The organism is Nocardioides korecus, from assembly GCF_054778395.1.
On sequence record NZ_BAAGZO010000009.1, the window covers coordinates 56,002 to 169,152 of the forward strand.

108 protein-coding genes and 1 riboswitch (2 of these 109 cut by a window edge) are annotated in these 113,151 nt (G+C 73.1%); of the genes, 55 read left to right on the plus strand and 53 right to left on the minus strand.

Annotated features, from left to right (window positions below; translation table 11 throughout):
- Positions 1–168 carry the start of a mismatch-specific DNA-glycosylase gene (locus tag ACYVDA_RS17215; protein ID WP_460819672.1) on the minus strand. Its footprint begins 360 nt before the window's first position, so only the first 168 of its 528 coding nucleotides appear in the window; its start codon is at positions 166–168; its stop codon lies off the left edge, out of view.
- A 3-nt stretch (positions 169–171) separates the two neighbouring features.
- Complete coding sequence (locus ACYVDA_RS17220; RefSeq protein WP_460819674.1) at positions 172–2,526, minus strand: AI-2E family transporter; 2,355 nt, start codon at positions 2,524–2,526, stop codon at positions 172–174.
- Positions 2,527–2,667: 141 nt separating this feature from the next.
- On the opposite strand from ACYVDA_RS17220, the gene ACYVDA_RS17225 reads away from it, so the two are divergent.
- Positions 2,668–4,563: a KUP/HAK/KT family potassium transporter gene (locus tag ACYVDA_RS17225; RefSeq protein ID WP_460819675.1), complete on the plus strand. Its 1,896-nt coding sequence runs from the start codon at positions 2,668–2,670 to the stop codon at positions 4,561–4,563.
- Positions 4,564–4,576: 13 nt separating this feature from the next.
- Here ACYVDA_RS17225 and ACYVDA_RS17230 read toward each other — a convergent pair whose 3' ends face one another.
- The 4 genes from ACYVDA_RS17230 to ACYVDA_RS17245 all read right to left on the minus strand — a co-directional run bounded on the left by ACYVDA_RS17230 (position 4,577) and on the right by ACYVDA_RS17245 (position 7,716).
- On the minus strand, positions 4,577–5,044 hold the full coding sequence (locus tag ACYVDA_RS17230; protein ID WP_460819677.1) for a PGPGW domain-containing protein: 468 nt from the start codon (positions 5,042–5,044) through the stop codon (positions 4,577–4,579).
- Positions 5,045–5,090: 46 nt separating this feature from the next.
- Entirely contained in the window at positions 5,091–6,182 is a 1,092-nt protein-coding gene (locus tag ACYVDA_RS17235) for a potassium channel family protein (protein WP_460819679.1), read from the minus strand.
- A gap of 8 nt (positions 6,183–6,190) precedes the next feature.
- Positions 6,191–6,541: a hypothetical protein gene (locus ACYVDA_RS17240; RefSeq protein WP_460819680.1), complete on the minus strand. Its 351-nt coding sequence runs from the start codon at positions 6,539–6,541 to the stop codon at positions 6,191–6,193.
- Positions 6,542–6,636: 95 nt separating this feature from the next.
- Positions 6,637–7,716 (minus strand): YihY/virulence factor BrkB family protein, encoded by a 1,080-nt coding sequence (locus tag ACYVDA_RS17245; RefSeq protein ID WP_460819681.1) that lies wholly within the window; start codon positions 7,714–7,716, stop codon positions 6,637–6,639.
- Between the two features lie 18 nt (positions 7,717–7,734).
- Here ACYVDA_RS17245 and ACYVDA_RS17250 point away from each other — a divergent pair, with 18 nt between their 5' ends.
- On the plus strand, positions 7,735–9,384 hold the full coding sequence (locus tag ACYVDA_RS17250; RefSeq protein ID WP_460819682.1) for an acyl-CoA dehydrogenase family protein: 1,650 nt from the start codon (positions 7,735–7,737) through the stop codon (positions 9,382–9,384).
- A gap of 309 nt (positions 9,385–9,693) precedes the next feature.
- Here ACYVDA_RS17250 and pgm read toward each other — a convergent pair whose 3' ends face one another.
- The gene (pgm, locus tag ACYVDA_RS17255) at positions 9,694–11,337 is read right to left on the minus strand and encodes a phosphoglucomutase (alpha-D-glucose-1,6-bisphosphate-dependent) (RefSeq protein WP_460819683.1); all 1,644 of its coding nucleotides are present in this window, start codon (positions 11,335–11,337) and stop codon (positions 9,694–9,696) included.
- Entirely contained in the window at positions 11,334–12,584 is a 1,251-nt protein-coding gene (gene glgC / locus ACYVDA_RS17260) for a glucose-1-phosphate adenylyltransferase (RefSeq protein ID WP_460819684.1), read from the minus strand. Before glgC ends, pgm begins: the two co-directional genes overlap by 4 nt.
- A gap of 53 nt (positions 12,585–12,637) precedes the next feature.
- On the opposite strand from glgC, the gene glgA reads away from it, so the two are divergent.
- Together glgA and ACYVDA_RS17270 are read left to right on the plus strand one after the other, a co-directional pair.
- Complete coding sequence (glgA, locus tag ACYVDA_RS17265) at positions 12,638–13,825, plus strand: glycogen synthase (protein ID WP_460819686.1); 1,188 nt, start codon at positions 12,638–12,640, stop codon at positions 13,823–13,825.
- 43 nt (positions 13,826–13,868) lie between these two features.
- On the plus strand, positions 13,869–14,819 hold the full coding sequence (locus ACYVDA_RS17270) for a quinone oxidoreductase family protein (protein ID WP_460819688.1): 951 nt from the start codon (positions 13,869–13,871) through the stop codon (positions 14,817–14,819).
- Positions 14,820–14,880: 61 nt separating this feature from the next.
- Here the strand turns inward: ACYVDA_RS17270 and ACYVDA_RS17275 are convergent, their stop codons facing one another.
- Entirely contained in the window at positions 14,881–16,248 is a 1,368-nt protein-coding gene (locus tag ACYVDA_RS17275) for a cation:dicarboxylate symporter family transporter (protein WP_460819689.1), read from the minus strand.
- A 168-nt stretch (positions 16,249–16,416) separates the two neighbouring features.
- Between ACYVDA_RS17275 and ACYVDA_RS17280 the strand changes: the two genes are divergently transcribed.
- Together ACYVDA_RS17280 and ACYVDA_RS17285 are read left to right on the plus strand one after the other, a co-directional pair.
- On the plus strand, positions 16,417–18,018 hold the full coding sequence (locus tag ACYVDA_RS17280; RefSeq protein WP_460819691.1) for a sensor histidine kinase: 1,602 nt from the start codon (positions 16,417–16,419) through the stop codon (positions 18,016–18,018).
- Positions 18,015–18,725 carry a response regulator gene (locus tag ACYVDA_RS17285; protein WP_460819692.1) on the plus strand — a complete coding sequence of 237 codons (711 nt, stop codon included), beginning with the start codon at positions 18,015–18,017 and terminating at the stop codon, positions 18,723–18,725. Before ACYVDA_RS17280 ends, ACYVDA_RS17285 begins: the two co-directional genes overlap by 4 nt.
- Positions 18,726–19,002: 277 nt before the next feature.
- Here the strand turns inward: ACYVDA_RS17285 and ACYVDA_RS17290 are convergent, their stop codons facing one another.
- Positions 19,003–20,487, minus strand: a complete 1,485-nt coding sequence (locus ACYVDA_RS17290) for a glycine hydroxymethyltransferase (protein WP_460819693.1) — start codon at positions 20,485–20,487, stop codon at positions 19,003–19,005.
- Positions 20,488–20,611: 124 nt separating this feature from the next.
- On the opposite strand from ACYVDA_RS17290, the gene ACYVDA_RS17295 reads away from it, so the two are divergent.
- From ACYVDA_RS17295 to ACYVDA_RS17320, 6 genes are all read left to right on the plus strand, one after another.
- A complete protein-coding gene (locus ACYVDA_RS17295; RefSeq protein ID WP_460819694.1) occupies positions 20,612–21,400 on the plus strand; it encodes a heavy metal-binding domain-containing protein in 789 nt (262 codons plus the stop codon).
- Between the two features lie 3 nt (positions 21,401–21,403).
- On the plus strand, positions 21,404–21,820 hold the full coding sequence (locus tag ACYVDA_RS17300; RefSeq protein ID WP_460819696.1) for a hypothetical protein: 417 nt from the start codon (positions 21,404–21,406) through the stop codon (positions 21,818–21,820).
- 302 nt (positions 21,821–22,122) lie between these two features.
- The gene (locus ACYVDA_RS17305) at positions 22,123–23,868 is read left to right on the plus strand and encodes a nitrite/sulfite reductase (protein WP_460819697.1); all 1,746 of its coding nucleotides are present in this window, start codon (positions 22,123–22,125) and stop codon (positions 23,866–23,868) included.
- The gene (locus ACYVDA_RS17310) at positions 23,865–24,065 is read left to right on the plus strand and encodes a hypothetical protein (RefSeq protein ID WP_460819698.1); all 201 of its coding nucleotides are present in this window, start codon (positions 23,865–23,867) and stop codon (positions 24,063–24,065) included. Before ACYVDA_RS17305 ends, ACYVDA_RS17310 begins: the two co-directional genes overlap by 4 nt.
- 2 nt (positions 24,066–24,067) lie before the next feature.
- Positions 24,068–24,808: a phosphoadenylyl-sulfate reductase gene (locus ACYVDA_RS17315; protein ID WP_460819839.1), complete on the plus strand. Its 741-nt coding sequence runs from the start codon at positions 24,068–24,070 to the stop codon at positions 24,806–24,808.
- 80 nt (positions 24,809–24,888) lie between these two features.
- Positions 24,889–25,632: a sirohydrochlorin chelatase gene (locus ACYVDA_RS17320; RefSeq protein ID WP_460819699.1), complete on the plus strand. Its 744-nt coding sequence runs from the start codon at positions 24,889–24,891 to the stop codon at positions 25,630–25,632.
- Between the two features lie 124 nt (positions 25,633–25,756).
- On the opposite strand, the gene ACYVDA_RS17325 is transcribed toward ACYVDA_RS17320, so the two are convergent.
- The 3 genes from ACYVDA_RS17325 to ACYVDA_RS17335 are packed head-to-tail and all read right to left on the minus strand — an operon-like array spanning position 25,757 to position 27,776.
- Positions 25,757–26,167, minus strand: coding sequence for a DUF3037 domain-containing protein (locus tag ACYVDA_RS17325; RefSeq protein WP_460819700.1), 411 nt, complete (start codon positions 26,165–26,167; stop codon positions 25,757–25,759).
- Positions 26,164–26,931 (minus strand): HipA family kinase, encoded by a 768-nt coding sequence (locus ACYVDA_RS17330; protein WP_460819701.1) that lies wholly within the window; start codon positions 26,929–26,931, stop codon positions 26,164–26,166. The genes ACYVDA_RS17325 and ACYVDA_RS17330 overlap by 4 nt, the downstream gene beginning before the upstream one ends.
- A complete protein-coding gene (locus ACYVDA_RS17335) occupies positions 26,928–27,776 on the minus strand; it encodes a PPK2 family polyphosphate kinase (RefSeq protein ID WP_460819702.1) in 849 nt (282 codons plus the stop codon). Before ACYVDA_RS17335 ends, ACYVDA_RS17330 begins: the two co-directional genes overlap by 4 nt.
- Positions 27,777–27,888: 112 nt before the next feature.
- Between ACYVDA_RS17335 and ACYVDA_RS17340 the strand changes: the two genes are divergently transcribed.
- From ACYVDA_RS17340 to ACYVDA_RS17350, 3 genes are read left to right on the plus strand one after another with little or no spacing between them, the layout of a single operon-like run.
- The gene (locus tag ACYVDA_RS17340; RefSeq protein ID WP_460819703.1) at positions 27,889–28,998 is read left to right on the plus strand and encodes an ATP-dependent DNA ligase; all 1,110 of its coding nucleotides are present in this window, start codon (positions 27,889–27,891) and stop codon (positions 28,996–28,998) included.
- Complete coding sequence (locus ACYVDA_RS17345; protein ID WP_460819704.1) at positions 28,995–29,531, plus strand: hypothetical protein; 537 nt, start codon at positions 28,995–28,997, stop codon at positions 29,529–29,531. The genes ACYVDA_RS17340 and ACYVDA_RS17345 overlap by 4 nt, the downstream gene beginning before the upstream one ends.
- 59 nt (positions 29,532–29,590) lie before the next feature.
- Entirely contained in the window at positions 29,591–30,553 is a 963-nt protein-coding gene (locus ACYVDA_RS17350; RefSeq protein ID WP_460819705.1) for a DUF695 domain-containing protein, read from the plus strand.
- 13 nt (positions 30,554–30,566) lie between these two features.
- Here ACYVDA_RS17350 and ACYVDA_RS17355 read toward each other — a convergent pair whose 3' ends face one another.
- From ACYVDA_RS17355 to ACYVDA_RS17370, 4 genes are all read right to left on the minus strand, one after another.
- Positions 30,567–31,652 (minus strand): DNA polymerase domain-containing protein, encoded by a 1,086-nt coding sequence (locus ACYVDA_RS17355; protein WP_460819706.1) that lies wholly within the window; start codon positions 31,650–31,652, stop codon positions 30,567–30,569.
- A 115-nt stretch (positions 31,653–31,767) separates the two neighbouring features.
- Positions 31,768–32,217 (minus strand): hypothetical protein, encoded by a 450-nt coding sequence (locus ACYVDA_RS17360; protein WP_460819707.1) that lies wholly within the window; start codon positions 32,215–32,217, stop codon positions 31,768–31,770.
- Between the two features lie 52 nt (positions 32,218–32,269).
- On the minus strand, positions 32,270–33,466 hold the full coding sequence (locus ACYVDA_RS17365; protein WP_460819708.1) for a fatty acid desaturase family protein: 1,197 nt from the start codon (positions 33,464–33,466) through the stop codon (positions 32,270–32,272).
- Positions 33,467–33,497: 31 nt separating this feature from the next.
- The gene (locus ACYVDA_RS17370) at positions 33,498–34,574 is read right to left on the minus strand and encodes a ferredoxin reductase (protein ID WP_460819709.1); all 1,077 of its coding nucleotides are present in this window, start codon (positions 34,572–34,574) and stop codon (positions 33,498–33,500) included.
- A gap of 152 nt (positions 34,575–34,726) precedes the next feature.
- Between ACYVDA_RS17370 and msrB the strand changes: the two genes are divergently transcribed.
- Positions 34,727–35,146 (plus strand): peptide-methionine (R)-S-oxide reductase MsrB, encoded by a 420-nt coding sequence (gene msrB, locus ACYVDA_RS17375; protein WP_460819710.1) that lies wholly within the window; start codon positions 34,727–34,729, stop codon positions 35,144–35,146.
- 18 nt (positions 35,147–35,164) lie between these two features.
- Here msrB and ACYVDA_RS17380 read toward each other — a convergent pair whose 3' ends face one another.
- Genes ACYVDA_RS17380 through hemE form a run of 4 tightly spaced genes read right to left on the minus strand, consistent with a single transcriptional unit; the run spans position 35,165 to position 38,859 of the window.
- Positions 35,165–35,596, minus strand: coding sequence for a YdeI/OmpD-associated family protein (locus ACYVDA_RS17380; protein WP_460819711.1), 432 nt, complete (start codon positions 35,594–35,596; stop codon positions 35,165–35,167).
- A gap of 26 nt (positions 35,597–35,622) precedes the next feature.
- A complete protein-coding gene (hemQ, locus tag ACYVDA_RS17385; RefSeq protein ID WP_460819712.1) occupies positions 35,623–36,321 on the minus strand; it encodes a hydrogen peroxide-dependent heme synthase in 699 nt (232 codons plus the stop codon).
- Positions 36,318–37,763, minus strand: a complete 1,446-nt coding sequence (hemG, locus tag ACYVDA_RS17390) for a protoporphyrinogen oxidase (protein ID WP_460819713.1) — start codon at positions 37,761–37,763, stop codon at positions 36,318–36,320. Before hemG ends, hemQ begins: the two co-directional genes overlap by 4 nt.
- 43 nt (positions 37,764–37,806) lie before the next feature.
- Complete coding sequence (gene hemE / locus ACYVDA_RS17395; RefSeq protein ID WP_460819714.1) at positions 37,807–38,859, minus strand: uroporphyrinogen decarboxylase; 1,053 nt, start codon at positions 38,857–38,859, stop codon at positions 37,807–37,809.
- Positions 38,860–38,930: 71 nt separating this feature from the next.
- On the opposite strand from hemE, the gene ACYVDA_RS17400 reads away from it, so the two are divergent.
- Positions 38,931–39,539, plus strand: coding sequence for a DUF3000 domain-containing protein (locus ACYVDA_RS17400; RefSeq protein WP_460819715.1), 609 nt, complete (start codon positions 38,931–38,933; stop codon positions 39,537–39,539).
- Entirely contained in the window at positions 39,539–40,825 is a 1,287-nt protein-coding gene (locus ACYVDA_RS17405; RefSeq protein WP_460819716.1) for an HRDC domain-containing protein, read from the plus strand. The genes ACYVDA_RS17400 and ACYVDA_RS17405 overlap by 1 nt, the downstream gene beginning before the upstream one ends.
- A gap of 60 nt (positions 40,826–40,885) precedes the next feature.
- On the opposite strand, the gene ACYVDA_RS17410 is transcribed toward ACYVDA_RS17405, so the two are convergent.
- A complete protein-coding gene (locus ACYVDA_RS17410; RefSeq protein ID WP_460819717.1) occupies positions 40,886–42,262 on the minus strand; it encodes an ABC transporter substrate-binding protein in 1,377 nt (458 codons plus the stop codon).
- Positions 42,263–42,461: 199 nt separating this feature from the next.
- Between ACYVDA_RS17410 and ACYVDA_RS17415 the strand changes: the two genes are divergently transcribed.
- The 3 genes from ACYVDA_RS17415 to ACYVDA_RS17425 all read left to right on the plus strand — a co-directional run bounded on the left by ACYVDA_RS17415 (position 42,462) and on the right by ACYVDA_RS17425 (position 44,607).
- Complete coding sequence (locus ACYVDA_RS17415; RefSeq protein ID WP_460819718.1) at positions 42,462–43,244, plus strand: hypothetical protein; 783 nt, start codon at positions 42,462–42,464, stop codon at positions 43,242–43,244.
- Between the two features lie 3 nt (positions 43,245–43,247).
- On the plus strand, positions 43,248–43,865 hold the full coding sequence (locus tag ACYVDA_RS17420) for a hypothetical protein (RefSeq protein WP_460819719.1): 618 nt from the start codon (positions 43,248–43,250) through the stop codon (positions 43,863–43,865).
- A 196-nt stretch (positions 43,866–44,061) separates the two neighbouring features.
- Positions 44,062–44,607, plus strand: coding sequence for a type II toxin-antitoxin system PemK/MazF family toxin (locus tag ACYVDA_RS17425; RefSeq protein ID WP_460819720.1), 546 nt, complete (start codon positions 44,062–44,064; stop codon positions 44,605–44,607).
- A gap of 172 nt (positions 44,608–44,779) precedes the next feature.
- Here ACYVDA_RS17425 and ACYVDA_RS17430 read toward each other — a convergent pair whose 3' ends face one another.
- From ACYVDA_RS17430 to ACYVDA_RS17440, 3 genes are all read right to left on the minus strand, one after another.
- A complete protein-coding gene (locus ACYVDA_RS17430; RefSeq protein ID WP_460819721.1) occupies positions 44,780–45,400 on the minus strand; it encodes a uridine kinase family protein in 621 nt (206 codons plus the stop codon).
- A gap of 179 nt (positions 45,401–45,579) precedes the next feature.
- Entirely contained in the window at positions 45,580–49,383 is a 3,804-nt protein-coding gene (gene hrpA, locus ACYVDA_RS17435) for an ATP-dependent RNA helicase HrpA (RefSeq protein ID WP_460819722.1), read from the minus strand.
- 95 nt (positions 49,384–49,478) lie between these two features.
- The gene (locus ACYVDA_RS17440; RefSeq protein ID WP_460819723.1) at positions 49,479–49,982 is read right to left on the minus strand and encodes a hypothetical protein; all 504 of its coding nucleotides are present in this window, start codon (positions 49,980–49,982) and stop codon (positions 49,479–49,481) included.
- 112 nt (positions 49,983–50,094) lie between these two features.
- Between ACYVDA_RS17440 and ACYVDA_RS17445 the strand changes: the two genes are divergently transcribed.
- The 4 genes from ACYVDA_RS17445 (at position 50,095) to ACYVDA_RS17460 (ending at position 55,904) form a co-directional block, all read left to right on the plus strand.
- Positions 50,095–50,847 carry a response regulator transcription factor gene (locus ACYVDA_RS17445; RefSeq protein WP_460819724.1) on the plus strand — a complete coding sequence of 251 codons (753 nt, stop codon included), beginning with the start codon at positions 50,095–50,097 and terminating at the stop codon, positions 50,845–50,847.
- Positions 50,847–52,298: a sensor histidine kinase gene (locus ACYVDA_RS17450; protein WP_460819725.1), complete on the plus strand. Its 1,452-nt coding sequence runs from the start codon at positions 50,847–50,849 to the stop codon at positions 52,296–52,298. Before ACYVDA_RS17445 ends, ACYVDA_RS17450 begins: the two co-directional genes overlap by 1 nt.
- Before the next feature lie 184 nt (positions 52,299–52,482).
- On the plus strand, positions 52,483–54,648 hold the full coding sequence (locus ACYVDA_RS17455) for an ArnT family glycosyltransferase (RefSeq protein WP_460819726.1): 2,166 nt from the start codon (positions 52,483–52,485) through the stop codon (positions 54,646–54,648).
- On the plus strand, positions 54,645–55,904 hold the full coding sequence (locus ACYVDA_RS17460; RefSeq protein WP_460819727.1) for a bifunctional glycosyltransferase family 2/GtrA family protein: 1,260 nt from the start codon (positions 54,645–54,647) through the stop codon (positions 55,902–55,904). Before ACYVDA_RS17455 ends, ACYVDA_RS17460 begins: the two co-directional genes overlap by 4 nt.
- On the opposite strand, the gene ACYVDA_RS17465 is transcribed toward ACYVDA_RS17460, so the two are convergent.
- Complete coding sequence (locus ACYVDA_RS17465; protein ID WP_460819729.1) at positions 55,798–56,445, minus strand: TetR/AcrR family transcriptional regulator; 648 nt, start codon at positions 56,443–56,445, stop codon at positions 55,798–55,800. The genes ACYVDA_RS17460 and ACYVDA_RS17465 overlap by 107 nt on opposite strands.
- A 126-nt stretch (positions 56,446–56,571) precedes the next feature.
- On the opposite strand from ACYVDA_RS17465, the gene ACYVDA_RS17470 reads away from it, so the two are divergent.
- The 4 genes from ACYVDA_RS17470 to ACYVDA_RS17485 are packed head-to-tail and all read left to right on the plus strand — an operon-like array spanning position 56,572 to position 59,667.
- Entirely contained in the window at positions 56,572–57,402 is an 831-nt protein-coding gene (locus ACYVDA_RS17470; protein WP_460819731.1) for an SDR family NAD(P)-dependent oxidoreductase, read from the plus strand.
- A 57-nt stretch (positions 57,403–57,459) separates the two neighbouring features.
- Positions 57,460–58,020 (plus strand): DUF402 domain-containing protein, encoded by a 561-nt coding sequence (locus ACYVDA_RS17475; RefSeq protein ID WP_460819732.1) that lies wholly within the window; start codon positions 57,460–57,462, stop codon positions 58,018–58,020.
- A gap of 28 nt (positions 58,021–58,048) precedes the next feature.
- Positions 58,049–59,170, plus strand: coding sequence for a glutamate--cysteine ligase (locus ACYVDA_RS17480; protein ID WP_460819735.1), 1,122 nt, complete (start codon positions 58,049–58,051; stop codon positions 59,168–59,170).
- Positions 59,167–59,667: a metallophosphoesterase family protein gene (locus ACYVDA_RS17485; protein WP_460819736.1), complete on the plus strand. Its 501-nt coding sequence runs from the start codon at positions 59,167–59,169 to the stop codon at positions 59,665–59,667. The genes ACYVDA_RS17480 and ACYVDA_RS17485 overlap by 4 nt, the downstream gene beginning before the upstream one ends.
- Positions 59,668–59,681: 14 nt before the next feature.
- Here ACYVDA_RS17485 and ACYVDA_RS17490 read toward each other — a convergent pair whose 3' ends face one another.
- Positions 59,682–60,830 (minus strand): FUSC family protein, encoded by a 1,149-nt coding sequence (locus tag ACYVDA_RS17490; protein WP_460819737.1) that lies wholly within the window; start codon positions 60,828–60,830, stop codon positions 59,682–59,684.
- The gene (locus ACYVDA_RS17495; protein WP_460819738.1) at positions 60,808–62,328 is read right to left on the minus strand and encodes an aldehyde dehydrogenase family protein; all 1,521 of its coding nucleotides are present in this window, start codon (positions 62,326–62,328) and stop codon (positions 60,808–60,810) included. The genes ACYVDA_RS17490 and ACYVDA_RS17495 overlap by 23 nt, the downstream gene beginning before the upstream one ends.
- A gap of 165 nt (positions 62,329–62,493) precedes the next feature.
- Between ACYVDA_RS17495 and ACYVDA_RS17500 the strand changes: the two genes are divergently transcribed.
- From ACYVDA_RS17500 to ACYVDA_RS17510, 3 genes are all read left to right on the plus strand, one after another.
- Complete coding sequence (locus ACYVDA_RS17500) at positions 62,494–63,894, plus strand: WS/DGAT/MGAT family O-acyltransferase (protein ID WP_460819739.1); 1,401 nt, start codon at positions 62,494–62,496, stop codon at positions 63,892–63,894.
- Positions 63,895–64,005: 111 nt separating this feature from the next.
- Entirely contained in the window at positions 64,006–64,695 is a 690-nt protein-coding gene (locus ACYVDA_RS17505; RefSeq protein ID WP_460819840.1) for a response regulator transcription factor, read from the plus strand.
- A gap of 124 nt (positions 64,696–64,819) precedes the next feature.
- Entirely contained in the window at positions 64,820–65,155 is a 336-nt protein-coding gene (locus ACYVDA_RS17510) for a helix-turn-helix domain-containing protein (RefSeq protein WP_460819740.1), read from the plus strand.
- Positions 65,156–65,209: 54 nt separating this feature from the next.
- On the opposite strand, the gene ACYVDA_RS17515 is transcribed toward ACYVDA_RS17510, so the two are convergent.
- Genes ACYVDA_RS17515 through ACYVDA_RS17525 form a run of 3 tightly spaced genes read right to left on the minus strand, consistent with a single transcriptional unit; the run spans position 65,210 to position 67,661 of the window.
- Entirely contained in the window at positions 65,210–65,713 is a 504-nt protein-coding gene (locus tag ACYVDA_RS17515; protein ID WP_460819741.1) for a flavin reductase family protein, read from the minus strand.
- A complete protein-coding gene (gene macS, locus ACYVDA_RS17520; RefSeq protein WP_460819742.1) occupies positions 65,710–66,909 on the minus strand; it encodes a MacS family sensor histidine kinase in 1,200 nt (399 codons plus the stop codon). The genes ACYVDA_RS17515 and macS overlap by 4 nt, the downstream gene beginning before the upstream one ends.
- A gap of 8 nt (positions 66,910–66,917) precedes the next feature.
- Complete coding sequence (locus ACYVDA_RS17525; protein WP_460819744.1) at positions 66,918–67,661, minus strand: lysophospholipid acyltransferase family protein; 744 nt, start codon at positions 67,659–67,661, stop codon at positions 66,918–66,920.
- A 223-nt stretch (positions 67,662–67,884) separates the two neighbouring features.
- On the opposite strand from ACYVDA_RS17525, the gene ACYVDA_RS17530 reads away from it, so the two are divergent.
- From ACYVDA_RS17530 to ACYVDA_RS17540, 3 genes are all read left to right on the plus strand, one after another.
- Entirely contained in the window at positions 67,885–68,664 is a 780-nt protein-coding gene (locus ACYVDA_RS17530) for an alpha/beta hydrolase (protein ID WP_460819745.1), read from the plus strand.
- Between the two features lie 12 nt (positions 68,665–68,676).
- Positions 68,677–69,414, plus strand: coding sequence for a hypothetical protein (locus tag ACYVDA_RS17535; RefSeq protein ID WP_460819746.1), 738 nt, complete (start codon positions 68,677–68,679; stop codon positions 69,412–69,414).
- A 66-nt stretch (positions 69,415–69,480) separates the two neighbouring features.
- On the plus strand, positions 69,481–70,719 hold the full coding sequence (locus ACYVDA_RS17540) for an ornithine cyclodeaminase, nickel-pincer nucleotide-dependent (protein WP_460819747.1): 1,239 nt from the start codon (positions 69,481–69,483) through the stop codon (positions 70,717–70,719).
- Here the strand turns inward: ACYVDA_RS17540 and ACYVDA_RS17545 are convergent.
- From ACYVDA_RS17545 to ACYVDA_RS17565, 5 genes are read right to left on the minus strand one after another with little or no spacing between them, the layout of a single operon-like run.
- Positions 70,652–71,644, minus strand: coding sequence for an ROK family protein (locus ACYVDA_RS17545; RefSeq protein ID WP_460819841.1), 993 nt, complete (start codon positions 71,642–71,644; stop codon positions 70,652–70,654). The genes ACYVDA_RS17540 and ACYVDA_RS17545 overlap by 68 nt on opposite strands.
- Positions 71,645–71,646: 2 nt before the next feature.
- Entirely contained in the window at positions 71,647–72,603 is a 957-nt protein-coding gene (locus tag ACYVDA_RS17550) for an ROK family glucokinase (RefSeq protein ID WP_460819748.1), read from the minus strand.
- Entirely contained in the window at positions 72,600–73,022 is a 423-nt protein-coding gene (locus ACYVDA_RS17555) for a hypothetical protein (protein WP_460819749.1), read from the minus strand. Before ACYVDA_RS17555 ends, ACYVDA_RS17550 begins: the two co-directional genes overlap by 4 nt.
- Positions 73,019–74,263: an ArsA family ATPase gene (locus ACYVDA_RS17560; protein WP_460819750.1), complete on the minus strand. Its 1,245-nt coding sequence runs from the start codon at positions 74,261–74,263 to the stop codon at positions 73,019–73,021. The genes ACYVDA_RS17555 and ACYVDA_RS17560 overlap by 4 nt, the downstream gene beginning before the upstream one ends.
- A gap of 3 nt (positions 74,264–74,266) precedes the next feature.
- Positions 74,267–74,707 (minus strand): SRPBCC family protein, encoded by a 441-nt coding sequence (locus ACYVDA_RS17565; protein WP_460819751.1) that lies wholly within the window; start codon positions 74,705–74,707, stop codon positions 74,267–74,269.
- A gap of 258 nt (positions 74,708–74,965) precedes the next feature.
- Here ACYVDA_RS17565 and ACYVDA_RS17570 point away from each other — a divergent pair, with 258 nt between their 5' ends.
- The 12 genes from ACYVDA_RS17570 to ACYVDA_RS17625 all read left to right on the plus strand — a co-directional run bounded on the left by ACYVDA_RS17570 (position 74,966) and on the right by ACYVDA_RS17625 (position 87,641).
- Complete coding sequence (locus ACYVDA_RS17570) at positions 74,966–76,846, plus strand: AMP-dependent synthetase/ligase (protein ID WP_460819752.1); 1,881 nt, start codon at positions 74,966–74,968, stop codon at positions 76,844–76,846.
- A 204-nt stretch (positions 76,847–77,050) separates the two neighbouring features.
- Positions 77,051–77,779 carry a Flp pilus assembly protein CpaB gene (gene cpaB, locus ACYVDA_RS17575; protein WP_460819753.1) on the plus strand — a complete coding sequence of 243 codons (729 nt, stop codon included), beginning with the start codon at positions 77,051–77,053 and terminating at the stop codon, positions 77,777–77,779.
- A gap of 17 nt (positions 77,780–77,796) precedes the next feature.
- On the plus strand, positions 77,797–78,963 hold the full coding sequence (locus ACYVDA_RS17580; protein ID WP_460819754.1) for an AAA family ATPase: 1,167 nt from the start codon (positions 77,797–77,799) through the stop codon (positions 78,961–78,963).
- Positions 78,960–80,624, plus strand: coding sequence for a CpaF family protein (locus tag ACYVDA_RS17585; RefSeq protein WP_460819755.1), 1,665 nt, complete (start codon positions 78,960–78,962; stop codon positions 80,622–80,624). The genes ACYVDA_RS17580 and ACYVDA_RS17585 overlap by 4 nt, the downstream gene beginning before the upstream one ends.
- Positions 80,621–82,585, plus strand: coding sequence for a type II secretion system F family protein (locus ACYVDA_RS17590; protein WP_460819756.1), 1,965 nt, complete (start codon positions 80,621–80,623; stop codon positions 82,583–82,585). The genes ACYVDA_RS17585 and ACYVDA_RS17590 overlap by 4 nt, the downstream gene beginning before the upstream one ends.
- Positions 82,585–83,523 carry a type II secretion system F family protein gene (locus ACYVDA_RS17595; protein ID WP_460819757.1) on the plus strand — a complete coding sequence of 313 codons (939 nt, stop codon included), beginning with the start codon at positions 82,585–82,587 and terminating at the stop codon, positions 83,521–83,523. Before ACYVDA_RS17590 ends, ACYVDA_RS17595 begins: the two co-directional genes overlap by 1 nt.
- Complete coding sequence (locus ACYVDA_RS17600) at positions 83,520–85,043, plus strand: sensor histidine kinase (protein WP_460819758.1); 1,524 nt, start codon at positions 83,520–83,522, stop codon at positions 85,041–85,043. Before ACYVDA_RS17595 ends, ACYVDA_RS17600 begins: the two co-directional genes overlap by 4 nt.
- A gap of 41 nt (positions 85,044–85,084) precedes the next feature.
- The gene (locus tag ACYVDA_RS17605) at positions 85,085–85,720 is read left to right on the plus strand and encodes a response regulator transcription factor (RefSeq protein WP_460819759.1); all 636 of its coding nucleotides are present in this window, start codon (positions 85,085–85,087) and stop codon (positions 85,718–85,720) included.
- A 148-nt stretch (positions 85,721–85,868) separates the two neighbouring features.
- On the plus strand, positions 85,869–86,078 hold the full coding sequence (locus tag ACYVDA_RS17610) for a Flp family type IVb pilin (protein ID WP_460819760.1): 210 nt from the start codon (positions 85,869–85,871) through the stop codon (positions 86,076–86,078).
- Between the two features lie 317 nt (positions 86,079–86,395).
- The gene (locus ACYVDA_RS17615; protein WP_460819761.1) at positions 86,396–86,605 is read left to right on the plus strand and encodes a Flp family type IVb pilin; all 210 of its coding nucleotides are present in this window, start codon (positions 86,396–86,398) and stop codon (positions 86,603–86,605) included.
- Positions 86,606–86,866: 261 nt separating this feature from the next.
- Positions 86,867–87,070 (plus strand): Flp family type IVb pilin, encoded by a 204-nt coding sequence (locus ACYVDA_RS17620; RefSeq protein WP_460819762.1) that lies wholly within the window; start codon positions 86,867–86,869, stop codon positions 87,068–87,070.
- Between the two features lie 361 nt (positions 87,071–87,431).
- Positions 87,432–87,641, plus strand: a complete 210-nt coding sequence (locus tag ACYVDA_RS17625) for a Flp family type IVb pilin (RefSeq protein WP_460819764.1) — start codon at positions 87,432–87,434, stop codon at positions 87,639–87,641.
- Between the two features lie 114 nt (positions 87,642–87,755).
- Here ACYVDA_RS17625 and ACYVDA_RS17630 read toward each other — a convergent pair whose 3' ends face one another.
- The 4 genes from ACYVDA_RS17630 to ACYVDA_RS17645 all read right to left on the minus strand — a co-directional run bounded on the left by ACYVDA_RS17630 (position 87,756) and on the right by ACYVDA_RS17645 (position 91,901).
- Complete coding sequence (locus ACYVDA_RS17630) at positions 87,756–89,075, minus strand: M48 family metallopeptidase (protein ID WP_460819766.1); 1,320 nt, start codon at positions 89,073–89,075, stop codon at positions 87,756–87,758.
- Between the two features lie 4 nt (positions 89,076–89,079).
- Positions 89,080–90,303, minus strand: a complete 1,224-nt coding sequence (locus ACYVDA_RS17635; RefSeq protein ID WP_460819767.1) for a hypothetical protein — start codon at positions 90,301–90,303, stop codon at positions 89,080–89,082.
- Positions 90,304–90,382: 79 nt separating this feature from the next.
- Positions 90,383–91,387: a C40 family peptidase gene (locus ACYVDA_RS17640; RefSeq protein ID WP_460819768.1), complete on the minus strand. Its 1,005-nt coding sequence runs from the start codon at positions 91,385–91,387 to the stop codon at positions 90,383–90,385.
- 12 nt (positions 91,388–91,399) lie between these two features.
- A riboswitch (cyclic di-AMP (ydaO/yuaA leader) is annotated at positions 91,400–91,577 on the minus strand.
- Between the two features lie 117 nt (positions 91,578–91,694).
- Entirely contained in the window at positions 91,695–91,901 is a 207-nt protein-coding gene (locus ACYVDA_RS17645) for a hypothetical protein (RefSeq protein WP_460819770.1), read from the minus strand.
- 151 nt (positions 91,902–92,052) lie between these two features.
- Here ACYVDA_RS17645 and ACYVDA_RS17650 point away from each other — a divergent pair, with 151 nt between their 5' ends.
- Both ACYVDA_RS17650 and ACYVDA_RS17655 read left to right on the plus strand, forming a co-directional pair.
- Positions 92,053–93,804, plus strand: a complete 1,752-nt coding sequence (locus ACYVDA_RS17650) for a DEDD exonuclease domain-containing protein (RefSeq protein WP_460819771.1) — start codon at positions 92,053–92,055, stop codon at positions 93,802–93,804.
- Positions 93,805–93,866: 62 nt separating this feature from the next.
- Positions 93,867–94,145 (plus strand): Lrp/AsnC family transcriptional regulator, encoded by a 279-nt coding sequence (locus tag ACYVDA_RS17655; protein ID WP_460819772.1) that lies wholly within the window; start codon positions 93,867–93,869, stop codon positions 94,143–94,145.
- Between the two features lie 16 nt (positions 94,146–94,161).
- Here the strand turns inward: ACYVDA_RS17655 and trpD are convergent, their stop codons facing one another.
- Genes trpD through ACYVDA_RS17670 form a run of 3 tightly spaced genes read right to left on the minus strand, consistent with a single transcriptional unit; the run spans position 94,162 to position 96,535 of the window.
- Positions 94,162–95,187 (minus strand): anthranilate phosphoribosyltransferase, encoded by a 1,026-nt coding sequence (gene trpD, locus ACYVDA_RS17660; RefSeq protein WP_460819773.1) that lies wholly within the window; start codon positions 95,185–95,187, stop codon positions 94,162–94,164.
- Positions 95,188–95,205: 18 nt separating this feature from the next.
- On the minus strand, positions 95,206–95,613 hold the full coding sequence (locus ACYVDA_RS17665; protein ID WP_460819774.1) for an Rv3143 family two-component system response regulator: 408 nt from the start codon (positions 95,611–95,613) through the stop codon (positions 95,206–95,208).
- Between the two features lie 10 nt (positions 95,614–95,623).
- Positions 95,624–96,535, minus strand: coding sequence for a cytochrome c oxidase assembly protein (locus tag ACYVDA_RS17670; RefSeq protein WP_460819775.1), 912 nt, complete (start codon positions 96,533–96,535; stop codon positions 95,624–95,626).
- 81 nt (positions 96,536–96,616) lie between these two features.
- Here ACYVDA_RS17670 and ctaE point away from each other — a divergent pair, with 81 nt between their 5' ends.
- From ctaE to qcrB, 4 genes are read left to right on the plus strand one after another with little or no spacing between them, the layout of a single operon-like run.
- Positions 96,617–97,255: an aa3-type cytochrome oxidase subunit III gene (ctaE, locus tag ACYVDA_RS17675; protein WP_460819776.1), complete on the plus strand. Its 639-nt coding sequence runs from the start codon at positions 96,617–96,619 to the stop codon at positions 97,253–97,255.
- Between the two features lie 26 nt (positions 97,256–97,281).
- Positions 97,282–98,145 carry a cytochrome bc1 complex diheme cytochrome c subunit gene (gene qcrC / locus ACYVDA_RS17680; RefSeq protein ID WP_460819777.1) on the plus strand — a complete coding sequence of 288 codons (864 nt, stop codon included), beginning with the start codon at positions 97,282–97,284 and terminating at the stop codon, positions 98,143–98,145.
- A gap of 2 nt (positions 98,146–98,147) precedes the next feature.
- Positions 98,148–99,197, plus strand: coding sequence for a cytochrome bc1 complex Rieske iron-sulfur subunit (gene qcrA / locus ACYVDA_RS17685; protein ID WP_460819778.1), 1,050 nt, complete (start codon positions 98,148–98,150; stop codon positions 99,195–99,197).
- Positions 99,184–100,935 carry a cytochrome bc1 complex cytochrome b subunit gene (gene qcrB, locus ACYVDA_RS17690; protein ID WP_460819779.1) on the plus strand — a complete coding sequence of 584 codons (1,752 nt, stop codon included), beginning with the start codon at positions 99,184–99,186 and terminating at the stop codon, positions 100,933–100,935. Before qcrA ends, qcrB begins: the two co-directional genes overlap by 14 nt.
- Positions 100,936–101,541: 606 nt before the next feature.
- Here qcrB and ACYVDA_RS17695 read toward each other — a convergent pair.
- From ACYVDA_RS17695 to ACYVDA_RS17715, 5 genes are all read right to left on the minus strand, one after another.
- Positions 101,542–102,609 carry a L,D-transpeptidase gene (locus ACYVDA_RS17695; RefSeq protein WP_460819780.1) on the minus strand — a complete coding sequence of 356 codons (1,068 nt, stop codon included), beginning with the start codon at positions 102,607–102,609 and terminating at the stop codon, positions 101,542–101,544.
- Between the two features lie 299 nt (positions 102,610–102,908).
- Positions 102,909–103,304, minus strand: coding sequence for a cytochrome c oxidase subunit 4 (locus tag ACYVDA_RS17700; RefSeq protein ID WP_460819782.1), 396 nt, complete (start codon positions 103,302–103,304; stop codon positions 102,909–102,911).
- Entirely contained in the window at positions 103,301–105,037 is a 1,737-nt protein-coding gene (gene ctaD / locus ACYVDA_RS17705) for an aa3-type cytochrome oxidase subunit I (RefSeq protein ID WP_460819783.1), read from the minus strand. The genes ACYVDA_RS17700 and ctaD overlap by 4 nt, the downstream gene beginning before the upstream one ends.
- Positions 105,034–105,921, minus strand: coding sequence for an aa3-type cytochrome oxidase subunit II (ctaC, locus tag ACYVDA_RS17710; protein WP_460819784.1), 888 nt, complete (start codon positions 105,919–105,921; stop codon positions 105,034–105,036). Before ctaC ends, ctaD begins: the two co-directional genes overlap by 4 nt.
- Positions 105,922–106,044: 123 nt before the next feature.
- Positions 106,045–107,028, minus strand: coding sequence for a carbohydrate kinase family protein (locus ACYVDA_RS17715; RefSeq protein ID WP_460819785.1), 984 nt, complete (start codon positions 107,026–107,028; stop codon positions 106,045–106,047).
- A 131-nt stretch (positions 107,029–107,159) separates the two neighbouring features.
- Here ACYVDA_RS17715 and ACYVDA_RS17720 point away from each other — a divergent pair, with 131 nt between their 5' ends.
- Positions 107,160–107,399 (plus strand): hypothetical protein, encoded by a 240-nt coding sequence (locus ACYVDA_RS17720; RefSeq protein WP_460819786.1) that lies wholly within the window; start codon positions 107,160–107,162, stop codon positions 107,397–107,399.
- 145 nt (positions 107,400–107,544) lie between these two features.
- Here the strand turns inward: ACYVDA_RS17720 and ACYVDA_RS17725 are convergent, their stop codons facing one another.
- The gene (locus ACYVDA_RS17725) at positions 107,545–107,907 is read right to left on the minus strand and encodes a HesB/IscA family protein (protein ID WP_460819787.1); all 363 of its coding nucleotides are present in this window, start codon (positions 107,905–107,907) and stop codon (positions 107,545–107,547) included.
- Positions 107,908–108,008: 101 nt separating this feature from the next.
- Positions 108,009–109,103 carry a glycerate kinase family protein gene (locus tag ACYVDA_RS17730; protein WP_460819789.1) on the minus strand — a complete coding sequence of 365 codons (1,095 nt, stop codon included), beginning with the start codon at positions 109,101–109,103 and terminating at the stop codon, positions 108,009–108,011.
- A 44-nt stretch (positions 109,104–109,147) separates the two neighbouring features.
- On the opposite strand from ACYVDA_RS17730, the gene ACYVDA_RS17735 reads away from it, so the two are divergent.
- Complete coding sequence (locus ACYVDA_RS17735) at positions 109,148–110,014, plus strand: GNAT family N-acetyltransferase (protein WP_460819790.1); 867 nt, start codon at positions 109,148–109,150, stop codon at positions 110,012–110,014.
- A 22-nt stretch (positions 110,015–110,036) separates the two neighbouring features.
- Here ACYVDA_RS17735 and ACYVDA_RS17740 read toward each other — a convergent pair whose 3' ends face one another.
- The 3 genes in view from ACYVDA_RS17740 to pspAB are tightly spaced (at most 57 nt apart) and all read right to left on the minus strand, a layout consistent with a single transcriptional unit that may run on beyond the window.
- On the minus strand, positions 110,037–111,320 hold the full coding sequence (locus tag ACYVDA_RS17740) for a sensor histidine kinase (protein WP_460819791.1): 1,284 nt from the start codon (positions 111,318–111,320) through the stop codon (positions 110,037–110,039).
- Positions 111,321–111,330: 10 nt separating this feature from the next.
- Positions 111,331–112,647, minus strand: a complete 1,317-nt coding sequence (locus ACYVDA_RS17745; RefSeq protein WP_460819792.1) for a sensor histidine kinase — start codon at positions 112,645–112,647, stop codon at positions 111,331–111,333.
- Positions 112,648–112,704: 57 nt separating this feature from the next.
- On the minus strand, positions 112,705–113,151 hold the 3' portion of the coding sequence (pspAB, locus tag ACYVDA_RS17750; RefSeq protein WP_460819793.1) for a PspA-associated protein PspAB. The gene runs 162 nt beyond the window's last position; only the last 447 of its 609 coding nucleotides appear in the window; the start codon falls outside the window, past its right edge — the gene reads right to left on this strand; the stop codon is at positions 112,705–112,707.

Here is a 113,151-nt window from a genome sequence, read left to right on the forward strand (position 1 = left end):
GTGCGGCTGCAGCCGCTCGGGCGTCATCCCGGACGCGTGCAGCAGCTCGTAGAACGCGTTGCCCGGCGTCTCGTAGCGGTGCTCGCGACTCTTCGTGCTCTCCGCGCCGGCCAGTCCGCAGAACACCACGACCGGCTCGGCCCCGACGACGTCGGGCAGCACCCACACGGCTCAGCCCTCGGCAGGGCCGACCGGGGACGGCTCCGGCGCACCGCCCAGCACCTCGGCCAGCGCGGCCCCCAGGCGGTCGCCCGAGAGCCAGGCGCCCTCGACCTTGGAGACCGGCCCCCAGCCGTCGCCGCAGACCCCGAGCGGCGTGCCGCCCACGTCCTGGAGCAGGAACGGCGCGGGCCGCTCCCCCGAGGCCTTGGCCTGCGACCACCGCTGCACGTGGGTCTCGAGCGGCTCGTGGTGCAGGTCGAGCAGCCGCTTCAACGCTGCCAGCAGCTCGGGCAGCGCGGCCTGGGGGTCCTCGAGGTGGGCGGCGGCGTACGCCGGGGTCGAGTGCGCCACCAGGACGGGCGCGTCGTCGCCCCGACGCCGGCCGTCGTCGGCGACCCAGGACAGCACGTCGTCGTCGTTGACGAAGGCCCCGTCGAGGTGGCCGTCCGCGGGGTCCCACGTGCGCTCGGCGAAGACGGCGCTCAGCGCCAGGGTCGGGTCCGAGGGCCGGTCCAGGCGCTCGGCGACGGCGTCCAGGGTCGTCCCGGGGGTGCTGCCCACCTCGAGCAGCCGCCGCGCCTGGGCGTCGGGCATGGCCAGGACGACCGCCGCGGCCGCGCGCCCGTCGACGAGCAGGGTCCCGGTGTCGTCCAGGGCCACCCGGGTGACCTCGTGGCGGCGTACGGGGAGGTCGGCGAGGAGGTCCTCGACCAGCGAGCGCAGCCCGTGACCGGCCCCCCACCGGACGGGCCCCTGCTTGCGGGTGGCCCGTTCGACCGGGTGCGGGCCCTCGGACGCGGACAGGACGTGGAAGGTGTCGGTCCAGGGACGCGCGAGCCCACGCCGCTCCCAGTCCGAGGCGACGGCGGCGAAGCCGTCGTCGGAGACCGTGAAGTACGACGCCCCGGTGTCGACCGGCCGGCCCGCCAGCGTGCGGCTGGCCATCCGTCCCCCGACCCGCCGGCCCCGGTCGACCAGCTCGACCTCGACGCCGCTCGCCCGCAACCGGCGCGCGCAGGCGGCCCCGGCGATGCCGGCCCCCACCACGACGACGGGAGACGGTTCGGGCCGCTCGGGGACGGGTGCGGCGGCAGGCTCGACAGCGGGCATGGCCTCAGCCTGCCAGGGGCCCCTCACCCCGGAGCCCTGCTCCGAGGGGGCGTCGGGACCGTCGCCATCGGGGTCCGTGTCCTCCTCGTCGGTGGCCAGGTCCTCACGGCGCTCGACGTTGGGGTTGTCCACCTCCTCGTCGGTGCGGGCCCGCACCACGTCGTCGAGGTAGCGCAGGACCACCGCGGCCACCGCGGCGGTCGGCACGGCCAGGAAGGCGCCGGTGATGCCGAACAGCGTCGAGCCGAGCGTCACCGACAGCAGCACGACCGCGGCGTGGAGGTTCATCGACTTCGACTGCAGCCAGGGGCTCAGCACGTTGCCCTCGAGCTGCTGCACGGCCACGATCACGGCCAGGATGACCAGCGCGCCGCCGGTGCCGACCGAGACCAGGGCGACCAGGACGGCGATCGAGCCGGCCACGAAGGCCCCCACGATCGGGATGAAGCCCGCGAAGAACGTCAGGATCGCCAGCGGGATGGCCAGCGGGACCCCCACCACCAGCAGGCCGGCGCCGATCAGCACGGCGTCGATCAGGGAGACCAGCGCCTGGGTGCGGATGAACCCGCCCAGGGTGCTCCACGCGCGCGTGCCGATCTCCTCGAGGTGGGCGCCCGCGCGGGGACCGGCGGAGCGGTGCAGCCACGGCAGGAAGTGGCGGCCGTCCTTGAGGAACAGGAAGCTCAGGATCAGCGTGATCACCAGCGTGACGACCCCGTTGGTCAGGGCCGAGACCCCCGTCAGCACCCCCGAGGCGATGCTGCCCGCGGACCCCGACAGCTTCTGCTGCAGGCCCTGGAGCGCGGCGTCGATCTGCGCCTTCGAGACGAAGCTGCTGCTCTGCACCCAGCCCTGCACCTGCTGCAGGCCCTGGTTGGCGCTCGTGACCAGCTGGCTGCTCTGCCCCGACACCGAGGGGGCGATGGCGAAGCCGATCCCGACCACGACCAGGATCGCGCCGACCAGCGTGGCCGCGGCCGCCAGGCCGGAGGGGAACCGGGCCCGCGTACGCAGCAGGTCGCTGACCGGCCCCAGCACGGTGCACAGGACCAGCGCCAGCAGGACCGGGAAGATCACGAACCAGCCGTACTTGACCAGCAGGCCGAGCAGGACGGCCCCGAGCGCGATCGCCACCATCCGCAGGCTCCAGCGGGCCGTCCAGTCCACGCCCTGGCCGATCACCCGCTCCCGCGAGGGCAGCGTGCTGCCACCCGCTCCCGTCGTGTCGTGCCCCTGGTCCCTCGTATCTCCCATGGGTCCACCCTGTCAGCAACCTGACGATGCCTCCACGTCGCCCGCAGCGGCCCCGGGTGGACAGCACCCTGGTCAGCGAGCCGCTCGCGCGAGAGGATCCGACCTGGCCGGCAGGCGGCCGCGAGGTGCTCGGGAGGAACTGTGGGCCAGGGTGCCGGTCGCGGCGGGTCGCTCGTCCTGACCGTCGGCGCGCTCGGCGTGGTGTTCGGCGACATCGGGACCAGCCCCCTCTACGCGCTGCGCACCATCCTGGGCGAGTCCGGCCCGCTGACCCGCGACACCGTCCTCGGGGTCACCTCGACGCTGCTGTGGTCGATGGTCGTCGTGGTCACCGTGCTGTACGTCGGCCTGCTGCTGCGCGTCGACAACGAGGGCGAGGGCGGCCTGCTCGCCCTGGTCGCGCTCGTGCGGCGGACCAGCACGCGCGGCCGCAGCATCGGCCTGGTGACCGTCCTGGGGATGATCGGCGCCGCCATGTTCCTCGGCGACTGCGTCATCACTCCCGCGATCTCGGTGCTGTCGGCGGCCGAGGGGCTCGAGGTGGCGAACCCCTCGTTCAAGGTGGCGGTGCTGCCCATCGCGGTGGTCCTGCTGGCCGGGGTGTTCGTGCTCCAGCGCATCGGCACGGGGGTGATCGGGAAGTTCTACGGCCCCGTGATGGTGGTCTGGTTCCTGCTGCTCGCCGTCACCGGCGCGGTCTCGCTGGCCCACGACCCTGGCGTGCTGGTGGCGCTCTCCCCCCACCTGGCGGTCGGCTTCTTCCTCGCCGACCCGCTCACGGCCTTCCTGTCCCTCGGGGCGGTGATCCTGACCGTGACCGGGGCCGAGGCGCTGTACGCCGACCTGGGCCACTTCGGTCGCCGGGCGATCAGCTCGGGGTGGCTGCTCGTCGTCCTGCCCGCGCTGGTGCTGGCCTACCTGGGCGAGGCCTCGGCGGTGATCCGTGACCACGGGGCCGCCTCGCAGCCGTTCTACTCCGTCGTGCCGGGGTGGGCCACGATCCTGGTGCTGGTGGTGGCGACCGCGGCGACGGTGATTGCGTCGGAGGCCGTGATCGCGGGCGCCTTCACCGTGCTGCACCAGCTCGCCGGCCTCGGGCTGTTCCCCTACCTGCGCACCGAGCACACCTCGCGCCGTCACGCGGGCCAGATCTACCTGCCCGCGGCCAACTGGGCGCTCGCGGTCGGGGTGCTCGCGGTGGTCGCGGTCTTCCGCAGCTCGGCCAGCCTGTCCTCGGCGTACGGCGTGGCGGTGAGCTCGACGATCCTGGTCACCGCCACCGTCTACATCGTCCTGGACCGGGCGCGTCACCCGCGGACGACCGCGCGTCGCGTCGTGGCCGTCGCCTGCTGGCTGGTCGTGGCCGTCTTCTGCGCCGCCACCGTGCCCAAGCTGCTCACCGGCGGGTGGGCGCCCGCCGGCATCGGGCTCGCGCTGTTCGTGGTGATGTCCACCTGGCGCTCGGGGCAGCGCCGGCTCGCCGTGGCCCGCGAGAGCAGCGAGAGCACGCCGGAGCAGATGCTGCGCGAGCTGCTGGAGTCGGGCTGCGTCGAGCGCCGGGTCGAGGGCAGCGCGGTGTTCCTCACCCCCGACCCCCGGGTCGCGCCGCTGTCGCTGCGCACCGTGGTGGAGACCGGCTACGCCATGGCCGAGCACGTCGTGCTGCTGAGCTGGCAGGTCGAGGACAAGCCGTCGGCCTCCCCCGACGCGACGGTGGTCGAGGTCGACACCTTCGGCGACCGCTACGAGGGGATCCTCGCGGTCGCGGTGACCCTCGGCTACCGCGAGCGCCTCAACATCGACCACGTCCTGGAGGTTGCCTGCGAGCAGGAGCCCGAGGCCATGCGGGGCGTCGACCACCGCGAGGCCCGGTTCTTCGTCTCCGACCCCATCCCCCGGCTCTCGCGCGGATCGGGGATGGCGGTGTGGCGCCAGCGGGTGTTCCTGGTGCTGGACCGGCTCAGCACCGACCGGATGGAGCAGCTGTCGCTGCCGGCGGACCGCACCGTCGTGATCGGTCGCGAGTTCTGGCTCTGAGCCCCCGGCGCGGTCAGCCCGCGACGCGGTCGCGCCGCTGCGGACCGCCCTGAGGGGTGCCGTCCTCGCGCAGGCGCACGAAGCTGTAGACCAGCAGCGCCAGCGCCGCCAGGCCGGAGAGGATCAGCGTCGAGCCGGTGCCCCAGCCACCCTTGAGCCACCACTCGTCGGCCAGCGGCCACCACTGGGGGGAGTCGGGACCCAGGCCCCACACGATGCCCAGCCCGACCAGCCAGACCACGCCGAGCACCGAGAGCAGGATCCGTGGCCAGGTGCGGACGCTGTCGGCGGCACCCTTCATCGCCCACGCCTTGACCGTGTCGAGCCGGCGGTCGGCCCACTCGAACTGGGTGGCCAGGATGACCATGCCGAGGACCACCACGACGGCCCCGGGGCCGGGCAGCGGCATCAGCACGACGCCCAGGGCGAGCACCAGCCCGCCGACGACGGCCACGCCCCACTTCTTCGCTGTGCTCTTCACGTCCCCGAGGATACCGAGGGCCACCAGGGTGCGCCGGAGCTGCGACTCAGTCGTCCTCGTCGGCGAAGGTCTCGCCGTGGGTGCCGGGGCGCGGGGCCCACGGCAGCTCGCGCGCAGGGCGTACGACGATCAGCTCGTCGCCCCGGGCCAGCAGGGTCACCGTCGGGTCGAAGTAGCGGTAGACCTTCTCGTCGCGCACGACCGCGATGACCTGGTCGGGCAGCGACTGGGGCGCCTTGCCGACCTCGCTGACCAGCAGGTCGCGCTGGGCCACCTCGAGGCCCTCGCCGTAGGTCAGCAGGTCCTCCATCACCGACCCGAGGTTGGGCGAGAACGACGACAGCCCGAGCAGCCGCCCCACCGCGTCGGAGGAGGTGATCACCGAGTCGGCGCCGCTCTGCTTCACCAGCGGGACGTTGTCCTGCTCGCGCACCGCGGCCACGATGTAGGCGTCGGGGTTGAGCTGGCGCACCGTGAGGGTCGCGAGCACCGTGGTGTCGTCGCGGGCCGTGGTGATGATGACCTGGCGGGCCCGCTCGACACCGGCCCGGCGCAGCACCTCGCGGCGCGTCGCGTCGCCGGTGACCACGGCCAGCCCGTCGGCGTGCCCGTCCTCCTGGGCGATCGGACGCGGGTCGACCACGACGATCGACTCGCGCGCGGTGCCGTTGCTGACCAAGGTGTCCACCGCGCTGCGGCCCTTGGTGCCGTAGCCGATGACGACGACGTGCTGGTCCATGTTCCTCCTCCACCGGGCGACCCGGAAGATCTCTCGGCCCTGGGCGGCCAGCACCTCCAGCGTGGTGCCGATCAGCAGCACCAGGAAGGCGATGCGCAGCGGCGTGATCAGGAAGGCGTTGACCAGCCGGGCGCTGTCGGAGGCCGGGGCGATGTCGCCGTAGCCGGTGGTGCTCAAGGTGACGGTCGTGTAGTAGATCGCGTCGATCAGCGAGACCTTGTTGCGCGGGTCGCTGTTGTCCACGTAGCCGCCGCGGTCGGCGTACACCAGGGCCACGGTGACGCCCAGGATCGCGACGGCGACCAGGAACCGGAAGCCCAGCTGCCACCACGGCGACCGGGTGCTCTCGGGGAGCTTGAGCAGGCCCGAGCGGGTCTGGTCGGTCGTGTCGTCGGCCACCCGGCGCCTCAGCCGACCACGTCGCCGTAGATGACGACCTGCTGCTGGCGCTTGCCGCGGTCCTCACCCGACTGGCTCACCGAGACGAACCGGAACTTCTCCCCGGCCCGCGGCGTCCGGGCGGCCGGCGTACGGCGCAGGGTGCCGCACAGCACGCCCTGGGAGTCCACGCCCTCCTGCCCCTGCACGCCGTCGCCCTTGAGGCACAGGCGCGACCGGGAGGTGTCGAAGCTGACGACGGTGCCGGTGGTGCGCTCGGGGACGCCCGGTGTGGCCACCGTGCCGACGAGGTAGCCGGCCAGGAGGCACAGGGCGCCTCCGGCGACGAAGACCGGGGTCGGCAGGGTCACGTTTCCCACGTCACGAAGCATCGCACGCGCACACCCGACCGCCCGGCAGCGACCCGGTCGGGCCCCGTCCGGCCCGGGTCCGGCCCGGTCTGGCCCCGTCGCAGCTAGGAGCGCTGCTCGCGGACGCGCCGCGCGGGCACCGAGGCGGGCTCGGGGTCCGCTGCGGCCGGCTCGTCCCGCGCGTCGTCCGCCTCCGGGCCGGCCGGGGTGGGCTCGTCGGAGGTCTGGCGCCAGGGCAGGACCGCGTCGAGGCTGAGGCTGCGCAGCCGCTCCATCCGGGCGCTGGTGAGCTCCTTCTGGGGCCACACGTGGTCGAACGCGGCGTTGAGCGCGGCCCCGATCAGCACCGCGATCGAGAGCAGGTAGAGCCACAGCAGCACCGCGATCGGGGCGGCCAGGGGGCCGTAGATCGAGGTCGAGCCGCTGGCCGTCGACACCAGGACCCAGCGCAGCAGGGCCGAGCCGAACACCCAGCAGAACATCGTGAACACCGCGCCCGGGAGGTTGTAGCGCCAGGCCGTCCGGACCGGGACCGAGACGTGGTAGAGCGTGGCCAGGAACAGGATGCCCAGCACGAGCACCGTGGGCCAGTAGAGCCCGACCAGGAAGTCCAGCCGGTCCGGGAGCCAGCGACCGAGCATCGTGGGGCCGACCACGACCAGCGGCACCACGACGACGCCGATCAGCATGCCCAGGACGTAGAGCAGGAACGACAGGGCGCGGGTGCGCACGATGCCGCGGTGACCGCCCAGGCCGTACATGATCGTGATGGTGTCGACGAAGACGTTCAGCGCGCGCGACCCCGACCACAGCGCGAGGACGAAGCCGATCGACACCACGTCGTAGCGACCACCGGCCAGCACCTCGTTGAGCGTGGGCTCGATGATGCTGGCGACCGTCTGCGGGGTCAGCGCCTGACCGGCGATGCTCAGGACGGTGGTGCGCACCTCGGTGATCTGGCTGGCGCTGAACTGCGCGAAGACGTAGCCGATCGAGCCCGCCAGCGCGAAGATCAGCGGCGGCAGCGACAAGACCGCGAAGAACGCCGCCTCCGCCGCGAGCCCGGTGACCCGGTGGCGCATGCAGGTGCTCACCGTCGAGACCACGAGCCGCCACAGGTCGCCCCGGACGTCCTGCCAGGAGCGCCCGGACGGCCAGCGCACGCTGCTGCCGGCCCGACCCATGGCCACTAGGTTAGGCCCATGACGTCCTCAGCCCTCGGCGACGAGCGGGTCGCCCGCAACCAGGCTCCGCCCCTCGTGGGCCACGACGTGGTGTCCTCCGACGCCGCCCTGACCGAGGCGGTGCTGCGGCACGCCACGCCCGAGGTGCTCGACTCGCTGGTCGAGGTCGGGGTGCAGGCGGGCACCGAGGAGGCCCGGGAGCACGGCGTGCTGGCCAACCGGCACCACCCCGAGCTGCGCACCTTCGACCGCTACGGCAACCGGATCGACGAGGTCGAGTTCCACCCCTCGTGGCACTGGCTGATGGAGCGCGGGGTCGGCCACGGGCTGCAGGCGGCGCCCTGGGAGCAGGACTCGCCGCACGCCCACCTGCGCCGGGCCGCCGGGTTCTTCGCCTGGTCCCAGACCGAGCCGGGGCACGGCTGCCCCCTGTCGATGACGTACGCCGCCGTCCCGGCGCTGCGGGTCGACGACGCGATCGCCAAGGAGTGGACCCCCAAGCTGGCCGCGCCCTCCTACGACCCCGGCGTGCGCGTCCTCGCGGACAAGACCGGCGCGCTGGCCGGCATGGGGATGACCGAGAAGCAGGGCGGCTCCGACGTGCGGGCCAACCAGACCCAGGCCCGCCCCACGTCGGTCGACGGGGAGTACACGCTGCACGGCCACAAGTGGTTCACCTCCGCGCCGATGAACGACGTCTTCCTGGTGCTGGCCCAGGCGCCCGGAGGGCTGACCTGCTTCCTGCTGCCCCGGGTGCTGCCCTCCGGCGAGCGCAACCGGCTCGACGTCGTACGGCTCAAGGACAAGCTGGGCAACCGCTCCAACGCCTCCTCCGAGCTGGAGTTCGACGGGACCTGGGCCCAGCGCCTGGGCGACGAGGGCCGCGGGGTGCGCACGATCATCGAGATGGTCGCCGCGACCCGCCTGGACTGCGTGCTCGGCTCCGCCTCCCTGATGCGCAAGGCGCTGGCCGAGGCGTCGTGGCACGTCGCGCACCGGTCGGCGTTCGGCGGGCTGCTGGGCGACAAGCCGCTGATGCAGAACGTCGTGGCCGACCTCGCCGTGGAGTCCGAGGGAGCCACCGCCCTGGCGATGCGGCTGGCCTCGGCCGTCGACCGCCGCGACGACGCCCACGAGGCGGCCCTGCGCCGGATCGCGCTGCCGCTGGCCAAGTTCTGGGTCTGCAAGCGCACCCCGATGATGGTCGCCGAGGCGCTGGAGTGCCTGGGCGGGAACGGGTACGTCGAGGAGTCCGGCCTGCCGCTGCTGTTCCGCGAGTCGCCGCTGAACTCGGTCTGGGAGGGCTCGGGCAACGTCAACGCCCTCGACGTGCTCCGGGCGCTGTCGCGGGAGCCCGAGACGCTCCAGGCCTGGCTGACCGAGGTCGGCCTGGCCCGCGGCGAGGACCCGCGCCTGGACCGCGCGGTCGAGGGGGTGCTGTCCCTGCTGGGCGACGCCGAGACCCTCGAGGTCTCCGCGCGACGCCTCGCCGGCCAGATGGCCGCCTGCCTCCAGGCCTCCCTGCTGGTGCGCCACGCTCCCCCGGCCGTCGCCGACGCCTTCTGCGCCACCCGCCTGGGCGGCGACTACAACGGCACCCTCGGCACCCTCCCCGTCGGCACCGACCTCCGCACCATCGTCACCCGCACCACCCCGACCCTGGCCTGACAGGAGATCCCCGCGCCGCCCTGACAGGCCTGACAGGGGGGGTAGGGACCCGCCGCGCGCCGCCGACCGGGGGCGTGGCGCACGCTCGACGGTGCCCACCGGGGGTTCAGCGCGCGCTCCACGTCGCCGAGCGGGGTCTCCTGGCACGCTCGACGGCGCCGACCGGGGACTTCGTGCAGCCGCGGACCTGCAGGGCGGGCGCGGATGCCCCGGTCGGCGGCGTACGGCGGGCGCGGATGCCCCGGTGGGCGGCGTACGGCGTGCGCGGATGGCCCGGTGGACGGCGTACGGCGTGCGCGGATCCCCCTGTCAGGCGCCCAGGGCGGCCGACACGACCTCGCGGGCCTCCTCCTGGACCCGGGCGAGGTGGTCGGGGCCCTGGAAGGACTCGGCGTAGATCTTGTAGACGTCCTCGGTGCCGCTGGGGCGGGCGGCGAACCAGGCCGAGGCCGTCGTGACCTTCAGGCCGCCGATGGCGGCACCGTTGCCGGGGGCCTCGGTGAGCTTGGCCGTGATCTCCTCCCCCGCCAGCGAGGTCGCGGTGACGTCCTCGGGTGACAGCGCGGCCAGCTTGGCCTTCTGGTCGCGGTCGGCCGGCGCGTCGATGCGGGCGTACGCCGGATCGCCGTGCGCCTCGACCAGCCGCGCGTAGTGCTGGCTGGGACTCCTCCCGGTCGCGGCGAGGATCTCCGAGGCCAGCAGCGCGAGGATGATCCCGTCCTTGTCGGTCGTCCAGGCGCCACCGTCGCGCCGCAGGAACGAGGCGCCGGCCGACTCCTCGCCGCCGAAGCCGAACGAGCCGTCGATGAGGCCGGGCACGAACCACTTGAAGCCGACCGGGACCTCGACCAGCGGACGGCCCAGCGACTCGGCGACCCGGTCGATCATCGAGGAGGACACCAGCGTCTTGCCGATGCGCGCCGAGGACGGCCAGTCGGGCCGGGCACCGCCGAAGAGGTGCTCGATCGCCACGGCCAGGAAGTGGTTGGGGTTCATCAGCCCGGCGTCGGGGGTGACGATGCCGTGCCGGTCGGAGTCGGCGTCGTTGCCGGTGGCGATGTCGTACTCGTCCTTGCGGCTGATCAGGGAGGCCATCGCCGAGGGCGAGGAGCAGTCCATCCGGATCTTGCCGTCCCAGTCGAGCGTCATGAACCGCCACGTGGGGTCGACCAGCGGGTTGACCACGGTCAGGTCGAGGCCGTGGCGCTCGGCGATCTCACCCCAGTAGTGCACGGCCGCGCCCCCGAGCGGGTCGGCGCCGATGCGCACCCCGGCGGACCGGATCGCCTCGAGGTCGACCACCGAGGGCAGGTCGTCGACGTAGGTGCCGAGGAAGTCGTAGCCCGACGCCTGGGCGCGCGCCCGGGTGAACGGGGTGCGGCGCACGTCGGTCAGGCCCGCGGCGATCAGCTCGTTGGCCCGCGCGGCGATCACCTTGGTCGCATCGGAGTCGGCCGGGCCGCCGTGGGGCGGGTTGTACTTGAAGCCGCCGTCGGTCGGCGGGTTGTGGGACGGGGTCACCACGATCCCGTCGGCGAGGCCCGGCCCGGACGTGCGACCGCCGTTGGCCCGCAGGATCGCGTGGGAGACCGCCGGGGTCGGGGTGTAGGCGTCGCGGTCGTCGACGAGCACGGTCACGTCGTTGGCGACCAGCACCTCGAGCGCCGTGGCCCACGCCGGCTCGGAGAGTCCGTGGGTGTCGCGGCCGATGAACAACGGACCGTCGTACCCCTGGTCCTTGCGGTAGTCGCAGATCGCCTGGGTGGTGGCCAGGATGTGGTCCTCGTTGAACGAGGTCTTCAGCGAGGAGCCGCGGTGCCCGCTGGTGCCGAAGGCGACCTGCTGGTCGACGTCGTCGGGGTCCGGGCGCTGGGTGTAGTAGGCGGTGACCAGGTGGGCCACGTCGACCAGGTCACGGGCCTCGGCGAGCTGGCCGGCGCGGGGGTCGCTCACGGCGTCACCTGCTGGCCCTTGGCCAGCACGGTCAGACCGTCCTCGACCACGAACCCGCGCGCCCGGTCGGCCTCGGCGTCGACGCCGATCTGCGCGCCGGCGGGCACGACCACGTTCTTGTCCAGGATCGCGTTCTTGACCACCGCGCCCTCCCCGACGCTGACGCCGTTGAGGAGCACCGAGCCCTCGACGCGGGCGCCCGAGGCGACGCGCACCGACGGGGACAGGACCGACTCGCGGACCGAGCCACCCGTGACGACGACGCCCGGGGACAGGATCGAGTTGTAGACCGTCACCGGGGCCATGCCGTCGCCCTCGACCAGCTTGGCCGGCGGCTGCGGACCGTAGGTGGTGTAGATCGGCCACTCCTGGTTGTAGAGGTTGAACACCGGGAGGTGGGCCACGAGGTCCATGTGGGCCGCGTAGTAGGAGCCCATCGTCCCGACGTCGCGCCAGTAGCCGCGGTCGCGGTCGTTGGAGCCCGGGACGACGTTGTCCTTGTAGTCGTAGACGCCGGCCTCGCCGCGCTCGACGAAGGCCGGGATGATGTCGCCGCCCATGTCGTGCTTGGAGTCCTCCAGGTCCGCGTCGCGGCTCACGGCGTCGCGCAGCGCATCGGCGTCGAAGACGTAGTTGCCCATCGAGGCCAGGACCTCGTCGGGCGAGTCGGGCAGCCCGGTGGGGTCCTTCGGCTTCTCCAGGAAGGCACGGATCCGGTCGGGTCGGGCCGGGTCGACGTCGATGACGCCGAACTGGTCGGCGAGCGAGATCGGCTGGCGGATGGCGGCCACCGTGGCGGCGGCGCCGCTCTCGACGTGGGCCTCGACCATCTGGGAGAAGTCCATCCGGTAGACGTGGTCGGCGCCGACCACCACGACGATGTCGGGCTTCTCGTCGTCGAGCAGGTTCATCGACTGGAAGATCGCGTCGGCGCTGCCGAGGTACCACCGCTTGCCCACGCGCTGCTGGGCCGGCACCGGGGTGACGTAGTTGCCCAGCAGCGTCGACATCCGCCACGTGGTCGTGACGTGGCGGTCCAGGCTGTGCGACTTGTACTGCGTCAGCACGACGACCTGGAGGTAGCCGGAGTTGACCACGTTGGACAGCGCGAAGTCGATCAGGCGGTAGATGCCGCCGAACGGCACCGCCGGCTTGGCCCGGTCGGCGGTCAGCGGCATCAGCCGCTTGCCCTCCCCCCCGGCCAGGACGATCGCGAGCACCTTCTTGCGGCGAGACGTTGCACTCATGGGTCGAACCTAGTGGTGACGTGGGCCACTGTGCGAGCGCTAGGTTGAGCGCCATGCGCATCGACGTGCTGAGCAAGGAGTACCCGCCCGAGATCTACGGCGGCGCCGGGGTCCACGTGGCCGAGCTGGTCCGGGCCCTCCGGGCGGTGGACGGCGTCGACACCCGGGTCCACGCCTTCGGGTCCGAGCGGGCCGAGGCCGGCACGACGGGGTACGCCGACCCGCCCGGGCTGAGCCGGGCCAACGCGGCGATCCGCACGCTGGGCGTCGACCTCGAGATGGTCGGCGGCTGCGCCGGGACCGACCTGGTCCACTCCCACACCTGGTACGCCAACATGGCCGGGCACCTCGCCGGGCTGCTGCACGGGGTCCCCCACGTCGTCTCGGCGCACAGCCTGGAGCCGATGCGGCCCTGGAAGGCCGAGCAGCTGGGAGGCGGGTACGCCGTGTCGAGCTGGGTCGAGCGGACGGCATACGAGTCGGCGGCCGCGGTGATCGCGGTGAGCGCGGCCATGCGCGAGGACGTGCTCCGCAGCTACCCCGCCGTCGACCCCGAGCGTGTCCACGTCGTGCACAACGGCATCGACACCGACGACTGGGCCCCGCGCCACGACCCCGACCGGGCCCGCGAGCTCGGGCTGGACCCCGACCGCCCCAGCGTCATCTTCGTCGGCCGGATCACCCGCCAGAAGGGCTTGCCTCTGTTCCTGCGCGCCGCCGCCCAGCTGCCGCCGGAGGTGCAGCTGGTGCTCTGCGCCGGCGCGCCGGACACCCCCGAGATCGAGGCCGAGGTCCGCGGGCTGGTCGACGGGCTCGCGACCGAGCGCGACGGCGTCGTCTGGATCGCCGAGATGCTGCCCCGCGACGACGTGACGACGCTCCTGACCGCCGCGACGGTCTTCGCCTGCCCCTCGATCTACGAGCCGCTCGGCATCGTCAACCTCGAGGCGATGTCGTGCGAGACCGCGGTGGTCGCGACGGCGACCGGTGGCATCCCGGAGGTGGTGGTGCACGGCGAGACCGGGTGGCTGGTGCCGATCGACCAGGCCACCGACGGGACCGGGACGCCCCTGGACCCCGAGCAGTACGTCGCGGACCTCGCGGCGGCGCTGAACGACGCGGTCTCCGACCCCGAGCGCGCCCGCCGGAGGGGCGAGGCGGGGCGTCGACGGGCCCAGGAGCACTTCAGCTGGCCCGCGATCGCCGGGCGCACCCTGGAGATCTACCGCTCGCTGGTCTGACCCGCCGAGGGAATGCTGGTGGCCCACCGACGTTGGGCCCGGTATGCGAGCTATCGGAATCAACCAGTTCGGCGGACCTGACGCACTCGAGGTCCTGGACCTCCCCGAGCCCCACGCGGGTCCTGGCGAGGTGCGCATCCGCGTGCACGCCGCCACCGTCAACCCCACCGACACCGGCCTGCGCTCCGGGGCGTACGGCGACCGGCCCGGCGACCACGACGCCCCCTGGATCCCCGGCATGGACGCCGCGGGCGTGATCAGCGAGGTCGGCGACGGCGTCACCGGCTTCGAGGTCGGGCAGCGGGTGGCCGCCCTGGTCCTGCCCGCCGGCCCGCACGGAGGGGCGTACGCCGAGGAGCTGGTCGTCCCGGCCGCCTCCGCCGTGGCCCTGCCCGAGAGCACCCAGGACACCGACCTCGTCGCCTGGTCGACCCTGCTGATGAACGCCATGACGGCCCGCCTGGCCCTGGAGGCCTTCGACCTCCCCGGCGGCTCGACCATCGCGGTGACCGGCGCGGCCGGGTCGTTCGGCGGCTACGTCGTGCAGCTGGCCAAGCTGGCCGGCCTGCGCGTGATCGCCGACGCCGCCGAGAAGGACGTCGAGCTGGTCCGCTCGCTGGGCGCCGACGAGATCGTGGAGCGCGGTGACGACGTCGTCGCCCGGATCCGCGAGATCGCCCCCGACGGCGTCGACGCCCTGGCCGACGGCTCGGTGCAGAACGGCGCCGTCCTCGGTGCGGTCAAGGACGGCGGCGCGATGGCGACCGTGCGCGGCTGGGACGGCCCGTCCGAGCGCGGCATCAGCGTGCACCCCGTGATGGTCTTCGGGGCCGCCGAGCGCACCGACGAGCTCCGGGCCCTGGTCGACGCGGCCGCGCGGGGCGACCTGACCCTGCGGGTGGCCCGGACCTTCCCGGCCGCCGAGGCCGCCGACGCCCACCGCCTCCTCGAGGGTGGCGGCGTCCGCGGACGGATCGTGCTCGACCTGTCCTGAGCCCAGACGCCGACGGCCCGGTCCCCCTCGTCGGGGGCCGGGCCGTCGGCGTACGGGCAGGTCAGCGGGTCGCGGCGAGCTCCCCGTCGCGGGCCGTCGAGGTCTCGGCCGGGCCGTCGCCGTGGTCGTCGACCATGGTGGTCTCGTCGAACGGCGCCTGGCCGGCCAGCACGCGGTCCAGCTGCGGGCGGTCCAAGGTGCCGGTCCACTGGCCCACCAGGATGGTGGCGATGGCGTTGCCGGCGAAGTTGGTGACCGCCCGGGCCTCGGACATGAAGCGGTCGATGCCCACGATCAGGCCCACGCCGTCGAGCAGCTCGGGCCGGTGCGAGGACAGCCCGCCGGCCAGCGTGGCCAGGCCGGCGCCGGTGACGCCGGCGGCGCCCTTGGAGGCGATGATCATGAACAGCAGCAGCGAGAACTGCTCGCCGATGCTGAGCGGCTTGTTCAGGGCCTCGGCGATGAAGATCGAGGCCATCGTCAGGTAGATCGCGGTGCCGTCGAGGTTGAAGGAGTAGCCCGTCGGGACCACCACGCCGACGGTGGTCTTCTCGACCCCGGCGTGGTTCATCTTCGCGATCAGACGGGGCAGCGCCGACTCCGAGGACGAGGTCGAGACGATCAGCAGGAACTCGCGCCCCAGGTAGCGGAAGAGGCTGAGCACGTTCACGCCCGTGACCACCTTGAGGATCGTGCCGAGCACGACGAAGACGAACAGGAAGCACGTGATGTAGAAGGCGATCATCAGCGTGGCCAGGCTCTTGAGCGCGTCGACACCGGTCTCACCGACGACGGCGGCGATCGCGGCGAAGGCGCCGACGGGAGCGGCCCACATGATCATCGAGAGCACCCGGAAGACCAGGCGCTGCACGTGGCCGATGCCGCCCAGGATCGGCTGCCCCGCGCGGCCCATGGCCTGGAGGGCGAAGCCGACCAGGAGCGCCACGAGCAGGGTCTGCAGCACCTCGCCGGAGGTCAGGGCGGAGAACAGCGAGTCGGGCACCATGCCGGTGATGAAGTCGGTGGTCGAGCCGGCGGCCTCGGCGGCCTGCTCCTTGCCGACGCCCGCGACGTCCTTGGTCAGGTTCAGCCCGGCGCCGGGGTCGATCAGGTTGCCCACGAGCATCCCGATGCCCAGGGCCACGGTCGACATGGTCAGGAAGTAGCCGAGGGCCAGGCCGCCGACCTTGCCGACGCTGGCGGCGCTGCGCACCGAGCCGACGCCGATGACCAGGGTGCAGAAGATGACCGGCTGGATCATCATCTTGATCAGGGCCACGAAGGTGGTGCCGATCCACTTCAGGCCGACCGCGAAGTCGGGGAAGACCAGGCCGGTGACGGCGCCCAGGACGACCGCGACGATGACGGCGATGTAGAGGAAGTGCGTGCGGTCCCGCTTGACCGGCGCTCCCTGGGTGGTGCTGCTCATGGTTCCTCCGACTGCTGCTCGTGGCTCGCTCTCGCGACCGGGCGGTGCCCTGCGTCACATCCTGGGGCGCCCTGTGACAGCGGTCACCCTTGTGGTCGTTGTGTTCACCGGGCGCGGTGGCGGCCCGCGTCCGGGCCGCACGCCCGCGCGGTGGGGCATGATGCGCCCATGGCCGGCCGAGGAGCTCACGAGAGCCCCGTCGCCCGCCAGATCCTGGTGCTCCAGGTCCTCGTCGTGCTCGTGCTGGTGCTCGCCGCGGTGGCCCTGGCCGCCGCCGACACCCGCCGCGACGTGCGCAGCAGCGCGCGCGACGAGGCCGTCTCGGTCGCCCTGTCGGTCGCCGACGCCCCCTCGGTCCGCGAGGCCGTGAGCAGCAGCGACCCCAGCGCCCGTCTCCAGCCGTACGCCGAGCAGGTGCGCGCCGACACCCACGTCGACTTCGTGGTCGTGATGGACCTCCAGCGCCGGCGCTTCACCCACCCCACGCCGGGCCGGATCGGCGAGCGCTTCGTGGGCGACGTCGGTGGCGCACCGCAGGGTCGCGTCTTCACCCAGGAGTACGCCGGCACCCTCGGCCCCTCCATCCGCGCGGTCGTCCCGGTCCGGAGCTCGGCCTCCGGCACGGGCCGGGTCGTCGCGCTGGTCTCGGTCGGGATCCGCGTGACCCGGGTCGACCGCCAGCTCTCCCAGGACCTGCCCACGATCTTCGCCGCCGGCCTGGTGGCGCTGCTGGTCGGCGTGGCCGGCGCCGTCGCGATCAGCCGGCGGCTGCGGCGCCAGACCCACGGGATGGGCGAGCAGGAGATCACCCGGATGTACGAGTACTACCGAGCCGTCCTGGGAGCCGTCCGCGAGGGCCTCCTGCTGGTCGACGCGGGAGGCCGGGTGCAGCTGGTCAACGACGAGGCCCGCCGGCTGCTCGCCCTGCCCGCCGACGTCGAGGGGCGCTCGCTGGCCGACCTCGGACTGCCCCCGGGCCTGGTCGAGGCGGCGGGGCGCGACACCGCCGAGCCCGACACCATCTACGTCCTGGGCGACCACGTGCTGGTGGTCAGCTCGGCCCCGGCGCTGTGGGAGGGCAGCGAGGTCGGGGCCGTGGTCACGCTGCGCGACCGGACCGAGCTCCAGGCGGTGACCGGTGAGCTCGACGTGGTGCGCGGGCTGACCGAGTCACTGCGGGCCCAGACCCACGAGGCGGCCAACCGGCTGCACAGCGTGGTGTCGCTGATCGAGATGGGCCACCCCGACCGGGCGGTCGCCTTCGCCACCGAGGAGCTCCAGGTCGCCCAGGTGCTCACCGACCGGGTGCTCGGCGCCGTCCAGGAGCCCGTCCTGGCGGCGCTGCTGCTGGGCAAGACCGCCGACGCCGCCGAGCGCGGGATTGAGCTGGTGGTCTCCGGCGAGGTGGCCGGCGAGGACCTCCCGGTGCGCTCCCGCGACCTGGTCACGGTGGTCGGCAACCTGGTCGACAACGCCCTGGACGCGGTCGGGTCGGCCGAGGACCCGTCCGTCCGGCGCGTGGTGACGGTGCACGTCGAGGGCGACGAGGAGCACGTCCGGGTGGTCGTGGAGGACGGCGGGCCCGGCGTACGGCCGGAGGACGCGGAGCGGGTGCTCGAGCGCGGCTGGTCCACCAAGGCGGCGGGCGGGCGCGGGATCGGGCTGGCCCTGGTCGGCCAGGTCGCACGGGCCCACCAGGGCACGGTCGAGGTCGCGGAGTCGTCCCTGGGCGGCGCCCGCTTCACGGTCGTGCTGGAGGCCCGCGGATGAGCGCCGGCACCCCGGACGCCCCCCTGCCGGTGCGGGTGCTGGTCGTGGAGGACGAGGAGCTCGCGGCGCAGGCCCACGCGGCGTACGTCGGGCGGGTGGCGGGCTTCGAGCTCGCGGGCGTCGCCCGCTCGGCGGCCGAGGCGGTGCGGCTGCTGGCGTCGGGGACCGGCGTCGACCTGGTCCTGCTCGACATGCACCTGCCCGACGGGCACGGCCTCGCGCTGCTCCAGCGGCTGCGGGCCGCGGGCCACCTGGTCGACGTGATCGCCGTGACGTCGGCGCGCGACGCCGACGTGGTCCGCCGGGCGGTGGCGCAGGGGGTCGTGCTCTACCTGCTCAAGCCGTTCTCGTTCGCGGCGTTCCGCACCAAGCTCGAGCAGTACGCCGCCTACCGCGCCCGCCTGGCCGGCACCGCCACCGACGTGGTCCAGGACGACGTCGACCAGCTCTTCGGCGCCCTGCGGGCCCGCGGCACCGGCGCCGGCCTCCCCAAGGGAATGAGCCTGGACTCGTTGCGCCAGGTGACCGAGGCGCTACGAGCCGCCCCGACCGGGATGTCGGCCAAGGAGGTCGCCGAGGTCATCGGCGTCTCCCGCGTCACCGCCCGCCGCTACCTCGAGCACCTCGCCGACGACGGCTCCGTCGACCGCTCCCCCCGGTACGGCGGCACCGGCCGCCCCGAGGTCGCCTACCTCTGGCGCCAGTGACCCCGAGAGGGGATCCCTACCGCGCCGAGAGGGGATCCCCCGCACGCCCTACCCCGCCGAGAGGGGATTCCGTGCACGGCGTACGCCGCCGAGAGGGGGATCCCCGCACGGCGTACGCCGCCGACAGGACGACCGCCTGCAGCAGCACGTGCGCTGATCCCCCGCTCAGCGCCCCCGAGTGTGCGCGGATCCCCCGCTCGGCGTGACTGGTTGTGCGCGGATCCCCCACTCGGCGGCTCTGGGCGTGCGCGGATGCCCCTGTCGGCGAGGACCTGCCTCAGCTCAGGACGAGGCCCGGGTAGAGCGGGTGCTTGTCGAGCATCTCGGCGGAGCGGTCCTTGACGCGGTCGGCGACGCCGTCCTCGGTGACGTACGTCGCCTTGGAGGGGGCGCCCGCCTTGTTGGTGCCGGCCTGGGTCTTGGTGAGCACCTCGACGACCAGGTCGGCGACGGTGTCGAACTCACTCGAGCCGAAGCCGCGGGTGGTCAGCGCCGGGGTGCCGAAGCGGATGCCGGAGGTGTACCACGCACCGTTGGGGTCGCTGGGCACGGAGTTGCGGTTGGTCACGACGCCCGCGTCGAGCAGCGCCGACTCGGCCTGGCGGCCGGTGAGGCCGAAGCCGGAGACGTCGAGCAGCACGATGTGGTTGTCGGTGCCGCCGGTGACCAGCTTCGCGCCGCGGGTCAGGAAGCCCTCGGCCAGGGACTTCGCGTTGTCGGCGATGTTCTGGGCGTAGGTCTGGAAGGCGGGCTGGCGCGCCTCGGCCAGCGCGACGGCCTTCGCGGCCATCACGTGCGAGAGCGGGCCGCCGAGCACCATCGGGCAGCCGCGGTCGACGTCGGCCGCGAACTCGTCGGTGGCCAGGACCATGCCGCCGCGCGGTCCGCGCAGCGACTTGTGGGTCGTGGTGGTGACCACGTGGGCGTGGGGCACCGGGTCCTCGTCGCCGGTGAACACCTTGCCGGCGACCAGACCGGCGAAGTGGGCCATGTCGACCATCAGCACGGCGCCGACCTCGTCGGCGATCTCGCGCATCGTCGCGAAGTTCACCCGGCGGGGGTACGCCGAGTAGCCGGCCACCAGGACCAGCGGCTTGAACTCCCGGGCCTTGGCCCGCACGGCGTCGTAGTCCAGCAGCCCCGTCTCCGGGTCCGTGCCGTACTGCTGCTGGTGGAACATCTTGCCGCTGATGTTGGGGCGGAAGCCGTGGGTGAGGTGACCGCCAGCGTCCAACGACATGCCGAGCAGGCGCTGGTTGCCGAGCTCGTGGCGCAGCTGCTCCCACTCGGCCTCGGTGATCTCGTTGACGTTCTTCGCGCCCAGCTTCGCCAGCGCGGGGGTCTCGACCCGGTTGGCCAGGATGGACCAGAACGCCACCAGGTTGGCGTCGATGCCGGAGTGCGGCTGGACGTAGGCGTACTGCGCCCCGAACAGCTCGCGGGCGTGCTCGGCGGCGAGCCGCTCGACGGTGTCGACGTTCTGGCAGGCGGCGTAGAAGCGGTGGCCCGCGGTGCCCTCGGCGTACTTGTCGCTGAACCAGGTGCCCATCGTGAGCAGCGTGGCCGGCGAGGCGTAGTTCTCCGAGGCGATCAGCTTCAGCGACCCGCGCTGGTCGGCCAGCTCCTGGCGGGTGGCCTCGGCGATGCGGGGCTCGACGGAGGCGATGACCTCCAGGGCCGCGTCGTAGGCGGTCGAGGCGGCCTTGGCGTAGGCCGGGGCGCCGGAGCGGTCGGAGAGGTCACCGGTGAGTTCGTCGGTCATGGGCGCCAGCCTAGTCGTCGCGTCGGGCACCGCGAGGGTGCGGAGTCTCCTACTCTGGCCGGTGGCGGTCGCCGCGCGGGAGCGTCCGCACGAGCAGCCGTCCCGCGCCGTCCCAGGAGGCCCCATGACCGACGACCTGCGCCCCGACTCCGTGGCCTCGGCCCGACTGGGCGAGGTGGGTCGCCTGTGGACCTCGGACCTGTCGGTCAACGAGTTCGCGCTGCTGGACACCGCAGGGTTCCGACCCCTCGAGTTCGTGATGGGCAGCTCGGTCTTCCACGTCGGCTGGCAGCAGCAGAACATGCGCCAGTCGGTGGAGCTGGGCACCCTGAGCCAGGCGATGTACACCGCCCGGATGAACGCGATGGGCCGGATGATGGCCGAGGCCGCCCAGGTCGGCGCCGACGGCGTCGTCGGGACCCGGCTGACCTTCCGCCGCCACGGCATCAGCGCCGACCACATCGAGTTCATCGCCGTCGGCACGGCGGTGATCTCCAAGGACTCCCCCGGCGCGCTGCTGCGCACCGATGGCTACCCCTTCTCCAGCCACCTCAACGTCCAGGACTTCTACACGCTGCTGCGCACCGGCCACGTGCCGGTCGAGTTCGTGATGGGCGTCTGCGTCTGGCACGTCGCCGCCCAGGGCCTGATGCAGACCATGCGCCAGATGGGTCAGAACGTCGAGATGCCGCAGTGGACCCAGGGCTACTACGACGCCCGCGAGACCGCCCTGACGCGGATGCAGGCCGAGGCCGAGCGGGTCCAGGCCAGCGGCATCACCGGCGTCGAGTGGTCGGCCAACGAGTGGATGTGGGGCACCCACACCCTGGAGTTCTTCACCTCCGGCACGGCCGTGCGCCGGGTCAGCGACGCCTCGACGGTCGACCCCACGCTCGTCCTCCCGCTGGGCTGAGCCGTGACGCCACCCGCGGCCCCGTCGTACGTCGACCCCCGCGACCCCGCCGCCGTCGCCCGCGTCCTGGACGCCGTGGTGGGTGCCACCGGGCTGCCCGGCCTGCTCGACCTGGTCGGGCGGCTGCCCGGGGTGCGCGTCGAGCCCGGCGTGACCAAGGGACTCTTCCGCGCCGCCGTCCCGTCCTCCACCTGGCTGGGGCCGGAGAACCGCCTGCTGCTGGTCGAGGGACCGGCCGGCGCCCACCTGGAGCACCACCACGTCGTCGGCGGCATCACGCTCGCCCGCGACGTCCTGGGCCCGGACCGCGCCGGCGGCACGCTCGCCCGCCTGGTGGGTCCGGCGGCGTCCGCGACCGGGCCGGCGGGCCTCGCCGAGGCCACCGCGGTCCTGAGCGCCTACGCCGAGCTCTACCCCTAGGAGGCCGTTCCTACCGTCGGTGTGACGTGGGCAACACGTACCCGCCGGAGGAGGCGACAGGTCGTCCACATCCCGGACATGCGTCTCACGACATGAGATTGATATTTGTGAGAGCCCCGTCCGAGGAATGAGACTCGGGAGCATGCTCGCCGCCGACACCTCGACCCACCTCGTGACCCGCCGTCACGTGGACCTGGGTCGCACGCGCAGCAGCATGTGTCGTCCCGTCGTGTGACGCCGCGCCGGAGCGCGGCCCCCCGGGCCTGCACGGCCCTCCCCCGACCCCAGGACGAGATCACCTCATGAGCAGCACCGCGACTCCCCCCAGCGCCAGCACCCCGGCCGGCGGCCGCGTCGGCCGTTCGGGCCGTGCCCGCCCCAAGCGCGGCGAGGGGCAGTGGGCCCTGGGCTACAACGAGCCCCTGAACAAGAACGAGCAGTCCAAGAAGGACGACAACCCGCTCAACGTCCGCGCCCGGATCATCAACACCTACTCCAAGCGCGGCTTCGCCTCCATCGACCCGGCCGACCTGCGCGGTCGCTTCCGCTGGATGGGCCTCTACACCCAGCGCGCCCCGGGCTTCGACGGCGGCAAGACCGCGACCGTGCCCGAGGAGGAGCTCGACGCCGAGTTCTTCATGCTCCGCGTGCGCAGCGACGGCGAGCTGCTCGACGCCGAGAAGCTGCGCACCCTGGGTGGCATCTCCACGGACTTCGCCCGCGGCACCGCCGACATCACCGACCGGCAGAACATCCAGTACCACTGGATCCAGGTCGAGGACGTCCCCGAGATCTGGGACCGCCTCGACGCCTGCGGCATGACCAGCCTGGAGGCCTGCGGCGACTCGCCCCGGCCGTTCCTGGGCTCGCCGGTCGCCGGGGTCTCGTCGGAGGAGATCATCGACGCCACCCCCGCGCTGGAGGAGATCAAGCGCCGCTACATCGGCAACCCGGAGTACTCGAACCTGCCGCGCAAGTTCAAGACCTCCGCGAGCGGCCACCCCAGCCACGACTGCGTGCCCTCCATCAACGACGTCTCGTTCGTGGGCACCGTCCACCCCGAGCACGGCGCCGGCTTCGACCTGTGGGTCGGCGGCGGTCTCTCGACCAACCCGATGCTGGCCCAGAAGCTCGGCGTGTGGATCCCCCTCGAGGAGGTCCCCGACGCGTGGGAGGCCGTCGCCGCGGTGTTCCGCGACTACGGCTACCGCCGGCTGCGCTCCCGCGCGCGCCTGAAGTTCCTGGTCGCCGACTGGGGCGTGGAGAAGTTCCGCCAGGTCCTCCAGGACGAGTACCTCCACCGCGAGCTGGTCGACAACGCCTCCCCCGAGCCGTCCGGCGACGCCGGCGACCACGTCGGGGTGCACCCGCAGAAGGACGGCCGGTTCTACCTCGGCCTGGCCCCGACCGCGGGCCGCATCGACGGCGCCACCCTGACCCGCGTGGGCGACCTCGTGGAGAAGTACGGCGCCGACGGCGCCCGCCTGACCGCCCAGCAGAAGCTCGTCGTGCTCGGGGTCGAGGAGGACAAGGTCGAGGACCTGGTCGCCGAGCTCGACGCGGCCGGGCTGCAGGCCCGGCCCTCGCACTGGCGCCGGTCGACCATGGCCTGCACCGGCATCGAGTTCTGCAAGCTGGCGATCGTCGACACCAAGCAGCGCGCCATCGACCTCGTGGGCGAGCTCGAGCAGCGCTTCCCCGACCTCGACACCCCCGTCACGATCAACGTCAACGGCTGCCCCAACGCCTGCGCCCGCACCCAGGTCGCCGACATCGGCCTCAAGGGCATGCTCGTGCTCGACGACGACGGCCAGCAGGTCGAGGGCTTCCAGGTCCACCTCGGTGGCGGCCTCGGGCTCGGCGCCGACTTCGGCAAGAAGCTGCGCGCTCACAAGGTCACCAGCACCGCGCTCGACGACTACGTGACCGTCGTGGTGGGCAACTACCTCGCCGACCGCGAGGCCGGCGAGGCCTTCGCCACGTGGGCCGTGCGCGCCGACGAGGTGCTCCTGCGCGGCGACAAGTCGCTGGCCGAGGACGCCTCGTGAGCGCCGGCGGCTCCGCACGGGCGGTGCCCTTCCACTGCGCCTACTGCGGCGACGAGAACCTCTTCCCCCACGAGTCCGCCGACGGCCCCGGCCACGGCGAGTGGGAATGCCGCTCGTGCCTGCGGGTGTTCAAGATCAGCATGATCGCCACTCTCCCCCGTCCCGCGTCCGCCGGCACCGCAGGGGGTCGGTCGTGACCATCCCCAGCACCCTGGCCGCCCGCGACTTCCGCGGGTCCATCACCGAGGGCCGCTCGACCGAGGAGCTCAAGGAGATCGTCTTCCACGTCGGCGCCGAGCTCGAGCTCGCCCCGGCCGAGGACATCGTCGAGTGGGCGGTGGCGACCTTCGGGTCGCGGTTCTGCGTCACCTCCTCGATGAGCGACGCCGTCCTCGCCCACGTGGCCGCCAAGGTCCACCCGGGCGTCGACGTCGTCTTCCTCGACACCGGCTACCACTTCGCCGAGACCATCGGCACCCGTGACGCCGTGGCCGCCACCATGCCGGTCACCCTGATCGACATCACGCCCGTGCAGTCGGTGGCCGAGCAGGACGCGACGTACGGCAAGGACCTGTTCAAGACCGACCCCGACCTGTGCTGCAAGCTGCGCAAGGTGCAGCCGCTGGCCGAGGGCCTCGCGGCGTACGACGCCTGGGCCACCGGCCTGCGTCGCGCCGAGACCCACAACCGCGTCATCGCGCCGGTCGTCGGGTGGGACGAGAAGAAGCAGAAGGTCAAGGTCTCCCCGCTGGCGCGCTGGACCGACGAGGACGTCGACCGCTACGTCGCCGAGAACGGGATCCTGATCAACCCGCTGCACTACGACGACTACCCCTCGATCGGCTGCTGGCCCTGCACCGCCCGCGTCGCCCCCGGCGAGGACCCCCGCTCGGGGCGCTGGGCGGGCCAGAACAAGACCGAGTGCGGCATCCACCAGTAGCTCACTCCCCGCCACCCCCACCTCCACACCGCGACCGACAACGGCGTACGGCGCACGAGATCGAAGGGAACGGTTCCACCATGACCGCTCCAGCCCTGATCACCCTGGCCCACGGCTCACGTGACCCCCGCTCGTCGGCCACCGTCGAGGCCCTCGTCGCCGAGACCCGCGCGATGCGTCCCGACCTGCGCATCGAGCCCGCGTTCCTGGAGCTGTCCCGCCCGTCGTTCGCGACCGTCGTGGACCGCCTCGTGCGCGCCGGGTACGACGAGGTGGTGGTCGTCCCGCTGCTCCTGAACGACGCCTACCACGCCAACGTCGACGTGCCCGCGGTCGTCGCCGCGGCCACTGACCGGCACCCGGGCCTGCAGATCCGGGTCACCCGCATCCTGGGCCTCGAGCCCGGCTTCCTCGACGTGGTCGACCGCCGCCTGCGCGACGCCCTGCGCGACGCCCGGGTGCGCGAGCTCGACGCCCTCGTCCTGGCCGCCGCCGGCTCCTCCGACGCCCTGGCCAACCAGGCCGTCGCCCGGCTGGCCCGCGTCTGGGGCTCGCGCCACAAGCTCCCGGTCACCGCGGCCTTCGCCTCCGCCGCTCCCCCGGCCACCGGCGAGGCCGTGCGCGCCTTCCGCGCCGAGGGCCGCCGCCACGTCGCGGTCGCCTCGATGTTCCTCGCGCCGGGCTTCCTGCCCGACCGTGCGGCCGAGCTCGCCCTGGAGGCCGGCGCGGTCGCCGTCTCGGCCCCCCTCGGCTCCGACCCCGTCCTGGCCCGCACCATCCTCGCCCGCTACGCCGTCGGCGCTGTCGACCTCGTCCCGGTCTGAGGCGTTCGCCCTGAGGTCGTGAGAAGCCGTCTGATCCCCGGCTAGCCGGGGAACAGATGGCTTGTCGGCTGAACGTTCGGCCGACCACCCGACTGATCCCCGGCTAGCCGGGGATCAGTCGGTGCTACCCGGCGTACAGCCGCACGAGACGGGCGAGGGAGGCGGCGGGGTCGTCGGTGAGGCCGCCGTGGACGGGGCCGGGCTGGACGACGGTGCTGCGCGGAGCGCGCAGGAGGCCGAAGCGGGTGCTGGGGGTGTCCGCGACCTCCCGGGTGCCGTACGCCGTGGCGCGCGACCCCACGGCCAGGTCGAGCCGGGCCGAGCCGGCGCAGACCTCCTCGACGCCGCGCAGGGCCCGTCGCACGGAGGACACGTCGATGCCGGGGTCGAGGGCTCGCAGCCGGGCGTCGTCGACGTGGGACGCGCTGCCCAGGAAGTCCAGGGCGTGGCAGAACACCACCACCCCGACGTTGAGGAACTCCTCGCGCTCGACGCGGGGGACGCAGCGCAGGACGACGTACTGGTAGCCCTTCACGCCGCCCCCGCCCCGGGCAGCCACGCTCGCGGCGAGCCCACCCGGGCGAGCAGGAAGTCGACGTAGCGCTGCCGCACGGCCTCGGGCGTCTCGGCCCCCGGCACCGGCTCGAGCCACTCGTCGGGCACCTGCGCCACCACCTCGGCCAGCGCGGCCGGGGTCAGCCGGGCGGCGAGCGCCTCGTCCTGGGCCCGTGCCTGCTCGGCGAAGCGGCCCAGGATGTGCTCGCTGGCGTCGTAGGGCTGGGCCGCGAACCGCTCCGGGCTGCCGGTCCCGCCGGGCCAGGAGTAGTGGAAGTAGAGCGCCGCCCCGTGGTCGATCGCCCACAGCGCCCCGCTCCACAGCAGCAGGTTGGGGTTGCGCCAGGACCGGTCGACGTTGGCGCAGAGCGCGTCCAGCCACAGGATCCGACCCGCCAGGTCCGGGTCGGGCTCGTAGGAGGCGTCGTACCCGAACGCCCGGTGCAGCAGGTCCACCCCGAGGTTGAGCCCGAGGCTGCGGGTGAGCAGGTCCTGGACCTCCTCGTCGGCCTCGTAGCGGGCGATCTCGGAGGCCAGGTCGACGGTGACCAGCTCGGGCACCGGCACCTCGAGCAGCCCGGCCACACCGGCCACGACCACCTCGGCCACCAGCACGCGCAGGCCCTGACCGGCGCCGCGGAACTTGCAGACGTAGACCCCCAGGTCGTCGGCCTCGACGATGCCGGGCAGGGAGCCGCCCTCGCGCAGAGGGGTGACGAACCGGGTGGCGCGCACGTGCCTCACGACGACGGGCGCTCCTGCAGCCGGGCGCGCTGCTCCTCCACGTCGTACGCCGGCTCGGGCCAGCCCAGGTCCATGCCGCGCAGGGCCTCCAGCAGCAGGCTGGCCACGGCCCAGTTGCGGTAGGCCTTGTGGTCCGCGGGGACGACGTACCACGGCGCGGCCTCGGTGCCGCAGCGCTCCAGGGCGGCCTCGTAGGCGCGCTCGTAGTCGCGCCAGTGCGCCCGCTCGTCGACGTCGCCGGGCTTGAACTTCCACTGCTTGGCCGGGTCGTCGAGCCGGGCGAGCAGGCGCTCGCGCTGCTCCTCGGCGGAGATGTGCAAGAAGCACTTCACGATCACCACGCCGTCGTCGACCAGGGCCTTCTCCCAGGCGGCGATCGCGTCGTAGCGCCGGTCGAGCTCGGCCGCGTCGACGGACTCGTGGACCCGGGTGACCAGCACGTCCTCGTAGTGGGACCGGTCGAAGACCCCCACCACGCCCGGGGCCGGGAGCGCCCGGTCGATGCGCCACAGGAAGTCGTGCGCCAGCTCCTCCTCGGTCGGCCGCTTGAACGAGGTCAGCCGCAGCCCGTTGGGGCTGAGCAGGCCGAGCGCCTTGTCGATGACGCCGCCCTTGCCGGAGGTGTCCATGCCCTGGAGCACGACCAGCACCCGGCGCCGGCCGCCGGTGTAGGCGTCGGCGAAGAGCCGCTCCTGGAGGTCGGCCAGCTCCTCGGCCAGGTCGGCCAGAGCCTGCTCGGCCTCCTCTCGGCCACCTTTCAGCCCGGGGGTGGCGCCCGCGTCCAGGTCGGCGAGCCGGACCGGTCCGGGAGCGAGGCGCAGCTGGTCGGTGATCTCGTAGGCCATGCCCGGAGTATGGCCCACCGCGAGGTCCCCGGGGAGGGTCTCCGGGACGGGTCTCGCGACCGGGACGGACCGGGGCGGGACGGCCGTCGGTGCCGCCGACTACGGTCGTGGGGTGGACCTGCCCGTGATGCCGCCCGTGCGCCCGATGCTGGCCAAGTCGGTTGCCGGCATCCCCGACCCCGCCAAGCACGAGGGCGGGCTCACCTTCGAGCCCAAGTGGGACGGCTTCCGCTGCCTGGTGTTCAAGGACGGGGACGAGGTCGAGCTCACCTCGCGCAACACCAAGCCGCTGACGCGCTACTTCCCCGAGGTCGTCGCCGCCGTGCGCGAGACCCTCCCCGAGCGCTGCGTGCTCGACGGCGAGCTCTTCGTGGCCGTCGGCCCGCGCCTGGAGTTCGAGGTGCTCCAGGAGCGCATCCACCCCGCGGCCTCGCGCATCGCCACCCTGGCCGAGCGCACCCCGGCGGCGTTCGTGGCCTTCGACCTGCTGGCGCTGGGCGAGGAGTCCCTGGTCGACCGGCCCTTCGCCGAGCGCCGGGCCCGGCTCGAGCAGGCCCTGGGGTCGCTGACCGGCCCCACCACCTACCTGACCCGGGTCACCCAGGACGTCGCCGAGGCCGCGAGCTGGTTCGAGGTCTTCGAGGGCGCCGGGCTCGACGGCGTCGTCGCCAAGCCCAACGCCTCGTCGTACGCCGAGAACGCGCGGACCATGCTCAAGATCAAGCACGCCCGCACCGCCGACGTCGTGGTCGCGGGCTACCGCCTGCACAAGACCTCCACGCCCGAGCGCCCGCTGCTCGGCTCCCTGCTCCTGGGCCTGTACGCCGACGGCGCGCTGCAGCACGTCGGCGTCGCCGCGTCCTTCACCGAGAAGAGGCGCGCCGAGCTGGTCGAGGAGCTGCGCCCGCTGGAGTGCGACGTCTCCGAGCACCCGTGGAGCGCCTGGGCCGGGAACGCGATCGCCAACCCGGACCGGGTGCCGGGCACCCAGAGCCGCTGGAGCGCAGGCAAGGACCTCTCGTTCACGCCGCTGCGCCCCGAGCGGGTGCTCGAGGTGGGCTACGAGCACATGGAGGGCCGGCGCTTCCGCCACACCGCTCAGTTCAAGCGGTGGCGCGACGACCGCGACCCCGAGTCGTGCGGCTACGAGCAGCTCGAGGAGCCGGCACGCTACGACCTCACTAGGATCCTGGGCACCGACACCACTGGAGGTGGGTCATGAGCGACTACGACGTCGTCCTGCTGGCAGAACAACCCCTGACGGCCGTCGACGCAGCCAACCTGCGCGGCCTGCACGGTGACATCGAGGACCCGGTGGTCTACCACCTGCTCCTGCCCGCCGAGGACGCCTCGGCGCGCGTGGAGGGCGCCATGGGCAGCATCTCCACCGGCGAGGTGCTCTCGACGCCGCCCGTGGCCCTGGCCCCCGAGGACGTCGCGCACCTGCGCGACGAGCTGCTGGAGCAGTGCCGCAGCGGGGTCGAGGCCAGCGTGGCCGAGATCGCCGCCGCCGGGGGGCGCGCCGTCGGCGAGCCGGTCACGATCGAGCCGATCGAGGCCCTGGCCGCCAAGGTGCGCGAGGTCGACGCCCGTGAGGTCATCATCATGACCCGACCCCACGTGGTCGCGGAGTTCTTCCACCTCGACTGGACCTCCAAGGCCCGGCGCAAGCTCGGCGTACCGGTCCTGCACCTCCTGGAGCACGAGAACTTCGACGAGCAGGCCGGCGAGGGCGAAGGGATCAGCGGGTTCTAGTGGCGCTGTTCCGACGCTCGCAAGACCCCGTCCCGGGGCCCGACCCCACCCATGCACGCGTGGAGGCGTTCTGGCGGTGGTGGACCGAGGAGGGCCGCGCCGCCGCCGGGACCGCCGAGGGCGCCACCGGGCTGGGCGAGCACCTGGCCCCCCTCGGCCTGACCGGTGAGGTGCTGGCCGACGAGCAGACCCGACCGGTGCTCCTGGTCGTGGCCGGTGGGGATCCCGAGCGCCGGGCGACAGCGCGACGGCTCGTCCTGGCGGCGCCCGAGGACGACGGCTGGACGGTCACCGACCACCGGCCCGCCTCCCCCGCTCCCGAGGAGGTCGTGCTGTTCTCCGACGGCGAGCTGGTCGACCTCGACCGGGTCCGGGTCGCGGCCCGGATGCAGGGCTCGCAGATGGACGTCACGGTCCACCACCCGGCGTACGCCGACCTCTCGGCCGAGTCGCGCCAGGCCCTCACCATGCAGGCCCTCGACGCGACGCTGGGCGAGCTCGGCACGGAGCTGTGGATCGGCGACATCGAGGCGTCCCCGACCCCGCCGGTCGACGGGTTCGGCCTGGTCGCCCTGCGCTCGGTCGTGCGGGACCTCGAGCGCCAGCACGTCGACGCCGACGGGGCGCCCCGCTGGGTGCAGCTCCAGGGCCAGGGGCCCTCGGGCCGGCTCACGGCGCTGGTGCGACGGCTGCTGGTGCCCGCCACGGCACCCCATCTCGACACCTACGTCTCGGTCTCGCTGCCCTACCGGGGGCGTGACTCCCAGGGGCTCCCCGACGAGGCGACGGCGGCCGCCCTGGACGCCTTCGCCGCGCGCCTGACCGAGGAGCTGGGGAGCCGTGGCGAGCTCGTGGCCCACCTCAGCACCGGCGGGACCCGCACGCTCCACCTCTTCCTCGACTCCACCACCGACGCCGTCGACCAGCTGACGGCCGCGGCCAACGGGTGGCAGGGCGGACGCGCCAAGGTGCACGCCATGCACGACCCCGCCTGGGACGCCGTCGCCCACCTGCGTCAGTAGGCCGCACCCGCCGTCACTGGTCCTCGACCCGGTTGCCCGACTCGTCCCAGTGCTCGGCGACCTTCTTGCTGGGCTGCACCCGCGGCGGCTCCCCCGGCTGCTTGGGGTAGTCCGGGGGCCAGTTCAGCTCCCCGCCGGGCAGGGTCTCCCACAGCTCCAGCAACGGCGCGAGCGAGTGCCCGACGTCGTCGAGGCCCGCCCACGGGTCGCCGTCGGCCAGGCGGTCCCGGACGCTGCCCAGGTGGAGGTCACGGGGGTCCTCCAGCTCGGCGAGCTGCTCCCAGGTCAGGGGGGTGCTCACCGGCGCACCGGGCCGCGCCCGCAGGCTCCACGCGCTGGCGATGGTGCGGTCGCGCAGGTTCTGGTTGTAGTCCAGGAAGACCCGCTCGCCCCGCTGCTCCTTCCACCAGGCCGTGGTGACCCCGGCGTCGCGCCGCTCCAGCTCCCGGCCGAGCCCGATGGCCCCGTGGCGCACCTCGTCGAAGGTCCAGCGCGGCTCGAGCCGCACGTAGACGTGCACGCCACGGTTCCCGCTCGTCTTGGCGTACGCCGTCAGCCCGAGCTCGGCGAGCAGCTCACGCATCGTCTCGGCCACGCGGCGCACGTCGGCGAAGGTCGTGCCGGGCTGGGGGTCCAGGTCGAGCCGCAGCTCGTCGGGGTGGTCGACGTCCGGGCGGCGCACCGGCCAGGGGTGGAACGTCAGGGCCCCCATCTGAGCGGCCCAGACCAGCGACGCCGGCTCGGTGGGGCACAGCTCGTCGGCGGTGCGGCCGCTGGGGAAGCGGATCTCGACGGTCTCCACGAAGTCCGGGGCCCCTCGGGGCAGCCGCTTCTGGTAGAAGCCGTCGCCGCCGCGGTCCTGCGGGCCGGTCGCCAGGCGCATGCCCTCGCGCCAGCCGTCGGGCCAGCGCTCCATGGCCGTGGGCCGCTCCCTCACCGCCCGCATCATGGTCTCGCCGACGTCGGCGAAGTACTCGCACACCGCCAGCTTGGTGACCGCCGGCGTCCGGTCGGTCGCCTCGTAGACCACCCGGTCGGGGCTGGAGACACGCACCTCGCGCTCGCCCACCGTCACCATCGCCGCTGCGGTCTTCGCCATGGGCCCACGCTAGAGGCTCGCCCCGACAGGACGCAGGTGGCGGGCCGGACGCGGGAACGACGCACGGCCCGGGCGGGTCGCCCGGGCCGTGCGTCGAGGGATCCTGCTCGGTCGCTCAGACCACCGTGAGGGGCGCGAGCGGGGTCACGGACCCCGACGTCCCGCCCGCGAGGCCGTCACGCTCATCCTCGATCACCGAGTTGGGTGCGAACACCGGCCGGCGGTCGACGGAGTCGTGCGTGGGACGCACGAACTCGAAGCCCGCGGTGGTCACGAGCACCCAGCGCTCCGGCTGCTTGGCCTGTCCCAGCGCCACGCCCCACGTCCGCGCCCAGTGCCGCAGGGCGTGCTCGGCGCACGCCCGGTGGGTGGGCGGGAAGTGGAAGGCGTTGGCCTCGGCCTCCTCGGCAGTGCCGAGGAAGACCACGGGCCGGTCCAGGGTCTGCGCGCAGACCCCGCAGATCCGGCTGAGCGCACACTGCGTCACCCGCATCTTGTCCAGACCGAGGTCACCCTTGCTGGCGAACGGCAGGTCCCCGATGCCGACGGTCGGCTGGTCGATCATCCGGGGCCCCCGGCGGGGCGGGAGCGCAACGAGCGCCTCGTGGGGGTGGTGGTCACGCAGAGGCCCGGGAGGTCCAGTTGCCGGTCTCCGCACGACGGGTGGGACGCTCGTCGTCCTTCTTGCGGCCACGCGGCACGTCGGGGCCCGCGGGACCGTCGTGGCGGTCGGGCTTGGTGAACTTGTTGGGCAGCGCCAGCTTGTGGATCGTGCGGAGCACCTGGCTGTACTGCTTGTAGAGCGGCCCGGTGGTGTAGGGGATGCCGTTCTGCTCCAGGACCGGGCGCACGCGCGCGGCGATCTCGGGGTAGCGGTTGCTGGGCAGGTCCGGGAACAGGTGGTGCTCGATCTGGTAGCCCAGGTTGCCCGACATCACGTGCAGGAACGGGCTGCCCTCGAAGTTCGCGGAGCCGAGCGCCTGGCGCAGGTACCACTCGGCGCGGGTCTCGTCCTCGATCTCCTCCTCGGTGAAGTGCAGGGCACCGTCGGGGAAGTGACCGCAGAAGATGATCATGTAGGACCACAGGTTGCGCGAGAGGTTGGCCAGGGCGTTGGCCTTGGCGGTCTCCACGAACGCGGGACCGGTCAGCAGCGGGAACAGGATGTAGTCCTTGCCGACCTGGCGGCGGACCTTGACCCCGATCTGCTTGAGCTGCTTCTTCATCAGCTTGGGGTCCTTCTGACCCTTGCGGATGGCCTCGATGTCGAGGTCGTGCAGGGCGACGCCCCACTGGAACAGCGTGGCGAGCATCGCGTTGTAGATCGGGTTGCCCAGGTTGAAGGGGTTCCACTTCTGCTCGCGCGCCATCCGGAGGATGCCGTACCCGATGTCGTTGTCGTGGCCCAGCACGTTGGTGAACTGGTGGTGCACGTAGTTGTGGCTGTGCTTCCACTGCTCGGCGGGCTGGGTGGTGTCCCACTCCCAGGTGCTGGAGTGGATCTCGGGGTCGTTCATCCAGTCCCACTGGCCGTGCATGACGTTGTGGCCGATCTCCATGTTCTCCAGGATCTTGGCCGCGCCGAGCATGGCGGCACCGGCGAAGAAGGCCGGCTTCCACTTGCTGGCGAACAGGGTGATGCGACCGGCGGCGGCGAGGCGGCGCTGGACCGTGATCAGCCGGTTGATGTACGCCGCGTCGCCGGCGCCGCGGGACTCCTCGATGTCCTTGCGGATCTGGTCGAACTGGCGACCGATCTCCTCCACCTCCTCCGGTGTGAGATGGGTGTAGTCCTTGACGTCGGCGATGGCCATGCTTCTCCCTCTGCTTCTCGCGGTGTGGTGGTCAGATGTCGAGCTTGCAGTCGCCGGCCAGGGCCGTGACGCAGGTCTGGATGGGCTCGTTGGGCCCGGAGTACTCGTCGCCGCTGCGCAGGTCGCGCACGGTGCCCTCGACGAGGGTGATGGTGCAGGTGTGGCAGATGCCCATGCGGCAGCCGTAGGGCAGGCCGACACCGGCCTCCTCGCCCGCCTCGAGCACGGTGGTCGCACCGTCCACCTCGACCGACTTCTGCGAGTTGGTGAAGGTCAGCGTGCCGCCCTCGCCCCCCTCGCCGCCGAGGTCGAGGGAGAACCGCTCGAGGTGCAGGTGGTCCTCGAGACCGGCCTGCTCCCAGTGCTCCTCGCAGGCGTCCAGCATCGGAGCAGGACCGCAGGCGTAGGTCTCGCGGTCCTTCCAGTCCGGGCAGACCCGGTCCAGGTCCTTCATCTCGAGCATGCCGTCGTCGTCGGTGTGCTGCTCGTGCAGTCGGAAGCCCTCGTGCTTCTCGCTCAGGGCGAGCAGCTCGTCGCGGAAGATCATCCGGTCCCGCGTCGGCGAGCTGTAGGCCAGCACCACGTCGGGCACGGTGCCGCGACGGTCCAGGGTGCGCAGCATCGACATCACCGGGGTGATGCCGCTGCCGCCGACCAGGAAGAACAGCTTCGCCGGCGGCGGGTCGGGGAGCACGAAGTCGCCGTTGGGGGCGGCCAGGCGCAGGATCGTGCCCGGCTCCAGGCCGTTGACGAGGTGGTCGGACAGGAAGCCCTCGGGCATCGCGCGCACGGTGATCGCGATGGTGCGACCCGTCCGCTTGGGGGCCGAGGACACCGAGTAGGAGCGCCAGTGGATCTTGCCGTCGACCTGGATGCCGATGCCGACGTACTGCCCGGCGACGTGCTCGTAGCGCCAGCCCCAGCCGGGCCGGATCACGATGGTCGCCGCGTCGTCGGTCTCGGGGATGACCTTCTCGATGCGGCCACGCAGCTCGCGCGAGGTCCACAGCGGGTTCACCAGCCGCAGGTAGTCGTCCGGGGCCAGCGGCGTCGTGAGCCGCGCCCCCACCTTGCGGACCTCAGCCCACGAGACCTTCTCAACGACCATGCGTGCGCTACCTCCGTTGTTGGGTGGACCCCGGTGGTCAGTGAACAGGTGTCCACTGACCACGTCAAGGGCCCTGGTGACCGATCTCACCAGTGCGGCCCGAGTCTGCACCACCCAGGTACCCCGCTTGAGGGCTTTCGTACTCTTGAGACATGACCTACCGCGTGCAGAAGTCCGAGGCCGAGTGGCGCGAGGAGCTGGGGGCCGACGAGTACAAGGTCCTGCGCCAGGCGGGCACCGAGGCGCCGTACGTCGGTGAGTACACCGACACCAAGACGGTCGGCACCTACCGCTGCCGCGCGTGCCAGGCCGAGCTGTTCACCTCGGAGACCAAGTTCGACTCCCACTGCGGCTGGCCGTCGTTCTACGCGCCCCTGGCCGGCGACTCCGTGGAGTACGTCGAGGACCGGTCCTTCGGCAGCGTCCGCACCGAGGTCCGCTGCGCGGCCTGCGGCTCCCACCTCGGGCACGTCTTCGAGGGCGAGGGCTACGGCACGCCGACCGACCAGCGCTACTGCATCAACTCGATCAGCATGACCCTCGAGCCCACCGCGGGCCCCGAGGACGCCTGACCACCTCGCCCGCGGTGGTCAGGACAGGCTGTCCACGACCCTGGTGACGCGACGCTCGCGGGTCGCCGCGGCCTTGGCCTCCTCGACCTGACGCACGTGCTCCTTGCGGCGCGAGGGGGCCAGCCCGTCGAACGCGTCGCGCAGGCCCGCGTCCGCGAGCGCGCGGGCCAGGTCGTCGGGGACCTCCACGGTGCGCGGGGCGGTGTCCACCTCCACCGTGACCTCGTGCTCCTCCCCCGCCGCCACCCCGGAGGCGGCCCGCTCGGCGGCGTTGACGCCGACCAGGTGTCGTCCGCCCATGACGGCGGTCCGCGAGCGGTAGGTGTGGCCGTTGACCGTGACGGTCACCGGCACCCGCACGCCGCCCAGCGCCGCCACGACGTCGTCGGGCAGCTCGATGCCGACGTTGTTCCCGCCGGCGGCCAAGAGCGTGGTGGTGAAGGTGGGCACGGCGGGCTCCTCGGTGGGGCGGCAGGTCAGGGCAGCGCGGTGAGCAGCTCGGTCGGCGTGCGCCGGCGACCGGTGTAGAACGGCAGCTCCTCGCGCACGTGACGACGGGCCTCGGAGGCGCGCAGGTGGCGCATCAGGTCCACGATGCGGTGCAGCTCGTCGGCCTCGAAGGCCAGCAGCCACTCGTAGTCGCCGAGCGCGAAGCTGGCCACGGTGTTGGCCCGCACGTCGGGGAAGCCCCGGGCCATCTGGCCGTGCTCGGCGAGCATGGCGCGGCGCTCGGAGTCCTCGAGGAGGTACCAGTCGTAGGAGCGCACGAAGGGGTAGACGCAGACGTAGTCGCGCGCGTCCTCACCGGCCAGGAACGCCGGGATGTGGCTCTTGTTGAACTCCGCGGGGCGGTGCAGCGCGACCTGGGACCAGACCGGGTCCAGGCGGCGACCGAAGCGGGTGCGGCGCAGCTGGTGGTAGGCCGCCTGGACCTGCTCGACGGTCTCGGCGTGCCACCAGACCATCAGGTCGGCGTCGGCGCGCAGGCCGGCAACGTCGTACAGCCCGCGGACCAGGACGTCGTCGGCCTCCAGCTTGGCGAACAGGTCGTCGACCTCGCGGGCCTCGGCCTCGCGGTCGGCCTCGCCCAGGACGTCGCGCAGGCGGAACACCGACCACATCGTGTAGCGGATGGTGTCGTTGAGCTCGCGTGCCTTCTTGCCGGTCGACGTCATGGGTCCAGTGTCCCAAAGGTGGCCAACAGCTCGGCCACCGCCCGGTGGGCCGAGGCGATGCAGGCCGGGATGCCCACGCCGTCGTACGTCGACCCGCAGACCGCCAGCCCCGGCACGGCCGCCACCGCGCGCCGGACGTCGGCGACCCGGGCCAGGTGGCCCACGGCGTACTGCGGCAGGGCGCCGCCCCAGCGCTGGACGTGGGTGTCGACCGGGGGCACGGCCAGCCCGGTCGCCTCGGCCAGGTCGGCCAGGGCGAGGGCGACCAGCTCCTCGTCGCTGCGCTGGAGGGTCGCCTCCTCCCGGTGGCGCCCCATCGAGCAGCGCAGCACCAGCAGCGGCTCGGTCGTGCCGGCGGCCCCCGCCTCCCGGACCCAGGCCCACTTGGCGAAGGAGAAGGTCGCCGCCTTGATCCGGTGCCCGTCCACGGGCGGGACCAGGAAGCCCGACCCGGCCACGTCGGGGAAGGAGGCGGCGGGGAGGGCCAGGGTGACCACGGCCATCGACGCCGCCTCGACCCCCTCCAGCACGGCGGCGGCGCGGGGGGCGGCGGTGCCGAGCAGGCGCGCGGTGGCACGGGCGGGCGTGGCCAGGACGACGGCGTCGGCGTGCACGACCTCGGGGTCGTGGGCCGAGCCGACCACCATCTTCCAGCCCCGCTCGTCGCGACGCAGCTCGCGCACGGTCACGCCGGTGCGGACCTCGACCCCCGGGGTCGCGGCCAGGGCGTCGGGCAGCCGGCCGACGCCTCCGCGGATGCCGGCGAAGACCGGCGGGGCGGTGGCGGGGTCCAGCGGCGGCGGGAGCGCCGACGCGGCCGCGCGGACCAGCGAGGGGTCGCGCTCGAGGAGGGCCACGAGCTGCGGCACGGCGGCGCGGGCGGAGAGCTCGCGGGCGTGACCGGCGTACACCCCACCCAGGAGCGGCTCGACCAGCCGGTCGACGACCTCGTCGCCGAGCCGCTGCCCGACCAGGTCGCCGACGCTGACGTCGTCGGTGCCCAGCTCGGTGGCCGGGAGCTCGGCGTCGAGCCGCGCCCGCGCGACGCCGGCGGGCGACACGACGCCGTCGAGGGTGTCGAGGTCCAGGGGCACCCCCATCAGCGTCCGCGGCATCGGCACCAGCCGGCCGCGGGTCCAGAGGTTGGCCGCCGTGGTCGCGGGGTGGACCAGGTCCTCGGCCAGGTCGGTGCCGCGGACCAGGTCGACGCCCTCGGGACGGCGGTTCAGCATCGCCTCGGCCCCGACGTCGACGCGGACCCCGCCGACCTCCTCGGTGCGCAGGCTGCCGCCCAGGCGCGGGGAGGCCTCCAGCACGGTCACGCGGGCGCCGGGGAGGTCCGGACGGTCGCGCAGCTCCTGGGCCAGGCGGCGTGCGGCGGTGAGTCCCGAGACGCCCCCGCCGACCACGACCACGTGCAGCGGGTCGGGCGTCGGGATCACGTCTCCCAGCGTCGCACAGCGCCCCGCGCCGCCACGGGACGCCTCAGCGGGCGGAGTGCTCGTGAACGAAGTCGGTGAGGCGGGCGAGCTGGTCGGGGTCGGTGGCGGGGATGACGCCGTGGCCCAGGTTGAACACGTGACCCGGTGCGGCGCGACCGGCGTCCAGGACCTCGGCGGCGCGGGCGAGCATCACCTCGGTGGGGGCGAAGACCAGCGTCGGGTCCAGGTTGCCCTGCACCGCCCGACCGCCCACGCGCTCGATGCCGGCCGAGAGCGGGACCCGCCAGTCGACGCCGACCACGTCGGCGCCGGCCTCGCCCATCAGGTCGAGGATCTCCCCGGTGCCCACCCCGAAGTGGATCCGCGGGACGCCGGTCGCGCCGATCCGCTCCAGGACCCCGGCGGACCACGGCATCACGTGGGTCTCGTAGTCGGCCCGCGTGACGGCACCGGCCCAGGAGTCGAACAGCTGCACCGCGCTGGCGCCGGCGTCGACCTGCACCTCGAGGTAGGCCGCGGCGATCCCGGAGATCTTGGCCATCAGCGCCGCCCAGACGTCGGGGGCGCCGAACATCATCGCCTTGGTGCGGGCGTGGTCCTTCGACGGACCACCCTCGACCAGGTAGGAGGCGACGGTGAAGGGCGCGCCGGCGAAGCCGATCAGCGGGGTGTCCCCCAGCTCGCCGACCAGGCCCTGCACCGCCTCGGTGATGAAGGGGACGTGCTCGACCGTCAGGTCCGGGATCGCCTCGACGTCGGCGAGCGTGCTCACCGGGTGCGCGACGACGGGTCCCACGCCGGGCTTGATGTCGAGGTCGACGCCGACCGCCTTGAGCGGCAGCACGATGTCGGAGAAGAAGATCGCGGCGTCCACGCCGTACCGGCGCACGGGCTGCATGGTGATCTCCACGACCAGGTCGGGGCGCATGCAGGAGTCGAGCATGGAGACGCCCTCGCGCACCTTGAGGTACTCCGGCAAGGAGCGGCCGGCCTGCCGCATGAACCACACCGGGGTGTGCGGCCCGGGCTCCCCGCGGGCGGCCCGCAGGAAGGCGGAGTCGTGAAGCGAGGGGTTCGTCGTGGAGGCGGCGGGCATGGGTCGATCCTCGCAGGTCACGGCGGCGAGTCGAGCGGCCACCCAGGGGCCCGCGCCCTAACCTGTGGACCATGGCGGCACCCGATCAACCGCGCATCGAGCCTCCGGTGGCTCCCTCCGAGTTCCGTGCAGCCCTGGCGCAGATGCACAAGGCCCGGTTCCGCAGCGAGCTCTTCGTCGAGGAGATGCCGGCACCCCAGCGCATCGCCCCCTACGCGTCCGCCCTCTCGGCCGACGTCACCGTCGACGGCGAGGACACCGGCAGCGGCCGGCTCGTGCTGCTCCACGACCCGGCCGGCAACGACGCCTGGGGCGGCACCTTCCGCTGCGTGGCCTACGCCCGCGCCGAGATCGACCCGGAGCTGGTCACCGACCCGATGCTCGCCGGCGTCGGCTGGAGCTGGCTGGTCGAGGCGCTCGACGCCCACGGAGCGGCGTACGCCGTGCCGTCGGGGAGCGTCACCTGCGTCAGCTCCGAGAGCTTCGGCGGCATGCTCGAGGAGCCCCCGACCGCGCAGCTCGAGATCCGCGCCTCCTGGTCGCCGAGCGGCGACCTGACCCCGCACGTCGAGGCGTGGGGCGAGCTGATGTGCACGGCCGTGGGCCTGCCGCCGGTGCCCGAGGGTGTCGTGACCCTGGGGTCGGGCCTGACGCGACGCGGTCAGCGCGGCCCCTCCTGATGCCGGATCCCACCTCCCAGGACGACGAGGTCGTCGCCACCGAGGAGGCGGCCGCGCCCCCCGCGCCGCTGCTGACCCTGCGCGACGGACTGCCCCCCATCGTCGACACCGACGACCAGCTCGCCGAGGTCGTGCGCCGGGTGCGCGAGGGCACCGGCCCGCTGGCGCTGGACGCCGAGCGCGCCTCCGGCTACCGCTACTCCCAGCGCGCCTACCTCATCCAGCTGCGCCGCGAGGGCTCCGGGACGGCCCTGGTCGACCCGATCGCCTTCGAGGACCTCACCGATCTCGGCGCGGCGTTCGGCGACGCGGAGTGGATCCTGCACGCCGCGAGCCAGGACCTCCCGTGCCTGCGCGACGTGGGACTGCACCCGACCCGCCTGTTCGACACCGAGCTCGCGGCGCGGCTCCTGGGCTACCCGCGCGTCGGCCTGGCCACCCTGGTCGAGGTGATCATGGGCGAGGCGATGCGCAAGGAGCACTCGGCCGTCGACTGGTCGCGGCGCCCGCTGCCCGAGCCCTGGTTGGAGTACGCCGCCCTCGACGTCGAGGTGCTCGTCGAGCTGCGCGACGTCATCGCGGCCGAGCTCAAGGAGCAGGGCAAGGCCGAGTGGGCCCGCCAGGAGTTCCAGCACCTGATCGACCACGTGCCGCCGCCGCGCACCGACCCGTGGCGCCGCACCTCGGGCATCCACAAGGCGCGCGGACGTCGTGGTCTGGCCGCCGTGCGCGAGCTCTGGACCACCCGCGACCGGATCGCCGCGCAGCGCGACACCACGCCCGGCCGGCTGATCCCCGACGCCGCCATGATCGCCGCCGCCAACGCCTCGCCCACGAGCGTCGGCTCGCTCCTGGACACCCCCGGCTTCAACGGCCGGGGCGCCCGCCGTCACGCCGACCAGTGGCTGGCGGCGCTGGAGACGGCGCGGGCGCTCCCCGACCAGGAGCTGCCCCCGCTGACCGTGCGCTCCGACGGGCCGCCCGCCCCGCGGGTCTGGGCCGAGCGCGACCCCGTCGCCGCCGCCCGCCTGGCGACCGCGCGCGCGGCCGTGTCGGAGTTCGGCGAGGAGCACCGGGTCCCGATCGAGAACCTGCTGACGCCGGACTACCTGCGACGCGTGATGTGGAAGCCCCCGGCCCTCGACGGTGACGTCGAGACCGCGGTGGCCGAGGAGCTCACCCGGCTCGGCGCCCGCCGCTGGCAGGTGGAGATCACCGCTCCGATGCTGGCCCGCGCCATCGTGGACCCGCAGGTCGACGAGCCCGCCGCACCGCCCGCCTCCTGAGGCACGGCCCGGGTCCGACCCGGGGTCCTGCGCGGGGTCGGTCGACCGCCGCCCGGGGCCTCAGGGGGTGGAGGTCGAGGAGGGGCTGGTCGGGCTGGACGTAGTGCTCGGGCTGGGCGACGGGGTCGGGCTGGGCGTCGCGTCGGGGTTGAAGATCGTCACCGACGCGTCGTCGATCGCCTTGAGCCGGTCCTGCAGGGGCAGGACCTGCTGCTGGGTGAAGATCGGCCCGAGCTGACGGTCCACCTCGGCGCGGACCGCCGGCCACGTGACCGTGGTCGGCAGCAGCTGGATGTCGCGCAGCTCGCGGGGGAAGACGGTGGAGTGCAGCGGCCGCTGCCCCGTCTGGAGGAAGGCGTCGGCGTTGACCACGTCCACGTTGGCGGGCATCACGTAGCCGGTGGCCGCCAGGGCCGAGGCCGAGGCGTCGGAGACCAGGTAGGTGAGGACGTCGGCGGCGCGCTCGGGGTTCTTGACCGCCGAGGACAGGCACAGCCCCGACATCGAGCCGATGGTCTCGCTGCTGCCGACCCGCGGGATCGGCATCACGTCGAAGGTGAGGCTCTGCCGCGCGCGCAGCTGCGGCACCAGGTCGCGGTAGCCCAGGATCATGCCGAGCTTGCCCTGCTCGAAGCGCTTGAGCGCCGAGGTGCGGCGCAGCGCCCGGGGGCCGAAGGAGTTGCCGGGGTCGCGCACGATCGTCAGCAGCCGCTCGAGCGCTGCGGTCGAGGAGTCGTCGGCCAGGGTGGTGGTGGTGGGCTTGTCCGTGTCGTCGACGACCTTGCCGCCGCCGGACCACACGAACGGCGCGAGCTGCTCCACCTCGGGCGCGACGTAGACGCCCCGGACGCCGGGCGCGCGAGGCATGGCGGCCGCCACCGCGAAGTCGTCCAGCGACCAGCCCGTGTCCTGCGAGACCTGCGTGCGGCCGGGCTCGCGCAGCTGGTCGAGCTCGACCAGGCGCGGGTTGTAGTAGACGACCAGCGGGGAGATGTCGGTCGGCATGCACTGGAGCGCGGCGTCGGAGCTGAAGGCCTCGAGGCCGTTGCGTGCGAAGCCGTCACCGAAGTCCACCTCGCGCTCGGAGAGGAGGTCGTCGACCCGGCGCAGCGCCTTGTCCTGCTCGAGCAGGCCCAGGTCGCCGTGGTCGGCGAGGAAGAGGTCGGGCGGATCCCCCGCGGCCTGCGACTTCTGCAGCGCCGCCATGGCCTGGTCGTGCGTCGCGTAGCCGCGCACCCGCACGACCGTGCCGGGGTGCTTGGTCGTGAACGAGGCGGCCAGCTTGCGGTAGGTCTCCAGGACGGGACGGGCCCCGTAGACCGCGAGGGTCACGGTGGTCGGCGCGCTCGGCGACGCGGTGGGCGAGGCCGTGGGCTGCGTCTGCGGCCCGGAGCTGCACCCGGTCGCCACGAGGGCGGTCACGACCAGACCGGCCACGCCCGCGACGCCTCGGCGTACCGACGACCTGACCTGCACCTGCACCCACGCGACCTCTCGTCGTCGACCGCCACCGATCGCCTCCTGCAGGCGAGCGCGGAACGCCCCGAACCGGCTGCCCCGGCGCCGCCACGATAGCGGGACACGCCACGCCCGGCCGCGTCGGCTCGCCCCCGCCCTCGACGCCTACGCTGAGCCCATGCCTGCGCGCCGATCCCACCCCTCCCTGGCCCTGCTCGCGCTGGGCCTGGCCGCCGGCGCCCTGACCACCGGCTGCTCGGTCAGCCGCAGCGACGACACCTCGAAGGCCGACGCGTCGCCCTCCCCGACCGCGACCTCCACCGTCACGGTCACGCCCGTGGCCACGCCCACGCCCTCCCCCACGGCCAGCCCCTCGTCGGCCGCCACCGCCAGCACCGGGACCGGCGCCTCGTCCTCGGCGACCCCCGCCCCCACCGGCGGCGGACCGCTGCTGACCACCGCCCAGCTGCCGGCCGTCCCCGGCTCGCCCGCCTGGGCCCAGGAGCGCAGCGGCCCGGCCGGGACCTCGCCCTTCGGCCTGTGCCAGAAGGTCGACCTGCTGTCCATCGGGGCCGAGACCGTGAGCGAGCGCAGCTTCAGCAGCGGCCAGGACACCGCCGCCCAGCAGGTCGCCCGCACGCCCGACGCCCGCACCGCCCTGCGCATCGACAAGGTGGTGCAGGCCTGGCACGACGGCTGCCGCGACCGGGTGCGCGCCAGCGCGGTGCGGGTCAGCCCGGTCCAGCCGGTCACCGGGACGTCGGCCGGGAGCGCCTGGCAGTACACCGTCACCTACGAGGTCGGCGGCGACGTCCACGCCCAGGCGTTCGGGCTCGTGCGCAGCGGCAGCAGCGTCTCGCTGCTCCGCCTGGACCTCGCGGGCCAGGCCGACGACTCCGCCCCGATCCCGGCCGACCTGATGGCTCCGGCCGTGCGGGCGGCCGCTGCCCGGCTGGGCTGAGCCGTGAGCGACTCGACCGACCGGCCCCACCACCGCCCCTCGATGCCCGGAGCCAAGCACTTCGAGGCGATCGAGGGGTCCGCCGACCCCGCCACGCTGAGCGAGGCCGCCGACCGCGCCGCCCACGCCCTCGTGCGCGGTGCGCGCGAGCAGGCCGACGTCGACCTGGTCTCCCGGGTCGTGCACCTCGCCGAGGACGAGGGCCTGGAGACGCTGGCCGACCTGTGGTCCGGCGCACCGGCCGACTCCCTGGCGGGGTCGCTGTGGCGGCTCTACCTGCTGCGCAGCTGGGTGCACGCCGACCCGGCGACCGCGGCCATCGAGTTCGACCGGGGTCGCCGGCACGTGCCGGTGGGCGAGGTGGTCTCCGGCGTCGTCGACCCGCCCGGGCCCGCGCAGGTCCAGGCGCTGGTGGACCAGGTCCTGGCCGGCCTGGTCGGGGGTGAGTACGCCGACACGCTGTTCCGCGCCTCCGCGTTCGCCCGGGTAGCGGCCGCCGGACGCGTGCGCGACCACGACGGGGCGACGTACGCCAGCGACGTCTCGGCCTCACGCCTGACCACCCTGGCCGACCAGCTCGAGCGGGCCGCGCACCTCGAGCTGCGCGACGCGCTGGCCTGACCCCTACGCCGCCCCCGTCATGGCGGTGTGGAGATCACCACGTCCGCTTCGCGTGTGTCCTCCGGGGACCGGTTGTACAGTGATCGCGGGCGCCGGACCGCGGCAGCCCCGGGTCCCACATATAGCCGCTTCGAGCGGCCACGCGCCGTGAGGCGCTCCCGGTCCGGCGCTCCACAGCTTCGGCAGGAGGATGCTCGTGCGACTCTCCCCCCGCATGGCGCGCGTCCTGCGCGACGTGGTCCCGGTCGTCACCCGCGAGCTGCTGAGGGCGACCTCGTCAGGCACCGCGACCCGCACCAGGCTCGGACGTCGGGCGGGACGGCGCTCGGCCCCGTCCGCCCCCGCACCGGCTCCCGGCGGCGGCTCGCGTCAGCTCGGCTGGGCCCCGCGGGCGGACGGCCGCCCGGACCCCGGCGAGGTGTGCTGGGCCTGGGTCGCCTACGAGGAGGACGCCTCCCAGGGCAAGGACCGCCCGGTCCTCGTCATCGGTCGCGAGGGGTCCGACCTGCTCGCGCTCCAGCTGACCTCGAAGGACCACGACCGCGACGCCGAGCAGGAGCGCCGCGCCGGTCGGCTGTGGATGGACGTCGGGACCGGCGCCTGGGACTCCCAGCGACGCCCCAGCGAGGTGCGCCTGAACCGCCTGCTGCGGCTCTCGCCCGACGCGGTCCGGCGCGAGGGGGCCACCTTGGACCGCGCCACGTTCGAGCGGGTCGTCGAGGCGGCCCGGCCCCACCTCTGACCGTGTCCCCGGCCGAGGGGGCTCGTCTGGCGGCCGAGGAGGCTCGTGTGGCCGCCGAGGAGGCGCGTCTGGCGGCCGAGGAGGCTCGTCTGGCGGCCGAGGAGGCTCGTGTGGCCGCTGAGGAGGCTCGTGTGGCCGCTGAGGAGGCGCGTCTGGCGGCCGAGGAGGCTCGTCATGCAAGCCCTTCGTCGCCGCCGGGTCCGGCAGCGGGGAGGACGAGGTCAGCCAGGCCCTCCGGCTCGACCGCGCGGGCGTAGGCGATGCCTTCGGGGATCCACTTCGTGTGCCAGAGGTCGAGCTCGGCGGCACTGTCGCCCTGAGCCCGGTTGCGGCGCAGCGCACGTCGGGCCGCGATCTCGGGTGGTAGGTCGATCCAGACGGCGAGGTCGAGCACCGGGCGGGTCAGTGGTCGCAGGAGGCGGATGCCCTCGACGAGGACGACCGGAGGCAGGGCCACGTCACACCGACCCTCGCCCCCGTCCCACATCCGCACGGGGTACGTCAGGCGCGACGGCCTGGGGCTTGCCCGTACCCGGTGCAGGAGCTCGATCAGGGCCGGCCAGTCGTGCAGGTCGTCCAACCCGGACCCGGGTCCGGCCCCCCGCGCGTAGAAGCAGTCGGTGGAGACCACCTGCTCCTCGTCGAACCCGAGCGAGACGGCGAGCCCGGCAGCCAGGGTGGTCTTGCCGGATCCGCCGTGCCCGCTGATCCCGACGACGGGCGTGCGGTCGAGCTGGGCGAGCAGCATCCGCACGCGGGCCAGCAGGTCGGCGTACGGCGCGGGATCGGGCACGGTTGGACCGTCCCACGTGCACGGCGGTCCCACCACCGAGTTTTCGCACGTCGCCAGACCGGCCCCCTCACCCGCCACATGGGCCCCCTCGGCCACCAGATGAGCCCCCTCGCGCGCCACACGAGCCCCCTCGGCCACCAGATGAGCCTCCTCGCCGGGGGGCTTCCGGGGCCGGCCGGTCAGGAGGTGGAGTCGAGGGCCTTGCGGATGCGGGCGTCGGAGACGGGCTGGGCGGTGCCGAGCTGCTGGGCCCACAGGCTGACGCGGTACTCCTCCAGCATCCAGCGGACGCGGCGGACATCGGCCGTCGGGGGTACGCCGGGGGGCAGGGCCGCGAGCCGGTGCTCCCAGGCCTGCTGGAGCGGGGTGACCGCGTCCATCAGCTGCCGGTCCCGCGACAGGTCGCCGAGCCGGTCGACCCGCTGCTGCATCGCCTGGAGGTAGCGCGGGTAGTGCCGCAGCGCCTCGGCCCCGGCGTCCCCGACGAACCCCGGACCCACCAGCCGCTCGAGCTGCGCGCGCAGGTCGTTCATCGCCGGCAGTGCGGCCATCTCGACGCGTCCGCGCAGCGCCTTGTCGACCGGGCGCCAGGCGGCCAGCACGCGCAGCACCTGGTGCAGCACGCCCACCGACCGGTCGGGCAGCTCGGCGCGGGCGCGGGCCACGAGCGCGTCGAAGGCCGCCTCGTCACGGACGACGGGCGTCTGGTCGACCAGCTCCCCCGCGGCGGCCACGACGCAGTCCTCCACCAGGGCGCGGGCGCCCGGGTACGGCGAGGCGGCCAGCCCGAGCTTGGCGGTGTTGTCGAGCCCGTCGAGCATCGCGGAGACCGGCGACGGCACCGCGAGCAGCACCAGGCGGCGTACGCCGAGACGGTGGTGGGCCTCCTGCTCCGAGGCCGAGGCGGCGACCCGCAGCCCGACCGAGGCACCCTCGTCGACCAGCGTGGGGTAGACGCGCACCTCGTGACCGGCCCGCGAGCGGGTGAACGACGTCTCGACCGTCCCGAAGGTCCACCGGGTCTGACCGGTCGCGTCGATCCCGGACTCGGAGGCGACCTGCTGGACCGCGGCGTCGAACGAGGGCCGCAGCGGACCCTTGACCTCCTCGAGGTCCTTGCCGATCGCCACCTCGCGGCCGTCGTCGTCGACCACCCGGAAGCGCGGGCGCAGGTGGGCCGGCACCCGCTCGAGGTCCCAGGCCTCGCGCGGCACGTGCACCCCGGTCATCGATCGCAGGTGGCGCGAGAGCGAGCTGAGCAGGTCCTCCTCCCCCGGCGGGGCGACCTCGAGGAACCGTCGCGCCATGTCGGGCGCGGGCACGAAGTGCACCCGCAGCGGCTTGGGCAGCGAGCGGATCAGCGCGGTGACCAGCTCCAGGCGCAGGCCGGGGACGTTCCAGGTGAACGGGTCGGGCCCGACGGTGTTCAAGGTGGCCAGCGGGACGTCGACGGTGACCCCGTCGTCGACCGCACCCGGCTCGAAGTGGTAGCTCAGCGAGAAGGTCAGCGGCCCCTCGGCCCAGGTGTCGGGGAAGTCCTGCGCCGTGACCTCGTCGGCCGCGTCGTTGACCAGCATCGAGGGGTCGAAGGTCAGCAGGTCGGGTCGGCGTCGCCGCTCGCCCTTCCACCAGCCGTCGAAGTGACCGCCGGAGACGACCTCGGGCGGGATCCGGGCCTCGTAGAAGTCGAAGAGCGTCTCCTCGTCGACCACGATGTCGCGGCGCCGGGCGCGGTTCTCCAGCTCGGCGGCGTCCTCGAGCAGCTCGCGGTTGGTCTCGAAGAACTTGTGCCGCGCGCGCCACTCCCCGCCGACCAGGGCGTGGCGGATGAACAGCTCGCGGGCCAGCTCGGGGTCGCGGGTGCCGAGGGCCACGGTGCGGTCCGCGACGAGGGGTACGCCGTACAGGGTCACCCGCTCGTGGGCCTGGGCCGACTCGCGCTTGCGGGACCAGTGCGGCTCCGAGAGGGTCCGGGTGACCAGGTCGCCGGCGAGCCGCTCGGCCCACTCGGGGTCGATCGCGGCGTTCTGCCGGGCGTAGAGCCGCGAGGTCTCGACCAGCTCGCCGGCCATCACCAGGTCGGGCTGCTTCTTGAACAGTCCCGACCCGGGGAAGAGCGAGAACCGGGTGCCACGCGCCCCCAGGTAGTCGCGCTTGTCGGCGTCGCGCAGCCCGATGTGGGACAGCAGTCCCGAGAGCAGCGCCTGGTGGACGGCGTCGCCGTCGACCGCGTCCTCGGCGCCGGCCGCACGTCCCGGCGTCAGCCCGACCTGCTTCGCGACCTGGCGCAGCTGGGACTCGAAGTCCTGCCACTCCCGGATGCGCACGTAGTTCAGGTGCTCCTCGCGGCAGCGGCGGCGGAACGCGCTCGAGCCGAGCTCGGACTGGAGTCCCTTGAGGTGACGCCACAGGTTCAGCCAGGACATGAAGTCCGAGCGCGGGTCGCGGAAGCGGGCGTGGAGCTGGTCGGCGTGGGCGCGGTGCTCGACCGGGCGCTCGCGCGGGTCCTGGATCGAGAGGGCGGCGGTGATCACCAGCACCTCGCGCACGCAGCCGAGCCGGTCGGCCTCCAGGATCATCCGGGCCAGCCGCGGGTCGATCGGCAGCCGGGCCAGGGTGCGGCCGGTCGCGGTCAGCCGGCGGCCGCGCTCGCCGCCGCGGCCGCCACGCCCGGTGCCGGGTCCCGGGGTCGGCCGCCCGGCGGGCACCAGCGCCCCGAGCTCCTCGAGCAGCTGGACGCCGGCCCGCACGGCGCGGGTGTCGGGCGGCTCGACGAAGGGGAACCGCTCGACCTGGCCCAGCCCGAGCGAGGTCATCTGGAGGATGACGCTGGCCAGGGAGGTGCGCAGGATCTCGGGCTCGGTGAACTCCGGGCGCGCCTCGAAGTCCTCCTCGCTGTAGAGCCGGATCGCGACGCCGGCCTCGACGCGACCGCACCGGCCCGAGCGCTGCTGGGCGCTGGCCTGGCTGATCGCCTCGACGGGCAGGCGCTGCACCTTGGTGCGCGAGGACCAGCGGCTGATCCGGGCCAGGCCGGTGTCGATGACCGCGGTGATGCCCGGGACGGTCAGCGAGGTCTCGGCCACGTTGGTGGCCAGCACGACGCGGCGCCGGGTGTGCCGCTCGAAGACGCGGTGCTGCTCGGCGGCGGAGAGGCGGGAGTAGAGCGGCACGACGTCGAAGCCGCGCGGGCCCTCCGACCGGTGGCGCAGTGCGTCCTCGGTGTCGCGGATCTCCCGCTCGCCGGGCAGGAAGACCAGGATGTCGCCGCGGGTGTCGCGCAGCAGCTCCTCGACCGCCGCGTCGATCGCCTCGGTCTGGTCGCGCTGGACGGGCTCGCCCTCGTCGTCGTCGTACGACTCCTCGAGCAGCGGGCGGTAGCGGACCTCGACCGGGAACGTGCGTCCCGAGACCTCGATGATCGGCGCGGCGTTGCCGTGGGCGTCGGCGAAGTGCTCGGCGAACCGCTCGGGGTCGATCGTGGCGGAGGTGATCACGAGCTTGAGGTCGGGCCGCCGCGGGAGCAGCCGCTTGAGGTAGCCCAGGATGAAGTCGATGTTGAGGCTGCGCTCGTGGGCCTCGTCGATGATCAGGGTGTCGTAGCGCTTCAGGTCCCGGTCGTGCTGGAGCTCGGCCAGCAGGATGCCGTCGGTCATCACCTTCAGGCGCCCCTGGCGCGAGGTCTTGTCGGTGAACCGCACCTGGTAGCCGACGGTCTCCCCCAGCTCGTCGCCGAGCTCCTCGGCGATCCGCTCGGCCACGCTGCGCGCCGCGATGCGCCGGGGCTGGGTGTGCCCGATCAGCTTGCCGCCGGCGGCCACGCCCTCGCCCCGCCCCAGCATCATCGCGATCTTGGGCAGCTGGGTGGTCTTGCCCGACCCGGTCTCCCCCGCCACGATCACGACCTGGTGGTCGCGGATGGCGTCGGCGATGTCGTCGCGACGGGCCGAGACCGGCAGGTCGGGCGGGAAGTGGATGCGCACAGCCCGACCATTCTCGCGCAACCCCGGTCACCGGGCGACGCGCGGGGGCGTCGGACCGGTGACCGGGTCGGCTCAGGGGTTGGCTCAGGGGTTGCTCAAGGGTTCTGCTGCGGTGCCTGCCCCGGGAGCTGGCCCTGCTGACCCTGCTGCTGACCCTGCTGCTGACCGGGGCCACCCTGCTGCCCGAACCCGCCGGGACCACCGCGCTGGCCGAACCGGCCCTGCGGTCCCCCGGGGAAGCCGTGGTGCCCGCCGCGGCCGTCCTCGCCCTTGCCCGCGCTGGCCAGGGCCGCGCCGCCCAGGCCGCCCAGCAGCACCGAGGCCAGCGCCACGGCCAGGACGGCGCGCAGCGACCAGGCCCGCTCGCGCAGACGCTGCCAGCGACCGGGCGACGGGTCCTGGGTCGCACCGGCCCCAGCCGCGGCGTGCGACGCGGGGTGGGGCTCGGCCGGCAGCGAGCGCGTGGCGTCGGGCTGAGCAGGCTGGGCCTGCACGGGCCGGTCCGCTGCCGGGACGGCCCCGAGGGGCGCGGTCGGCTGGTCGGTCGGGCCGGGAGGGTCGTTCGGGACGGGCCGGGAGGAGGGAGGGACGTCGTTCATGACGCCCACCGTGCCCGACGGACCTGTGCTGAGGCTGTGGCCCGAGCGGCTCACAGGAAGCCCACAGGGAACTCATGGACGAGCCTCGGGGTCGGCCACCACAGTGGTGCCCATGAAGAACTCCGGCCCCGAGCTGACGCGCCCCGACGGCACCCCCCTGCGGGTCCTGGTCGTCGACGACGAGGAGAACATCGCCGAGCTGCTGCGGATGGCGCTGCGCTACGAGGGCTGGGACGTCGACGTCGCCCTCAACGGCGCCAAGGCGGTCAGCACCGCCAAGCGCCAGCGGCCCGACGCGGTGGTGCTCGACATGATGCTGCCCGACTGGGACGGCATGGAGGTGCTGCGGCGGTTGCGCACCGACGCCCCCGACGTGCCCGTGCTGTTCCTGACCGCGCGCGACTCCGTCGAGGACCGGGTGGCCGGCCTGACCGCGGGCGGCGACGACTACGTCACCAAGCCCTTCAGCCTCGAGGAGGTCGTCGCCCGCCTGCGCGCCCTGATGCGCAGGTCCGGCGCCCAGCAGGCCAGCGCCGAGTCGGTCCTGGTCGTGGGCGACCTGGTCGTCGACGAGGACAGCCACGAGGTGCGCCGCGGGGGCGACGACATCGCGCTGACCGCGACCGAGTTCGAGCTGCTGCGCTTCCTGATGCGCAACCCGCGGCGGGTGCTGAGCAAGGCCCAGATCCTCGACCGGGTCTGGAACTACGACTTCGGCGGCCAGGCCAACGTCGTGGAGCTCTACATCTCCTACCTGCGCAAGAAGATCGACGCCGGGCGCGAGCCGATGATCCACACCATGCGCGGCGCGGGCTACGTGCTCAAGCCCGCCGCGGGCGCCGACCAGCCCGTGCACGCCGGCTGATGCACGCACCCCGCACCCTCACCGCCCGGCTCGTCGCCACGGCGGTCCTGCTGGTCCTGGTGGTGACCTCGCTGATCGCGGGCGTCACCGCCGTGGTCGTGCACCGCCAGCAGATGGACTCCCTCGACTCCAAGGTGCTGTCCTCGGTGAAGCGGGCCGGCGACGGCGACCGGGACAACCAGCCCGCGGGCCCGAGCTCGAGCCAGCAGCCCCACCGGCCGCCCGGCGGCTTCGCCAACCAGGGGCCCGGCACGCTGCTGGCCGTCATCGAGCCGTCCGGGTCGTCGGACCAGACCCGCGGCGGCGTCCTCACCGAGCAGGCCAACCAGGCCCGCCAGATCTCCTCCGCCGGGCTCGCGCGGCTCGCCGACGTCCCCACGGACGGCGAGGTGCACACCGTCGACCTGCCCGCGTTCGGCAGCTACCGGGTGACGGCCCAGACCACCCCCTCCGGCAGCCGGCTGGTCACCGGCCTGCCCACGCGCGACGCCGACAAGACGGTGGCCGCCCTGGTGGGCTCCGAGGTCCTGCTGATCACGATGGGTCTGCTGGTCGCCGGCGGCCTCGGCACGGTCGTCGTACGCCGACAGCTGCGGCCGCTGCGCGAGGTCGCGGCCACCGCCCACTCGGTCGCCACCAAGCCGCTCTCCTCGGGGTCGATCGACCTCGACGAGCGGGTGCCCGAGCACCTGACCGACGAGCGCACCGAGGTCGGCCAGATGGGCGCCGCCCTGAACACCCTGCTCCGCCACGTCGAGCAGTCCCTGGAGGCCCGGCACCGCAGCGAGCAGCAGGTGCGGCAGTTCGTCGCCGACGCCTCCCACGAGCTGCGCACGCCGCTGGCCACCATCCACGGGTACGCCGAGCTCTCCCGGCGCACCCCCGACGACCCGGCCGCGCTGTCGGGCGCCCTGGCCAAGGTCGAGACCGAGACCGACCGGATGGCCACGCTCGTGGAGGACCTCCTGCTGCTGGCCCGGCTGGACAGCGGGCGTCCGCTCGAGCGCAACGAGGTCGACCTGACCCTGCTCCTGCTGGAGTCGGTGGCCGACGCGCGCGTGCTCTCCGACGCCCACAAGTGGCAGCTGCACCTGCCCGAGGAGCCTGTCACGGTCACCGGCGACGAGCAGCGCCTGCACCAGGTCGTGCGCAACCTGCTGGGCAACGCCCGCGCCCACACCCCGCCCGGCACCACGATCACGGTCTCGACCGTCGATCGGGGCGACCGGGCCGAGATCGTCGTCCACGACGACGGCCCCGGCCTGCCCGCCGACCTCGTCGAGCACGCCTTCGAGCGCTTCAGCCGCGGCGACTCCTCGCGCACCCGCGCCTCCGGCGGCGCCGGCCTGGGGCTCTCCCTGGTCCACGCCATCACCCAGGCCCACGGCGGCACGGCCTCCGTCGTCTCCCGCGCCGGCAGCACCACCTTCACCGTCTCGCTGCCCCACTGACCCGTCGGTCCGTCGGTCCGCCGCGACCTCGTCGGGCCGTCAGGGCGCGCTGCGGGTCGATGTCGGCTCGACCGCCGGCTCGGCCGCCGGGGCGACCCGCCACCTGACGCCCGCCTGACGGCTCACAGGTGACCCACAGAGCGACCACACGGGACCTGCAGGCGCGCGGCCGAAGGTGATCCACATGGACACCACGAGCACCCTCCCCCTGCCGACCGGTCCCTCCGGTCCCCCCGGCGCCCACCACGGCACCGCCGCGCGCCGGAGCGCCCCGTCCTCGGCCACGACCGAGGCCCCGACCACCGACCGCCGCCCGCACGCGAGCCCGGGACGCGCCACGACCCCCACCACGGCGGGCACGCGGTCGAGCCGTCTCGGGCGGCTCGTGCGCGGCGGGGAGGGTGACCCGGTCTGGGCCCGCCCGTCCCTGGCCGCGCTGCTCGGGCTGACCGCCCTGCTCTACCTGTGGGGCCTGGGCAAGAACGGGTACGCCAACTCGTTCTACTCCGCGGCCGTCCAGGCCGGGTCGGTCTCCTGGAAGGCGTTCTTCTTCGGCTCCAGCGACGCCGCCAGCTCGATCACGGTCGACAAGACGCCGCTGGCGCTGTGGCCGATGGAGCTCTCGGTGCGGCTCTTCGGGCTCTCGAGCTGGAGCATCCTCGTCCCGCAGGCCCTGATGGGCGTGGCGGCGGTGGCGCTGCTGCACCGCCTGGTCCGGCGCACGACAGGCTCGCACGCCGCCGGCCTCCTCGCCGGCTCGGTCCTGGCGCTGACCCCGGTCGCGGTCCTGATGTTCCGCTTCAACAACCCCGACGCGGCCCTCGTGCTGCTCATGGTCGGCGCCGCTGCCGCGACGCTCCGCGCGGTCGAGGAGACCCGGCGTCCGGGCGGCCACGCCGTCCGCTGGATCGCGCTCGGCGGCGCCCTGGTCGGGTTCGCGTTCCTGGCCAAGATGCTCCAGGCCTTCCTGGTGCTCCCCGCCCTCGCCCTGGCCTACCTGCTGCTCGCGCAGACCTCGTGGGGCAAGCGCGTCGGCCACCTGCTCGTCGCCTTCGGCTCGATGCTGCTGGCCGGCGGCTGGTGGATCGCGATCGTCGAGCTCTGGCCCGCCTCGAGCCGCCCCTACATCGGCGGCTCGCAGGACAACTCCATCCTGGAGCTGGCCCTGGGCTACAACGGCCTGGGCCGCCTCAGCGGCAACGAGACCGGCTCGGTCGGCGGCGGCGGTGGCACCGGCGGCGGCAACTGGGGCTCCACCGGGATCCTGCGCCTGTTCAACAGCGAGATCGGCGGCCAGATCGCGTGGCTGATGCCCGCCGCGCTCGTGCTCGGCGCGGCCGGCCTGTGGTTCGCCCGGCGACGCCCGACCGTGATGGCCGGACTCGCCCTGTGGCTGACCTGGCTGGTCGTCACGGCCGGCACCTTCAGCTTCATGGCCGGCATCTTCCACGCCTACTACACCGTCGCCCTGGCCCCCGCGGTCGCCGCCCTGGTCGGCACCGGCGCCTGGGTCGCCTGGGAGCACCGCCGCTCGCTGGTCGCCTCCGGCCTGCTCTCCTTCACCCTGGCCCTGACCGCGGTGCTCGGCTGGTTCCTGCTCGACCGCGCCGGCGACTTCGTCCCGTGGCTGAAGTGGGTGGTGCTGGTCGTCGGCCTGGTCACCGCCCTGGTGCTGGCGGCCGTCGCCCACCTGCCCCGCCCGGTCGCCCTCGGCGTCGCCGGCCTCGCCGCCGTGATCTCGCTGGCCGGCCCCGCGGCGTACGCCGTCGACACCGTGGCCACTGCCCACACCGGCTCCATCGTCACGGCCGGACCCTCCACCGGGTCGGGCGGTCCCGGCGGGATGCCCGGCGGCGGTCGACCCGCCGGCACCCCGCCCACCGGCACCCGGAACGGCACCGCCGCCCCCGGCACCACGGGCACGACCGGCCCGAACGGCACGGCCGGCACCACGGGCACGACGGGGAACCGCGCCGGCGGGATGGGCGGCCTGCTCAACGGCACCACCCCGAGCGCCGCGCTGAAGACCCTGCTGACCACCGACGCCGACTCCTACACCTGGGTCGCCGCGACGGTCGGGGCCAACAACGCGTCGGGCTACCAGCTCGCCACGGGCGACTCGGTGATGCCGATCGGCGGCTTCAACGGCAGCGACCCGAGCCCGACGCTGGCGCAGTTCAAGACCTACGTCGCCAACGGCCAGATCCACTACTTCATCGCCAGCGGCGGGTTCGGCGGCCGCGGGAACAGCGGCACCTCGGCCCAGATCACCGCGTGGGTGAAGGCCAACTTCACCGCGAAGACCGTCGGCGGCACCACCGTCTACGACCTCTCCGGCGGCGTGCGATGAGCGCCCTGGCCGAGCCGGTCCCGGACAGCCGGTCCGACGCTGCGACCGCGACCGTGCTGGACGTGGTGATCCCCGTCTACAACGAGGAGGCCCAGCTCGCCGCCTCGGTCGAGCGGGTGCTGACCCACCTCGCGACGCTGCCGTGGTCCTTCCGGGTCACCGTGGCCGACAACGCCAGCACCGACCAGACCGCGCTGATCGCGCGGCGGCTGGCCCACACCCACCCCGAGGTGGAGGTGGTGCACCTGGCCGAGAAGGGCCGCGGCCGCGCCCTGAAGCGGGTGTGGAGCGCCTCGGAGAGCGACGTGCTCGTCTACATGGACGTCGACCTCTCGACCGACCTGGCCGCGCTGCTGCCGCTGGTGGCGCCCCTGGTCAGCGGTCACTCCGACCTCGCCATCGGGTCGCGGCTGACCCGGTCCTCACGGGTCGAGCGGGGCGCCAAGCGGGAGATCATCTCCCGCGGCTACAACATGATCCTGCGGCGTGCGCTGCGGGCGAGGTTCAGCGACGCCCAGTGCGGCTTCAAGGCCATCCGGCGCGAGGCCGCCCGAGAGCTGCTGCCCCTGGTGCGCGACGACCAGTGGTTCTTCGACACCGAGCTGCTGGTGGTCGCCGAGCGGGCCGGGCTGCGCATCCACGAGGTGCCCGTGGACTGGGTCGACGACCCGGACAGCTCGGTCGACGTCCTGCGCACCGCGCTCGACGACCTCAAGGGGGTGGCCCGGCTCGGGACCGCGCTCCTGCGGGGCTCGCTCCCGCTGCGGGAGGTCGGCGTACGTCTGGGACGCACCAGCGCCGAGGCCGGCACCGGACGCCTGGGACTGCAGGTCGGGGTGTTCCTGATCATCGGCGTCGCCTCGACGCTCGCCTACGCGTTGCTCTTCCTGCTGCTGCGGGGCGTGACCTCGCCGTGGTGGGCCAACGCCCTGGCGCTGCTGGTGACCGCGGTGCTCAACACCGCGGTCAACCGCCGCTACACCTTCGGGGTGCGCGGTCCCGACGGCGCGCTGCGCCACCAGGTGCAGGGGCTGATCGTCCTCGCCGTGGGCCTGGGGGTGACCACGGCGGCGCTCGCGGTGCTGCACGCGGCGGGCCGGCCCGGGCCGGCGCTGGAGGTGACGGTCCTGACCGGCGCCAACCTCGCCGTCACGGTGCTGCGGTTCGTCGCGATGCGGTGGTGGGTGTTCGCACCGAGGAGCTCAGCAGCCCCGGCAGCGACGCCGCCAGGGAGCCCAGCAGCTCCTCGCGGGTGATGCCGGCGGGGTCGCGGACCCACTCCAGCACCAGGTCCTCGACGTACGCCGCCCACCCGTGCACGACCAGCCGCACGAGCGGGGTGTCGGTCAGGCCGATCGCGGCGGCCTCCTCGGCGGCCGGACCGTCGAAGAGCCGACCGGTCAGCGCCGAGCGGGCCTCCTCGTGCACCTTGCGCAGGTCCTCGTGGCCCCCCATGGCCCCGCGGACCAGCGAGAGGTAGCCGCGGTGGTTGGCGGTGACGTAGTCGACGTAGCGCTCCAGCGAGCCGGCCAGCTGCTCCAGCGCCGTGCCCTCCCCGGTGGGCGCGGTGACCGCGAACAGCTGGTCGGCCGCACGGCGCACGACGGCCTCGTGGAACTCCGTCTTGCCGCCGAAGTAGTGGTACAGCAGGCCGCGCGAGATCCCGGCCTCCTCGGCCAGCAGGTCGATGGAGACCTCGTCGAGGGACCGCGTGGCCAGCAGGCGCACGCCGAGCTCGAGGAGCTGCTCGCGACGTTCGTCGGGGCGCAGGCGCGCACGACCGGATCCGGTGGACATGCGGGACAGGTTACTGAACGAACGTCAGCAGCGCTATTGACGCTCGTTCAACACTTTGTAGGCTAGGGGCCACCGATTCCCACCGCTCCCGACCGTCACCCGGTCGGGGCCTCGAAGGAGAGATCCATGAAGAACCTCGACAACGCCGTGGTCGTCATCACCGGGGCCGGGTCCGGCATGGGCCGGGAGATGGCTCTCATCGCCGCGCGCCAGGGCGCCCTGCTGGCGGTCTCGGACTGGAACGAGGTCGGCCTGGGCGAGACCGTCGACCTGCTCAAGGGCGCCGGCGTCCGCGAGGTCCGCAGCGACGTCGTCGACGTCTCCGACCGCGAGGCCGTGGCCACCTGGGCCGCCGCCGTCGCCGACCAGTTCGGCCGCGTCAACGTGCTGGTCAACAACGCCGGGGTCTCGATGAGCGGCGACTTCGAGGACATGAGCTACGACGAGTTCGACTGGATCGTCGGGGTCAACTTCGACGGTGTCGTCAACGGCACCAAGGAGTTCCTGCCCCACCTGATCGCCTCCGGCGACGCCCACCTGATCAACCTCTCCAGCCTGTTCGGGCTGATCTCGATGCCCGGCCAGTCGGCGTACAACGCCACGAAGTACGCCGTTCGCGGCTTCACCGAGGCGCTCCGCGAGGAGATGCTCATCAACGGCCACAACGTCGCCGTCACCTGCGTGCACCCCGGCGGCATCAAGACCGGGATCAGCCGCAACGGCCGCAAGACCAAGAGCCAGGACGTCGACGCGCTCGACAAGCTGTTCGACGAGAAGCTGGCCAAGATGCCCGCCGACCGCGCCGCGCAGATCATCCTCAGCAGCGCCCTGAAGCGTCGCGCCCGCGTGCTGGTCGGCCTGGACGCCCACGCCCTGCACACCTTCGCCAAGCTCGCCGGGTCGCGCTACCAGGACGTCGTCGCGCGCGCCTACCCCAAGGTCACCGGCAGGCGCTGAGGCTACCCACCCGTCCCCGGGCGCACGCCCGCGGTCGCCGGCCGTATCCTCGCCCGCATGTCCAGCGAGGAGACGGCCGGCGGCACCCCGGAGGCGACCGGCGCGCGTCGGCCCGTGCGCGTCGAGTGCCGCAAGTGGCCCGACTCGCCGCACTGGGAGTTCGACGCCGTGCGCCTCGGCGTCGACGGGCACGGCACCTGGGTGGGCATCACCCAGGGCACGCTGCTCGCCAGCCCGACCCGCGCCTTCCACGCGGTCGCCGACCACGTGACGCTCGTGCCCCACGACGCGTGGTGGCTGGCCACGTTCTACGGCCACGACCTGCACCGCCCCTTCGACGTGTACGTCGACGTCGCCACCCCGGCGGTCTGGCACGGCGAGGAGCTGGTCCGCGCGGTCGACCTGGACCTCGACGTCATCAAGGGCACCACCGGCCGCGTCTGGATCGACGACGAGGACGAGTTCGCCGCTCACAGGGTCGAGCTCGACTACCCCGCCGACGTCGTACGCCGAGCGGTCGCCAGCGCCGAGCAGCTCGAGCACGCCGTCACCGAGGCACAGGCCCCGTTCGACGGCACCCACCTCGGGTGGCTCGAGCGGTTCCGCCGCCACGCCTGACCCCCACCCGGCGTGGGACGATGACGCGGTGCCTCCTGCGCCCATCGAGTTCCACGACTCCCCCACCCCGACCCTGGGCGTCGAGTGGGAGTTCGCCCTCGTCGACCGCACCACCCGCGACCTGGTCAACGCCGCCTCCGAGCTCTTCGACCTCGTCGAGGAGCGGCACGGCCCCCAGCCGCGCATCCACAAGGAGCTCCTGCGCAACAGCGTCGAGCTCACCACCGGCATCTGCACCACCGCGGGCGAGGCCGTGGACCAGCTGTCCGAGCTGGTCGACCTGGTCCGACCGCTGGCCGCCGAGCTCGGCGTGGACCTCTACTGCGCCGGGACCCACCCGTTCGCCGAGTGGTCCCAGCAGCTGCTCACCGAGGGCGCTCGGTACGAGGAGCTGATCGCGCGCACCCAGTGGTGGGGCCGGCAGATGCTGATCTGGGGCGTGCACGTCCACGTCGGGGTGCGCCGCGAGCACGCGATGGCGATCGTCTCGGCGCTGCTCACGTGGTACCCCCACCTCCAGGCGCTCTCGGCCTCCTCCCCGATCTGGGCCGGCCAGGACACCGGCTACGCCAGCAACCGGGCGATGATGTTCCAACAGCTGCCCACCGCCGGGCTGCCGTTCCAGTTCGACACCTGGGAGGCCTTCGAGGCGTACGCCGCGGACCTCACCACCACCGGCGTCATCGAGCAGGTCGACGAGATCCGCTGGGACGTGCGACCGGCCCCCCGGCTGGGCACCGTCGAGGTCCGGATCTGCGACGGCGTCTCCACGCTGGCCGAGATGCGGGCGCTGGTCGCGCTGGTGCACTGCCTGGTCGTCGACCTCACCGACCGGCTCGAGCGCGGCGAGACGCTCCCGACGATGCCGCCCTGGCACGTGCAGGAGAACAAGTGGCGCGCCGCCCGCTACGGCCTCGACGCCTGGATCATCCTCGACGCCGACTCCAGCGAGCGGCTGCTGCGCGACGACCTGGCCGACCTGCTGGACCGGCTGGCCCCGGTCGCGGTGCGGCTGGGTTGCGCGGACGAGCTCGCCTCGGTGGCCCGCATCCCCGAGCGCGGGGCGTCGTACGAGCGTCAGCGGGGGGTGGCGGTGCGCACCGGCGGCGACCTGGTCGCGGTCGTGGACTCGGTGGTCCGCGAGCTGTGACGCGGCTGCGCGTCGTCGTCCTGTCCGACACCCACGCCCCCCGCTTCTGGAAGGGCTGTCCCGTCGCCGTCGCACGGCTGCTGCAGGGCGCCGACCTGGTGCTGCACGCCGGCGACGTGTGCCGGCGCGAGACGCTGGAGGAGCTCGAGGGGTTCGCGCCCGTCCAGGCCGTGCTCGGCAACAACGACGGTCCCGACGTGGCCGCCTGGGGCGCCCCGGAGGTCCTCGAGCTCGACCTCGCCGGGGTGCCGGTGGCGGTGCTGCACGACAGCGGGCCGGCGTCCGGACGCGGTCGGCGGCTGCGACGCCGGTTCCCGCGCGCCGACCTGGTGGTCTTCGGGCACTCCCACATCCCGTGGGACGAGGTCACCGAGGGGCAGCGCGCCTTCAACCCCGGCTCCCCCACCGACAAGCGCCGGCAGCCGCACGGCACCGTCGGCGAGCTCGTGGTCGAGGACGGCGAGATCCGCGACCTGCGGCTGCACCGGGTGACCTGAGGCGCGCCGCGGGCTCAGACCGGCGGGATCTGGTCGGTGGCGGCCAACGGCTCCATGCCGGTGACGGCGAGCAGGTCCGCGACCAGCGACCGCGCCTGGGCGAGCACGACCTCGGCGGAGAGGTCCCCGCTGCGCTCGAGGTGGGAGGTCTCGCGCCCCAGGCGCACCAGCGACTCCCGGGCCGAGGTCGCCTGGCGTCCGGCCGCCAGCTCGGCCGCGACCCGGTCCACGCACGTGGCCAGGTCGTCCAGCATCGCGGCGTACGCCGGGGGGACGGGCTCGCCCCGGTAGGCCGCCACCGCGACCCGCCGGACCAGCACCCGGGTGTTGCGCAGGGCGAAGTCGAGCGGCTCGACCAGCTCGCTCATCGCGCGCACAGGACCGCGGTGCCGGCGCCGCAGCGGCGAGCTGCGCACGACCTCGAGACCCTCGTCGGCGGCGGCCCGCAGCTCGCGCACGAGCTCGTCGGTGGCACGGGCGTCGCGCAGCGACCGCAGCGCGCGCTCCACGTCGCCGTCGAGGATGCTCTCGGCCGCCGTGCGCAGCAGCGCCGCGATCTTGCGGCACACCACCGCGGCCTGCTCCCGGGGCCGGCGCAGCGGCGCGCGGGGCACGACGGCCGCGGCCACGATGGCCACCCCGCCGCCGATGATCGCGTCGGTCCACCGCGAGAACGCCGCCCCCGGCGGGGCGACCAGGGCGCTCACCACGATGGCCTGGATGGCGGCCTGGTTGACCAGCAGCACCCCCTGCCCGGCCATCAGCGCGGTCGTCATCGCGAGCGCGACGATCAGCGTCATCTGCCAGGCGCCCGACCCCAGCCAGTGGGTCAGCGCGTCGCCGACCAGCACCCCGATCGCGACCCCGATGGCCACCTCGGCCACGCGGCGGAACCGCTGCCCGTAGCTGGTGCCCAGGCTGACCACCGCGGCGGTCGGCGCGAAGAAGGGGGTGGTGTGGCCGAAGACGTCGGCGGCCAGGAACCACGCGACGCCGGCGGCCAGGGCGCACTGCCCGATCTGCCAGGCCTTGGAGCGCAGCCGGGCCCGCCGCTGACGCAGCGAGAGCCGACCACGCGACACCGCGTGCTCGACGTGCGGCGCAGCGGCGTGGCCGTAGCGGGCCAGCTGCGCGCGGGCGCTACCTCGCTCGCGTGGGTCCACGGCCGTGCAGCACCCCCACGATCGTGCGCAGCGTCCTGTCCGCACGAGCGGTGCGGCGGAAGGTGGTCAGCGCCAAGGCCGGCTTGACCCGCTGGCGGGCGATCGCCTTGGCGTAGGTGAACTCCTTGAGCCCGTCCTCCCCGTGGATCCGGCCGAAGCCGCTGTCGCCGGTGCCGCCGAAGGGCAGCGAGGGGATCGCGGCGAAGGAGATCACCGAGTTCACCGCGGTCATCCCCGAGCGCAGCCGCGAGGCCAGGTCCATCGCGCGCTCACCGGCGTACACCGTGGCACCGAGGCCGTAGCGGGTGCCGTTGGCGCGTCGAACGGCCTCGTCCATGTCGGGCACCCGGGTCACCGTCAGGGTGGGGCCGAAGGTCTCCTCCTGGACCGCCAGGGAGTCCTCGGGCACGTCGACGAGGATCGTGGGCTGCACGAAGCGCGCCCCCACGGCGTCCGGGCCGCCGAGCACCGCTCGCCCGCCGCGGGCCAGGGCGTCCTCGATGTGGGAGGAGATCACCGCCAGCTGCGAGGGCAGCGTGATCGGGCCCAGCTTGGCGCCGGGCGCGGTGCTGGCCTCGAGGGTGCGGGCCTGCTCGAGCAGGCGGGCCAGGAACTCGTCGTACACCTGGGTGTGGACGTAGGCGCGCTCGACCCCGATGCAGGTCTGCCCGGCGTTGGAGCAGGCGCCCCAGAGGGCGGCGTCGGCGGCCGCGGCGACGTCGGCGTCCGCGTCGACCAGGAGCGCGTCCTTGCCGCCGGCCTCGATCAGCACCGGGGTGAGGGTCTCGGCGCAGGTGGCCATCACCTTCTTGCCCGTGGCCGTCGACCCGGTGAAGGCCAGCTTGCCGACCCCCGCACGGCACAGGGCGGCGCCGGTCTCACCGAGCCCGGTGACCACGGTGAGGACGGGCTGCTCCGGGACGGCCTCGGCGAAGGTGTCGGCCAGCCACTGCCCCACCCCGGGGCTGAGCTCGCTGGGCTTGAACACGACGGCGTTGCCGGCGGCGAGCGCGTAGGCGATCGACCCCATCGGGGTGAAGACCGGGTAGTTCCACGGGCCGATCACGCCGACCACGCCCAGGGGGAGGTACTCCACCGTCGCGGCCACGTTGGCCATCACCAGGCCCGAGGACCGCTTCTGGCGGCCGAGCACCCGGACGGCGTGGGTGGCGGCCCAGGCGATGTGGTCGATGGCCAGGGCGATCTCGAGCCCGGCGTCGCTGACCGGCTTGCCGGTCTCGCGGTTGACCACGGCGGCCAGGTCGTCCATCCGCGTGGCCACCAGCCGCTTCCAGGCGTGCAGGCGCTCGGCGCGGCCCTCGAAGCCGAGGCCGGCCCACCACGCGGCCGCCTCGCGGGCCCGGCGGACGGTCGCGTCCACCTGCTCGGCCGAGTGCACCGGCCAGGTGCCGACGACCGCGCCGGTGGCGGGGTCGAGGCAGTCGAAGGTCTCCGACGAGCCCTCCTGGGCGGCGGGCCGTGCCTCGGTCGTGGTCATCGGGGAGCTCCTGGGTTCGGTCGTGCACGGGATCCCGCGGCGGGCCGCGCGTCGTGGCCCGAACCTACAACGCCGGGGTTCTGGACATGACGCTGTCGCCGTCACCGCAAACGCGCAAGGATCACCGGAACTCACCCGCGGCACCACCACCAGGAAGAGGGCGACGTGGCCGTCCCGATCGATCCGACCTCGGCGGCGTTCCTCTACGCCGAGAACCGCCAGATGCCCATGCACGTCGGGGGTCTCCAGCTCTTCCAGAAGCCGGAGGGCGCCGGCCGCGACTACACCCGGCGGATCTGGGAGGAGATGAGCGAGGAGGTCGAGCTCTCCCCGCTGTTCCTCAAGCGCCCCACCCGCGGCCTGACCACCGCCGGCCAGTGGGCCTGGACCCAGGACGACGACTTCGACCTGGAGTACCACTTCCGCCACAGCGCGCTGCCCAAGCCGGGCCGGGTCCGCGAGCTCCTCGAGCTGACGTCGCGGCTGCACTCGACGCGGCTCGCCCGGGAGCGTCCCCTGTGGGAGGCCCACCTGATCGAGGGCCTGCACGACGGTCGGGTCGCGCTCTACACCAAGCTCCACCACTCGCTGGTCGACGGCATCTCGGCGATGAAGCTGATGGGCAACACGCTCTCCGAGGACCCCGACGAGCGCGACATGCCCCCGATGTGGGCCAAGCGCCCGAGCACCCGCACGCCCAAGCCCGAGACCGACCGCAGCCTGGCCGCCATCCCGATGGACGCGGTGCGGACGGCGCTGGGCATCACCGCCGACGCCGCGGGCATGCCCGGCGCCCTGGTCAAGACGCTGACCCACGGCCTCAAGAACGAGACCTCGGCGCTGTCCCTCTACGCCCCCCGCACGATGTTCAACACCCCGATCACCGGGTCCCGCCGCTTCGCGGCCCAGGGCTGGCCCCTCGAGCGGCTCAAGGCCGTGGGTAAGGCCAGCGGCACCACGCTCAACGACGTGGTCCTGGCGATGTGCTCGGGCGCGATGCGCACCTACCTGATCGAGCACGACGCCCTGCCCGACGCCCCGCTGGTCTCGATGGTCCCGGTCGGTCTGGACACCAAGCGCGCCGGCAAGGGCGCCGGCGACGGCGGCAACGCCGTCGGCGCCGTCATGGTCAAGCTCGGCACCGACCTCGCGGACCCCGCGGACCGGCTGTCCTCCATCCACGAGTCGATGGTCACGGGCAAGCAGGCGCTGAGCTCGATGAGCCAGACCCAGATCATGGCGATGAGCGCGCTGGGGATGACCCCGGCGCTGGCCATCCCGATGCTGCGCCTGGGCGGCGTCGTGCGTCCGCCGTTCAACCTGATCATCAGCAACGTGCCCGGCCCCAAGAAGCCGATGTACCTCAACGGAGCCAGGCTGACCGGCACCTACCCGCTGTCGATCCCGATCAACGGGATGGCCCTGAACATCACCTGCAACAGCTACGCCGACGACATGGACTTCGGGCTCACGGGCTGCCGGCGCAGCGTCCCGCACCTGCAGCGGCTGCTCACCCACCTCGACGACGAGCTGGGCGCCCTGGAGAAGGCCGCGGGGGTGTCCTGAGCGGCTAGGGTGCGGCGCGTGGACCCCCAGCCGGAAACCCAGCCGGAAACCCAGCCGGAAGCCCAGCCGGATGCCCCGTCGGAGCACGACGCCCCGCGACCGCTGCGGGTGATGGTGGTCGACGACCACCCGATGTGGCGCGAGGGGGTCGCCCGCGACCTGGCCGAGGCCGGGATGGCAGTGGTGGCCACGGCCGCGACCGGGACCGAGGCGCTGACCCGCTTCCCGGCTGCTCGCCCGCAGGTGCTCGTCCTGGACCTGCAGATCCCCGCCCCCAACGGGGTGGCGGTGACCGCCGAGGTGGTCCGCGCCGACCCCGCCGTGCGCGTGCTGGTGCTCTCGGCGAGCGGGGAGCAGCAGGACGTCCTCGACGCCGTCAAGGCCGGCGCGACCGGCTACCTGGTCAAGTCGGCCTCCCGGCACGAGCTGCTCGACGCCGTGCGCCGGGTCGCGCTCGGGGACACCGTCTTCACCCCGGGCCTGGCCGGGTTGGTGCTCGGGGAGTACCGCCGCCTGGCCGAGAGCCCGTCGCCGGGCGCGGGCGGGGCCTCGGGCGCGTCGGGCTCCGACACCCCGCGGCTGACCGAGCGCGAGACCGAGGTGCTCCGGCTGGTGGCGACCGGGCTGTCCTACAAGGAGATCGCCGAGCGGCTCTTCCTGTCCCACCGCACCGTGCAGAACCACGTCCAGAACACCCTGCGCAAGCTCCAGCTGCACAACCGGGTGCAGCTGGTGCGCTACGCCATCGAGCAGGGGCTGGACGAGGACCCCGAGCAGGACCGGGCGGCCCCCGGCCGGTGACCGCGACGGCCCGGCGTCCGGCGCGCGGCCGGCTCCCCCGGGACGTCCGCTTCCGGGAGTCGGCCACGGGAAGCAACCGGGGTTGGGTAGCGTTGTGCAGCAGACGTCGGAAGAGGGGCACCACATGGGTCAGGGCCAGTTGCTGTTCCGCGCATCGCTCGGTGACGTGCTGCGGGCCGAGAGGATGCGCCAGTCGATGACGCTGCGCGAGCTGTCCTCGGCCGCGCGCGTCAGCCTGGGCTACATCTCCGAGATCGAGCGCGGCCAGAAGGAGGCGTCCTCCGAGCTCCTGGCGGCGCTCTGCGAGGCCCTCGACATGCCGCTCTCGCTGGTGCTGCGCGAGGTCAGCGACGTCGTGGAGGCCGAGGAGGTCGCGCTGGCCTCGCTGGCGACCCTGCCCGGGCCCGACGGCTCCCGCGGTCCCCGGGGCCCCCGCGAAGTGGTGGCCTCGGCCGCCTGACCGGCCGCCCGGGCAGCCGCCCGGCCCGCACGTGCTCCTCCGCGACGGCCGTGCTCAGGGGCGGCGGTAGCGCCCGCGTCGGTGCTCCAGCGGCTCCTCGTCGTCCCCGACGACGACGTCCTCGATCCTGATCACGACGAGGTCGGACCACCCGACGGTCTGCGAGGTGTCGAGCACCCCCGTGGCGTGGGTCGGGGCCGACACCAGCCGAGGCCCGTACGCCGTCTGCTCCCACTCCCCCAGCGTGAAGGGCCCCCCGGGCGCGGGGAACTGGCCCGCGAACGCCTCGGCCAGCTCGCGGTGGCGCCAGCGCAGCAGGTGCACGACGCAGCGACCGGTGTCGGCCAGCGTGTCGCGCAGGTCGCTGTCGGGGTCGACCAGCCCGACGAGGCGCGGCGGCTCGCCCCCGGCCACCATGACCGAGGACACCGTGAGCCCGGCCCGCGCCCGGCCCTCGCCGCCCGTCCAGAGCGTGACCGCGCCGCCCAGCCGCCCGCGCAGGCGTCGCCACTGGTCCGGCTCGGGGTCGCCGAAGGGGTGCCCGGCGTGGATCGTCACCGGGGCACGTCCAGCTCCCACTCGGTGCCCTGCCCGGCGCCGGTGCGCAGCGTGGCGGTGCCGCCGAGGTCCTCGACCCGACCGCGCACCGACTGGCTGACGCCCAGACGTCCCTGGGCGGCCGCGTCGCGGAGCCGGCCCTCGGGGATGCCGGGGCCGCGGTCGCGGACCACCACCACCCACCGGTCGGGCAGCTCCTCGAGGAGGACCCAGGCCTCGGCGTCACGGCCGACGTGGTGGCGCACGTTGCTCAGGCAGGCCTCCACCGCGGCCGTGAGCTCGCGGGCCACCGCCGCCGGCGCCGGGACGGGGCCGCCGGGCAGCGCGACGTGCACCGAGACTCCCGCCAGCTCGCCGAGCAGGGCCCCGAGGTCGAGGCGGCCGTCGCCGTCGCCGAGCCGTCCGGTGTCGGGCGCGGGCTGCTCCCCGGGACCCTGCTGCACCAGCGCGCGCAGCCGGACCTCCTGCTCCCCGGCCAGGCGACCCAGCTCGACGCCCTCGCCCCCCAGCTCGGGGGCGTGACGCTGCACCAGCGCGAGCACCTGCAGCACGCCGTCGTGGACCATCCGGGCCAGCCGCTGCCGCTCCGCCGCGGCGGCCGCCTCGCGCTCGGCCCGGTCGCGCTCACCGGCGGTGCGCTGGAGCAGCTCGGAGAGGAAGCCGACGATGAGGCCGCCCACCAGGAGCAGGAAGATGTTGCCGTAGGTGTTCTGGGACACGTGGTCGCGCAGGGCGAGGTCGGCGCCCGAGACCACGACCGCGGCGAGCAGCCCGCCGGGCCAGCGCCGCAGGACCGCCCAGGCGAGCACCACGCCCATCACCCAGTAGCCCGGGACGGTGGCGTTCAGCCCCGGCCCCTTGACGTACGCCGACACCAGGATCGCCGCCACGGCCACGACCAGGTCCGCCACGAGCAGCCAGGTGCGGCGCCAGGAGGGCCGGGCCAGGGCCCACACCACGAAGCCGGTCCAGGCCGTCATCGCGACCAGGACCGCCCACCCGGCACCGGGATGGTCGTAGAACCCCCGGGCGACGGTGTGGCGGGCGTAGATGACCACCGCGTTGACGAGCACCAGGAAGCGCAGCACCCCCAGGGCCCGCAGCAGCGTGTCCTGGACCGGGACGTGGGCGGCGCCACCGGGTCGGGGTGCCCGGGGAGCCGGGTCCGCCGGGTCGGGGCCGCGACGCACGCCCACGGGAGCGATCAGGAGGCCCGGGTGCCGGACGCGGGGCCCTCGACCTGACCCGAGGAGTCCGCCTGGCTCGCCGCGCTCCGGGACTGCTCCTTGGCGACGGCCGCGTAGGTGTCGACGTACTCCTGGCCCGAGAGCCGCATGATCTCGTACATGATCTCGTCGGTGACCGAGCGCAGGATGTAGCGGTCGTTCTCCATGCCCTCGTAGCGCGAGAAGTCCAGGGGCTTGCCGAAGCGCACGGTCGGTCGCACGAAGGACCCGAACTTCTTGCCGGGGGGCGCCACCACGTCGGTGCCGACCACGGCGACCGGGATGACCGGGACCTTGGTCTCCAGGGCCAGCCGGGCGACGCCGGTCTTGCCGCGGTAGAGGCGCCCGTCGTGGGAGCGGGTGCCCTCGGGGTAGATGCCGAAGAGCTCGCCCTTGCGCAGGATCTTGCTCGCCGAGACCATCGCTCCCTCGGCCGCCGACGCGCCGCCGCGGTCGATGGGCACCTGACCGGCCCCGGAGAAGAACTTCTTCTGGAACCAGCCCTTGATGCCCGGGGTGTTGAAGTACTCCGCCTTGGCCACGAAGGTCACGCGTCGGGTCAGCGTGAGCGGCATGAACAGCCAGTCGGCGTACGAGAGGTGGTTGCTGGCCAGGATGGCGGCGCCCTCCTCGGGCACGTGCTCCGCCCCGGTGACGTGCGGGCGGAAGACGACCCGCAGCGGCGGACCGATGGCGATCCACTTCAGGAACCAGTAGAACAACCTCGCCACCTTCCTCACCGTCGACGCCGAGTCTCCCCGGGACCTCCGGACCCCACGGACCCTCGCGGGCCCCTCCGGGTCAGACCCTATGCCACCGAGGTCCCTCCGACTCCCTCCCGACGTCGTGACGACCTAGCCGCTCCGCGGACGACCGTGGCACGATGGACCTTGCCTCTCCCCCGCTGCGAGCCGTCTCCTCGTCGCCGACCTCAGGAGCCCGCACGTGAGCCTCGCCCCGCACGCCGCCCCCTTCCAGCACGAGGGCGACCCGTCGAGCTCGCGAGGGCGCACCGGCTTCCTCCTCAGCCACGGCTTCACCGGCTCCCCGGTCTCGATGCGGCCGTGGGCCGACCACCTGGCCGCCGCCGGGTACGCCGTGTCCCTGCCGCTGCTGCCCGGGCACGGCACCACCTGGCAGCAGATGAACGACACCACCTGGGACGACTGGCGCGGCGCCCTCGAGGCCGAGCTGACGGCGCTGGCCGCCCGCGTGGACACCGTCGTCGTCGCCGGCCTGTCCATGGGCGGCGGGCTGGCCCTGCGGCTGGCCGCCGACCACCCCGACGTCGTGGCCGGGCTGGTGCTGGTGAACCCGGCCGTGAACAGCACCCGGCTCGACGTGCGCCTGCTGCCGCTGCTCCAGCACGTCGTGCGCTCGGTGCCCGGCATCGCCGACGACATCAAGAAGCCCGGGGTCCAGGAGCACGGCTACACGCGGACCCCGGTGCGGGCGGCGGCGTCGATGTTCGCCGGCTACAAGGCGCTCAGGCGCGACCTGTCCCGGGTGACCTGCCCCGTGCTGCTCTTCCACTCCGCCGAGGACCACGTCGTGGACCCGTCCTCCTCGCGGATGATCATGGAGGGCGTCTCCTCCACCGACACCCGCCTGGAGACCCTCCACGAGAGCTTCCACGTCGCGACCCTCGACCACGACGCCCCCACCATCTTCGAGGCCTCCACGGAGTTCGCCGACCGGGTGGCCTCGGCCCGCGCCGAAGACTGAGGTCGACCTGCCGTGAGCGTCCCCGCCGATCCCTCCGACCCGCGCGACCCGCGCGACGCCTCGGAGTCCCCCTCCGTCGAGCACCAGCCCGTCGAGCCCGAGTCGGCCGAGCACCGGCCCGACGAGGTCGTCGAGCCCGGGTCCGAGGCTCCCGACGGTGGGGACCAGTCGACCGGCTCGTCCGGCGCGACCGGGGCACCCGAGGCGCCCGCCTCCACGACCGGTCCGTCCTCCCCCGGTCCCGACGCCGCCCGCGACGAGGACGCGCTCTGGCGCGCGATCGTGGCGAACTACGGCGAGCGCGCCCGGCTCGACCCCGATGCCCCCGGGAGCTCGGCCACGACCGGCCCGACGACCCCCGTCGCCCCACGCCCCTCCCGTCCCTCCACCCGTCCCTCGGCGCGCCGCCCGGGCCCGCGCGACCTGCCCGACGGGTCCGACCTGCCCGAGGTGCCGCCCTCGCTCCGGGACCTCGACGGTCCGGCGCACCGCGAGCCTCCGGAGGACGGCGAGCACTTCGTCCCGCCGCCGCCCCCGCCCGTCCCGGTGGCCACCCCGCCCCGCCTCCTGGCCTGGATCGGGCTGTTCGGGGTGCCGGTGCTGGTCCTGGTCGCCCTCGTCGTCGGCTGGCCGGTGCCCTCGTGGCTGGGCCTGCTGCTGACCCTGTGGTTCGTCGGCGGCTTCGTCTTCCTGGTCGCCTCGATGCGTCCCGGGCAGCGCGACGAGGACGACGACGGCGCGGTGCTCTGAGACGGAGGCACCCGGCAGACGTAGAGTCGCCCGGTCGCCCCCCCAGACCACCCCGAGGAGCCGTTCGTGACGCACAGCGAGGTCGTGGAGCTCTCCGGCCACCTGATCGACACCGCCACCCTGTCCAAGGTGCTCAACGACGTGGCGGAGTACGGCGGCGACTACGCCGTGGAGCGGTTCGACATCGGGCACGGCACCGACGACCCGTCGTACGCCCGCATCACGGTGACCGCCGAGGCCGAGGAGACCCTGCAGCGCATCCTGATGCGGCTGCAGATCCACGGCGTCAACCAGGTCGACCCGGGCGAGGCCGAGGTCGGCGTCGCGGTCCTCGACGGCGTGTTCCCCGACGGCTTCTACTCCAGCACCAACCTGGAGACCCAGGTGCGGCTGGAGGGCCACTGGCTGCCCGTCCGCAACCCGGAGATGGACTGCGGGCTCGTCGTCGAGGGGCACCCCACGGACCTCGTGGTCCGCACGCTGCCGATGTCGGACGTCACCGCCGGCATGCGGATCGTGTGCGGCGCCTCCGGCATCAAGGTCACCGCCCCGATCACCAGCGACGACGGCGGGTCGTTCGGCTTCATGGAGTCCGACGTCTCCAGCGAGAAGCCCCAGGCGGTGCTGGTGCGCAGCGTCGCCGACGGCATGCGCGAGGCCAAGGCCGCCGACCAGAAGGTCATCTGGGTCGGCGGGCCCGGCGTCGTGCACACCGGCGCCGCCCCGGCGATGGTCGCCCTGGTCGAGGCCGGCTTCGTCGACGTGCTGTTCGCGGGCAACGCCCTGGCCACCCACGACATCGAGTCAGCGCTCTACGGCACCTCGCTCGGGGTGGACCTCGCCCGCGGGCAGGGCGTCGAGCACGGCCACGAGCACCACATCCGCGCGATCAACACGATCCGCAAGGCGGGGTCCATCCGGGCTGCCGTCGACCAGGGCGTGCTGACCAGCGGCATCATGCACGCGCTGGTGAAGCAGGGGAAGGAGTTCGTGCTGGTCGGCTCCGTGCGCGACGACGGACCGCTGCCCGACGTCCACACCGACGTGCTGGACGGTCAGCGCGCCATGCGCGCGCAGCTGCCCGGCGCGGGCTTCTGCCTGATGGTGGCCACCATGCTGCACTCGGTCGCCACCGGCAACCTGCTGCCGGCCTCGGTGCCGCTGGTCTGCGTCGACATCAACCCCGCCACCGTCACCAAGCTGGCCGACCGCGGGTCCTCGCAGGCCCGCGGCATCGTCACCGACGTCGGGCTCTTCCTCGAGCAACTCGCGATGGAGCTCGTCCCCACCTACCGACGCGACTAGGCCGCGAGGCGACCCGGGCGAGGTCGGCGGCACCGACCACGCCGGCCAGCGGGCCGAGGACCGCGCCCACGACCTCGGGCAGGTCGCGGTGGCCCACCCCGACCAGGCTGCCGGCCAGCGCCTCGCGCGCAGGGGCGAGCAGGAGGTCCCCCGCGGCGGAGACCCCGCCGCCCACGACGATCAGCGGCGGGTCCAGGGCCGCGGCCAGGTTGGCCAGGCCCACCCCGAGCCAGCGACCGACCTCGGCGTACGCCGCGGTGGCGGCCGGGTCGCCCTCGCGGGCCGCGGTGGTGAGCGCCGGGCCCGTCAGGGTGGACCCGTGCTCGGCGGCGGCCCGGGCCAGGGCGCGGCCGGAGCAGTACTGCTCCCAGCAGCCCCGTCGGCCGCACTCGCACTCCAGGCCGTCGGGGACGACCTGCATGTGGCCGAACTCGCCGGCCATCCCGTTGGTGCCGCGCAGCATCATGCCGCGCCCGACCAGTGCGCCACCGATGCCGGTGCCGAGGGTGATCATCACGGCGTCGAGGGAGTCCTGGGCCGCGCCGAAGCGGGCCTCGGCCCACAGCGCGGCGTTGGCGTCGTTGTCGACCAGGACGCGACCCACGGCCCGGTGGCCCAGGCGCTTGCCCAGCCGCTCGGCCAGCGGCTCGTCGCGCCAGGGCAGGTGCGGGGCGAAGCGCACGCGCTCGCCGTCGCGGGCCACGAACCCGGCGGCCGCCACGCCGACGGTGAGCCGCCCGTGCTGGGAGATCAGGCGCTCGACGACCTCGACCAGGGCGTCCTCCACCTCCTCCACCGTCGCGTCGTCGACGCCGGAGCCGGGCCCGGGCGTCGCGGTCGCCTCGGTGTCCAGGACCCGGCCGAGCCCGTCCACGACCGCCGCCAGCACCTTGGTGCCACCGATGTCGACACCGATCGAGGGCAGCATCATCGCCTCCGGGCGAGGTCGGCCACGCCCACCATGCCGGCGTTGGCCAGCTCGGCCTGGCGCACCTCGAGCATGGGCCGGTGGCCGGCCGCGGTGACGTGGGCCGCGAAGGACTCCCGGATCGGGTCGAGGACCAGGTCGCCGGCCTCGGCGACGCCGCCGCCGATCACGACCACGTTGGGGTCCAGGACCGCGGTCAGGGTCGCGATCCCCTGCCCGACCCAGTCGCCCAGCTCGGCCAGCCGCTCCCGGGCGAACGCGTCGCCCTCCTGGGCGGCCAGCGTGATCATCGGACCGTCGATGCCGGTGGCGTCGCCGCCGGCGCGCTCGAGCAGGCCGGAGGCGCGGCCGGGGTGGGCGGCGGCCTGCTCGCGGGTGACCCGGACCAGCGCCGAGCCGGACCCGTAGGATTCCAGGCAGCCGAGCCGGCCGCACCCGCAGCGCACGCCGCCCGGGACCAGGGTGATGTGGCCGACCTCGCCGCCCATGCCGAAGCCACCGCGCGCCAGGGCGCCGTCGAGCACGATGCCGCCCCCGACCCCGGTGCCCAGGGTGAGCATCAGCAGGTTGTCGATGTCCTCGCCCGCGCCGAAGGTGAACTCGCCCCAGGCCGCGGCGTTGGCGTCGTTCTCCACCACCACCGGCAGCCCGAGCTCCTTCTCCAGGTGGCTCTTGAGCGGCTCGTCGCGCCACGCCAGGTTGGGGGCGAAGACGAGGGTGGCGCGCTGCTTGTCCACGAAGCCGGCGGCCGAGGCGCCGACCGCCTCGACGACCGTGCCCGAGCCCGCGAGGGGCGTGGTCAGCTGGCGCACCAGCTCGCCGATGGTGCGCACGATCTCGGCCGGCTGCGTGGCCGGGGAGACCGCCCGGTGCTGGGCCAGCACGCGGCCGTGCTCGTCGACGAGCCCGGCCGCGATCTTGGTGCCGCCGATGTCCACACCCACGGTCACGCTCATTGGTCCTCGTCCCAGTCGGAGTCGTCGTCGAGATCGATCTTCTGCACCTGCGCGGCCCGTGGCTCGCCCGTGTGCGTGGCGAGCAGGCCCGCCGCTGCCTGCACCAGGGAGCTGGCCGCCTGCGCGAGGTGCATCTTCACCTCGGGGCTGGTCCGCCGCACCAGGTGGGCCGTCCGGCACACCGGGCACCAGTGGCAGTCCTCCCCCGTGGGCCCCGTGGGCCCCGTGGGGCCGTCGTGGGCGTGCGGGCCGGCGTGGTCGTGGGGGCCGTGGTCGTGGGGGGCCTGCTCGCGGGCCCAGTCGGTGAGCACGCCGAACAGCTTGGCGGCCTCCTCGCCCACGCTGCCGACCTCGTCCCGCGGAGCGCCGGGCGCCGCGGCCGGGTCGGGCCCCGGGGCGGGCTGGTCGTCGTCACTCACGGCTGCTGCTCCTCCTGGTCGAAACGGAACCGTACCCGCAGCGACCCGTCCTCGACGCGGGCGGCGGTCACCGTGTGCCGACTCAGGGCCGCGGGCAGGGTGAGCAGGCGGCGGTAGGAGCCGACCGTGACGACCAGCTCGTCCCCGTGCCGCGCGAGGTCGACGTCCTCGCGCTGGGCGAACGGCAGGGCGATGCGCAGGACCGCGCCGCCCGCGGTCCGGGTGATCGTCATGGGTCCGTCGCCGGTGGGGGCGGCGAGCGGGTCGTGGCCGGCGTACGCCGCCTCGGCGAACGCCGCGAGGTCGGCGGCACCGACCGGCTCGCGGGCGCTGTACGCCGAGCGCCACACCGGCAGGTCGACGAAGGACTGGCGCACCTCGGCCAGCACCGCGCGCTGGGACTCGACCCACGCGTTGCGCCACGGGTCGTCGCCGCCCTCGGGGAAGACCCGGTTGGCCACCACCCCGTCCACGCGGTAGCCGTAGAGGGACAGGGTCGTCAGCGAGCGCCGGGCCTCGGCCACCACGACCGTCTCCGGGGTGAGCACCAGACGCACGGTGGCGCCGGGCCCGGTGAGCAGCCGCTGCACCTCCTCCAGGTCGCGGTGCAGGCGCTCGACCGCCTCGAAGACCGAGTCCTCCGGCATCGGCACCCCGGCGGCCCGCGACAGCACCGGGCGCAGCGCCTTCACCACCCGCCGCTGGACCCCGAAGACGCGGGTCATGTACCAGTTCAGGGCCTCGGGCAGGGCCAGCAGCCGCAGCGTCTCCGCCGTCGGTGCGCAGTCGACCACGACCACGTCCCACCGGCCGCTGAGCACGTGCGACCGCAGCTCCAGGAGCGCGAGCACCTCCTCGGCGCCCGGGATGACGGTCAGCTCCTCCGCGGTGATCGGATCGACGCCCGCGGCGTCGAGGACCGAGCGCAGGTAGCCCTGGATCTCGCTCCAGGACCGCTCGAACCGGCGCTGGACGTCGACCTGGTGGACCCACAGGTCGGGCTGGACCTCGCACGGCTCGGACCCGACCGGGACCCCGAAGGCGTCACCCAGGGAGTGCGCGGCGTCGGTGGAGAGCACCAGCGTCCGCCGCCCCTCGCGGGCGGCGAGGGCGGCCGTGCCCGCGGCGCTGGTGGTCTTGCCGACGCCGCCCTTGCCGGTGAACAGCACGATGCGCGGGCCCGCCCCGTCGTCCACGAGGGGGCTCGCGTCGGGCGTCTGGTCGGAGGTCGGCTGCGGCACCACTCAGGCGCGCGACTCGACGCGCTTCTTCAGGCCCTTCAGGGCGGTGTCGATGATGACCTTCTCGGCCTTGCGGCGCAGCATGCCGATCATCGGGATGCTCAGGTCGACCGCGAGGCGGTAGGTCACCTCGGTGGCGCCGTCCGCGGCCGGACGCAGCTCGTAGGCCCCGGTCATGGCCTTGAGCATCTTGCCCTCGACCAGGTGCCAGGTGACCGAGGAGTCGCCGTGCCAGTCGTAGGCCAGCACGTAGGAGTCCTTGATCGGCGAGGCCTCGAGCTCGAAGTGCACGCGCTGCGCGCGACCGTCGGGGGCGGTGTCCAGGACGCGTGCCTCCTTCATCCCCTGGGCCCACTCGGGGTAGGCCGGGAAGTCGGCGATGACGGCCATGACCTCGGCGGGACCGGCGTCGATCTGGATGCTGGAGGTGGTCTGCTCGGACATCTCGGTTCCTGACGTGGTCGACCGCGGGAAGCGGATCGGGGTGCTGGACGACCGGCTGTACGACGGGCTCGGCGACGGGCTGGACGACGGGCCGGGCGACGCGCCGGACGGCGGGGTCGGGCCAGGCTAGCGGACCGTCTCGGCACCGGCGGCGCCCCGGCGCGAGGTGCGGGTACGGTGGCGGCGGTCGGCTCGCCTCCGGGCGTCGTACGCCGGTCAGGCTCCTCGCTCGACCGCCCCCAGGAAGGTGCAGCACGCGTGCGCGAGTACTCCACGGCCCGGCGGGTCGCCGCCGCCACGACCGGCAACCTGACCGACGACGTCGTCCGCAACGGCACCGAGCACCCCGCTGCCGTCGTGCTCGCGCGGCGCGAGCCGCACGGCCCCCGCCAGCCCGGCCCGGCGTCGGTCTCCGGCTCGGGCTGGGTCGACGTCACCGCGCGCGCGTTCCTCTCCGAGGTGCGCTCCGTGGCCAAGGGGCTGGTCGCCGCGGGCCTGGAGCCCGGGGAGCGGGTCGGGCTGATGTCGCGCACGCGCTACGAGTGGACCCTGCTCGACTACGCGATCTGGTTCGCAGGCGCCGTCACGGTGCCCGTCTACGAGACCTCGAGCGCCGAGCAGCTCGAGTGGATCCTGGCCGACTCCGGCGCCCGCGCCGTCGTGACCGAGACCCCCGACCACGCCCACCGGCTCACCGAGGTCCGCGGGCGGCTGCCCGAGCTGCACCACGCCTGGTCGATCGAGGGCCGCGGCCTCGAGCTGCTGCGCACGCTGGGCGAGGACGTCAGCGACGAGGAGCTCGAGTCGCGCCGCGCGCAGGCGGGTCCGGGCGACCTCGCGACCATCGTCTACACCTCGGGCACCACCGGCCGCCCCAAGGGCTGCATGCTCACCCACGGCAACTTCATGGACGAGGTCGGCGTCGCCCTCGAGGAGCTCCACGAGGTCTTCGCGGACGGACCCTCGGGGGACGGCGAGGACGGGCCGGACGAGGAGCCCGCGCCCGGCGCCCCGGCGTCGACGCTGCTCTTCCTGCCCCTGGCCCACGTCTTCGCCCGGGTCATCCAGGTGGGCAGCATCCGGGCACGGGTGCGGCTGGGGCACTCCGCGGACCTCAAGCACCTCACCGAGGACCTCGCCGGGTTCGGCCCCACCTTCGTCCTGGCGGTCCCGCGCGTGTTCGAGAAGGTGTTCAACACCGCCTCCCAGCGGGCCGTCGTCGACGGCCGCGGCCGCGTCTTCGACCAGGCCGTGTCGACGGCGATCGCGTGGTCGCGGGCCCAGGACACCGGCCGCGTGGGCCTGGTGCTGCGCGCCCGTCACCGCCTGTACGACGCCCTGGTCTACCGACGCCTGCGCGTGGCCCTCGGCGGCCACTGCCGGTACGCCGTCTCCGGCGGCGCCCCCCTGGGCGAGCGCCTGGGTCACTTCTACCGCGGCGTCGGGGTGACGGTGCTCGAGGGCTACGGACTGACCGAGACCACGGCCGCGCTGTGCGTCAACCTCCCCGACGCCCTCAAGATCGGCACCGTCGGTCGACCGCTCCCCGGGGCGAGCGTGCGCGTCGCCGACGACGGCGAGCTGCTGTTCCGGGGCGACCAGGTGTTCGCCGGCTACTGGCACGACGACGAGGCCACCGCCGCCGTGAGCGACCCGCGCGGCTGGTTCCACACCGGCGACGTCGGCGAGATCGACGACGAGGGCTTCGTGCGGATCACCGGACGCAAGAAGGAGATCCTGGTGACGGCGGGCGGCAAGAACGTCTCCCCCGCCGTCCTGGAGGACCGGCTGCGTGCCCACCTCCTGGTCGACCAGTGCATGGTGGTCGGGGACGGGCAGCCGTTCGTCGCGGCCCTGGTCACCCTGGATCCCGAGACCCTCCCGGAGTGGGCCGAGCGCCGCGGCAAATCGGGCGACCTGGCCCGCCTGTCCACCGACCCCGATCTCCGGGCCGAGATCGAGGCAGCCGTCGAGGAGGCCAACGGCGCGGTCTCCAAGGCGGAGTCGGTGCGCCGCTTCGCCGTGCTGCCCGTGAGCTGGACCGAGGAGGGCGGCCAGCTGACCCCCAGCCTGAAGCTGCGACGGGCCGTGGTGGTGCGCCAGCACGCCGACGACATCGAGGCCCTCTACCTCCGCTGAGGCCGCCCCTCCCACGCTCCGGCCTAGACCAGGCGGCGGGTGCTGCGCCGCCAGTCCGGGAGTTGTTCGGAATCGGCGGACAAATCGGACTCGAGTGGGGCAATCTGTCTCACGTCACCACACCTGGTGACCACCTGGAACGGGCCGGGCGGCACTCGCCGGACCGGCCCGGAGGCCCCCACCCCCCGAGAAGGTCGCAGACTCATGGATCGCAGGAAAGTGCTGCTCGCCGTGGCCGCCGTCATCGCGGCCCTCGGCACGCTGCTGGTGTTCCTCTACGTGCACGGGGCCGACACCCGCGCTGACGAGCGGTACGCCGCCGTCACGGTGCTGCGCGCGACCAAGCAGATCGACCCGGGCGAGACGGTCGCGGCCGCCCAGGCTGCCGGCAAGATCAGCAGCGGGCCGATCAGCCAGCAGGACGTCCTGGCCGGTGCCCTGACCACCCTGGACAGCGTGGCGGACAAGGTCGCGACCACGACGATCCTGCCCGGCGAGCAGCTGGTGGCCGGCAAGTTCGGGGCCAGCGGATCGGCGACGACCGGGCTGACCATCCCGAAGGGACGCCTGGCGGTCTCAGTCAACCTCACCGACCCGGCCCGCGTGGCCGGGTTCGTGAACCCCGGCGACAAGGTCACCGTCTTCATGTCCGGCAACGCCACCAAGGGTCCCTTCACCCGGATGCTGCTGCCCAGCGTCCAGGTCATCGGTGTCGGCACCACCACGAGCATCTCCACGACCAAGACCGCGGCCGACGGGGCCCAGACCACCGACGAGCTGCCCAAGACGCTGATCACCCTGGCCCTGACCCAGGACGAGGCCGAGAAGGTCCTCTTCGCCGCCCAGAACGGCGACATCTCGGTCGGCCTGCTGAACAACGACTCGCAGGTCTCCGCCTCCGGCGGGGTCTCCATGGCCAACCTGTTCCGCTGACGCACGAAGGAACTCCGATGCCCCTCCTCGTCGAGCCCGACACCACCACCGCCGGTGTCCTGGCTGCCGCACTCCCCGCGGGCTCGCACGTCGTCGCCCGCGGTGAGGAGGCCCACGGGTGGCTCAGCGGCCGCGGCGACTACGTCCTCGTCCTCGGTCCGACCCTGGACCTGGTCACCGCGACCGGCCTGGCCGAGGCGGTCCGCCTGACGCACCCGGCCACCGCCGTGGTGCTGCTGCGCCACGACCTGGCCCCCGAGGTCTACGCCCAGGCGATGGCCTCGGGCATCGGCGCCGTCGTCGCCGCCGACGACCACGCGGGCCTCGGAGCGGCCCTCGCCCGGGCCAAGCAGGCCTACGAGGCCCTGCACGGCGGACCGGCCGCGGACCGCGAGGGACGCGTCCTGACCGTGTTCTCCCCCAAGGGCGGCGTGGGCAAGACGACGATGTCGGTCAACCTCGGGCTCGCCCTCACCCGGCTCGGCGCCCAGGTCTGCGTGCTGGACCTCGACCTCGCCTTCGGCGACGTGGCCATCACCCTGCAGCTGATCCCCTCGCACACGATCGCCGACGCCGCCGACTCCGAGGCCGACCTCGACGACGCCCTGCTGCAGTCGCTGCTGACCCGTCACACCAGCGGCCTGTCCATCCTCGCCGCCCCCACCCACCCGGAGGGCCGCGACCGCATCCCCGCCTCGCTCGTGCGCCGGGTGGTGCAGATCCTGCGGGCCCGGTTCGACTTCGTGGTGATCGACACCCCGCCGGGGTTCGACGACCAGGTCCTCGGCGCCTTCGACGAGACCGACGAGTGCGTCGTGGTGGCCACCCTGGACGTGCCCACGGTCAAGAACACCAAGGTGGCCCTGGAGACCCTGGACCTGCTGCACCTGCTGCGCGACCACCGCCACCTGGTCCTGAACCGGGCCGACGACGAGGTGGGCCTCTCGATCGCCCACGTCGAGGACATCTTGTCCTGCAAGGTCGCCGCCGCGCTGCCGAGCTCGTTGGCGGTGGCCTCGGCCACCAACCACGGCGACCCGATCGTGGCCTCCAAGCCGGACCACCCGGTGTCGCTGGCCATCACCGCGCTGGCCCGCGAGCTGATGGGCAGCGAGGCCGACCTGGCCAGCGCCCCGACCAAGCGCGGGCTGTTCGGCCGGTCCCGCAAGAAGGTGGCCCGATGAGCAGCCTCAGCGACCGGCTCGCCGCGCTCAACCGGCACCGCGAGGGCGGCCCGACCACCCCCGACCCCGCCCTCGCCGGGGCGGCCGCCGGGGGCGCACCCCCCGTCCCCACGACCACGCCCGCGACGCTGGCCGCCGCACCTGCGGTCGCCGCCCTGGCGACCCCGCCGGCTCCCCCGGGCGACGGACTCGCGCACGACCGGGGTGCCCGCACGGAGGTCGGCACCGAGCCCGACCCCACCGGCGCCACGGCCGACCGGCCCGAGGCCCGCACGACGGCCCGCGAGACCCCCGGCGCCGCGACCTCGGACCCCCGGCCGGGCGCGCAGCGAGCGGCCTCCCCCGGCAACGGCCCCTCGGCCAGCCAGCGCATCGAGGCAGCCAAGGACCGGTTCACCGACCTCAAGGAGAGCGTCCACACCGAGCTCCTCCAGCAGCTCGGACCGCAGCTCTACGACTCCACGATGGACGTCGTCGAGCTGGAGACGCGGGTGCGCGCCGTCCTCGCCGACGTGCTCGCGGGCACCAACCGACCGCTCACCCGCGCCGACCGCGAGCGGATCACCCAGGACATCTCCGACGACATCCTCGGGCTGGGGCCGATCGAGACCTACCTGCGCGACGACGACGTCGCCGAGGTGATGGTCAACGGACCCTTCGACATCTGGCTCGAGCGCAAGGGCAAGCTGGTCAAGGTCGACGGGACCTTCAAGGACGAGGCCCACCTGCGTCGCACGATCGACAAGATCGTCTCCCGGATCGGACGACGCGTCGACGAGTCCTCCCCGATGGTCGACGCCCGCCTGCCCGACGGCAGCCGCGTGAACGCGGTCGTGCCGCCCCTGGCCATCGACGGCAGCTCCCTGACGATCCGCAAGTTCGCCAAGGACCCGCTGACGGTGCGGGACCTGATCCGCTTCGGCTCGCTGAGCGAGAGCACCGCCGACTTCCTCGACGCCTGCGTGCGCGGACGCCTCAACGTCGTGGTCTCCGGCGGCACCGGTGCCGGCAAGACCACCACGCTGAACGTGCTGTCCTCCTTCATCCCCTCCGACGAGCGCATCGTCACCATCGAGGACGCCGCCGAGCTCCAGCTCAAGCAGGACCACGTCGTGCGCCTGGAGTCCCGTCCGGCCAACATCGAGGGCAAGGGCGCGGTCACCATCCGCGACCTGGTCCGCAACTCCCTGCGCATGCGGCCCGACCGCATCGTCGTGGGCGAGGTCCGCGACTCCTCGGCCCTGGACATGCTCCAGGCCATGAACACCGGCCACGACGGCTCGATCTGCACCGTCCACTCCAACGGTCCCCGCGACACCTGCTCCCGCCTGGAGACGCTGGTCCTGATGGCCGGCATGGACCTGCCCGTGCGCGCCATCCGCGAGCAGGTGGCGGCCGCGGTCGACCTGATCGTCCACCAGGCCCGTCTCAAGGACGGCACCCGCCGGATCACCCACGTGACCGAGGTCGAGCGGATGGAGGGCGACATCATCACGCTCCAGGACATCTTCCTGTTCGACAACTCCGCCGGGTTCGACGCCGACGGCAAGTCCATGGGCTCGTTGCGCGCCACCGGCCTGCGGCCGAAGTTCCTGGAGAAGATGGCCCACAACAACGTGAGCGTCGACCCCCGCGTGTTCTCCACCCGGGAGTTCCGGTGAGGGTCCCGCCGCTCCGGCGCACAGCGGCAGGGTTCTCCCTCGTCGTCCTCGGCGCGCTCGCCACCCTCGGCCCGACCGCGACCGCGGCGGACCAGGCCGCCGGCGCCAGCATCGACCACGCCCAGCCGGGCTCGGGCTCGGTCCGGCTGCTGGTCTCGGTGCCGCCGACCGGCACCGTCGACATGTCCGGCGTGAAGGTCGTGCTGGGCGGCAAGCCCGTGGCGGCGAAGGCCGCGAGCGCGGCCTCCAGCAACGCAGTCCGGCGTACGACCATCCTGGCCGTCGACACCAGCGACAGCATGCGCGGTCCGCGCATCGCGGCCGCCAAGAAGGCCGCCACCACCTTCCTCGCCACCGTCCCCGCCAACGTCGAGGTCGGGGTCGTGACCTTCGACGACCGGGTGCGGGTCCTCGTGCCGCCCACCCTCGACCGCGGCGCCGCCCGCACGGCCGTGGACGGGGTCACCCTGACCCGCAACACCGCCCTGTACGCCGGGGTGCTGGGCGCCGTGAAGGCGGCCGGCAGCTCGACCGGCCAGCGCTCGGTGCTCGTCCTGTCCGACGGCAAGGACACCACCTCGACCTCGCTGGTCGACACCGCCAAGGCGGTCAAGGCCTCCGGCGTCAACCTCGACGTGGTCTCCCTCGAGCAGGGCGACCAGGCCAACCAGACGCTCACCATCCTGGCCGCCTCGGGCCGGGGCCGGGTGATCAGCGCGGCCAACCCGGCCGCCCTGACCACGGCCTTCGCCGGCGAGGCCGACGCCCTGGCCCGCCAGCTGGTCGTGACCGCGACCGTGCCCGCAGGGTCCGCCACGAGCGCCGACGTCCGGGTCAGCGTGCCGCTCGACACCGGCACCGTGTCGGCCCAGGCCTACCTGCCGGTGCGTGCCGCCGCGCCGGTCAAGCGCGCGGCGGCCAGTGCCCCCGTGCCCGTCACGGCCCAGGGGCTGCACGGCCTGGTCATCCCCCAGGTGGCCGTCTTCGCCGGCGTGGGCGCCATGGGGCTGGGCGTGGTCGGCGTGCTGCTGACGCTGGCCATGGCCGGGCCCAAGCTGAGCAAGGAAGCAGCCATCGCGGAGCAGATGAAGGCCTACGGCGTCTTCACCGCGGGCGGCGACGGCAGCGGCTCGCGCACGGGGGTCGAGAGCCCGTCGTCGATCGCCGACCAGGCGCGCCAGGCGGCGCAGCGCGCCCTGGCCAGCAACGCCTCGCTCGAGGCCAAGATCGCCGCCCGGCTGGAGGGCGCCGGCATGGCGCTCAAGCCGGCCGAGTGGTTGCTCGTCCACGCCGGCGTCACGGTCGTGGCCGGGCTGTTCGGGCTGCTGGTCTCGGGCGGCAGCATCCTCGGCGCTCTGCTGGGGATCCTGCTGGGTGCCGTCGGCGGCTGGGTCTACCTGGGCCGCAAGCGCTCCAAGCGGCTCAAGGCGTTCTCGACCGGCTTGGCCGACACCCTCCAGCTGATGTCGGGCAGCCTCTCGGCGGGCCTGTCGCTGGCCCAGTCGATCGACACGATCGTCAAGGAGGGCGGCGAGCCGATCAGCGGCGAGCTCAAGCGCGTCATCGTCGAGAGCCGGCTCGGGGTCCCGATCGAGGACTCGCTCGAGGGCGTGGCCAAGCGCATGGAGAGCCGCGACTTCGAGTGGGTGGTGATGGCGATCAAGATCCAGCGCGAGGTGGGCGGCAACCTGGCCGAGCTGCTGCTGACGGTCGCGGCGACCCTGCGCGAGCGGGAGTACCTGCGCCGGCACGTGCGTGCCCTCTCCGCGGAGGGCCGGCTCTCGGCGTACATCCTGGGCGGCCTGCCGCCGGTGTTCCTGATCTACCTGACCCTGAGCAAGCCGCTCTACGTGCACCCGCTCTTCTCCACCCCGATCGGGTGGGTCCTGTGCGTGGGCATGGCGATCCTGCTCGGGGTCGGCGTCCTGTGGATGTCCAAGGTCGCGAAGGTGGACGTCTGATGACCACCGTGGTGCTCCTGGTCGGCGTGGGCCTGATCTTCGCGGCGCTGTTCGTGATGACCGCCCTGGTCGGTGGGCTCACCCGCGAGCAGACCGGCGTGAACCGGTCGCTCGCGGTGCTGGAGGCCCTGACCTCGGCGCCCGAGGAGATGCAGGACGAGCTCGACCTGCCCTTCTCCGACCGCGTGCTCTTCCCGCTGCTCACCCGGGCGCAGGGCATCGGTCGACGGTTCACCCCCCACGACGCCAACGACCGCATCCGGGAGAAGCTCGAGCAGGCCGGCAACCCCGCCGGCTGGACCGTCGAGCGCGTGATGTCGGGCAAGGTGGTCGGCTTCGCAGCGGCCCTGGTCGTGGCGCTGCTGCTGTCGCTGCTGATGGGGCTGTCGTTCCCCGTCACCCTGCTCTTCGTCGTGGGTGCCTCGCTGGCGGGCTACCACGCGCCCAACATGTTCCTCTACCAGAAGGCGCACGACCGCGCCGAGCAGCTCCAGCGGGCCCTGCCGGACGCCATCGACCTGCTCACGATCTCGGTGGAGTCGGGTCTCGGCTTCGACGCCGCGGTGTCCCAGGTCGCCCGCAACACCGAGGGCCCCCTGGCCGAGGAGTTCCAGCGCATGCTCCAGGAGATGCAGATCGGCCGCGGTCGGTCCGAGGCCCTGCGCGGGCTGGCCGAGCGCACGAGCCTGCCCGACCTCCGGTCCTTCGTCAGCGCGATGGTGCAGGCCGACGCCTTCGGCATCCCGGTGGGTCAGGTCCTGCGGGTGCAGTCGACCGAGATCCGCACCAAGCGCCGCCAGTGGGCCGAGGAGATGGCCCAGAAGGTCCCCGTCAAGATCCTGGTCCCGCTGATCTTCTGCATCCTGCCGTGCCTGTTCATCGCGGTCCTGGGGCCGGCCGGCATCTCGATCATGAACAACTTCTCAGGGATGAAGTGACCGAGCTGACCCGGGTGGCCGTCGCCGCCCGCGTCTTCACCCTCGCCACCCTCACCTCCCTGGCCGCGCTGGCGGGCCCGGACTACCTCGTGGGTGCCCTGGCCCTCCTGGTCGTGGCGCTCACGGCGCTCCTGCTGTCGTGGAGGACGCCCTGGCCCCAGTGGACGATCGCGGTCGTCGAGGGGTTCGCCGTGGCCGTGGTCGCCGGTGTGGGGCACCCGCACGAGGCGACGGTGGTCCCCTACCTGGTCATCCCCGCCCTGCTCGGGTCCCTCGACCTCGGCTGGCCCGGCCTGGTGCGGGTCGTGGTCCCGGAGTTCCTGACCCTGCTCGCCGTCTGGGTGGCGATGCCCCAGACCATCGACCGGGCGATGGCCTCGAACGCGCTCACGTGGCTGGCCACCGCGGTGGGCCTCGGGCTGCTCGGCCTGCGGGCCCGCCGCCCCGCCGCACCCGCGCCGGACAGCGAGGGCTCCTACCGCAGCGCGGTCGGGCTGATCCGCAGGCTCGAGGCGCTCTCGGGGCGGCTCACGGGCGGCCTGGACCCGGTCAGCATCGCCGAACGGGTCATGACCGAGGCCGCGGAGACGGTCCCGACCCGTGCCGCCGGGGTCTTCGTCCGCTCGCCCTCGGGCGCGATGGTCCCGGTCCGCTACAGCGCGGGGACCCAGGCCGGCGCGATGACCTGGGCCGAGGAGCTGTCGGCCCGCTGCTGGGAGTACGACGCCATGATGCTGCGCGAGCACCGCACGGCGATCCCGCTCTCCGCCAACGACGAGATGATCGCGGTCCTGGTGCTGGAGTCGCTCACCCCGGTCGACACCTCCGTCGCCGTCGACCTCCGGCGACGCCTGGGGCTGCACGCCGTGCAGCTGCAGGCCGCGCTGCTGTTCGGTCGGGTGCGCGACGCGGCCACCAGCCAGGAGCGGCAGCGGATCGCGCGCGAGGTGCACGACGGGATCGCCCAGGACGTGGCCTCCCTGGGCTACCTGGTGGACAACCTCGCCGCCGGCGCCCACGACCCCGTGCTCGAGCAGCAGCTGGGCGTGCTCCGCTCCGAGCTGACCCGCATCGTCACCGAGCTGCGGCACTCCATCTTCGACCTCCGGCACGAGATCGACGCCGGCGCCGGGCTGGGCGAGAGCCTCTCGGCGTACGCCAACCAGGTGAGCGCCACCTCCTCCATGGCCGTGCACGTGACCCTCGACGAGGACGGGCCCCGGCTCCCCGGCGACGTGGAGCTGGAGCTGCTGCGGATCGCCCAGGAGGCGATGGCCAACGCCCGCAAGCACGCCCGCGCCGACAACCTGTGGCTGCGGTGCACCGTGCGGTCGCCGTACGCCGAGATCGAGGTGTGCGACGACGGCACCAGGCCCCACGACCCGCGGCCCGACTCCCAGGGCCTGGCCATCATGCGCGAGCGCGCCCGCAGCGTGGGTGCGGACCTGCTCGTCGAGGCTCCGGAGCCGTCGGCGCCGGGCACGCGCGTCCTGGTCCGCGTCGGCTCCTCGCCCCGCTAGCCTCGTCCTGGAGGCCAGGCATCCCCCGCCTGCGGACCGTCATGACCACCGTGCTGCTGATCGACGACCACGAGCTCATCCGCCAGGGACTGGCAGGAGCCTTCGCCCGGGCCACCGGGTTCGAGGTGGTGGGACAGTCCGCCACGGTCACCGACGGACTGGCACGGGCGCACGAGCTGAGCCCCGACGTCGTGGTCACCGACGTCCGGCTGCCCGACGGCTCCGGTCTCGACCTCGTGCGCTCGCTGCGTCAGGAGAGCCGATCGATGGGCCTCGTCGTGCTCACGATGTACGCCGGGGACGAGCAGCTCTTCGCCGCCATGGACGCCGGCGCCTCCGCGTTCGTCGGCAAGGACTCGCCCACCGCCCACGTCCTCAGCGCCGCGCGCCAGGCCGCCACGGCCCCCCTGACCTTCGCCTGCGCCGACCTCCCGGCCGCGCTGCTGCGACGCCGCCGCACCTCGGCCCCGCGGTTGACCGATCGCGAGCGCCAGGTGCTCGACCTGCTCGCCGAGGGCCTCGGGGTGTCCGGGATCGCGAGCCGCCTCTTCCTCAGCGAGTCCACTGCCAAGAGCCACATCGGTCGCATCTACGACAAGCTCGGGGCCGCCAACCGAGCCCAGGCCCTGATGACGGCCATGCGCCTGGGTCTGATCGGGGAGTCCGCGGGCGGGTGACCACCCGAACGGACTACCTCAGAACCACCCGTGGCGACCAGAGGTTTTTCTGAAAAGGGGATGCCCCGGCTTGTCCGTTTTGCGACACTTGTTCCACGCAACCGTCGCAGCTCGGTCTGTCGGCCACTACATCCAAGGGGAAACCACCATGCTCGAGTTCTTCCGCTCCGCCACCGCCCGCCGCAACGACGACGGCGCCTCCGCCGTCGAGTACGGCCTGCTCGTCGCCGGCATCGCCGCCCTCATCGTCGCCGTCGTCTTCCTCTTCGGCGGCATGATCACCGGCATCTTCAACAACACCTGCGCCAAGGTCAACGCCGGCTCCGCCAGCTCCGCGACCACCACCGGCAACTGCTAGGCGACCGCCAGACCGCCCCTGCGTGACCCCGCACGCAGGGCCGAACCGCGGCCCTGACGTCACGGCCGAGCGACACCCACGCGACACATCGGGACCCGTGGTTCTTGACACCTCACGCGCCCGGTCCGGCACCCTCTCGCGGTGCCGGGCCGGGCGCGACCGCGTTCACGTCGGCCACCCCGGAGGACTACGGACAAATCACCCATCTGGGTCATGGCGAACCGACTGGACGTCCGATGTTCCGAATAGTCTGATTTAGGAGAGTTGTCTCACGCGGACCACAGGGTCGGCCGACTACTTCCCGAGGGGACACCACGATGCTCGAGTTCTTCCGCTCCGCCACCGTCCGCCGCAACGACGACGGCGCCTCCGCCGTCGAGTACGGCCTGCTCGTCGCCGGCATCGCCGCCCTCATCGTCGCCGTCGTCTTCCTCTTCGGCGGCATGATCACCGGCATCTTCAACAACACCTGCGGCAAGGTGAAGGCCGGCTCCGCCAGCACCGCCACCACCACCGGCACCTGCTGAGCTGGAGTCGTCGAGCACGCATCGATCGCCACCCGTCGCGCCCGGCGCGGTCACCTCTCGGTGGCCGGGCCGGGCGCGACTGCGTCTCCACCAGGAGGCACCCGCACCGACGACCTCCCGCCCCACGTGGACTAGCCCGAGATGACCCGGACGGACTACCCAGGTCTGACCGAACACCTAATGTCCATATTCGTCTGATTTGAGAGACTTATCCCAAGCGGGCCACCGGGGCTCGCCACCACCACCCGAGGGGACACCACCATGCTCGAGTTCTTCCGCTCCGCCACCGCCCGCCGCAACGACGACGGCGCCTCCGCCGTCGAGTACGGCCTGCTCGTCGCCGGCATCGCCGCCCTCATCGTCGCCGTCGTCTTCCTCTTCGGCGGCATGATCTCCGGCATCTTCAACAACACCTGCGGCACCATCGCGGGCAAGGGCACCGCCGCCGCCAACTCCAAGTGCTGACGACCTCACCCTCGCACGGGCACCTGCCGATCTCCCGGTAGGCCCTGCCACCACATCTCCTGCGCAACCACGTGCGCAGGACCCGGACGACGGCCCCTGGCCGACGTGGCCGAGCACCGCGTCGGCGACACCGGGGGGTGGTGGGTCGTCGTCCCTCGAGCCCGGTCCGCGTCACCTCACGGTGACCGGGCCGGGCTCGATCTCATGTGTGCCGAGTCCTTCCAAGGTGACTAATACATGCATCACCCACAGGGACTATTCACAATCAACCGGACACCTGATGTCGGGATTCGTCCGTTTTGAGAACGTTGTCCTAGCGGGTCACCAGGACACGCCCACCATCACCCGAGGGGACACCATCATGCTCGAGCTCTTTCGTTCCGCCACCGCCCGCCGCAACGACGACGGCGCCTCCGCCGTCGAGTACGGCCTCCTCGTCGCCGGCATCGCCGCCCTCATCGTCGCCGTCGTCTTCCTCTTCGGCGGCATGATCTCGGGCATCTTCTCGTCCACGTGCACCAAGGTCTCCACCAACAACGGGACCGCCACCAGCACGACGAAGTGCGCCTGACCTCGGTCCGACCCGGTCCCGGGCGGCCGTCGGCCTGACACCAGCCGGCCCCGTCCCTCGAGCCCGGTCCGCGTCACCTCACGGTGACCGGGCCGGGCTCGACCGCGTCCTGGGTCACCGCCGTGCTCGCGCCACCTGCTCCACCCCTCGGGCCAGCCCCACCCGCTCCAGCGCGGTGGGGTGGGACCCGAACCAGAACTGGCTCCACGCCGGCGGCTCCGGGTCGGCCAGCGACCGGGCCGCCAGGCCCGCCTGGATCCGCTCGAAGCCGCGGTAGTCGCCCGTCGCCGCCAGCGACGCCCGGTCGGCGCGCGCCTCGATCGCACGGCTGATCGTGTTCTCGACCGGGCTCGCCAACAGCGTGCCCATCGCCACCAGTGCGAGCACGAGGGCCGCGACCTCGGGCTCCCCCACCCCCTCGACGCCACTGCGCCGCAGCACCCGACGCCGACCGAGCACGACGCCCGCCAGCCCGCTGGCGACCAGCACGCCGGCGGCCCCCAGCGCGGTGCCGAGCACGACGTCCTGGTGGCGGGCGTGCCCGAGCTCGTGGGCGACCACGACCAGCGTCTCGCGCTGCGGGACGTCCTCGACCAGGGTGTCGTAGAGCACGACCCGCCGCGTGCTGCCGAAGCCGGAGACGTAGGCGTTCAGCGTCGTCGTACGCCGGGACGCGTCCGCCACGAGCACCTCGGAGACCGGCACGTGCTCGCGAGCCGCCAGCTCCAGGATGCGCGTGCGCAACGGACCGGCCGGCAGCGGCGTGAAGTGGTTGAACAGCGGCTCGACCAGGACCGGGTAGGCCCACGAGCCCAGCACCGTCAGCAGGGCCCCGGCGACTCCCGTCCACAGCGGCCAGCGACGCGGGGAGCGGCGCGCCGTGCCCACCACCAGCAGCACCACCAGCGCGGCGATCACCCACGTCACCAGCAGCGACGACGCCTGGTCCTGGAGCCAGCCCGCGAGGGGCTGCCGGGTGAGGCCGTAGTCCAGGGCGTGCTGCCGCGCCCGCACCCCGAACGGCAGCGTGGCCAGGGTGCCGGCGGCGGTGAGGAGCCCGGCGCCCAGGGTCGCCCGGACCCACCACGGTCCCGGCAGCACCCGCACGACCCGGGCCCCCAGGCGCGTCAGCCCCAGCACCAGCGCGACCGCCAGCGAGACGACCAGGGAGGCCCAGCCGAGGTGTCGCTGGAGCGAGGAGTAGGCCTCGCCGCGGCTGATCTGCCGCTCGCTGAAGACCTCGCGTGCCGGCACGGGGACCACGTGACCGCCGGGCACCCACGACCACGGCACCAGCAGACCCGCGAGCACCGCCAGCACGACGGCGCCCACCCCGACCAGGCACCAGGACAACCGGACCGACGTCGCGGTCGCGGGCGGACGGGCGCCCCGGGGCGTGTCGTCGGAGGGTGGGGCAGGGGCAGGTGCGGACACCCGGTCAGCGTGCCACGCGAGCCTGGCGCGCCAGGGCCGACGTGTCCGCGCGCCACCCCGTCACGAAGCTCGCCTGGGTGGTGCCCAGCACGGTGCGGAACGCGCGCGCGACCGGCTCGCCGCCGCTGACCGCGTCGTAGAAGCGGACCATCCCGGCGTTGCCGAACCGCTGCCCGAGGAAGCGGCAGGCCAGCCACGCCTCCTCGTAGGTCGCCCCCAGGCCGGTGGCGGTCGGGGCGAGATCGGCGCGGGTGGGCAGGCCGTCCGGCGGTCCGTCGCGGCGCACGCGGGCGAGGATCTGCGAGGCGGCGGTCTGGACCCCGATGCCGGTCCCGCGCAGCGCCACGTAGTCGGCGAAGCCCTCGAGCAGCCAGGTGGGCATGCTGACGAAGGTCGCGCCGGTGGCGACGTGGGTCGCCTCGTGGCTCATCACGACCTGCGCCCCCCGCTGCTCCAGACGGCCGAACACGTCAGGGTTGAGGAACACCCGGACCGGCGACCCGGGCGTGAGGGTCCCGTCCTCGGTGGTGGTCACGCCTGCGATGTCGTCGTAGGTGTTCGACGAGTCGTGGAGCGCGGTGTCCAGCTGGTCGCGCGTGCGCGGGACCTCGACCACCAACGGCCCCTTCCAGGCGGGCAGCGTGCGACGGACCTGACGGAGGGCCCGGGCGACCAGGGTCGGGTAGCGGCCGGCGTCCGGTCCCGCGACGGCCAGCAGCGTGCCCGGTGTGTGCCGGACCGCGAGGCCCGTCTGCAGCCAGAGCGGCGTACGGGCTCCGTCGCCCCCGAAGGACGCCACCAGCGCGCGGCCACCCCGAGGGACGAACACCGCGGACGTGTCCATGCTGGCCGTGCGCCGGTCGACGCCGGCGAAGCGGTAGGAGAGCTCGATGGTCCCGCGCCAGGCGCCATCGCCGAGGGCCGCCTGCTGGGAGGCCGACAGGGGCGCCGCGTCGTCGACGTACCGCAGCGCGACGTCACGCACGCGGAGCTGCTGGGCGTTGCGGCCCAGCGAGGTCAGCAGCGCGGCCGACCCCGGTGCGGCCACGGCGGCCGCCGCCCGGGACGAGCCGGCGGCGAAGGCGTTCTCCAGGGCGTCGAGCGCGGCCTGGGCGGGGCCGGAGTGGTCCGGCTGCGCGGTCGTCGACGGGCGCGGGGGCGCGAGGTCGGTCTCGCTCGAGCAGGCCGGGAGCAGGCACAGCACGGCGAGGAGCGCCGAGAGGGGCACGAGGGCCCGTCGGCGCAGGAGCCCACCCGGTGGGCGTGCCGAGGCGCCCGCCCCGGTGGGACGGGCGCCTCGAGGTGACTCAGCCGGGACGGACCGCACCGACGTACGGCATGTCGTGGAGACCGGAGATCTTCACACCGGTGCCCGGGTTGAGCGCGTTCACGATCTTGCCGTTGCCGATGTACATCCCGACGTGGCTGATCCCGCTGTAGTAGAACACCAGGTCGCCGGGCTGCAGCTCGCTCTCCGAGATGTGCCGGCCGGTGTTGTACTGCGCCGCGGCGTTGTGCGGCAGCGAGACGCCGGCCTGCGACCAGGCGGCCATCGTGAGGCCGGAGCAGTCGAAGGCGCTCGGGCCCGAGGCACCCCAGACGTAGGCCTTGCCGACCTGCGCCAGGGCGTAGGCCACGGCGGGCCCGTGGGCCACGACGGCCTTCTGCTGGGCCTCCTCGGCCTTCTTGCGAGCGGCCTCGGCCGCCTGCTGCTCGAGGGTGCTCACCCGAGCCTGCGCGGCACTCGCGCCGGCGCTGGCCGACGTGGCCTGGCGCTGGAGCGTGGCCTCACGCGCCGCCAGCCGCGTGACCTGCACGGTCGCGCCCGCCTCGCGGGTGGCGAGCTCGGCGATCGACTCGGTGGTGCTGGCGATCCGCTCGGTGCGGCCACCGGTGTCCTCGCTGACGGCCGCGACGCCGGTCAGCAGGGTCGTGGAGCCCGGGGTCTTGAGGACCGGGGGCGTCGCCGGGTCGGAGGTGCCGCCGGCGGACTGGTAGCCGTCCACGGCCATCGACGCGATCTCGGACTGCAGGCGCGTCACCACGCGCTTGCTGCGCGCGATCGAGGTGTCGATGCCCTTGAGGCGCTTGCGGGCCTGGGTCAGCGAGGTCTCGACCGCCTGGTGACGACCTCGGGCGAGGTCGGCCTGGTGGGACAGGGTGGCGGCGCGCGACTTGGCGGCGCCGATGGAGCTGGTGTCGGGAGCTGCGGAGGCCGGGCTCACCGAGGCGATGGAGAGTCCACCGATGGTGAGGGTGACGGCGAGTCCTGCAGTCGTGCGGGCAAACGGGTGGCTGTGACCGGCGCTCAAGAGAGGTCGGGCTCCTCTTTGTCTGGACGCCTACCAGGTGAGCTGACGGGTTCGGGCCCAAAGAAAGCCCTACCGGTCCTGCCGCCACTGTGGTGGCGAGCGAGGTCCGGATTCACCCCAGGAACGTTGGGTCCCCGGCTCCGAACGGTCGCATCCGAGGGCGACCGGTCAGACTCGGCGCGGCCTCCGAGTGCACCTTGTGGTGCCCTGGTCCGGAGGCCAATAGCGCCTCACACTAGGCGTGGGTCGCCCCGACGCCAAACCTCGTCCCGCTCCATGCGTGTGCGTTTCGCCACACCCGAGGCCCTCACGCCGACTCCACGGCGGGTCCCGCGACCGGGGTCACCATGCGCAGCGGAGGCACCAGCCCGGAGTCCGCGAGCACCGAGAGCGCCTGCTGCTCCTCGGCGTCGAAGCCGAGCTCGGGAGGGGGGCCGAGCAGGACGGTGACCACGCAGTCGTGGCACGACAGGCCTCGGACGAGGCAGGTGTCGCAGTCGATGCGGACGCTCATGGGGATCTCCTTGCGGTGGGTGACGGCAGGAGCAGGGGAAGGCCGTCGGGGGTGCGGGTCGAGCAGTGCCACGACTCCAGCAGCGACCACCGACAAGACCTCTCGGCCGCGTCTCCACGGTCGTGTCGGTGGGGGTGCCTACGGTCGTCCCATGAGCAGGTGGTCGGCACAGATGAGCTTCGACGAGCTGGGGCGCGCCCTGCGCGACGTCACCTTCTGCGTGGTCGACCTCGAGACCACCGGCGCCTCGGTCCAGGGCGGTGCCGGCATCACCGAGATCGGCGCCGTGAAGGTCCGCGGGGGCGAGGTCCTGGGCGAGTTCCAGACCCTGGTGAACCCCCGTGCCCAGATCCCCGCCTTCATCGCGGTGCTCACCGGGATCACCAACTCCATGGTCGCCACCGCCCCGTCGATCGACGTGGCCCTGCCCGCGTTCCTGGAGTTCGCACGCGGGTGCGTCCTGGTCGCCCACAACGCCCCCTTCGACATCGGGTTCCTCAAGCACTTCACCGCCGAGCAGGGCCGCGACTGGCCGGCCTTCGAGGTGGTCGACACCGCCCGGCTGGCCCGCCGCGTCGTGACCCGCGACGACGCGCCCAACTGCAAGCTGAGCTCGCTCGCGGTCGCCTTCGGCTCCGCGACGACCCCCGACCACCGGGCCCTGTCGGACGCCCGCGCCACGGTCGACGTGCTCCACGGGCTGATGGAGCGCCTGGGGGGTCTCGGGGTGCACACGCTCGAGGAGCTCCAGACCTTCACCTCGCGGGTCGCCCCGGCCGTGCGCCGCAAGCGGCACCTGGCCGAGCACCTCCCGCACTCCCCCGGGGTCTACCTGTTCCGCGACGAGCAGCAGCGCGTCCTCTACGTGGGCACCTCGCGGGACCTGCGCACCCGGGTGCGCAGCTACTTCACCGCCTCGGAGCAGCGCTCCCGGATGGGCGAGATGGTCGGGCTGGCCGCGTCGGTCACCGGCATCGAGTGCGCCACCCCTCTCGAGGCCGGCGTGCGCGAGCTGCGGCTGATCGCCGCGCACGAGCCGCGCTACAACCGGCGCAGCCGGCGGTCGGGCAAGGTCCACTGGCTCAAGCTCACCGTCGAGCCGTGGCCCCGCCTCTCCCTGGTGCGCCAGGTGGTCGAGGACGGCGCCGACTACCTGGGGCCGTTCGCGTCGCGCCGCGCGGCCGAGACCTGCCTCGCGGCGCTCCACGAGACCTTCCCGATCCGGCAGTGCAGCGGGCGGCTGCCCCTGGTGCCCACCCGCTCGGCCTGCGTCCTGGCGGAGCTGGGGCGGTGCGCCTCACCGTGCGACGGGTCCTCCTCGGTGGAGCACTACGCGGAGGTCGTCGCCCGGGTCCGGTCCTCCCTCACCGAGCGGCCCGACGAGGTGGTGGAGGTGATCGCGGCGCGGATGGACGCCCTGGCCGCCGGCGAGCGCTTCGAGGAGGCCGGGACCCACCGCGACCGCCTGGCCGCGTTCCTCCGGGCGGCCTCGCGCACCCAGCGGCTCGGCTCGTTGGCCTCGTGCAGCGAGCTCGTCGCCGCGCGACGCGAGGACGACCGCCGGTGGGCCGTCCACGTCGTGCGCCACGGCCGACTGGCCGCGGCCGGGGTGATCCCCCCCGACGCCCACGCCGGCGAGTGGGTCCGCCAGCTGCGCGAGTCCGCCGAGACGGTCACCGGCGGGCCCGGGCCGACGCCGGCGGCGACGGCCGCGGAGTCCGAGCAGATCCTGCGCTGGCTCGAGCAACCCGGGGTGCGCCTGGTGCACGTCGAGGGTGAGTGGGTGTGCCCGCTGGCCGGGGCCCAGCGGCACCTCGCGGTCCACGACGCCGTCGAGACCTCCCGGGCCTCCCTGGTGCCCTTCGACGAGCGCCGTCCGCTGGCCACCGTGCACCAGCCCTGACGGCCCTCATCACCGGCTCGCGGCGGCCCCGGGAGGACGACCGTGGCGGTACGTTGACCCGCATGATCACCGCCATCTCCTTCGTCAAGGCCGACGTCGCCCGCATCCCCGAGGTCGCGGAGGCGATCGCCGCCGTCGACGGCGTCAGCGAGGTCTACAGCGTCACCGGGCAGATCGACCTGATCGCCCTGGTCCGGGTGCGCGAGCACGAGGACGTCGCGCGCGTGATCGCCGACAACGTGAACAAGGTCGACGGCGTGCTGGCCACCGAGACCCACATCGCCTTCCGCACCTTCTCCAAGCACGACCTGGAGTCCGCGTTCTCGCTCGGCCTGGACTGAGGTCCGAGCGCGGCCGCTAGCGGGTCGCGGCGACCCAACGCTCGAGGAGCGCCCGCGAGGCGCCGGAGTCCACCGACTCCTCCGCGCGCGCCAGGCCGGCGGCGAGGCGCTCGAGCAGGGTCCCCGGGCCGGCCTCGTGCACGGCCAGCGCCGCGGCGGCGTTGAGGAGCACCGCGTCGCGCACCGGTCCGCGCTCGCCCGCCACCAGTCGGCGCACGACCTCCGCGTTGTACGCCGCGTCGCCCCCGCGCAGCGCCTCCGCGGTCCCCCGGGCCAGGCCGAGGTCCGACGGATCCACGGTGTGCGCGACGACGTCGCCCTCGGTGACCTCGAAGACCTGCGAGGTCGTCGTCGTGGTCAGCTCGTCGAGCCCGTCGTCCCCGCGGAACACCCACGCGTCGACGCCTCGCCGGGCGAAGACGCCGGCCATCACCGGGGCCATCCGCAGGTCGGCGCACCCGATCGCCTGGGCGTCGGGTCGGGCGGGGTTGGCCAGCGGGCCCAGGAAGTTGAAGGTCGTGCCGATGCCGAGCTCGCGACGCGGGACGGCCGCGTGCCGCATGGCGGGGTGGAACGCGGCGGCGAAGCAGAAGGTGATCCCCACCTCCTCGGCCAGCCGGCCCACCTCGCCCACCGGCAGGTCCAGCCGGATGCCGAGCTCCTCGAGCACGTCGGCGCTGCCGGACCTCGAGGACGCCGAGCGGCTGCCGTGCTTGACCACGGTGACCCCGGCCCCCGCGGCGACGATCGCGGCCATCGTCGAGATGTTCACCGAGTTCGACCGGTCCGCGCCGGTGCCCACGACGTCGAGGACGCGCCCCGGCACCGCGAGCGGGGCGGCTCGGGCGTACATCGCCTCCACGAGACCGTCCACCTCGTCGACCGTCTCGCCCTTGCTGCGCAGCGCGACGGCGAAGCCGGCGATCTGGCTGGGCGTGGCCAGGCCCGCGAGGATCTCGCCCATCGCCCAGGTGGTCTGCTCGGAGGTGAGGTCGTGCCCCGCGACCAGCGGCTCGAGGACGTCGGGCCAGGTCAGGGCCATCACAGGGCCATCAGACGGTCAGGTCCGCGCCGGCAGGCGCGGGCGCAGCAAGGTGATGACGGCCTCGGCCAGCTCGACGGGGTCCAACGGGTGCGCCACGGCGGCGTCGGCCCGCGACCAGGTGGCCAGCCAGTTGTCCTGCACCCGGCCGGTCAGCACCAGCAGCGGCGGGCAGCGGAAGATCTCGTCCTTGAGCTGCTTGGCGATCCCCAGCCCGCCGGCGGGCGCCGCCTCGCCGTCGAGGATGGCGAGGTCGATCGCGCCCGAGTCCATCTGCTGGATCACGACCGGCTCGGTCGCGACCTCGACGTACTCCAGCTCGGGGAGGTCGGGGTGGGGCCGCGGCCCGAGGGCCAGCACGACCTGCTGTCGCGTGTCGACGTCGTCGCTGTAGACGAGCACCTTCAGGGGGGCGGTCTGGCTCACCCGGGGGATGCTACCGGGTGGCTCCGGTCCCGTCGGCCACGCGCCGCGCGTCCCGCGCCGCCGTCTGCTCCAGCCGGTCCAGGCGGCGGTCCTCGCGCTTGGCCTCGGCCATCGAGGACCGCACCCACTGCACGAACAGCACCGCGAACAGGCTCAGCCCGATGGCGTCGCCGGAGCTCCACAGGATGCCCCCGGCCAGGTGCTGGTCGGCGGCCGGCGAGGGCAGCCACGGCATCGAGGCGTGGAGGTCGGGGTACCAGCGACCACCGATCAGCTGGACCTGACCCATGATCGTGACGCCCAGGAAGGCGTGGAACGGCAGCGTCATCACCAGCAGCAGCATCCGGAAGGGGTAGGCGACCCGCCCGGGGACCGGGTCTACGCCCAGGATCGGGGTGAAGAACAGCGCCCCCACGACCACGAGGTGCACGTGCATCAGCTCGTGGAGGAGGTCCGAGCGCAGCGTGGCGTCGTACCACCCGGTCATGTAGAGCGCCCACGGGCTGAGCACGTAGAGCCCGAAGGTCAGCGGGGCGAAGGTCAGCACCCGGGAGAACCGCGAGTGCAGGACGGCGAGCAGCCATCTGCGCGGACGGCGCGGCAGCGTGCGCAGCGCCAGGGTCACGGGCGCGCCCAGCGCGCAGAACAGCGGCACCACCATCGACAGGATCATGTGCTGGACCATGTGCACGCTCAGGAGCGTGTCGTCGTACGCCGCCAGGCCCGAGCAGGTCGCGAACAGGAACGACCCCAGACCGGCCACCACGAAGGCCACGGTGCGCCCCACGGGCCACCGGTCGCCGCGCTCGTACAGGCGCCAGACCCCGTAGAGGTAGAGGCCCGCTGCCCACGCCACCAGCACGAACAGCACCGGGGACAAGCCGGCCTGGGTGAAGACGGAGGACGGCGTGAAGGGGGGCACTGCTCCAGATTAGGTCGCCGTTCTCAGCAAAACACCGGGGGTAGGCACGCCTCCTACACAGGGTGGGGCAATAATGTCCCCGTGGCGACAGCAACGGCTATCCCGGCATCCCGACTCCACGGGCATCACGACCGACCCAGCATGGTCAGCGTCGGCACGATCGTGTGGCTCTCGAGCGAGCTGATGTTCTTCGCGGCGCTCTTCGCCGCCTACTTCACGATCCGATCGGTGAGCCCCGAGCTCTGGGCGCAGAACACCGAGAAGCTCAACGTCCCGTTCTCCTCGGTCAACACCACCATCCTGGTGCTGTCCTCGGTGACCTGCCAGCTCGGCGTGTTCAAGGCCGAGGACGGCATCGTCGGTCGCACCGGCAAGCTGTGGCAGTTCAAGCAGTGGGGTCTGCGCGAGTGGTTCGTGCTGACCTACGTCATGGGCTCCATCTTCATCGGTGGCCAGGCGTTCGAGTACGCCGAGCTCGTCCACGAGGGCGTGACCATCCCGTCGTCGGCGTACGGCACTGTCTTCTACCTCGCCACCGGGTTCCACGGCATCCACGTGACGGGCGGGCTGATCGCCTTCCTGTTCGTGCTCGGCCGCACCCTCATCGCGCGCAAGTTCACGCACGAGCAGGCCGTGACCGCGATCGTCGTGTCGTACTACTGGCACTTCGTCGACGTGGTCTGGATCGGCCTGTTCGCGACCGTCTACCTGATCAAGTAGCAACTGACCCCCGTAAGGACGCACTGGTGCGCATCCCCCGCACGATCTCTCACCGGATCTCCGGCCGTCTTTCCGCACGTCGTCGCAGCCGTTGGGCCGCGCCGCTCGTGCTCCTGCTGGCCCTCCTGACGACCGGCGGCCTCTACGCCGCGCTGGCCCCGGCCAACGCGGAGACCAAGACCTCGGACGCCGACATGGTGGCCAAGGGCAAGGCCCTGTTCCTCGTGGGCTGCTCCTCCTGCCACGGCAAGAACGCCGAGGGCATCCAGACCGAGCGGGGCAACCAGTACGGTCCCTCGCTCGTCGGCGTCGGCGCCGCCGCCGTCGACTTCCAGGTCGGCACCGGCCGGATGCCGATGGCCCAGCCGGGCACCCAGGCCGTCCGCAAGGCGCCGGTCTACGACAAGTCCGAGATCGCTGCCCTGGGGGCGTACGTCGCCTCGCTCGGCCCCGGCCCCTCGGTCCCCTCCACCTCGGAGTACTCCTCCAAGGGCGCCAGCAACGACGAGATCGTCCGCGGTGGCGAGTTCTTCCGCACCAACTGCACGGCGTGCCACAACTTCTCCGGCGCCGGTGGCGCCCTGCCCCGCGGCCGGTTCGCCCCGAGCCTGAAGGGCGTGTCCGAGAAGCACATCTACGAGGCCATGCTCACCGGCCCGCAGCAGATGCCGGTCTTCGCCGACAAGGTGCTCACCCCCCAGGACAAGCGCGACATCATCTCCTACCTGAAGAAGAACGAGCAGACCCCCAACTACGGCGGGTTCACGCTCGGTTCGCTGGGTCCGGTCACCGAGGGCATGGCCGCCTGGCTGGTCGGCATCGGTGGGCTGATCGGTGCCGCGGTCTGGATCGCGGCGCACTCCACCCGTTCCACCAGGAAGAAGGCCTGAGGATGAGTGACTCCAAGGACCTCAGCACGGTCGAGCCGGATCCGATCGCGGATCCCGGCCTGCCCGAGCACCTCCCCCGTCCCACCGACGTCGACGAGCACGCCGAGCGGCGTGCCGAGCGGCAGGTGGCGACCCTCTACACCGCGTCCGTGGTCTTCACGCTGCTGTTCTGCGTGTGCTACTTCGTGTTCAAGATCGGGGACAAGCCCTCGGTCGTCCTCGGCTTCGGCGCCTCCAACGTCACCCTGGGCCTGACCCTGGGCCTGGCGCTGCTGTGCATCGGCGTCGGAACCATCCAGTGGGCCCGCAAGCTGATGGCCGACACCGAGATGGTCGAGTACCGCCACCCCGCGGCCTCCTCCGCCGAGGACCGCGAGGAGACCCTGGCTGCGCTGTCGGCCGGGACCGAGGAGTCGGGCATCGCTCGCCGGCCCCTCATCCGCAACTCCCTCTTGGGCGCCCTCGGCGCCCTGGGTCTGCCGGCCATCGTCGCCCTGCGCGACCTGGGACCCCTCCCCGGCGACAAGCTCATGCACACCGTGTGGAAGAAGGGCATGCGGGTCGTCCAGGACGTCGACGGCTCGCCCATCAAGCCCGGTGACATGGAGGTCGGCCAGCTGGTCAACGGCGAGCCCGAGATCTTCTTCGCCAAGAAGGCCGACGGCGAGCCCGAGGTCGAGGGCGTCGAGCTCCAGGTCGAGAAGTCCAAGGCTGCGGTCATCATCGTGCGGATGCAGCCCGACGACATCAAGCCCGCCAAGGGCCGCGAGAACTGGGGTGTCGACGGCATCCTGTGCTACTCCAAGATCTGCACCCACGTCGGGTGCCCGATCTCCCTGTGGGAGCAGCAGACGCACCACCTGCTGTGCCCCTGCCACCAGTCCACCTTCGACCTCGCCGACAACGGCAAGGTCATCTTCGGTCCGGCCGCCCGTCACCTGCCGCAGCTGCCCATAGCTGTGGACGCCGAGGGTTACCTCGTCGCCACCAGTGACTTCACCGAGCCTGTCGGACCGAGCTTCTGGGAGCGGAACAACTATGAGCTCAAGTAACCCCTCCGTGGCGCGCACCAACGGGACCACCGCCGCCAAGGCAGACAAGCGATCCAAGGTCGGCGCCACCGCCGAGTGGGCCGACGAGCGCCTGGGCCTCGCGGGCCTGGCCAAGAAGAACCTCCGCAAGGTCTTCCCCGACCACTGGTCCTTCATGCTGGGCGAGATCGCCCTGTGGAGCTTCGTGGTCCTGCTGCTGACCGGCGTGTTCCTCACCCTGTGGTTCCGCCCGAGCATGGGCGAGGTCACCTACAACGGCTCCTACGACCAGCTGCGCGGCATCCAGATGTCGGAGGCCTACGCCTCCAGCCTGAACATCTCCTTCGACGTGCGCGCCGGTCTGCTGATGCGGCAGATGCACCACTGGGCCGCGATGATCTTCGTCGCCTCGATGATGATCCACATGCTCCGGGTGTTCTTCACCGGCGCCTTCCGCAAGCCGCGCGAGCTCAACTGGGTCATCGGCTCGGTGCTCCTGCTGCTCGGCACCCTCGAGGGCTTCACCGGCTACTCTCTGCCCGACGACCTGCTCTCGGGCACCGGCGTCCGTGCGGCGGACGGCTTCATGAAGGCCTCGCCGGTGATCGGCACCTACATGTCGTTCTTCCTCTTCGGTGGGGAGTTCCCGGGAGACTCGATCATCCCGCGGCTCTACACCGTCCACGTGCTGCTGATCCCGGGCATCCTGCTGGCCCTGATCGCGGCGCACATGCTGCTGCTCGTCTACCACAAGCACACGCAGTGGCCCGGACCCGGCCGCACGGAGCAGAACGTCGTCGGCTTCCCGATGCTGCCCGTGTACGCCGCCAAGGCCGGCGGGTTCTTCTTCGTGGTCTTCGGCGTCCTGGCCCTGATGGGCGGACTGCTCAGCATCAACCCGGTGTGGCGCTTCGGCCCCTACAACCCCGCCGAGGTCACCGCCGGCTCGCAGCCCGACTGGTACATGGGCTGGCCCGACGGCGCGCTGCGGATCATGCCGGGCTGGGAGACGCACCTCCTCGGGGTGACGATCTCGTGGAACATCATGATCCCGATCCTGATCCTGCCGCTGGCCTCGTGGGCGCTGCTGACGGCGCTGCCGTTCATCGACGCCTGGGTCACCGGGGACAAGCGTGAGCACCACCTGCTGGAGCGCCCGCGCAACGCCCCCACCCGCACGGCGATCATGGTCTCGCTGATGACCTTCTACGGCATCCTCTGGATGGCGGGCGGCAACGACATCATCGCCACCCACCTGCACCTGAGCATCAACCAGATCACCTACTTCAACCGGGTGATGGTGTTCGCAGGACCGGTCATCGCGTTCATCATCACCAAGCGGTGGTGCATCTCGCTGCAGCGTCACGACAACGAGACCCTGCTGCACGGCTACGAGAGCGGCATCATCATGCGCGACGCGCAGGGTGGCTACAGCGAGCGCCACGTGCCGCTCCCCCTGGAGCGCGCCTACACGCTGACCGCTCGTGACCGCGACGAGGTCTACGTGCCGGAGATCGAGACCGACGGGAACGGCGTCGTCTCCCCCACCGCGCGCAAGGACAAGGTCCGGGCCCGGCTGTCGATGCTCTGGTACGGCGACAACGTCCAGAAGCCGACCCACGCGGAGCTGGAGGAGGCGCACCACCACGCCGAGCTCGAGCACGCCCACGGAGCGGCCCTCGAGGGCAGCAGCGCGGACGGCCACCAGTTCGACGGCCGCACCGACGTCGCGGGCGACGAGCTCAGCAGCCGCCACTGACGCACCACCGGGCCGCCTCGGCGGCCCAGCCAGAACGGGCCCGGGAGCACCTGCTCCCGGGCCCGTTCTGCGTCCTCCGGCCGACGCTCCCCCAGGCGCAGTCCGCACGTGCACGCAATTGCCACACAAATGTGTGGCGAATGCATCGCCAGACCGCTCCGGAGGACGCAGTCGCTACACAAATGTGTGGCCACGACGCTCGCCCCCACGCTCGATGGCGGACGCATGACGACCCGGTCACCTCACAGAGGTGGCCGGGTCGTCGGAGACGCTGAGGTCAGCTGAAGATGAGTCGGCTTCGTAGGCGACGAAGGTCAGGTCCAGTCGCCGGAGCCGTTGGTGAGGTTGATCGTGCGGCTGTGGTGCCGGATCTACGTCGTCCGGCCGACGCGCCCTCACGAGCGGTCCTTGAGAGCACGCCGTACGGCCTCGGGGGCCCGTGGTGCATCCGCCACACAAATGTGTAGCGGATGCACCACCGGACCGCCTCCCGGCACGCAGTTGCTACACAAATGTGTGGCCACGCCGTACGTCCGCGTCCGACCCCGGACACACGACGACCCGGTCACCTCAGGGAGGTGACCAGGTCGTCGATCTCGCCTGTGGTCAGCTGAGGGCGGAGCCGGCCTTGTAGGCGGCGAAGGGCAGGTTCCAGTCGCCGAAGCCGTTGGTGAGGTCGGTGGTGCGGCTGGTGCCGGTGTACTGCACCACGTCGCCCATCTTGGACTGGTTGTAGAGCCACTCGGCGTTGGCCGTGCTCATGCCGGTGCAGCCGTGGGACACGTTGGAGTGGCCCTGCTGGCCCACCGACCACGGGGCGGCGTGGATGAACTCGCCCGAGTAGGTGACGCGCATGGCGTACTCGACGTTGGACAGGTCGTAGCCGTCGGCGCTGTTGGGGTCGATCCCGATGGTCTCGGAGTTCATCCGCTTGTGACGGAACTTCTCCACGATGACCTTGGTGCCCGAGCGGGTGGTGAAGTCGGGCTGACGGCCGGTGGTGATCGGGATGGTGCGGATCAGGCGGCCGTTGCGGAAGACCCGCATCTGGTCGCTGACCATGTCGACCTTGCTGACCATGGAGTCGCCGACGTGGAAGCCGCCGGAGCGGTTCTTCTGGCCGTAGATGCCGTTGCCGGCGGGCACGCCGCCGATGTCGGCGTTGATGGTGACGTCGGTGCCGGGCTTCCAGAAGTTCTTGGGACGCCAGTGCACCTCCTGGCTGCTGACCCAGTGGAAGGCGCCCGGCTGGGCCGGTCGGCTCGTCACCTTCAGGTGGCGCTCGATGGAGGCCCGGTCGGTCACGGGCACGTCGAAGCGGACGATCACCGGCATCCCGACCCCGACGGTCTGGTGGCCGAGCGGCACGATGCTCGGGAAGGTCTGCTCGTCGAGGCTCAGCTTGCGGGTGGTGAAGGTGGAGCGGTAGTCCTTGGTCACGCCGTCGGCGTCGACCGCGGTGCTGACGACCGTGTACGCCGTCCCGGGCTTGAGGGGCACGGTGGACCGCCAGCGGGTCTTGCCGGCCACGAAACGGCCCTGCACGGGCGCACCGGCCGCCGTGACGGCCACCTTCTCGAACGTGCCGCTGGCGACGCTGAGACGCAGCGTGCGGCCCAGGTCGACCGAGGGGGCGCCGGACCGGATGTTGCTGACCACCTTCGCCGTCGACACGGCGGCCTTCTGCTCGCCACCACCCGAGCGCGAGGTCGGCGACGCCGCTCCCCCGCCGGCGCTGTTGGGCGTGAGCGAGCAGGCGCTGAGCGCACTGAGGCCCACAGCGGCGACAGCGAGGGAGAAGCGAGGACGGTTCGAGAACACGGTGGCTCCACAGGACGACAGCAAAGAGACCTGGTCAGGCTAACAACCGCACCCAGGAGCGGGCACCCGTCGACCGCGTGTGACGGGTCACGTACGGGTAACGGGCGCGGCGGATGACCGCCACGCCCGTCCCGTGCTGGGGAGAGTCACGCTCAGTGAGCGTGCACGCCCCGGTAGTACTCGAAGACCAGTCCGGTCAGGGCGACCGCACCCAGGACGGCGCCGATGATGAACAGCCACCAGCCGACGGCCACCCCCAGGGTCATCGTCGCCAGGCACATCGCGCACCACAGCGGCCACCAGCTGTACGGCGGGAAGAAGCCCAGCTCGCCGGCGCCCTCCGCGATCTCGCCGTCGGCCCGGTCCTCGGGCCGCGGCTCCATCTTGCGGGCGTGGAAGCCGAGGTAGAACGCGATCAGCGTGGTGAGCAGGAACGTCATCACCAGGGCGGTGGTGCCCGTGTGGTCGCCGCTGGAGAACCAGTAGATCGGCGTGACCACGAGGAAGAAGACGCTGCAGAAGACGAACATCCAGGTCTCGGACTTCATCGGACGTCGTCCTCTCCGTGGAGCATCTCGTGACGCCCCGCCATCTCGGGGCTGTCGTTGCCACCGTCCAGGTCGTTGTCGACGTACTCCAGCGCCGCGATCTCCGGGTGGTGGAGGTCGAAGGCCGGGGCCTCGGAGCGGATCCGCGGGATGGTGACGAAGTTGTGCCGCGGCGGCGGGCAGCTGGTCGCCCACTCCAGGGAGCGGCCCCAGCCCCACGGGTCGTCGACCATGACCTTGGGTCCGCGCATGCTCTTGTAGACGTTGAGCAGGAACGGGAATGTCGAGAAGGCCAGCAGGAACGCACCGGCGGTCGACACCTGGTTGAGCGTGGTGAACCCGTCCGAGGGCGAGTAGTCGGCGTAGCGACGGGGCATGCCCTCGACACCGAGCCAGTGCTGCACCAGGAAGGTGGTGTGGAAGCCGATGAACAGGATCCAGAAGTGGATCTTGCCCAGCCGCTCGTCCAGCATCTTGCCGGTCATCTTGGGCCACCAGAAGTAGAACCCGGCGAACATCGCGAACACCACGGTGCCGAAGACGACGTAGTGGAAGTGCGCGACCACGAAGTAGGAGTCGGAGACGTGGAAGTCCAGCGGGGGCGAGGCCAGGATGACGCCGGTCAGGCCGCCGAACAGGAAGGTGGTCAGGAAGCCGACGGCCCACAGCATGGGCGTGTCGAAGCTGATCGACCCGCCCCACATCGTGCCGATCCAGTTGAAGAACTTCACTCCGGTGGGCACCGCGATCAGGAACGTCATCCCGGAGAAGAAGGCCAGGTCGACCGCGCCGGTGACGAACATGTGGTGGGCCCACACCGCGACCGAGAGCACCGCGATGCCGAGGGTCGCCGCGACCAGGCCGACGTAGCCGAAGACCGGCTTGCGGCTGAAGACCGGGAGGATCTCGGTGATGATGCCGAAGAACGGCAGCGCGATGATGTAGACCTCGGGGTGGCCGAAGAACCAGAACAGGTGCTGCCACAGGATCACGCCGCCGTGGTTGGCGTCGAAGACGTGGGCGCCGAGCTGCCGGTCGGCCTCGAGGGCGAGCAGCGCCGCGGCGAAGATCGGGAACGCGATCAGGACCAGCAGGCTGGTGACCAGCGTGTTCCACACGAAGATCGGCATCCGGAACATGGTCATGCCCGGGGCCCGCATGCAGATGATGGTCACGATGAAGTTGACCGCACCCAGGATGGTGCCCAGGCCGGCGAGCCAGAGGCCCATCACCCAGAGGTCACCACCGACGCCGGGAGAGCGGATCGCGTTGGACAGCGGGGCGTAGCCGGTCCAGCCGAAGTCGGCGGCGCCGCCGGGGCTCAGGAAGCCCGAGACGGTGATGATGCCGCCGAAGAGGTAGAACCAGTAGCTCAGCATGTTCAGGCGCGGGAACGCCACGTCGGGCGAGCCGATCTGCAGCGGCATCAGCACGTTGGCGAACCCGAAGAACAGCGGCGTCGCGAACAGCAGCAGCATGATCGTGCCGTGCATCGTGAACAGCTGGTTGTAGAGCTCGTCGTTGACGATCTGCTGCCCCGGGAAGGCCAGCTCGGACCGGATCAGCAGCGCCATGACGCCGCCGATGAGGAACCAGACGAAGGCGGTGCTGAGGTAGAGCTTGCCGATCAGCTTGTGGTCGGTCGTGGTCATGATCCGGACCAGCTGCTGACCGATGGTCGGGCTCGGCGGTCGGACCCGGGCGCCCGCGGGGGCGTCGGAGACGGCGGTCACTGCGTTCCTCCGTTGCTGTTGCTGGGCTCGAGACCCGGCACCTTCTGGACCTCCGAGCTCCCCAGCGCGGAGCCGGTGGCCCCCTGCGCGGCGAGCTGCTTGAGGTGGGCGTCGTACGCCGACTGGCTGACGACCTTGACGTCGAAGAGCATCCGCGAGTGGTAGACGCCGCACAGCTCGGCGCAGCGACCCTCGAAGGTGCCCGTGCGGGTGGGCGTCACGGCGAAGTTGTTGTGACGGCCCGGGATCACGTCCATCTTGAACAGGAACGCCGGCACCCAGAACGAGTGGATGACGTCCGGGGAGTACAGGTTGATCTCGACGCTCTTGTCCTTGACCAGCCACAGGACAGGCCGGTCGGCGGTGGTGCCGCCCTCGTGGACGGTCTCACCGCCCGTGGAGACGTACTTCCCCGACGACTTGTCGTAGCCGAGGTTGTAGTTGAAGGTCCACGACCACTGCTGCCCGACGACCGTGATGGTCTCGTCGGGCTTGGGGTCGTCGTGCTGGACCTTCCCCTGGGTCTGGAGGGTGAAGTAGAAGAAGACGATCACCATCATGATCGGGGCGATCGTGTAGAAGATCTCGATCGGCAGGTTGTAGCGGGTCTGGACGGGGATGTCGGACTCGCTGCGCCGACGGAACTTGAAGCTGGCGTAGAAGATCAGGCCCCAGACGATGACGCCGGTGATCATGGCGGCGAGCCACGACCACATCCACAGCGTGTGGACGTACGGGGCTTCCTTGGTCGCGGAGACGGGGAGCGCGAGACGCCTGATCTGGGTCTCGGTCTCGGCCGAGCAGCCGCTCAGGAAGAGCACGGCGACCGCCATGAGGGCACCGAGTGCCGAACGGCGGAAGCGCGGGGGAAGCTTCAGACTCACCGACGAGCCCTTTCGTGGACAGAATCCGTCTGACGACGAACTGCGGACAAGCGAACAGTACTACTCACACCAGGCTGAGCCACGGCCAGGTAGCGCCTGTGGCGAGGCTGAGATCCGGCCCGCTCAGGCCGCCGGGAGGAGGTGGGGACGCACGTCGGCGGCCGCCTCCTCGCCGTACGCCCCGGCCAGGCGCTGCACGAACTCCTCGTGGGTGAAGGAGTACTCCTGGGTGCCGACCCGCTCCACGACGTACGCCGCCAGGACGCAGCCGACCTGGGCGGCCCGCTCGTGGCTCAGCTCCCAGTCCAGCCCGGCCAGGAAGCCGGAGCGGAAGGCGTCGCCGACACCGGTGGGCTCGACGGCCTGCACGTCGGGGACGGCGCCGACGACGACGGCCTCACGACCCTCGGCGACGATCCGGACGCCGTCCTTGCCCAGCGTGATCACCTGGGTGCCGACGCGCGCGAGGATCTCCTCGGCGCTCCAGCCGGTCTTGGACTCGATCAGGTGGGACTCGTACTCGTTGCTGAACAGGTACGCCGCCCCGTCCACCAGCGCGCGGATCATCTCGCCCTCGCCGAAGGCCAGCTGCTGGCTGGGGTCGGCCACGAAGGGGTAGCCGCGCTCGCGGCACTCCTGCGTGTGGCGCACCATGCCCTCGGGGTCGTCGGGGCCCACCAGGACGAACTCCGGCGCGCCGACGCGGTCGGCGATCGGGGCCAGCTCGATCAGGCGCGCCTCGCTCATCGCCCCGGGGTAGAAGCTGGCGAACTGCGCCATCGAGGTGTCGGTCGTGCAGACGAAGCGCGCGGTGTGCTTGTCCTCGGAGATGCGCACCGACTCGCAGTCCACGCCGTGGCGCTCCAGCCAGGCGCGGTAGCCCGCGAAGTCCTCGCCGGCCGCGGCGACCAGCACCGGGCTCAGGCCGAGCTGGGCGAGCCCGAAGGCGATGTTGCCCGCGCACCCGCCGCGACGGATCTCGAGGTCGTCGACCAGGAAGGAGACCGAGAGCTTGTCGAGCTGGTCCACGACCAGGGAGTCGGAGAACCGGCCCCCGAACGTCATCAGGTGGTCGGTGGCGATGGATCCGGCGATCAGCAGCGACATGGGTTCCTCGGGTGGACGGGCGGCGGAGGGGCGGCGGACGTGCGAGCTGGACGAGCGAGCTGGACGGGCCCGTGAAGGGTACCGACCGGTAGGCCTGGGAGTACCCGGCGGTAGCCCCTAGCGTCGCAGCCATGAGCTACGAGCGACTCGCCTACGACGACCAGGACACCGCCTCCGCCATGTGGGCCGACTGCGCTGCCTGCGCGCGCACGCTGCCCGCGGCCCGGGCCCGGGTGGACCTCGACGCGGCCCTGCGGCCGGCCCCGGCGCTGGCCTTCGACCAGCGCCCGTGCGAGACGCGGAAGCCCGAGATCGAGGTCAGCCTGGCCGCGGCGCACCTGGCCTCGCGGCTGCACCTCCACCTCGACTGAAGGCCCCTCCGGAACGCAGCAGCGGCGCCGCCCCGATCGGGCAGCGCCGCTGTTGTCACGTCAGGCTGTTCTTGGTCTCACCGGGTCTCGCCACACCGGCCGGGACCTCGTTCCTCGGTCCCGGTCGGTGCTCGACCGCCGTCGATCAGTGGAACGAGTCGCCGCAGGCGCAGGACCCGGTCGCGTTGGGGTTGTCGATGGTGAAGCCCTGCTTCTCGATGGAGTCGACGAAGTCGATCGTCGCGCCGTTGAGGTAGGGCACGCTCATCCGGTCGACGACGACGGACACGCCGTCGAAGTCGGTCACGACGTCGCCGTCGAGGGTGCGCTCGTCGAAGAAGAGCTGGTAGCGCAGGCCGGAGCAGCCGCCGGGCTGCACGGCGATGCGCAGCGCGAGGTCGTCACGACCCTCCTGCGCGAGCAGGCTCTTGACCTTCGAGGACGCGGTGGCGCTGACGTTGATGCCGTCGGTGCGGATCTCCTGAGCGGTGTCGAGCTGCTCGGTCATGTCGTCTCCAGAGGTGTTCGGGGGTGGCGCGTACGTCTGTTCAATGGTCGCACACCGACCCCTATTCCCCATCCTCCGTCGCGTCCGGGCGCCCGGCGCCCTCAGCGCGACCAGGTGCGCGCGGTGCGGGCCGCGAGGTCGGCGAGGGCCTCGGCGGGCGCGGCGAAGGCCCGCTCCTCCCCCACCAGGTCCACCAGGGAGTACGCCGACTCCACCCCGAGGGCGCGCATCTCACGCGCGCCGACCAGCACCTGTCCCGCCAGCGCGACGCACGGGACCACGGCGCGCGAGGCGACCTCGGCGACGCCGTAGGGCACCTTGCCCGAGCGCGAGGAGAAGTCGAAGGCCCCCTCGCCGGTGATCACCAGGTCGGCGCGCGCCAGGATCTCGGGCAGCCCGACCGCCTCGGCCACCAGGGCCACGCCGCTGTGCCGGGTGCCCCCCAGCAGCAGCAACCCGTAGCCGAGACCGCCCGCGGCCCCCGCCCCCTTGACGTCGGCGGTCTTGCGGCCGACCACCTCGGCCAGGTGCTGGAGCCAGGAGTCGACGGTGACCAGGCGCTCGTCGGGCAGGCCCTTCTGCGGCCCGTAGATCTTGGTGGCCCCGTTGATGCCCAGCAGCGGGTTGTCCACGTCGCTGGCCAGGACCAGCTCCACGCCCTCGACCCGGGCCCGTGCGGGGGCGAGGTCGACGGCGGTCACCCCGACCAGGCCCGCGGGCCCCTCGGCCAGCGACCCGCCCTCGGCCGTGGCGCCGAGCGCGGCCAGGAGGCCGGCGCCGCCGTCGTTGGTGGCCGAGCCACCCAGCCCGACGACGACCCGGGTGGCCCCGGCGTCGATCGCGGCGCCCACGAGCACGCCGGCGCCGTAGGAGGTGCCCTGCTCGGGGCGGCGCTCGGCGGGCGGCGTGAGGTGCAGGCCGACGGCGTGGGCGCTCTCGACGTACGTCGTGTCCCCCACGCGCAGGACCGCGGCCGGGACGTCGTGGCCGTAGGGGTCCGGCACGGTGACGGCCTCGAGGCTCCCGCCGAGCGCGGCGTGCAGCGCGTCGACGAAGCCCGGGCCGCCGTCGGACATGGGCACCTGGACCACCTCGTCGTCGGGGGCCTGGCGCCGCCACCCCCGGGCCATCGCGGCCGCGGCCTCGGGGGCGCTCAGGGTGCCGGCGAACTTGTCAGGGGCGAGGACGACGCGCATGCGACCCATCCTGCCCTGCGGCCGCGCTCGGCTACGTTCGGGACGTGCCCCCCACCGACCTGCTGGTGCGACCGATGCTCGCCCAGGACGTGGTCGAGGCCGAGCGGCTCACCGCGGCGGCGTACGCCCTGGGGGGTCCGCCGGCGCCCCGGACCCCCGAGCGCGCGCAGCGCTGGATCGAGCGCACCGAGCACCTGCGCCGCACCGACCCGGGCGGCTGCTGGGTGGCGCAGCGGGGCGAGGACGTCGTCGGCGTCGCGGTCGCGTTCCGGCGCGACCTGCTCTGGCTGCTGGCGTCGTACGCCGTCGTGCCCGGCCACCAGGGCACCGGGATCGGGCGCACGCTGCTCGAGGCGGCCCTCTCCCACGGACGGGGCTGCCTGCGGGGCATGCTCTCGGCCAGCCCGGACCCGCGCGCGTACCGCCGCTACCGCCTGGCCGGCTTCTCGCTGCACCCGAGCCTGCGCCTGTCCGGCGTGGTCGACCGGAGCGCGCTGCCGGTCGTGGACCACGTCCGCGAGGGGTCGGCCGCCGACTTCGCCCTGATGGACTCGGTGGACCGGCGCCGGCGCGAGGCCGCGCACGGCGTGGACCACCCGCTGCTCGCCGCGACCCACCGGCTGCTGGTCACCGACCGGACCACCGGGTCGGGCTACGCCTACGTCGACGACGACGGTTCCCCCGCGCTGCTGGCCGCCACCAACCGCCGCACGGCCGCGCGGCTGATGTGGGAGGCGCTGGCCTCGGCGCCCGTCGGCACGCCCGTGCGCGTCGAGCACGTCACGCAGGCCAACGAGTGGGCCGTGGACGTCGCCCTGGCGGCGCGTCTGGGCGTCGAGCAGCACGGCTACCTGGCCCTGCGCGGGATGGCCCCGCCCACGGCGTACGTCCACCACGGGACGCTGCTGTGAGGCGCCCCGGTCGGCGAGCGTCCTAGACGGGCACCGAGGCCGGCACGGCCGCGCTCGCCCGGGCCGCGAGGCTGTCCGACCGGTGGTGGGCCGCCGGCGCGGGGAGCGGGAGCTCGAACCAGAAGTCGGCCCCGCCCGCGGCGGAGTCGCCGACCCCGATCGTTCCGCCGTGCGCGTCGATGATGCGGCGGCAGGTGGCCAGGCCGATGCCGAGACCATCGACGCCGGTGCCCTCGACGCCGTCGCCGCGCACCATCAGGCCGAAGACCGACTCGCGCTCAGCGAGCGGCACGCCGGGCCCGTCGTCGGACACGCTGATCCGGACGCTGCCCCCGGAGACCCGCCCGGAGACCACGATCGTCGCGTCGTCCCCGGCGTACTTCAGCGCGTTGGCCACGAGGTTCTGGGTGACCGCGCGCACCTGCACGTCGTCGCCCCAGACCCGCGGGAGGTCGTGGGCCACCACGGTCGCGCGGCCACGGCGGGTGGCCAGGTCGACCAGCACGTCGTCGAGGATGCTGTCCATGTCGAGCTCGGTGAGCCGCAACCGGCCGCCGAGGACGGCCACGTCCATCAGCCCGCTGACGGTCGCGCGCATGCGCTGGGCCCCCGAGAGGGCGGTGCCCACCAGCATGGCCGCGTCGGGGTCGACGGTCGTCCCGGCGGCCTGCTGCTCCTCGCGGAGCAGCTGCAGCGCCATCAGCACCGCGGCCAGGGGGCCCTGGACGTCGTGGCTGACCTGGCCGGCGAAGGCGGCCAGGTGCTCGTTGGAGCGGCGCAGCTCGCGGGTGCCGTCGGTCAGGCTGGACAGCGCGTCGTGGAGCGAGTCGAACTGCCGGCGCGACTCCAGGACGTCCATCACCGCCTCGCCGAGCTCGGCCATGACGCCCATCGCGGCCTCGTCGACCTCGCGCGGGTTGGGGTCGAAGACGCAGAGCGTCCCGATCGGGACGCCGGTGGTGGTGACCAGCTGGGTGGCGGCGTAGGTGACGATGTCGCCGTTGCGCACGAATGCGCTGTCGGCGAACCGGGGGTCCAGGCGGGCGTCGGGGACGACCTGCTGGCGGCGGGTCTCGCGGACGACCTTGGCGCAGAAGGAGTCGCGCTCGTCGCACCCGCCCCGCCCGCCGGCCGCACGGGCCAGCGTGTGCTGGGCGCCGCCGGAGATCACGTTGACCTCGGCGCCCTTGGCCCCCGACACCGAGGCGGCTACGCGGACCAGCCGCAGCAGGACGTCGGGCAGCTCGTGGCCGAGCAGGTCCAGGGCACGGATCTCGGCCTCGCGTACGAGGTCAGAGGTATCCATATCGGACATCCTATGCGCGGGAGCGACGCACGGGCGCCACATCGGAGAAGTTCGGCGCGACGTAGGGCACGGTGATCCGCACCAGCGCGCCGCCCTCGGGGGTCTCCCCCATCGTGATCTGGCCGCCGTGGGCCTCCACGATCCGCCAGCAGGTCGCCAGGCCCAGGCCGATCCCGTCGCCGTCGGGGTTGCCCTGCGCCAGCAGGCCGAAGATCCGCTCCCGGTCCTCCACGGGGACCCCGGGCCCGTTGTCGGAGACCTCGAGGCACCACCGGCCGTCCTCGGGCACGGCGTGGACCCGCACGACCGCGTCGTCGCGGTCGTTGAACTTCACGGCGTTGGAGATCAGGTTCTGCAGCACCACCCGCCACTGGGTCCGGTCCCCGTGCACGACCGGCAGGCCCCCGGTCTCCAGGCGCACGCCCTCCAGCTCCGCCGCGAGGTCGTCGCGCAGCTGGTCGACCAGGCCGCGCAGGTCGAGCTCCTCGATCTCGGGCACGCCGCCGATCGAGGCGAAGGCGAGCACGTCGCGGATCAGGTCGTTCATCCGTCCCACGCTGCCCAGTGCCCGGTCGATCAGCCACGAGGCGGGCTCGGGCGGGGGAAGCGGACGTCCACCGCTCGCCGTCACCGGCGGAGACACCGGTGCGGCCGCCACGGCGGCAGGGGCGTCGAGGTCGTCGAGGCCGTCGCGCAGCATCTGCAGGGAGGCGTCCACGGCCGTGATCGGTCCCCGGAGGTCGTGGGCGACCTGGGCGGCGAACAGGCGCAGCATGTCGTTGCTGCGCTCGAGCTCGGCGCGGGCCTCGGTCAGCTCGGCGACCGACTCCTCGAGCTGGCGGGTGCGCAGACGCAGCTCCAGGAAGTCGACCACCCGGTGGGCGAGCTGCTCGAGCTGGAGGTCGCCCTCCGCGTCGGCCTCGCGCGGCACGGTGTCGAAGGCGCACATCGTGCCGATCACCACGCCCCGGGGACTCACGAGCTGGTGGGCGGAGTAGTAGCGGAACGCGTGCTTCTCGCCGTTGACGAAGGGGTTCTCGGCCCAGCGGGGGTCCAGGGAAGCGTCCGGGACCTGGACCGGGTGCCCGTCGTCCAGGATCGCGCTGCACATGGCGTCCTCCAGGGCGCAGACGTCGCGCGCGATGCCCACCGCCGCCACGGTGGCCTGGGTCCCGGACTGCATCAGGTTGATCGCCGCGGCCGGCACGTGGCACAGCTGGGTGGCCAGCACCGCCAGGTCGTCGAGCTCGGGCTGCGGCACTCCGACGACGCCGTACCGCCTCACCTCCCGCTCGCGCCGCCCGGCCGCGGACTCCGCCTCGCTCATCGGCACTCGGGGTCGTTCATCGTCGGAATCTCCTGAGGTACGAGCGGACTCCCCGTCCTAGTCGGACAGTCCCCACAACGGCATCCACCGGCTGGTGTCGGGCTCGATCGGCAGGTCACCGCCGATCGTGTCGCGCACCAGGCGCTCACGCAGCCCGTCCCGGCAGGTGGGGCCGGTCGGGCAGAAGGGGTAGAAGGTCCCCTGCTTGTAGAGGTACACGATGAAGGTGCGGTTGTCGGAGCCGCTGTCCACGAATCCGACGGTGCTGCACAGCAGGCCCGGCCCGAAACCCTGGGCCTCGAGGGCGGAGTTGACCGCGTGCAGGCTGGTCACCAGCCCGGAGGTGTCGACGCCGGGCGGGGCGTCGGTCGGGAGCCCGACCTCCTCGGCCGACCCGGCGTGCACCGTGAGCCAGGTGAAGCCGTACTCGTCGAGCCGGCTGGTGGTGCTCGGCCCCCCGTCGACCGAGACCAGGGCCGCCGCGTCGGCCTGGGTCAGCGCGGC

Coding starts and splice junctions, on each gene's coding strand:
- ACYVDA_RS17415 (WP_460819718.1), top strand. CDS start 42,462: ATGCCTGCGCGCCGATCCCACCCCTCCCTGGCCCTGCTCGCGCTGGGC.
- ACYVDA_RS17355 (WP_460819706.1), bottom strand. CDS start 31,652: ATGGCGAAGACCGCAGCGGCGATGGTGACGGTGGGCGAGCGCGAGGTG.
- glgC (WP_460819684.1), bottom strand. CDS start 12,584: ATGAGTGCAACGTCTCGCCGCAAGAAGGTGCTCGCGATCGTCCTGGCC.
- ACYVDA_RS17595 (WP_460819757.1), top strand. CDS start 82,585: ATGACCACCGTGGTGCTCCTGGTCGGCGTGGGCCTGATCTTCGCGGCG.
- ACYVDA_RS17620 (WP_460819762.1), top strand. CDS start 86,867: ATGCTCGAGTTCTTCCGCTCCGCCACCGCCCGCCGCAACGACGACGGC.
- ACYVDA_RS17510 (WP_460819740.1), top strand. CDS start 64,820: ATGGGTCAGGGCCAGTTGCTGTTCCGCGCATCGCTCGGTGACGTGCTG.
- ACYVDA_RS17740 (WP_460819791.1), bottom strand. CDS start 111,320: ATGGATACCTCTGACCTCGTACGCGAGGCCGAGATCCGTGCCCTGGAC.
- ACYVDA_RS17460 (WP_460819727.1), top strand. CDS start 54,645: ATGAGCGCCCTGGCCGAGCCGGTCCCGGACAGCCGGTCCGACGCTGCG.
- ACYVDA_RS17550 (WP_460819748.1), bottom strand. CDS start 72,603: ATGAGCGTGACCGTGGGTGTGGACATCGGCGGCACCAAGATCGCGGCC.
- ACYVDA_RS17290 (WP_460819693.1), bottom strand. CDS start 20,487: ATGACCGACGAACTCACCGGTGACCTCTCCGACCGCTCCGGCGCCCCG.
- ACYVDA_RS17270 (WP_460819688.1), top strand. CDS start 13,869: ATGCGAGCTATCGGAATCAACCAGTTCGGCGGACCTGACGCACTCGAG.
- ACYVDA_RS17405 (WP_460819716.1), top strand. CDS start 39,539: ATGCCGGATCCCACCTCCCAGGACGACGAGGTCGTCGCCACCGAGGAG.
- ACYVDA_RS17320 (WP_460819699.1), top strand. CDS start 24,889: ATGACCGCTCCAGCCCTGATCACCCTGGCCCACGGCTCACGTGACCCC.
- ACYVDA_RS17730 (WP_460819789.1), bottom strand. CDS start 109,103: ATGCGCGTCGTCCTCGCCCCTGACAAGTTCGCCGGCACCCTGAGCGCC.
- ACYVDA_RS17610 (WP_460819760.1), top strand. CDS start 85,869: ATGCTCGAGTTCTTCCGCTCCGCCACCGCCCGCCGCAACGACGACGGC.
- ACYVDA_RS17280 (WP_460819691.1), top strand. CDS start 16,417: ATGGCCGGCCGAGGAGCTCACGAGAGCCCCGTCGCCCGCCAGATCCTG.
- ACYVDA_RS17250 (WP_460819682.1), top strand. CDS start 7,735: ATGACGTCCTCAGCCCTCGGCGACGAGCGGGTCGCCCGCAACCAGGCT.
- ACYVDA_RS17585 (WP_460819755.1), top strand. CDS start 78,960: ATGAGCAGCCTCAGCGACCGGCTCGCCGCGCTCAACCGGCACCGCGAG.
- ACYVDA_RS17305 (WP_460819697.1), top strand. CDS start 22,123: ATGAGCAGCACCGCGACTCCCCCCAGCGCCAGCACCCCGGCCGGCGGC.
- glgA (WP_460819686.1), top strand. CDS start 12,638: ATGCGCATCGACGTGCTGAGCAAGGAGTACCCGCCCGAGATCTACGGC.
- ACYVDA_RS17615 (WP_460819761.1), top strand. CDS start 86,396: ATGCTCGAGTTCTTCCGCTCCGCCACCGTCCGCCGCAACGACGACGGC.
- msrB (WP_460819710.1), top strand. CDS start 34,727: ATGACCTACCGCGTGCAGAAGTCCGAGGCCGAGTGGCGCGAGGAGCTG.
- ACYVDA_RS17275 (WP_460819689.1), bottom strand. CDS start 16,248: ATGAGCAGCACCACCCAGGGAGCGCCGGTCAAGCGGGACCGCACGCAC.
- ACYVDA_RS17345 (WP_460819704.1), top strand. CDS start 28,995: ATGAGCGACTACGACGTCGTCCTGCTGGCAGAACAACCCCTGACGGCC.
- ACYVDA_RS17580 (WP_460819754.1), top strand. CDS start 77,797: ATGCCCCTCCTCGTCGAGCCCGACACCACCACCGCCGGTGTCCTGGCT.
- ACYVDA_RS17655 (WP_460819772.1), top strand. CDS start 93,867: ATGATCACCGCCATCTCCTTCGTCAAGGCCGACGTCGCCCGCATCCCC.
- ACYVDA_RS17565 (WP_460819751.1), bottom strand. CDS start 74,707: ATGTCCGAGCAGACCACCTCCAGCATCCAGATCGACGCCGGTCCCGCC.
- ACYVDA_RS17220 (WP_460819674.1), bottom strand. CDS start 2,526: ATGGGAGATACGAGGGACCAGGGGCACGACACGACGGGAGCGGGTGGC.
- ACYVDA_RS17245 (WP_460819681.1), bottom strand. CDS start 7,716: ATGGGTCGGGCCGGCAGCAGCGTGCGCTGGCCGTCCGGGCGCTCCTGG.
- ACYVDA_RS17745 (WP_460819792.1), bottom strand. CDS start 112,647: ATGAGCGAGGCGGAGTCCGCGGCCGGGCGGCGCGAGCGGGAGGTGAGG.
- ACYVDA_RS17295 (WP_460819694.1), top strand. CDS start 20,612: ATGACCGACGACCTGCGCCCCGACTCCGTGGCCTCGGCCCGACTGGGC.
- ACYVDA_RS17650 (WP_460819771.1), top strand. CDS start 92,053: ATGAGCAGGTGGTCGGCACAGATGAGCTTCGACGAGCTGGGGCGCGCC.
- ACYVDA_RS17365 (WP_460819708.1), bottom strand. CDS start 33,466: ATGGCCATCGCCGACGTCAAGGACTACACCCATCTCACACCGGAGGAG.
- ACYVDA_RS17335 (WP_460819702.1), bottom strand. CDS start 27,776: ATGGCCTACGAGATCACCGACCAGCTGCGCCTCGCTCCCGGACCGGTC.
- ACYVDA_RS17285 (WP_460819692.1), top strand. CDS start 18,015: ATGAGCGCCGGCACCCCGGACGCCCCCCTGCCGGTGCGGGTGCTGGTC.
- ACYVDA_RS17445 (WP_460819724.1), top strand. CDS start 50,095: ATGAAGAACTCCGGCCCCGAGCTGACGCGCCCCGACGGCACCCCCCTG.
- ACYVDA_RS17455 (WP_460819726.1), top strand. CDS start 52,483: ATGGACACCACGAGCACCCTCCCCCTGCCGACCGGTCCCTCCGGTCCC.
- ACYVDA_RS17450 (WP_460819725.1), top strand. CDS start 50,847: ATGCACGCACCCCGCACCCTCACCGCCCGGCTCGTCGCCACGGCGGTC.
- ACYVDA_RS17725 (WP_460819787.1), bottom strand. CDS start 107,907: ATGACCGAGCAGCTCGACACCGCTCAGGAGATCCGCACCGACGGCATC.
- ACYVDA_RS17715 (WP_460819785.1), bottom strand. CDS start 107,028: ATGTCGCTGCTGATCGCCGGATCCATCGCCACCGACCACCTGATGACG.
- ACYVDA_RS17625 (WP_460819764.1), top strand. CDS start 87,432: ATGCTCGAGCTCTTTCGTTCCGCCACCGCCCGCCGCAACGACGACGGC.
- ACYVDA_RS17360 (WP_460819707.1), bottom strand. CDS start 32,217: ATGATCGACCAGCCGACCGTCGGCATCGGGGACCTGCCGTTCGCCAGC.
- ACYVDA_RS17370 (WP_460819709.1), bottom strand. CDS start 34,574: ATGGTCGTTGAGAAGGTCTCGTGGGCTGAGGTCCGCAAGGTGGGGGCG.
- hemQ (WP_460819712.1), bottom strand. CDS start 36,321: ATGACGTCGACCGGCAAGAAGGCACGCGAGCTCAACGACACCATCCGC.
- ACYVDA_RS17475 (WP_460819732.1), top strand. CDS start 57,460: ATGTCCAGCGAGGAGACGGCCGGCGGCACCCCGGAGGCGACCGGCGCG.
- ACYVDA_RS17645 (WP_460819770.1), bottom strand. CDS start 91,901: ATGAGCGTCCGCATCGACTGCGACACCTGCCTCGTCCGAGGCCTGTCG.
- ACYVDA_RS17495 (WP_460819738.1), bottom strand. CDS start 62,328: ATGACCACGACCGAGGCACGGCCCGCCGCCCAGGAGGGCTCGTCGGAG.
- cpaB (WP_460819753.1), top strand. CDS start 77,051: ATGGATCGCAGGAAAGTGCTGCTCGCCGTGGCCGCCGTCATCGCGGCC.
- ACYVDA_RS17400 (WP_460819715.1), top strand. CDS start 38,931: ATGGCGGCACCCGATCAACCGCGCATCGAGCCTCCGGTGGCTCCCTCC.
- ACYVDA_RS17465 (WP_460819729.1), bottom strand. CDS start 56,445: ATGTCCACCGGATCCGGTCGTGCGCGCCTGCGCCCCGACGAACGTCGC.
- ACYVDA_RS17505 (WP_460819840.1), top strand. CDS start 64,006: ATGGTGGTCGACGACCACCCGATGTGGCGCGAGGGGGTCGCCCGCGAC.
- qcrB (WP_460819779.1), top strand. CDS start 99,184: ATGAGCTCAAGTAACCCCTCCGTGGCGCGCACCAACGGGACCACCGCC.
- hemE (WP_460819714.1), bottom strand. CDS start 38,859: ATGCCCGCCGCCTCCACGACGAACCCCTCGCTTCACGACTCCGCCTTC.
- trpD (WP_460819773.1), bottom strand. CDS start 95,187: ATGGCCCTGACCTGGCCCGACGTCCTCGAGCCGCTGGTCGCGGGGCAC.
- ACYVDA_RS17605 (WP_460819759.1), top strand. CDS start 85,085: ATGACCACCGTGCTGCTGATCGACGACCACGAGCTCATCCGCCAGGGA.
- ACYVDA_RS17700 (WP_460819782.1), bottom strand. CDS start 103,304: ATGAAGTCCGAGACCTGGATGTTCGTCTTCTGCAGCGTCTTCTTCCTC.
- ACYVDA_RS17440 (WP_460819723.1), bottom strand. CDS start 49,982: ATGAACGACGTCCCTCCCTCCTCCCGGCCCGTCCCGAACGACCCTCCC.
- ACYVDA_RS17720 (WP_460819786.1), top strand. CDS start 107,160: ATGAGCTACGAGCGACTCGCCTACGACGACCAGGACACCGCCTCCGCC.
- ACYVDA_RS17470 (WP_460819731.1), top strand. CDS start 56,572: ATGAAGAACCTCGACAACGCCGTGGTCGTCATCACCGGGGCCGGGTCC.
- qcrA (WP_460819778.1), top strand. CDS start 98,148: ATGAGTGACTCCAAGGACCTCAGCACGGTCGAGCCGGATCCGATCGCG.